At 50.3% G+C, this 115,343-nt stretch carries 100 protein-coding genes (2 of these 100 running past the window's edge); 51 read left to right on the forward strand and 49 right to left on the reverse strand.

Going from position 1 to position 115,343, the window contains the following annotated elements:
* The 11 genes from VHA_RS12170 to torT all read right to left on the reverse strand — a co-directional run.
* Positions 1-1,447: the 5' portion of an LTA synthase family protein gene (locus tag VHA_RS12170; protein WP_081456032.1), read on the reverse strand. 434 nt of this gene lie to the left of the window's left edge; only the first 1,447 of its 1,881 coding nucleotides appear in the window; it begins with the start codon at positions 1,445-1,447; the stop codon falls past the left edge of the window.
* A gap of 240 nt (positions 1,448-1,687) precedes the next feature.
* Positions 1,688-2,956 carry a 4-aminobutyrate--2-oxoglutarate transaminase gene (gabT, locus tag VHA_RS12175; protein WP_005504728.1) on the reverse strand — a complete coding sequence of 423 codons (1,269 nt, stop codon included), beginning with the start codon at positions 2,954-2,956 and terminating at the stop codon, positions 1,688-1,690.
* A 36-nt stretch (positions 2,957-2,992) separates the two neighbouring features.
* Positions 2,993-4,432 (reverse strand): NAD-dependent succinate-semialdehyde dehydrogenase, encoded by a 1,440-nt coding sequence (locus tag VHA_RS12180; protein WP_005504731.1) that lies wholly within the window; start codon positions 4,430-4,432, stop codon positions 2,993-2,995.
* Positions 4,432-5,412, reverse strand: coding sequence for a 5-oxoprolinase subunit C family protein (locus tag VHA_RS12185; protein ID WP_005504732.1), 981 nt, complete (start codon positions 5,410-5,412; stop codon positions 4,432-4,434). The genes VHA_RS12180 and VHA_RS12185 overlap by 1 nt, the downstream gene beginning before the upstream one ends.
* Entirely contained in the window at positions 5,402-6,277 is an 876-nt protein-coding gene (locus VHA_RS12190) for a 5-oxoprolinase subunit B family protein (RefSeq protein WP_005504733.1), read from the reverse strand. Before VHA_RS12190 ends, VHA_RS12185 begins: the two co-directional genes overlap by 11 nt.
* 9 nt (positions 6,278-6,286) lie before the next feature.
* Positions 6,287-7,696 carry an acetyl-CoA carboxylase biotin carboxylase subunit gene (locus VHA_RS12195; RefSeq protein WP_005504734.1) on the reverse strand — a complete coding sequence of 470 codons (1,410 nt, stop codon included), beginning with the start codon at positions 7,694-7,696 and terminating at the stop codon, positions 6,287-6,289.
* A 28-nt stretch (positions 7,697-7,724) separates the two neighbouring features.
* Positions 7,725-7,964, reverse strand: a complete 240-nt coding sequence (locus VHA_RS12200; protein ID WP_005504735.1) for an acetyl-CoA carboxylase — start codon at positions 7,962-7,964, stop codon at positions 7,725-7,727.
* A gap of 18 nt (positions 7,965-7,982) precedes the next feature.
* The gene (gene pxpA / locus VHA_RS12205) at positions 7,983-8,735 is read right to left on the reverse strand and encodes a 5-oxoprolinase subunit PxpA (protein WP_005504736.1); all 753 of its coding nucleotides are present in this window, start codon (positions 8,733-8,735) and stop codon (positions 7,983-7,985) included.
* A 39-nt stretch (positions 8,736-8,774) separates the two neighbouring features.
* Entirely contained in the window at positions 8,775-9,833 is a 1,059-nt protein-coding gene (locus VHA_RS12210) for an ABC transporter permease (RefSeq protein ID WP_005504737.1), read from the reverse strand.
* Positions 9,823-11,343: a sugar ABC transporter ATP-binding protein gene (locus VHA_RS12215; RefSeq protein ID WP_005504738.1), complete on the reverse strand. Its 1,521-nt coding sequence runs from the start codon at positions 11,341-11,343 to the stop codon at positions 9,823-9,825. The genes VHA_RS12210 and VHA_RS12215 overlap by 11 nt, the downstream gene beginning before the upstream one ends.
* Entirely contained in the window at positions 11,340-12,428 is a 1,089-nt protein-coding gene (gene torT / locus VHA_RS12220; RefSeq protein WP_005504739.1) for a TMAO reductase system periplasmic protein TorT, read from the reverse strand. Before torT ends, VHA_RS12215 begins: the two co-directional genes overlap by 4 nt.
* A 301-nt stretch (positions 12,429-12,729) precedes the next feature.
* On the opposite strand from torT, the gene VHA_RS12225 reads away from it, so the two are divergent.
* A complete protein-coding gene (locus VHA_RS12225; RefSeq protein ID WP_005504741.1) occupies positions 12,730-13,653 on the forward strand; it encodes a LysR family transcriptional regulator in 924 nt (307 codons plus the stop codon).
* Positions 13,654-13,696: 43 nt separating this feature from the next.
* Here the strand turns inward: VHA_RS12225 and VHA_RS12230 are convergent, their stop codons facing one another.
* On the reverse strand, positions 13,697-15,007 hold the full coding sequence (locus VHA_RS12230; RefSeq protein WP_005504742.1) for a DEAD/DEAH box helicase: 1,311 nt from the start codon (positions 15,005-15,007) through the stop codon (positions 13,697-13,699).
* Positions 15,008-15,511: 504 nt separating this feature from the next.
* Here VHA_RS12230 and VHA_RS12235 point away from each other — a divergent pair.
* From VHA_RS12235 to VHA_RS12325, 19 genes are all read left to right on the forward strand, one after another.
* Complete coding sequence (locus VHA_RS12235; protein WP_005504743.1) at positions 15,512-17,479, forward strand: phage tail sheath family protein; 1,968 nt, start codon at positions 15,512-15,514, stop codon at positions 17,477-17,479.
* 69 nt (positions 17,480-17,548) lie between these two features.
* Positions 17,549-18,076, forward strand: coding sequence for a phage tail protein (locus tag VHA_RS12240; RefSeq protein WP_005504744.1), 528 nt, complete (start codon positions 17,549-17,551; stop codon positions 18,074-18,076).
* Positions 18,077-18,086: 10 nt separating this feature from the next.
* The gene (locus VHA_RS12245; protein ID WP_005504745.1) at positions 18,087-18,893 is read left to right on the forward strand and encodes a T4 family baseplate hub assembly chaperone; all 807 of its coding nucleotides are present in this window, start codon (positions 18,087-18,089) and stop codon (positions 18,891-18,893) included.
* A gap of 12 nt (positions 18,894-18,905) precedes the next feature.
* A complete protein-coding gene (locus tag VHA_RS12250; RefSeq protein WP_005504746.1) occupies positions 18,906-19,715 on the forward strand; it encodes a hypothetical protein in 810 nt (269 codons plus the stop codon).
* Positions 19,715-21,022 (forward strand): Pvc16 family protein, encoded by a 1,308-nt coding sequence (locus VHA_RS12255; protein WP_005504747.1) that lies wholly within the window; start codon positions 19,715-19,717, stop codon positions 21,020-21,022. Before VHA_RS12250 ends, VHA_RS12255 begins: the two co-directional genes overlap by 1 nt.
* The gene (locus tag VHA_RS12260; protein ID WP_005504748.1) at positions 21,022-23,025 is read left to right on the forward strand and encodes an ATP-binding protein; all 2,004 of its coding nucleotides are present in this window, start codon (positions 21,022-21,024) and stop codon (positions 23,023-23,025) included. Before VHA_RS12255 ends, VHA_RS12260 begins: the two co-directional genes overlap by 1 nt.
* A complete protein-coding gene (locus VHA_RS12265) occupies positions 23,018-24,553 on the forward strand; it encodes an eCIS core domain-containing protein (RefSeq protein WP_005504749.1) in 1,536 nt (511 codons plus the stop codon). Before VHA_RS12260 ends, VHA_RS12265 begins: the two co-directional genes overlap by 8 nt.
* A gap of 8 nt (positions 24,554-24,561) precedes the next feature.
* Complete coding sequence (locus VHA_RS12270; protein ID WP_005504752.1) at positions 24,562-24,771, forward strand: hypothetical protein; 210 nt, start codon at positions 24,562-24,564, stop codon at positions 24,769-24,771.
* Positions 24,772-25,395 (forward strand): hypothetical protein, encoded by a 624-nt coding sequence (locus VHA_RS12275; RefSeq protein WP_005504754.1) that lies wholly within the window; start codon positions 24,772-24,774, stop codon positions 25,393-25,395. It abuts the gene before it with no gap.
* Positions 25,396-25,414: 19 nt separating this feature from the next.
* Positions 25,415-25,759, forward strand: a complete 345-nt coding sequence (locus tag VHA_RS12280; RefSeq protein WP_040528856.1) for a hypothetical protein — start codon at positions 25,415-25,417, stop codon at positions 25,757-25,759.
* Positions 25,759-26,886: a hypothetical protein gene (locus VHA_RS12285; RefSeq protein WP_005504757.1), complete on the forward strand. Its 1,128-nt coding sequence runs from the start codon at positions 25,759-25,761 to the stop codon at positions 26,884-26,886. The genes VHA_RS12280 and VHA_RS12285 overlap by 1 nt, the downstream gene beginning before the upstream one ends.
* The gene (locus VHA_RS12290) at positions 26,883-27,398 is read left to right on the forward strand and encodes a phage baseplate assembly protein V (RefSeq protein ID WP_040528858.1); all 516 of its coding nucleotides are present in this window, start codon (positions 26,883-26,885) and stop codon (positions 27,396-27,398) included. Before VHA_RS12285 ends, VHA_RS12290 begins: the two co-directional genes overlap by 4 nt.
* Positions 27,399-27,411: 13 nt before the next feature.
* Positions 27,412-27,735, forward strand: coding sequence for a hypothetical protein (locus VHA_RS12295; protein ID WP_005504761.1), 324 nt, complete (start codon positions 27,412-27,414; stop codon positions 27,733-27,735).
* A gap of 12 nt (positions 27,736-27,747) precedes the next feature.
* Complete coding sequence (locus VHA_RS12300) at positions 27,748-28,131, forward strand: GPW/gp25 family protein (protein WP_005504763.1); 384 nt, start codon at positions 27,748-27,750, stop codon at positions 28,129-28,131.
* Positions 28,128-30,647 (forward strand): baseplate J/gp47 family protein, encoded by a 2,520-nt coding sequence (locus tag VHA_RS12305; protein WP_005504765.1) that lies wholly within the window; start codon positions 28,128-28,130, stop codon positions 30,645-30,647. Before VHA_RS12300 ends, VHA_RS12305 begins: the two co-directional genes overlap by 4 nt.
* A 1-nt stretch (position 30,648) precedes the next feature.
* On the forward strand, positions 30,649-33,342 hold the full coding sequence (locus VHA_RS12310) for a baseplate J/gp47 family protein (protein ID WP_005504767.1): 2,694 nt from the start codon (positions 30,649-30,651) through the stop codon (positions 33,340-33,342).
* Positions 33,339-35,423, forward strand: coding sequence for a hypothetical protein (locus VHA_RS12315; protein ID WP_005504769.1), 2,085 nt, complete (start codon positions 33,339-33,341; stop codon positions 35,421-35,423). Before VHA_RS12310 ends, VHA_RS12315 begins: the two co-directional genes overlap by 4 nt.
* A gap of 10 nt (positions 35,424-35,433) precedes the next feature.
* Entirely contained in the window at positions 35,434-38,766 is a 3,333-nt protein-coding gene (locus tag VHA_RS12320; protein ID WP_005504770.1) for a DUF6519 domain-containing protein, read from the forward strand.
* A gap of 15 nt (positions 38,767-38,781) precedes the next feature.
* Complete coding sequence (locus VHA_RS12325; protein ID WP_005504771.1) at positions 38,782-39,180, forward strand: hypothetical protein; 399 nt, start codon at positions 38,782-38,784, stop codon at positions 39,178-39,180.
* A 36-nt stretch (positions 39,181-39,216) separates the two neighbouring features.
* Here VHA_RS12325 and VHA_RS12330 read toward each other — a convergent pair whose 3' ends face one another.
* Together VHA_RS12330 and ompV are read right to left on the reverse strand one after the other, a co-directional pair.
* Positions 39,217-40,116, reverse strand: coding sequence for a homocysteine S-methyltransferase family protein (locus VHA_RS12330; RefSeq protein WP_005504773.1), 900 nt, complete (start codon positions 40,114-40,116; stop codon positions 39,217-39,219).
* A gap of 245 nt (positions 40,117-40,361) precedes the next feature.
* Positions 40,362-41,138, reverse strand: a complete 777-nt coding sequence (ompV, locus tag VHA_RS12335) for an outer membrane protein OmpV (RefSeq protein WP_005504777.1) — start codon at positions 41,136-41,138, stop codon at positions 40,362-40,364.
* A 410-nt stretch (positions 41,139-41,548) separates the two neighbouring features.
* Between ompV and rocF the strand changes: the two genes are divergently transcribed.
* Positions 41,549-42,478 carry an arginase gene (gene rocF / locus VHA_RS12340; RefSeq protein WP_005504778.1) on the forward strand — a complete coding sequence of 310 codons (930 nt, stop codon included), beginning with the start codon at positions 41,549-41,551 and terminating at the stop codon, positions 42,476-42,478.
* Between the two features lie 257 nt (positions 42,479-42,735).
* A complete protein-coding gene (gene galE / locus VHA_RS12345; RefSeq protein ID WP_005504780.1) occupies positions 42,736-43,746 on the forward strand; it encodes a UDP-glucose 4-epimerase GalE in 1,011 nt (336 codons plus the stop codon).
* Positions 43,747-43,842: 96 nt separating this feature from the next.
* Here the strand turns inward: galE and VHA_RS12350 are convergent, their stop codons facing one another.
* The gene (locus VHA_RS12350) at positions 43,843-44,805 is read right to left on the reverse strand and encodes a nucleoside hydrolase (protein ID WP_005504781.1); all 963 of its coding nucleotides are present in this window, start codon (positions 44,803-44,805) and stop codon (positions 43,843-43,845) included.
* Between the two features lie 474 nt (positions 44,806-45,279).
* Positions 45,280-46,962, reverse strand: a complete 1,683-nt coding sequence (locus tag VHA_RS12355; protein ID WP_040528860.1) for a methyl-accepting chemotaxis protein — start codon at positions 46,960-46,962, stop codon at positions 45,280-45,282.
* Between the two features lie 326 nt (positions 46,963-47,288).
* On the opposite strand from VHA_RS12355, the gene VHA_RS12365 reads away from it, so the two are divergent.
* From VHA_RS12365 to VHA_RS12385, 5 genes are all read left to right on the forward strand, one after another.
* Positions 47,289-48,329: a DUF3541 domain-containing protein gene (locus VHA_RS12365; protein ID WP_040528943.1), complete on the forward strand. Its 1,041-nt coding sequence runs from the start codon at positions 47,289-47,291 to the stop codon at positions 48,327-48,329.
* 217 nt (positions 48,330-48,546) lie between these two features.
* Positions 48,547-48,879 (forward strand): hypothetical protein, encoded by a 333-nt coding sequence (locus VHA_RS12370; protein WP_005504786.1) that lies wholly within the window; start codon positions 48,547-48,549, stop codon positions 48,877-48,879.
* A gap of 392 nt (positions 48,880-49,271) precedes the next feature.
* Positions 49,272-50,267, forward strand: coding sequence for an ABC transporter substrate-binding protein (locus VHA_RS12375; protein WP_005504789.1), 996 nt, complete (start codon positions 49,272-49,274; stop codon positions 50,265-50,267).
* Between the two features lie 10 nt (positions 50,268-50,277).
* A complete protein-coding gene (locus VHA_RS12380; protein WP_005504791.1) occupies positions 50,278-51,582 on the forward strand; it encodes a GGDEF domain-containing protein in 1,305 nt (434 codons plus the stop codon).
* Positions 51,583-51,678: 96 nt separating this feature from the next.
* Positions 51,679-51,957, forward strand: a complete 279-nt coding sequence (locus VHA_RS12385) for a DUF3081 family protein (RefSeq protein ID WP_005504792.1) — start codon at positions 51,679-51,681, stop codon at positions 51,955-51,957.
* A gap of 25 nt (positions 51,958-51,982) precedes the next feature.
* Here VHA_RS12385 and VHA_RS12390 read toward each other — a convergent pair whose 3' ends face one another.
* Entirely contained in the window at positions 51,983-53,053 is a 1,071-nt protein-coding gene (locus VHA_RS12390; protein WP_005504793.1) for an acyltransferase, read from the reverse strand.
* Positions 53,054-53,529: 476 nt separating this feature from the next.
* Here VHA_RS12390 and fusA point away from each other — a divergent pair, with 476 nt between their 5' ends.
* Positions 53,530-55,617: an elongation factor G gene (gene fusA, locus VHA_RS12395; RefSeq protein ID WP_005504794.1), complete on the forward strand. Its 2,088-nt coding sequence runs from the start codon at positions 53,530-53,532 to the stop codon at positions 55,615-55,617.
* A gap of 76 nt (positions 55,618-55,693) precedes the next feature.
* On the opposite strand, the gene VHA_RS12400 is transcribed toward fusA, so the two are convergent.
* Positions 55,694-56,161 carry a DUF302 domain-containing protein gene (locus VHA_RS12400; protein ID WP_040528865.1) on the reverse strand — a complete coding sequence of 156 codons (468 nt, stop codon included), beginning with the start codon at positions 56,159-56,161 and terminating at the stop codon, positions 55,694-55,696.
* A 313-nt stretch (positions 56,162-56,474) separates the two neighbouring features.
* Entirely contained in the window at positions 56,475-56,753 is a 279-nt protein-coding gene (locus tag VHA_RS12405; RefSeq protein ID WP_226926511.1) for a VF530 family protein, read from the reverse strand.
* A gap of 421 nt (positions 56,754-57,174) precedes the next feature.
* Here VHA_RS12405 and VHA_RS12410 point away from each other — a divergent pair, with 421 nt between their 5' ends.
* The 12 genes from VHA_RS12410 to VHA_RS12460 all read left to right on the forward strand — a co-directional run bounded on the left by VHA_RS12410 (position 57,175) and on the right by VHA_RS12460 (position 67,041).
* A complete protein-coding gene (locus tag VHA_RS12410) occupies positions 57,175-57,543 on the forward strand; it encodes a hypothetical protein (protein ID WP_040528867.1) in 369 nt (122 codons plus the stop codon).
* Positions 57,544-57,656: 113 nt separating this feature from the next.
* A complete protein-coding gene (locus tag VHA_RS12415; protein WP_005504810.1) occupies positions 57,657-58,427 on the forward strand; it encodes a DUF3450 domain-containing protein in 771 nt (256 codons plus the stop codon).
* Positions 58,424-59,770 (forward strand): MotA/TolQ/ExbB proton channel family protein, encoded by a 1,347-nt coding sequence (locus tag VHA_RS12420; protein ID WP_005504811.1) that lies wholly within the window; start codon positions 58,424-58,426, stop codon positions 59,768-59,770. Before VHA_RS12415 ends, VHA_RS12420 begins: the two co-directional genes overlap by 4 nt.
* On the forward strand, positions 59,767-60,318 hold the full coding sequence (locus VHA_RS12425; protein WP_005504814.1) for a MotA/TolQ/ExbB proton channel family protein: 552 nt from the start codon (positions 59,767-59,769) through the stop codon (positions 60,316-60,318). The genes VHA_RS12420 and VHA_RS12425 overlap by 4 nt, the downstream gene beginning before the upstream one ends.
* Positions 60,315-60,719 carry an ExbD/TolR family protein gene (locus VHA_RS12430; RefSeq protein ID WP_005504815.1) on the forward strand — a complete coding sequence of 135 codons (405 nt, stop codon included), beginning with the start codon at positions 60,315-60,317 and terminating at the stop codon, positions 60,717-60,719. Before VHA_RS12425 ends, VHA_RS12430 begins: the two co-directional genes overlap by 4 nt.
* Positions 60,719-61,372: an energy transducer TonB gene (locus tag VHA_RS12435; RefSeq protein WP_005504817.1), complete on the forward strand. Its 654-nt coding sequence runs from the start codon at positions 60,719-60,721 to the stop codon at positions 61,370-61,372. The genes VHA_RS12430 and VHA_RS12435 overlap by 1 nt, the downstream gene beginning before the upstream one ends.
* Complete coding sequence (locus VHA_RS12440) at positions 61,369-62,583, forward strand: tetratricopeptide repeat protein (RefSeq protein WP_005504819.1); 1,215 nt, start codon at positions 61,369-61,371, stop codon at positions 62,581-62,583. Before VHA_RS12435 ends, VHA_RS12440 begins: the two co-directional genes overlap by 4 nt.
* 185 nt (positions 62,584-62,768) lie before the next feature.
* Positions 62,769-63,317, forward strand: coding sequence for a hypothetical protein (locus VHA_RS12445; RefSeq protein WP_005504821.1), 549 nt, complete (start codon positions 62,769-62,771; stop codon positions 63,315-63,317).
* A gap of 286 nt (positions 63,318-63,603) precedes the next feature.
* Positions 63,604-64,773 (forward strand): MFS transporter, encoded by a 1,170-nt coding sequence (locus VHA_RS12450; RefSeq protein WP_005504829.1) that lies wholly within the window; start codon positions 63,604-63,606, stop codon positions 64,771-64,773.
* 87 nt (positions 64,774-64,860) lie between these two features.
* Complete coding sequence (locus tag VHA_RS18970; RefSeq protein WP_162021948.1) at positions 64,861-65,004, forward strand: hypothetical protein; 144 nt, start codon at positions 64,861-64,863, stop codon at positions 65,002-65,004.
* A gap of 287 nt (positions 65,005-65,291) precedes the next feature.
* Positions 65,292-65,963, forward strand: a complete 672-nt coding sequence (grxB, locus tag VHA_RS12455; RefSeq protein WP_005504831.1) for a glutaredoxin 2 — start codon at positions 65,292-65,294, stop codon at positions 65,961-65,963.
* 85 nt (positions 65,964-66,048) lie between these two features.
* Positions 66,049-67,041 (forward strand): cytochrome-c peroxidase, encoded by a 993-nt coding sequence (locus VHA_RS12460; RefSeq protein WP_005504832.1) that lies wholly within the window; start codon positions 66,049-66,051, stop codon positions 67,039-67,041.
* 96 nt (positions 67,042-67,137) lie between these two features.
* Here VHA_RS12460 and VHA_RS12465 read toward each other — a convergent pair whose 3' ends face one another.
* From VHA_RS12465 to cspE, 4 genes are all read right to left on the reverse strand, one after another.
* The gene (locus VHA_RS12465; RefSeq protein WP_040528870.1) at positions 67,138-67,479 is read right to left on the reverse strand and encodes a hypothetical protein; all 342 of its coding nucleotides are present in this window, start codon (positions 67,477-67,479) and stop codon (positions 67,138-67,140) included.
* Positions 67,480-67,736: 257 nt separating this feature from the next.
* Complete coding sequence (locus tag VHA_RS12470; RefSeq protein ID WP_005504834.1) at positions 67,737-71,657, reverse strand: hybrid sensor histidine kinase/response regulator; 3,921 nt, start codon at positions 71,655-71,657, stop codon at positions 67,737-67,739.
* A 7-nt stretch (positions 71,658-71,664) separates the two neighbouring features.
* Positions 71,665-72,666 carry a hemerythrin domain-containing protein gene (locus tag VHA_RS12475; RefSeq protein WP_040528872.1) on the reverse strand — a complete coding sequence of 334 codons (1,002 nt, stop codon included), beginning with the start codon at positions 72,664-72,666 and terminating at the stop codon, positions 71,665-71,667.
* Positions 72,667-72,932: 266 nt separating this feature from the next.
* Positions 72,933-73,139, reverse strand: coding sequence for a transcription antiterminator/RNA stability regulator CspE (gene cspE, locus VHA_RS12480; RefSeq protein ID WP_005504837.1), 207 nt, complete (start codon positions 73,137-73,139; stop codon positions 72,933-72,935).
* A gap of 599 nt (positions 73,140-73,738) precedes the next feature.
* Between cspE and mak the strand changes: the two genes are divergently transcribed.
* The 3 genes from mak to VHA_RS12495 all read left to right on the forward strand — a co-directional run bounded on the left by mak (position 73,739) and on the right by VHA_RS12495 (position 76,282).
* On the forward strand, positions 73,739-74,638 hold the full coding sequence (mak, locus tag VHA_RS12485) for a fructokinase (protein WP_005504838.1): 900 nt from the start codon (positions 73,739-73,741) through the stop codon (positions 74,636-74,638).
* A gap of 181 nt (positions 74,639-74,819) precedes the next feature.
* The gene (locus tag VHA_RS12490) at positions 74,820-75,764 is read left to right on the forward strand and encodes an SPFH domain-containing protein (protein ID WP_005504839.1); all 945 of its coding nucleotides are present in this window, start codon (positions 74,820-74,822) and stop codon (positions 75,762-75,764) included.
* 2 nt (positions 75,765-75,766) lie between these two features.
* Positions 75,767-76,282: an NfeD family protein gene (locus VHA_RS12495; protein ID WP_005504840.1), complete on the forward strand. Its 516-nt coding sequence runs from the start codon at positions 75,767-75,769 to the stop codon at positions 76,280-76,282.
* A gap of 130 nt (positions 76,283-76,412) precedes the next feature.
* On the opposite strand, the gene VHA_RS12500 is transcribed toward VHA_RS12495, so the two are convergent.
* Complete coding sequence (locus VHA_RS12500; RefSeq protein WP_005504841.1) at positions 76,413-79,046, reverse strand: hybrid sensor histidine kinase/response regulator; 2,634 nt, start codon at positions 79,044-79,046, stop codon at positions 76,413-76,415.
* 15 nt (positions 79,047-79,061) lie between these two features.
* Positions 79,062-79,865: a phosphate/phosphite/phosphonate ABC transporter substrate-binding protein gene (locus VHA_RS12505; RefSeq protein ID WP_226926494.1), complete on the reverse strand. Its 804-nt coding sequence runs from the start codon at positions 79,863-79,865 to the stop codon at positions 79,062-79,064.
* 323 nt (positions 79,866-80,188) lie between these two features.
* Here VHA_RS12505 and metC point away from each other — a divergent pair, with 323 nt between their 5' ends.
* Positions 80,189-81,376 (forward strand): cystathionine beta-lyase, encoded by a 1,188-nt coding sequence (metC, locus tag VHA_RS12510; protein WP_005504845.1) that lies wholly within the window; start codon positions 80,189-80,191, stop codon positions 81,374-81,376.
* A 77-nt stretch (positions 81,377-81,453) separates the two neighbouring features.
* Here metC and VHA_RS12515 read toward each other — a convergent pair whose 3' ends face one another.
* Together VHA_RS12515 and VHA_RS12520 are read right to left on the reverse strand one after the other, a co-directional pair.
* Positions 81,454-82,071 (reverse strand): thioredoxin domain-containing protein, encoded by a 618-nt coding sequence (locus VHA_RS12515; protein WP_005504847.1) that lies wholly within the window; start codon positions 82,069-82,071, stop codon positions 81,454-81,456.
* A gap of 151 nt (positions 82,072-82,222) precedes the next feature.
* Positions 82,223-87,394: a VCBS domain-containing protein gene (locus VHA_RS12520; RefSeq protein WP_005504849.1), complete on the reverse strand. Its 5,172-nt coding sequence runs from the start codon at positions 87,392-87,394 to the stop codon at positions 82,223-82,225.
* 459 nt (positions 87,395-87,853) lie between these two features.
* On the opposite strand from VHA_RS12520, the gene VHA_RS12525 reads away from it, so the two are divergent.
* Positions 87,854-90,535 (forward strand): response regulator, encoded by a 2,682-nt coding sequence (locus VHA_RS12525; RefSeq protein WP_005504851.1) that lies wholly within the window; start codon positions 87,854-87,856, stop codon positions 90,533-90,535.
* Positions 90,525-92,276, forward strand: a complete 1,752-nt coding sequence (locus tag VHA_RS12530) for a two-component system response regulator (protein WP_005504852.1) — start codon at positions 90,525-90,527, stop codon at positions 92,274-92,276. Before VHA_RS12525 ends, VHA_RS12530 begins: the two co-directional genes overlap by 11 nt.
* A 58-nt stretch (positions 92,277-92,334) precedes the next feature.
* Here the strand turns inward: VHA_RS12530 and VHA_RS12535 are convergent, their stop codons facing one another.
* Complete coding sequence (locus tag VHA_RS12535; RefSeq protein ID WP_005504853.1) at positions 92,335-93,045, reverse strand: DUF1223 domain-containing protein; 711 nt, start codon at positions 93,043-93,045, stop codon at positions 92,335-92,337.
* Positions 93,046-93,181: 136 nt separating this feature from the next.
* Here VHA_RS12535 and VHA_RS12540 point away from each other — a divergent pair, with 136 nt between their 5' ends.
* Together VHA_RS12540 and cutA are read left to right on the forward strand one after the other, a co-directional pair.
* Positions 93,182-93,364 (forward strand): hypothetical protein, encoded by a 183-nt coding sequence (locus VHA_RS12540; RefSeq protein WP_005504855.1) that lies wholly within the window; start codon positions 93,182-93,184, stop codon positions 93,362-93,364.
* A gap of 24 nt (positions 93,365-93,388) precedes the next feature.
* Positions 93,389-93,727 (forward strand): divalent-cation tolerance protein CutA, encoded by a 339-nt coding sequence (cutA, locus tag VHA_RS12545; RefSeq protein WP_005504857.1) that lies wholly within the window; start codon positions 93,389-93,391, stop codon positions 93,725-93,727.
* Between the two features lie 257 nt (positions 93,728-93,984).
* Here cutA and fdhD read toward each other — a convergent pair whose 3' ends face one another.
* The 18 genes from fdhD to VHA_RS12635 form a co-directional block, all read right to left on the reverse strand.
* Positions 93,985-94,803, reverse strand: coding sequence for a formate dehydrogenase accessory sulfurtransferase FdhD (gene fdhD, locus VHA_RS12550; protein ID WP_005504859.1), 819 nt, complete (start codon positions 94,801-94,803; stop codon positions 93,985-93,987).
* A gap of 254 nt (positions 94,804-95,057) precedes the next feature.
* A complete protein-coding gene (locus VHA_RS12555) occupies positions 95,058-95,306 on the reverse strand; it encodes a Rho-binding antiterminator (protein WP_005504861.1) in 249 nt (82 codons plus the stop codon).
* 175 nt (positions 95,307-95,481) lie between these two features.
* Entirely contained in the window at positions 95,482-96,153 is a 672-nt protein-coding gene (locus VHA_RS12560; RefSeq protein WP_005504863.1) for an OmpA family protein, read from the reverse strand.
* Entirely contained in the window at positions 96,150-97,511 is a 1,362-nt protein-coding gene (locus VHA_RS12565) for a TadE/TadG family type IV pilus assembly protein (RefSeq protein ID WP_005504865.1), read from the reverse strand. The genes VHA_RS12560 and VHA_RS12565 overlap by 4 nt, the downstream gene beginning before the upstream one ends.
* Before the next feature lie 5 nt (positions 97,512-97,516).
* On the reverse strand, positions 97,517-98,071 hold the full coding sequence (gene tadF / locus VHA_RS12570) for a tight adherence pilus pseudopilin TadF (RefSeq protein ID WP_005504871.1): 555 nt from the start codon (positions 98,069-98,071) through the stop codon (positions 97,517-97,519).
* Positions 98,052-98,537, reverse strand: a complete 486-nt coding sequence (locus tag VHA_RS12575) for a TadE/TadG family type IV pilus assembly protein (RefSeq protein ID WP_005504872.1) — start codon at positions 98,535-98,537, stop codon at positions 98,052-98,054. Before VHA_RS12575 ends, tadF begins: the two co-directional genes overlap by 20 nt.
* Positions 98,537-100,075 (reverse strand): tetratricopeptide repeat protein, encoded by a 1,539-nt coding sequence (locus tag VHA_RS12580; RefSeq protein WP_005504873.1) that lies wholly within the window; start codon positions 100,073-100,075, stop codon positions 98,537-98,539. The genes VHA_RS12575 and VHA_RS12580 overlap by 1 nt, the downstream gene beginning before the upstream one ends.
* Positions 100,075-100,941, reverse strand: coding sequence for a type II secretion system F family protein (locus VHA_RS12585; protein ID WP_005504874.1), 867 nt, complete (start codon positions 100,939-100,941; stop codon positions 100,075-100,077). Before VHA_RS12585 ends, VHA_RS12580 begins: the two co-directional genes overlap by 1 nt.
* Positions 100,941-101,867 (reverse strand): type II secretion system F family protein, encoded by a 927-nt coding sequence (locus tag VHA_RS12590; protein WP_005504875.1) that lies wholly within the window; start codon positions 101,865-101,867, stop codon positions 100,941-100,943. Before VHA_RS12590 ends, VHA_RS12585 begins: the two co-directional genes overlap by 1 nt.
* The gene (locus tag VHA_RS12595; RefSeq protein ID WP_005504878.1) at positions 101,864-103,141 is read right to left on the reverse strand and encodes a TadA family conjugal transfer-associated ATPase; all 1,278 of its coding nucleotides are present in this window, start codon (positions 103,139-103,141) and stop codon (positions 101,864-101,866) included. The genes VHA_RS12590 and VHA_RS12595 overlap by 4 nt, the downstream gene beginning before the upstream one ends.
* A 5-nt stretch (positions 103,142-103,146) precedes the next feature.
* Positions 103,147-104,412, reverse strand: coding sequence for a CpaE/TadZ family protein (locus VHA_RS12600; protein WP_005504880.1), 1,266 nt, complete (start codon positions 104,410-104,412; stop codon positions 103,147-103,149).
* A 12-nt stretch (positions 104,413-104,424) separates the two neighbouring features.
* A complete protein-coding gene (locus VHA_RS12605; protein WP_123912578.1) occupies positions 104,425-104,919 on the reverse strand; it encodes a hypothetical protein in 495 nt (164 codons plus the stop codon).
* Between the two features lie 35 nt (positions 104,920-104,954).
* Positions 104,955-106,307: a type II and III secretion system protein family protein gene (locus VHA_RS12610; RefSeq protein WP_040528949.1), complete on the reverse strand. Its 1,353-nt coding sequence runs from the start codon at positions 106,305-106,307 to the stop codon at positions 104,955-104,957.
* 11 nt (positions 106,308-106,318) lie between these two features.
* Entirely contained in the window at positions 106,319-107,110 is a 792-nt protein-coding gene (cpaB, locus tag VHA_RS12615) for a Flp pilus assembly protein CpaB (RefSeq protein WP_005504885.1), read from the reverse strand.
* A gap of 4 nt (positions 107,111-107,114) precedes the next feature.
* Positions 107,115-107,549: an A24 family peptidase gene (locus tag VHA_RS12620; protein WP_050778558.1), complete on the reverse strand. Its 435-nt coding sequence runs from the start codon at positions 107,547-107,549 to the stop codon at positions 107,115-107,117.
* A gap of 65 nt (positions 107,550-107,614) precedes the next feature.
* On the reverse strand, positions 107,615-107,812 hold the full coding sequence (locus VHA_RS12625) for a Flp family type IVb pilin (protein WP_005504887.1): 198 nt from the start codon (positions 107,810-107,812) through the stop codon (positions 107,615-107,617).
* 591 nt (positions 107,813-108,403) lie between these two features.
* Entirely contained in the window at positions 108,404-108,850 is a 447-nt protein-coding gene (locus tag VHA_RS12630; protein ID WP_005504889.1) for a YeeE/YedE family protein, read from the reverse strand.
* A gap of 10 nt (positions 108,851-108,860) precedes the next feature.
* Positions 108,861-109,286 carry a YeeE/YedE family protein gene (locus tag VHA_RS12635; RefSeq protein WP_005504891.1) on the reverse strand — a complete coding sequence of 142 codons (426 nt, stop codon included), beginning with the start codon at positions 109,284-109,286 and terminating at the stop codon, positions 108,861-108,863.
* Positions 109,287-109,491: 205 nt separating this feature from the next.
* On the opposite strand from VHA_RS12635, the gene VHA_RS12640 reads away from it, so the two are divergent.
* Positions 109,492-111,138, forward strand: a complete 1,647-nt coding sequence (locus VHA_RS12640) for an FAD-dependent oxidoreductase (RefSeq protein WP_005504893.1) — start codon at positions 109,492-109,494, stop codon at positions 111,136-111,138.
* 223 nt (positions 111,139-111,361) lie between these two features.
* Positions 111,362-112,036 carry a Crp/Fnr family transcriptional regulator gene (locus VHA_RS12645; protein WP_005504894.1) on the forward strand — a complete coding sequence of 225 codons (675 nt, stop codon included), beginning with the start codon at positions 111,362-111,364 and terminating at the stop codon, positions 112,034-112,036.
* 57 nt (positions 112,037-112,093) lie between these two features.
* On the opposite strand, the gene tsgA is transcribed toward VHA_RS12645, so the two are convergent.
* Entirely contained in the window at positions 112,094-113,248 is a 1,155-nt protein-coding gene (gene tsgA, locus VHA_RS12650; protein WP_040528955.1) for an MFS transporter TsgA, read from the reverse strand.
* A 104-nt stretch (positions 113,249-113,352) separates the two neighbouring features.
* The gene (gene deoD / locus VHA_RS12655; RefSeq protein WP_005504896.1) at positions 113,353-114,057 is read right to left on the reverse strand and encodes a purine-nucleoside phosphorylase; all 705 of its coding nucleotides are present in this window, start codon (positions 114,055-114,057) and stop codon (positions 113,353-113,355) included.
* A 327-nt stretch (positions 114,058-114,384) separates the two neighbouring features.
* Between deoD and VHA_RS12660 the strand changes: the two genes are divergently transcribed.
* Positions 114,385-114,822 carry a hypothetical protein gene (locus VHA_RS12660; RefSeq protein ID WP_040528881.1) on the forward strand — a complete coding sequence of 146 codons (438 nt, stop codon included), beginning with the start codon at positions 114,385-114,387 and terminating at the stop codon, positions 114,820-114,822.
* Positions 114,823-114,995: 173 nt separating this feature from the next.
* Here the strand turns inward: VHA_RS12660 and VHA_RS12665 are convergent, their stop codons facing one another.
* Positions 114,996-115,343 carry the 3' portion of an outer membrane beta-barrel protein gene (locus tag VHA_RS12665; RefSeq protein WP_005504898.1) on the reverse strand. 201 nt of this gene lie beyond the right edge of the window, so the window shows 348 of its 549 coding nt (coding positions 202-549); the start codon falls outside the window, past its right edge; its stop codon occupies positions 114,996-114,998.

The following is a 115,343-nucleotide window of genomic DNA, read 5'->3' on the forward strand; positions in this document are numbered from 1 at the left end:
CATCATGATCTGCCACAATCAGGAATACCGTGTTATCCCAATAGCTTGATTTTTTAGCTTTTTCGATAAACTTACCGACTGCATAGTCTGCATATTTCACCGCATTCTCGACAGTGTTTTTGGGACTGTTAAATGGCGTGATTTTGCCGTCCGGGTATTCAAAAGGACTGTGGTTTGATGAAGAAAAAACCAGACTGAAAAAAGGCTGTTCCTGCTTGTCTAACGAGGTAAAAAGCGCATCCGCCTTGTTATATAAATCTTCATCAGATGCTCCCCAGGACCCCACAAACTCCGGTGATTCAAATGTCTGGAAATCTTGAATGTCGGTAAAGCCATTGCCTAGGAAGAAACTCTTCATGTTGTCAAAATGACTCTCGCCCCCATACACAAACTGCGTGTGATAGCCTTTGGATTTCAGCAGATCTGCGATCGTAAAGAAGTTGTTCTGGCTTTTACCCAACTTCACGACAGAACGCGCTGGGGTTGGAGAAAAGCCTGTTGTTACTGCTTCAATTCCCCGTACAGAGCGGGTTCCTGTCGCATACATACGGCTGAATGCCCAACCTTCGCCAATCAGCTTATCAAGATTTGGAGAGGTATCGATGCCACCTAAACGGCTGACATACCGTGCGCCATGGCTTTCAAGCAACAGGATAACGATGTTTTTGGGTTTACCTTGATAGGACGCAGTATGTTTGGCGAGGGTAGGGGAATCTGTTGACACAAAATCGGTCTTATCGACTAGCATCGTCTCCCGGACTTCATGAATGATTTTTTCTTTGTCCATGGTGGGGTAAAACTCGAACGCACTCGATTCTGAGCCCATCTGCTTGGCCGCGAAAATAACAGAGTACGATGAATTGAGCACCAGGTCGTTAACCAAAGGATCGCTGGAAAAAGCGACCATCGCGGGGTTTAGAGGGCGATGTCCCAGACTGGAGCGTGCTCCCATCACTCCCAGGGCAACAACCAGTAGGGCAATCACGGGACGCCAGTACCATTTAGGGTAAGAGAGCCCACTGACCCACTTTCTTGACCATCGCCAGCCAAGCATGAGGGTACTGACAGAAACCAACAGCCCAATGAAAAGCTCCAGTTTGTAACCACTCCAGAGCATACTGAACACTTCTTTCGGGTAAACCAGATATTCGATAAAGAGGCGGTTAGGGCGCAGGTCATATTCAAGAATAAAGGGGACGGTGGCGGTTTCCATATACACCACCAGCCAAAGACCGGCGGTGATCCAGAGGCGCAATATGACATGCCAGAGGCGTCCAAGTATGTGTTCACCGGAAATGAAAGAAGACAATAAGGCGGGCAAAATGAGCAAATAGCAGACGCTGGCGATGTCAATACGCAGTCCGCTTAAAAGCAAATGACTCCACCCTTGGGCGGCATCCACGCGCTCTATTTGCCAGAGCGCTAACGCCATTCTCGAAACAAACATCAGCAGCAACAATGTTGCCGCCGCCGCCGCGATAGGGAAAAGTGGGCCCAACCATTTTCTTACGTTATTCAAAAACACATCTCCATGATTTTTTTAGACCAATACACGTGAGAAGAGAGGTTTGCAAAGTAAACTTAAGAAAAGCTTAAGATGCGTTAACGTGATGAGTTTAAAGTGATATTGGGTTGGGGTTGTTGCAGGTATCTGTGAGATAGCCCCTAGAAAAGAGGCTATCTTTCGTTAGCGTAATAAGAGCAATACTTTTTCTATTATCTCAACGGCTTCATCAACAATAGGGTCTTCCACCGTGAGTGGGGGTAACAGTCTGATCGCATTGCCGAATTGCCCGCAAGGCAACAAGATGAGCCCTTTGTTTCGACAGGCGCTGACAAAGGGCTGCACATGACTGGGTTCGGGCTTTCCATCAGAGACAAAGTCAAACGCCACCATGGCGCCTTTATGGCGGATATGGTCGATAGGCAAGTCAGGATGACGCGTTTTTATGTCGAACAAAGCTTGATGCAGACGGTGTCCTATAACTTCAGCGCGTTCGTTCAGACACTTTGATTCCAGCTCATCCAACACTGCCAGTGCGGCTGCACACCCTACCGGACTGCCGCCATAGGTGCCGCCAAGACCGCCGGGGGCGGGGCTATCCATGATTTCCCGTTTGCCGATAATACCGGAAAGTGGGTATCCACCTGCCAGTGCTTTTGCCACCGTGATCAAATCCGGCTTCACATCAAAATGCTCGCTCGCGAAGGTTTTCCCGGTGCGACCGAAACCTGTCTGCACTTCATCGAAAATCAGCACGATACCGTGTTCATCGCAAAGGGTACGAAGGTGTGTCATCAGCTCATTTGGCGCTGCATAAAATCCACCTTCACCCTGAACCGGTTCCAACACAATGGCGGCGACGGACGAAGGAGAAATATCGGTCTTGAACAGTTTCTCCAACTGTTGCAGCGAGTAGTCGGTATCGATGCCCGGATAAGGTACTGGAAACGGAATGTGGTAGATCTCATTAGGGAAAGGACCAAACCCGTCTTTGTACGGTGTAATCTTCCCGGTCATCCCCATGGTCAAAAGCGTCCGGCCATGGAATCCACCCTGAAAGGCAATCACACCGCTGCGTTTGGTGTAATGACGGGCAATCTTTACTGCGTTCTCCAGTGCCTCTGCACCTGTGGTCATCAAAAGGGTTTTGGCATCATCAATCGGGGCGAGGGCGTTTAGCCGTTCGGCAAGTTCGATGTAATTCTCATAACCTGCAACCTGAAAAGCGGTATGGCTGAATTTCCCGATTTGTGCCGTGACTGCCTGTGTGACGGCGTGGTTGCAATGGCCGGTATTGACCACCGCAATCCCTGCGGCGAAATCGATATACCGATTGTTTTCCACGTCCCAAAACTCGGCGTTTTTGGCATGTTTTACAAACAGGGGGGTAGCCGACGCCACGCCCCTGGGCACCGCCGCGTTACGACGGTCCATCAGTGACTGGTTGTTCATGATTGGTTCCTGATAAGTGACTAGGGTCAACAGGCCCTAGAGTCCGCCAAAGCAGACGTATTTGGTGTCGAGGTATTCTTCGATGCCCTGACGCGATCCTTCCCGGCCTAAGCCCGAGGTTTTCACACCGCCAAAGGGCGCGACTTCATTGGAGATCACCCCTTCATTGACGCCGACCATGCCATATTCCAGTGCTTCACTGACGCGAAGGCAGCGATGTATGTCCCGCGAATAGAAGTAAGCAGCGAGGCCATATTCAGTGTCGTTGGCCATGGCGATGGCTTCCGCTTCATCTTCAAAGCGGAAAAGGGGAGCGACGGGGCCAAAGGTCTCTTCAGACGCAATCCGCATGGCCGGGGTGACGTCGGCCAATACCGTGGGCTGATAGAAGAGGCCACCCAGAGAATGGCTGGTTCCGCCGGTCAGCCGCCGTGCTCCCAAAATCAATGCATCACGTATGTGGGATTCGACTTTATCCAGTGCTGCCCGGTTGATAAGCGGGCCAATCTGGTTTCTGGGTTCGAGTCCGTTTCCCACTTTAAGGTTGCTCACTGCATTGGCGAACTTTTCTGCAAACGTGTTATAGACGCCGGATTGCACCAGAATACGGTTGGCGCATACGCAGGTTTGCCCGGCATTGCGAAACTTAGATGCCATCGCCCCCTCTACCGCCGCATCGATATCGGCATCATCGAAGACAATAAATGGTGCGTTGCCACCAAGCTCCATTGACACGCGTTTGACCGTATCAGCACATTGCCTGATGAGGATTTTGCCAACCGCGGTTGAGCCGGTAAAAGACAGCTTGCGGACATCCGGGCTATCACATAACACTTTGCCAACGCCGGCACCGTGAGACGCGGTTATCACATTGATGACACCATCAGGAATGCCAGCTTCTTGCGCCAGCGAAACCAGTGCCAAGGCTGAAAGCGGTGTGGCTTCAGCGGGTTTGACGACAATGGTGCACCCTGCCGCAAGTGCCGGGGCGACTTTGCGGGTGATCATCGCAACCGGGAAGTTCCATGGCGTGATCGCGGCACATACACCAACCGGTTGCTTGAGGGTTTGCAAGCGCCGGTCTTTGGCTGTGGTGGGGATCACATCGCCATACGTGCGTTTCCCTTCCTCGGCAAACCATTGGATGAAGGAGGCACCGTAAGCCACTTCTCCCATAGATTCAGCCAATGGCTTACCCGATTCCTGGGTGATGATTGCCGCCAGATCGGACTGGTGTTCCATGATGAGGTGAAACCAGGCCATCAGTTTTTCAGCACGTTGTTTGGCGGTGTATTCCCGCCAGGATGTGAATGCTGTATTTGCAGTATCAATGGCTATCAGGGTTTCGCGCTCACCCATCTCCGGAACATGCGCAAGGATAGTACTGTTAGCCGGGTCGAAAACGGGGTAGGTTTTTCCGTCCCCACTGCCGATCCATTGGCCGCCGATGAAGGCTTTATCACGAATCAAGGTCATCACGCCGCCCCGCTTTTCTCAATATGTTGTTTGGCACGTTGCAATAGCGCGTCATATTCCTTGCGCGCTTTCAGGGCATCTTCCAGTGAGACTTCTATAAACTGGACCGACGCGTTGGGCTGCATCTGGCCGATAAGATCCATATCGACAGAGATCACCGTGCCAATCATAAAATACCCCCCGCCAGACACTGCATCGCGGTGCAACACAATGGGCTCTTTGCCGGCCGGCACCTGAATGGAGCCATAGGGGTAGCAGCCATCGACAATATTGGATGGATCGGAGCCTGCGCCGAAAGGCTGTTCCCGCTCAACAAATTCAAGCGGCGTGCCGTTTTTGAAGCGATAACCAATCCGGTCCGCTTCCGGTGCAACCTGCCAGGTATCGTTGAAAAACTGCTTGCCGGATGCGTCAGTGATCCGGTGCCAGTAAAGTCCGGGAACGACACGTAATTGGTTATCCCGTGGCCTGCGAAGTGCGTCAGGCAAATGGCGTTCAGCAAACGGCGTAGCATCGCTACCAACCGGAAGCTCATCCTCTGCCTGTAAAAGCCTGCCTTCAAACCCACCCAATGCGCCGAGCGTGTAGGTAGAACGGCTGCCCAGCACAGCTGGCACATCAATGCCCCCGGCAACGGCGATATAAATACGTGCCCCGCCAGTCAGGTGTGAAAAGGAAAGTGTCTGGCCGGCTTTTACCGCAAAGCTGGTCCAGTTAGCCTGCTCTTCCCCATCAACGATAGGCGTCATGTCAGCCCCGGTGACGGCCACGGTAGCATCTTGATTGAACGTCAGTTTGGGCCCCATGAACACCGCTTCCAGCACGGCGGCGTTTTCGTCGTTGCCGACCAGCCAGTTGGCACAGCGACAGGCGAACCTGTCCATGGCGCCAGAAACCGGGATACCCAGATGAAAATACCCTTTGCGCCCCAAGTCCTGTACCGAGGTGGCGAGCCCCGGATGAATAACATTAATGCTCATACAGCGCCTCCTGCATTGCTGCGTTATAGCCCGCCATGTCCTTTTCAAATTCAGACAGCGAGAAGCGAACCGGTTTCGTGCGTGGCTGATAGGTCCCGTCTTCGACCTGTTTGATGATTTCGTGGTATTCACTTTCCGGGATGGGTTTGAACTTCACGATATCGCCCGGTTTGAAGTACACCAGAAAGTCTTTCAGATGTGCCGCGCTTTGGGCCGGGTCGTAAATGGGCATCGGCGTGACCCCAAACATCTGGTAGCCACCAGCGCCACGCACTGAATAGATACAGGAAAAACACCCGCCATAGCCGACGGTCTGCTTCGGGGTATCGGTTCTTGGCCTGACATATTTGGGCACCTGGATTTGCTTTTCGCGCTCCACCATTTGGAACATAAACGGCAGGCCGGAAACGAACCCCACCATGGTCACAAACCACGGCGACCCAGAATGTGCCTCAATAAAGGCGTCAACAGAGTCATAGCCGTTGATTCTGGCGGCATAAGAGAGATCGGTTCCGTCAGGATCCTGATGACGGTCGCGAAACCGCATCAGGGTTTCATGTGTCCACGGGTCTTGATAAAACACCGGCACTTCGACGATGCGGGTGTCAATTTCAGCCTTGCCGGAAGCCTGTGCTTTTTCGATGTCCTGAATAGCAGCCAGCATGGTTTCAGGCGTACAGATATCCGGGTTGTATTTGACCTGGAATGAGGCGTTTGCCGGGCAGATCTCTTCGACGCCGGGCAGGTTGGCGTTGCGGATGGCCTGAGTGATTGACAGGCTTTTGAAAAAGGCAGCGAGCGACATCTCTTCACTGACTTCGACGAAAATATGTTCGTCGCCACCGTATGAATAACGTGTTTGCATGGTCCGTCCTTAGCTTGCTTCGGGGAGCGAGCAGTCCTTCTTGTTGTCAGGTGGGGTTTCAGGCTTTGGGGCGTTGAGTGTCTCCAGCCACTGTTCAAGCCAGGCCGTATGGAAATCGCCGCGAATGACATCCGGCGCTTCACAGAGTTTTTGAAACAATGGTTGGGTGGTTTTGACGCCTTCAACGGAGAGCTCATCCAGCGCCCTTGCCATGCGCTGAATCGCACGCTCCCTGTCTTCATCCCATACGATCAATTTGCCTAGCAGGGAGTCGTAATAGGGGGGAATGGCAAAGCCGGAATAGATGAGCCCGTCAAAGCGCACGCCACTTCCCATCGGCGGTGTGAACGAAGAGATCACACCGGGAAAAGGAAGGAAGCCGTTGAATGGGTCTTCCGCATTCAGGCGGATTTCAATGGCATGGCCGCGGCGCTGAATGTCTTCCTGTTTGAAAGAAAGGGGCTGACCTGCGGCTATTTGGATCATTTCCCGGATCAGGTCGACACCTGTGATGGCTTCCGTGATGGGGTGCTCGACCTGAATGCGGGTATTCATTTCGATGAAATAGAAGGATTCAGATTCCTCGTCGTAGAGAAACTCAATGGTGCCCGCACCTTTGTAATTCACGCTTTTCGCCAGCGACACCGCAGACTGGCACATGGCTTCACGTACCCGATCCGGCAAGACAGCACAGGGGGCTTCTTCCCAGACTTTCTGGCGGCGGCGTTGCAGTGAACATTCACGTTCAAACAGGTGGACCGCGTTTTCGCCATCGGCAAGGATCTGCACTTCGACATGGCGGGACTGGCGAATGAATTTCTCCAGATAAAGCGTGCCATCACCAAACGCAGACTGCGCTTCGGCCGATGCCTGATGGTATTGGGTTAAGAACTCACCTTCTTGCTCAATCACCCGGATACCGCGGCCTCCACCACCCGCCGAGGCTTTGATCATCACTGGGAAACCGATTTGTCTGGCCTGCTTGAGCGCCGCGTCAGGATTAGCGGCAGGCGCATTGCCGGGAACCACAGGCACACCTGCCGCCACCGCGGTTTCACGGGCTCGGGCTTTATCCGCCATCTTGGTCATGGTTTGTCCTGAAGGGCCAACAAAGATGATGTCTGCTGCGCGCACGTCATCGGAGAAGCGGGCGTTTTCAGAGAGAAACCCGTAGCCGGGATGAATGGCATCGGCACCGGACGCTTTTGCGGCCTGAATAACTTTGTCGCCACAAAGGTAGGATTGGCTGGCCATGGGCGCACCAATACAAATGGCATCATCGGCAAGCATCACAGCAAGGGAGTCTTTATCCGCTTCACTGTAAACCTGCACGGTATGAATCCCCATCTCCTTGGCCGCACGAATAATACGTACGGCTATCTCACCCCGGTTGGCGATGAGCAGTTTTTCGATTGTCATACAGATTCCTTGTGTGCTTCCGGAGCGCTTATTTCAGGCGGACGATAGGTTGTCCCGCGCTGACAGGGCTTTCGTTTTCAATCAGAAAGTCGTCAATCACACCGGACGTTTCTGCTTTGATTTCATGGAAAGATTTCATCACTTCCACCAGTCCAATCACGTCGCCTGGCGCAATCTCATCCCCCGGCGCTTTATAGCTGGGCTGGTCAGGTGAGGCCGAGCGGTAAAAAATGCCGGGTAGCGGGCAGATAATCTCTTTGTCAGACATATGTCACTCCTTCGAACGTTAGTCTTTGTCAGCGGTACAGTGGGCTTGGTGTGAAAGATGAGGTTGGAGTGCCTCATTAACCGCCCTGGCAATATCCACAGCATTCGGCGTGTCTGAATGCACACAGATGGTCTGGGCGACAACTGGGATTTCCCCGCCATGGGTTGCGGTGACCTTGCCGTGTTCTACCGCTTTCAAAACACGTTTGGCGGCATTGACGGGATCGGTTGCCTCATGGGTTTGGGTGATCACCAGGTGTCCATCTTGATCGTAGTCGAGATCGGTAAAAAACTCGGGAATGAAGCCTGCACCATGTGCTTTGTAGATGGTTTCATGGCAGGTGCCAGAGAGGCCAAAAACCGGTACCTGATAGTGGTGCGCAATGCGGGCGATGGTTTCAGCTATGTCTGGATCGGATGCGGCCATGCCATACAAGGCGCCATGGGGTTTGAGGTGGTTCAGCGGCATCTCCAGCATATCGAGAAAGCCTTTCAGCGCCCCGATTTGGTACACAATCATGTTGTGCAACTCACCTTGGCCAAGGTGCATTTTTCGGCGGCCAAACCCTTGCAAGTCTGGCAATGAAAAATGTGCGCCGACTTTCACACCGTATTGCTTGGCCAGTTCCACGGTGCGTTTCATATGATTGGGATCAGAAGCATGAAACCCACAGGCAACATTGGCTTCGGTGATATATGGCATTAAGGCTTCATCATCACTTAATGTGTAAATGCCAAAACCTTCACCCAAGTCGCTGTTTATACTGATCATAGTGTCACTTTCCTTTTTGATAATATGTGCAGGGGCCAATCAGTGGGCGCCCAGTTTTGCGCGTAGGCGAATGCGAATTTGATCCACGATGACAGCGAATATCAGCAGCGCACCGATCACCACGGTTTGTAAGTAAGACTCCACACGGGTCAGGTTCATGCCGTTTTGCACCAGACTGATAAACACCGCGCCCAGCACGACATGCTCAACACGACCTATCCCGCCGCGCAGGCTCACCCCGGCGATAACACAGGCGGCGATGGATTCAAGTGGCATGGCTGCACCAATGTTGGCTTCGCCGGTATCAAGACGTGCTGTGATTAACATGCCAGCCATGGCGGCGAATGATGCGCAGAGCAGGTAGGCCAAAATCAGCGTTTTGTGGGTGTTGATCCCGGAAAGACGGGCTGCATTGATGTTTCCGCCGACTGCATAGAAATAGCGACCAAGGCGGGTACGGTTGACGATGACCAGGGCAAACAGCGTCATGAGTAAGGCCACAATAATGGGCGTGGGTAACCCCAGGATGTTGCCAAAGCCGAAGGTGTTGCCGAATTCCACCGGCATGCCATACACCGGGGAGCCTCCTGTCATATACAGGGCGATGCCAAACCCAATCGAAGAAATGCCTAACGTCATCACAAAAGGGGAGACCTGAAAGAGGGCGACACCAACACCGTTGATCAACCCGACCACCAAGCCCACAGCCACCCCGGCAGCCATGCCAGCGAGGATGGCGAGGTGCACCGAGTCCGGTAAGGCGGCATATACGGCAGCCATGGTTGTTGCGCCAACAACGGACGAGAGGGCGATGATGGTGCCGACGGAGAGATCAAACCCCGCCGTCAACAACACAAACATCTGGCCGATTGAGACCATCACCAGATACGAAGACTGGCGAAGCAGGTTCAACAGGTTCCGTGTGGTCAGGAAATTGTCTGACGCTGACGCAAAGATGGTCACTGCAACAATCACCAGAATGGGCAGCACACCTACTTTCACAAACAGCCGGGTTAGGCGGTGAGTGAATTGTCCGCCGGATGCTGACAAATCTGTGTTTTGGGCACTGGAACTGGCCTTCACTGGCTCACTGTTCATTTTCATACTCCATAGATTCAAAAAAGTGATTGAGTGCTTCGGTTTCAGAAATGTCTGTGCCCTGAAGGTGTGCGGCGATTTGTCCTTCGCGCATCACGTAAAGGCGGTGGGAGAGGTGCACTACCTCAGGCAAATCGGACGAAATGATCACAACCGCTGCTCCTTGCTCGCAGAGGCTGGCGATAAAACGGTAGATTTCGGCGCGCGTACCGACATCTACCCCGACAGTGGGTTCGTCAAACACATACAGCGAGACCTCGCGGGTCAGGCATTTTGCCAGCAGCACTTTTTGTTGGTTGCCTCCGCTGAACTGGCCAACATCGCGCTCGGTTTGCATCGGGTAAAGCTTAAGGCGGGTGGCGAGGCTATGGGTTTGTTCACGCTCATGGGCAAGGTCTAACGCGCCGTGACGACGGGAAAGAGGCAAGGAGCCAAGGGACGGCAGACTGATGTTCTCGCGGCAACTGCGGTTAAGCACCAGCCCTTCGTCTTTCCTGTCCCGGGAGTTATAGAAGAACCCCCGGTTGAGCATCTCCCGGATGCTGAGGCCAGTGACGTTTTCACCGTTAAATATGACACTGCCGCTACTCACTCTTTCTGCACCGAAACAGGCACGCAGCGCTTCAGATTTGCCGCAGCCGACGAGTCCGGCAAAACCGACAATCTCACCCGCCCGGACATGGAAAGAGAGATTTTCTACCGTCCGGTTATGGGTGGAGAGGGAATGGACATCCAATACGGTTTGGGTGGGGAGAAACGGCACATGTGGATAGACATTGTCAATCTCCCTGCCTGTCATCATGGTGATGAGATCTTGTTCTTCAACCTCATCGACCTTGCGTGTCCCGATATATTTTCCGTCACGCAATACCGTAATGCGGTCGGCAATCTGCCTGATTTCTCCCATGCGGTGAGAGATATAGATGATGCCGACCTCTTTGGCTTTGAGCTGTTCAATCAGCGAAAACAGTTGCTCGGTTTCCTGATGGGTGAGGGAGGCGGTAGGCTCATCCAGAATCAACACAGACAGCTTGCCCCTTAGGGCTTTGGCAATCTCCACCATTTGCTTTTCAGCGCGCGACAGCTCACTGACGGGCAGGTTAGCATCAAGGGCAAAGCCCATTTTTTCAAGAAGTGCCTGCGCGTCGGAGTGCAAGGCGGTGTTGTCCAGAAAGCGTCCGGTTAACGGCTCTTCACCCAAGAACAGGTTTTGTGCGACCGTCAGGGTGTCGACCAGAGAAAACTCCTGGAATACCGCGCTGATCCCTTTCTGTCTTGCGTCATACACACTGTTGAAACGCACCGTGTCATCAAGGAAGCGTATCTCTCCGGCTGTGGGCTGGTTAGCACCACAGATAATGGAAATCAAGGTGGACTTCCCCGCGCCGTTTTCGCCAAACAGCACGTGTACTTCGCCAGGCTCAAGGGTGAAATCTACGCCGTCGAGCGCTTTGACGCCGGGATACTGTTTGTGTATCCCGTTCAGGCTGAGAAGAGGTGCGTCCATCATTGCGGTTTCACGGTAAACGTGGGTTTAAAGCCCGCTGGAGCGAGGGAACTGTTGCGCTCAAACGTGTTGATATTGCTATCATCGATAACATACAGTTGTGGGCCCACGTGCTTGGTATACGGTTTTCCTTCAAGGATACGGATGGCCTGATCGATAGCGACACGGCCCTGGATAACCGCCGAATCAGTGGGGGCTGCGAGGATAAGACCACGTTTGATGCCCTGATACACGCCGGGCGTGAAGTAGTAGGAAAGGACGCCGATTTGGTCCGTGAGACCGCGGGCGCGCAGCAGGCTGGTTGCTGCTTCAGCAGTCACAGCGGTGCCAACGATGTAATCCAGATCCGGATGTGCTTCGAGGGTGTCTTCAACCAGCTTCAGCTGCACTTCCTTGCCGGTATCGCCGTATTTGGTTTCCACCACATCAATGTTGGAACCTTCGACAGCAGACTGAAACCCTTTGTTACCGGCTTCAACCCAGCCTGCGCCAGGAGGCCCCGGGAACCAGCCGACGTTGACTTTTTCTTTGTCGTTCTGGTGACGTTCTGCCAGATACTGGCCAATTTTTGCGCCCATTTCCCCAAAAGAAACCAGGGATTTGGCTGAGATATCCGGGGATGACATACCGTTGACGATATCGATAACCGGTATGCCGGATTGGGCGATGTTTTTCACCAGATTGTTGAGACCATCGAAAGAAATCGCGCCGATGATAACGGCATCTGCTCCTGATGCGACACAGTCCTCAATCTGTGAAAGCTGGGTATTGAGATTGGTGTAGCCACCCGCTTCAACCAGCTGCATACCAACACCGGCACGCTTGGCTTCATCGACGACGCCATAATTCACTGCGGTCCAGTACGCATCTTTCAGATGTGGAAAGGAAACGCAGATATCCCAGGCTTTGCTGGCTTTTTCGACTGGCTGGTATTGCATGACGTTGCGGGCGCTGTTCATATCGAAAGGGGTCGTCCAGACATCCACCGTATACGGATACCAGTTTTCACTGTGGACCGCACCGCTTTGGGCGAATGCCATTGCACCGACCAAGGTTAACCATGGGACAGCAGAAGGTTTGCCGTTCATGTTTCTTCTCCCTGTTACTTCAACCAATGTTTGCAATTGCCAAGGCGCGGGAAGTACCGGATTTGGCGATTGCTTGATGTGTTAATAACAGGTTAAATTTACATCACTGGTATGTAAATTATAGAGTTTTGTCTAGTGTTATAAGAAAAATAGATACCCAAAAGCGATGTGATGTCAGCTAGTGAAATTTATTTAATACATTGTTATTTAAAGACTAAATGAAGTTATGCTGTCATTTTTTAGACCTATTGACAGGTCTGGATATCAGAAGAATGGATACAAGGCTTAAGGAAAACAGAACATGCTCCCAACCATGAAACAGATCCGGTATTTTATTGCGACAGCAGACTCCGGGCAGGTCTCGCAGGCTGCCAATGCCATGCACGTTTCCCAGTCGGCGATCACTACCGCTGTCAAGCAGTTGGAAGAGATGTTGAATGTGAGCCTGTTTGTCCGCCAGCCCCATGGCATGTTGCTGACCTATGAAGGGAACCAGTTTTATCAGCATGCCACACACATCGTGAAGGAGCTGGAAGAAGCGATGCTGCTGTCACACCGCCGCGCTAACCAGGTATCAGGTACGATCACGCTGGCGATGTCCTACACACTGGCGGGATATTTTGTGCCACCCTACCTGACCCGCTTCCAGCGCAGCTATCCCAATGTGAATGTGAAGCTGGTGGAGGCGACCCGGAGCAATATTGAGGAAGGTGTGGTATCGGGAGAGTTTGACGTGGCTTTTATGCTGACATCTAACCTGCTCAACCAGGAAGATATCAGTTTCCAGACCTTGTTGAGCTCGCAGCGTCGGTTGTGGCTAAGTTCCAGTCACCCTCTTCTCGAAAGAAAAATGGTGACCTTGCACGATGTCGCCCAATATCCTTACATCATGTTAACCGTTGATGAGGCAAGCAATACGGCCCAGCGGTACTGGAACCAAACACCTTATCAGCCAAACACTGTCTTCAGGACGACGTCTGTCGAATCGGTGCGTAGCCTGGTGGCAAATGATTATGGCATCACCATTCTGTCAGATATGGTGTATCGCCCTTGGTCACTGGAAGGAAGACGGGTAGAAGTGCGCCCCCTTGCAGATCATGTGCCTGCCATGGATGTTGGCGTGGTATGGTCCAGAAAGCGTGAACGCAGCAGTGCGGTTAAAGCATTTTGTGAGTTTATGGAACTGTCAGTGATGCCGGACAGCGGGTCTTCCCAGCGGTTTTGAACCAGGCAGGTGTATCACCTGCCGGATCCTGATGGATGCAAGGCTAGCCAGCGCCGCGCTCGCGGTACTTTCCCGCACCGGGTTTTCGTCTTGGTGTTGGCTTGTTAGTGGTTGGCTTGTTCTCTTTGCCCTGTCCGGCACTTTTGGGTTGTGGCTTCTTGGCCTTTTTGGGCTTTTTCGGTTTGATGGGGCGTGTATCCAATGCTTTTTCAGGCAATGGATTGGTCGGTTTGAAACCCGCTAGTTCCTGACGGGGCAGCAGTTGCTGGATCAGGCGCTCAATACCAAACAGATCGTCAGCTTCATCGGCACACACCAAAGAAATAGCTTTCCCGGGTTCACCGGCACGACCGGTACGGCCAATGCGGTGCACATAGTCTTCTGCTACATGGGGGATCTCAAAATTCACCACCTGTGGAAGCTGAGGAATATCTATACCACGGGCGGCAATGTCGGTCGCGACCAGAACACGCACATCTCCGGTTTTAAAATCAGCCAGCGCTTTGGTACGCGCACTCTGGCTTTTGTTGCCGTGAATAGGTGCTGCCGTGATGCCTTCCTCGTTGAGAAAGCGCGCAAGCTTGTTGGCCCCATGCTTGGTTCGGGTAAAGACCAAAACCTGCTTCCAGTCACCGTCTTTGATCAGTTTGGAAAGCATCGCCGGTTTCTTTTTCTTGTCTGCCGGGTAAATGCATTGCTCAACGGTACGCGCTGTTGAGTTGGCCGGGGTGACGGAGATTTCTACCGGGTTGTTAACCAGACCTTTGGCCAGATTTCGGATTTCATCCGAAAACGTGGCGGAGAACAGCAGGCTCTGGCGGTTTTTCGGCAGCAAATCCAGAATCTTTTTAATGTCGCGGAAAAAGCCCATGTCCAGCATGCGATCGGCTTCATCCAACACCAGAACCTCGAGCTGCGAGAACTTCACTGCGTTTTGCTGATACAAATCCAGCAGGCGGCCTGGCGTTGCCACCAGAATGTCAGTCCCTTTTCTAAGCGCCATCATCTGTGGATTAATTTTTACGCCACCAAAAACCACGCTTGAGCGCAGGGGAAGGTGGCGGCTGTACACCACCGCATTTTCATGAATTTGCGCCGCCAGCTCACGGGTGGGTGTCAGGATGAGTGCGCGCACGTGATTGGGGCGGGTGCGTCCGCCGTTACTCAGACGTTCTAAAATCGGCAGTACAAAGCCTGCCGTTTTACCGGTACCTGTCTGCGCGGCCGCCATGACATCCTTGCCTTCCAACACGGCAGGAATCGCCTGCATCTGGATAGGGGAAGGTGTGTCGTAGCCTTTTTCCTGAATAGCACGAAGGATTGGCGCAGAAAGGCCTAACTCGGTAAAACCCATAAATTAATTTCTCGATAAGTGATTGCCCTACAAGGGCGATAATCGGCAAATATGCCGAAAATGGGATAGGGAGCGCTATTCTGCGCTTTTCCTTGGGAGAGGGCAATGAATATCTAAAACCAGAGAGGCTGCCTTTCTGTCTATGATTGTGTTTTTTGTGTATTGAAATCTGTTCAGATGATGTGAAATTACCTATTTTTTGCCAAAAAAATCGGTCTGCCAGTAAGAACGATTACATCGGAATTAACACCATGAAAAGCCGGGTTTAAAACAAGCGTGCTTTTTTGCGCCTTCCCAGTGAAAGGCAGACGATATCTTGTTTTTGCAACATGCTGGACGTCAATAGTTAGCCATCCTCCTTGTGTATTGCAGCACTGATACTGTGTCTGTTTTGGCATATTACCTGCCCGGCAATGTCGTTGGCTTGAAAGGGGATTGTCAGACCACGGTGCCGCTTCCCAACGCCAGTTATTACAATTCTTGTTATGGTTGAGGAGGTCACTCATGCCCGTTGCACTGACATATCCCGGCGTTTACATCCAGGAAATTCCCAGCGGCAGCCGTTCAATCAGCGGCGCCGCGACGTCAATCGCTGCGTTTGTCGGTCGCTTTTCCAGAGGGCCTTTGAACACACCGGTTCGCCTGTTTCATGTCGGTGATTTTGACACCCATATGGGAGGTGTGCACACCGACAGTGAAGTCAGCTACGCCGTGTCGCAGTTTTTTATTAACGGTGGTGGAGAATCGATTGCTGTGCGCATCGGGGGTGGCACGAATGGCAGTGCATCCGTGCAAAGCTGGAACGGTGGCACCACGTTGGTGTTCAATGCCGGGCGCCAGTTTCAGGGGCAATCGGTGACCGATCCCGGCGGCTGGAATAACCATATACGCATTGATATTGACTACCTGACATCCGATCCCACTGCGCTGTTTAACCTCTCAGTCACTGAGATCAGGCATGTGGATGGCCTTGAAGTGCCGGTGCGCAATGAAACCTACCGCAATGTGTCCATGGTCTCGACCCATGCCCGCTTTGTACAACATGTGGTGAATGACGATTCTGTGCTGGTGCAACTCCCGGATTTTGTTGGCACCGACATGCCGGCACCGAGTGGGTTCTATTCCGATGTGCAAGACACAGCCCAATACCCGGGTGTCGCCGCTAACAATACCCTGCAAATTGATTTAGGGAATGGGGGGGAGAATGTGGATATTGATGCCACCACGCCGCCCACCACCATGGCAGGGGCGGCACTGATGCTTCAGAGTGCCATTCGTGACACCCGGCCTGCGGATCCGTTGTGGGCGCAGTGTCAGGTAGTGGTTCGCAATAACAGGCTTGCGATTTTGAGCGGAAGAAACAGCGCACAATACCGGGCAGGACAAGTGATCTCCATTGCGGAATCTGCCGGGGACTTTGGCACTGTGATGGGGTTGGTTGGTGCGGGTGCCCGTGCCAATGTCCAGCAATATGCGATGAACACTGCCGCGCCCGCCGGATTCCAAAGCGCTGCAACCGCCGGGGTGGCCGAAGATCTTTCTTTGCTGTCAAGCGCGCAGCAAGCGGCGCAGTTTCGTGGTAACCGGAATGCCCGCACCGGCATTTATGCGCTCGAAGATGTCGATATCTTCAATATCCTCATGATCCCCGAAGCCTCCGATTTGAACAATGGCAATGTGGCAGACATGTCCAGCGTGATCAGTCCTGTGATTGCGTATTGCGAGGAGCAGCGAGCATTCCTGCTGATTGACCCGCCAGCCAATGTGAACAGCGTGGAAGAGGCGACAGAATGGTTAGACGACGTGGCTGGTGCCGGGCTGCGTCACCGCAATACAGCGGCATATTATCCGCGTGTGCAGGTGCCTGACCCGAATAATGACAACCGCCTTCGGACGATTGCGCCCAGTGGCTCCGTAGCAGGTGTTTATGCGCGCCGTGACGCTGAAGCCGGGATCTGGACGGCTGCGGCAGGTATCACAGCCTCCCTTCGCAACGTGATCAGTTTTAATCACAACCTCACCAATAACGAAATAGGGCAGCTTAATCCTGTCGGGCTGAATTGCCTGCGAAATGCTGGCATCAGCGGCAATATCATCTGGGGCGCGCGTACCTTGCGCGGCGCCAATGAGCTGGCATCTGAATGGACGTATGTGCCTGTGCGCCGCACGGCACTTTTTATTGAAGAATCCCTGTTCCGCGGTCTTCAGTGGACCTTGTTTATGCCAAACGATGAACCGCTTTGGTCTGAAATCCGCATCGCGGTAACCCGTTTTATGCAGGGGCTTTTCCGTCAGGGTGCCTTTCAGGGGAGCTCACCGGATGAAGCCTTCTTCGTGAAATGCGACGCCGAAACGACGACTCAGGCTGATATTGATGCCGGTGTCGTCAACATACTGGTGGGGATGGCACCCCTTAAACCTGCGGAGTTTGTTGTTGTCAGCTTCCAGCTGATGAACAACAGCGGAAGTTAATCTTTCCGCCAGTGGCGGAGGTTGCTGGCGAATTCAATGAATGCGAAGCATAAGTCGCGAGGGGGCGGTATGTCTCAGCTTAACGTGAATGGTCAACGGGTTGTGCCTTATCCCGGATACAAATTCATCATCAAGGAAGCGGGGGGTGACGTACTGGCCGCCGTGCAGAAAGTCTCTGGTCTAAGCCGCACCGTGGAAGTTAACGAATACCGCGCAGGGGGCGACCCCTCCCACACCCGTAAATCGCCGGGTCAGGTGAAATTTGAAGCCATTACTCTTGAGCGTGGCGTGACAGAAAACCTGCAATTTGAGCAATGGGCCAATAAGGTCTGGCGCATCGGCACCGAGCCGGGCGGGGAAGTCTCACTGGCGGACCTGCACAAAGATTTGATTCTCGAAGTGCTGAACGAAGCCGGCCAGAAAGTGCTGAGTTACAGCATTTACCGGTGTTGGGTATCGGAATACAAGGCATTGCCGGGACTGGATGCATCAAGCTCCGCATTCATGATCCAATCCATCAAGCTTGAGAATGAAGGGTGGGAGCGCATGGCAGTGACTGCGCCGAAAGAACCCAGCTTCGTCCACCCTGAGCAGTGAGTAGACGCTGATGGGCATGGTATTACAGACACTGGATGACAACCGGCAGGTAGATGCGTGGGAAGCCGCGTCTGGCAGGCGCACGCAGGAACGTGCGACCGTGCTGGCGAGTGCATTCATTCCGGAAGCACTGAAACCGGCGTTGCCGGACTGGACGGTCGCCGGGCGTGATCATTTGTTATTGCTGGCTTACCAGCAGCAGTTTGGTGATGCCATTGAGGTTGAGGCAAAGTGCAGCGCTTGCGGTGAGAAAACCCAGCTTGCGTTCACCGTTTCTCAAATCCTCAGCACAGCATCGCCACAATTATCTGCGGCCTGGGATACTGCGCAATCAACACTGGATACGGATGCTTACCTTCCTGCCTATCATGAGGTTACTTTCGATGGGGTAGCATGTCGCTTCCGCCTGCCGCGCATTGCAGATCTGATGTTGCTCGAACAGAGCGATGCCATGTTGTTCCAGTTTGCCCAACGGGTGATTGACCCAGAAGGCTTCCAGCAACTTCGCGTTGCGCTGGCAGAGAAAGAGAATACCGGGCATGCCTGGGAAGCCTTGTTTGAACAGATTGAAGCGCAAATGCTGGCCCATGAACCCTTGTCGATTGTGTCACTTAATGCGATCTGCCCGGAATGCGGGGCAGAGACACCGCACCAGTTTGATATAGCCAGCCAGTTTTGGGCGCAGCTTTCCGCCAGTGTCGAAAAGCAGCTTTGGGATGTGCATCTGCTGGCTTCTGTGTATGGGTGGTCGAGCCGGGATATTCTCGCGATGAGTCCGGCCCGGCGTCGTCGCCATATCGCAATGATTATTGAGTGACGGGGAGGAAATATGAGTAGAGGTCTCACCCAGTTTCTCCGCCGCAATGTCACCGGCGAACAGTCACTCAAACCAGTGGTACGCTCTTATTACTCTCACATGGCAGAGACGGCATACAGCCCGGCGGATCACAATAATAGTGACACTGTCACGGACTGGTTGAGGCCTGAGCCATCGATAACAGTGTCGAAGAGACAGCAAAGTCACGCGGAACATGTAAATAAAGCAACGCGTGACAACCAGGCGCATATGCCGGGTTCACAACCTGATTTTAACAGGGAAGTGGCCTTCCCTAAGTCTTCAGACACTATTTCTGAGACGCCAAAAAATCATGAGAAACAAGACGAGCAGGACAGTGTCGAACCTGAGCGCATCACATCAAAGGCTCGCCCAGAAAGCCTTCAGCCAGACGAGGGCAATTCAGACTTTCCGGAGCGCCGGCACCACACTGATTTTCCTCGGATTGAAACCAGAGTGCCTTCAACAACACTCGCGAATAAGCAAAAAAAGACTCTGGCAGAGCTGCGGGATTTAGAGCCCGAATCTCAGGGAAATGAACCCAGTAAGCAAGCCAAAACACAGCCTGATAAGCGGAGGGACTTCACCAGGCAGGTTGCGGCATCCATTTTGGGCAATGACGCGACAACTTCCCGGGAATCACTGTTGATTGCTGAGCCAGTGACAGACCCTGTTGAGGTATCAGTTACCATCAACCATGTCTCAATCGTGCCTGCAGCAAAAACCCCAGAGAAAAAAGCACTCAGCTGGAAGCCCCCAGTGAGCCTTACCGATTACCTTCGTGAGCGCCGGGAGGGTAACTGATGAGCAGTGCACTGGCGATTGCAGGCATCACCCAACTGTTGCGTGATCTGCTCAATGACGGATTGGTTGATAACGACGTTGCCAGTGTGGTTAACACCAATGTTCCTGTGCATGCACTGCCGCCGGATCAAATGCTGGCACAGGAAGATGAGAATGCGCCGGCATTGAATGTGTTCCTGTATCACACTGAAGTGAACGCCGCATGGGCAAACCAATGTCTGCCAACGCGTGACAACCGTGGCGACAAAATCAATAACACGCCGCTGCCGCTGGATTTGTTCTATATCATCAGCGCCTATGGCACGGCTGATTTGCATAACGACGTGCTGCTTGGTTATGCGATGCAAATCCTTCATGAACACCCGGGTTTTACCCGTGCTGAAATCCAGACTGCGTTAAACCCGGCTCCCGCCATTGCCTCGGGACTGCCGCCGCTTCTGCAGGCATTGGCCGATACCGGGCTTGCCGGGCAGGCAGAAGCAATCCGTATTGCGCACCATCCTATGCCTGTGTCGGAAAAATCCGCGTTATGGAGCGCATTACAAAGCCAGTACCGGCCGTCAGCGACCTATCGCGTATCAACCGTGCTGATGCAGGTTGAAGATGCCACGCAACAGGCACTGCCGGTATTGACCATCGGTCCGGAGAATGAAGGGGTGGATCTCCAGCCGGATTTGATCCCCTCTTTGCCACAACTGGTGCGCGTTATTCCACCCGCTTTGCAGCCCAGTGCGAGGTTAGGTGACACCCTGGACACCGAAGGTTTTTCGCTTGATGGGGCGAATCCCCGTTTTACACTCTCACATATCTCACAGGAGGTGGAACACACAATCAATGCCGATGCAGGCGGAACAGCTCGCATACAGTCACTGACACTGCCCAATGCGGGTGCCAATTGGACAGCAGGTATCTATTCACTTTTCTTTTCTGCTGACGTTGGCGGTCAAACACTACAATCCAATCGACTTTCCGCCCAAATCGCCCCTGTGATGACCTTGCCGCCCACCAGCGTGGTGCGGCAAGGTCAAACGGTGGTTGTCACCGTCAGGGTGACACCACACGCATCCCCCGGACAACAGGCCACCATGTGGCTCGGCAGTGAAGGGGCGACTGCCGAACCTGTCACTGTTGCAACAGACACACTGGTGTTTGTCTTCGGGCTGCTTGCAGCGGGAAACTACCCGGCAAGGCTGCGTGTTGATGGCGTGGACAGCTTGTTTATCCTGCGCGACAGGCCACCGATTGCACCGCACTTTACACCACGCTCACCCGTTTACGATCCTACCCAGGTAGTAATGGTGCCATGATGGCCGGGCCTATTGCGTTTTCCATGACAGGGCAGCAACAGGCCGCGCAGCAATCACTGGCGCGCTGGCAAGCCTTAAATAATGCACATTTGGCCGCATTGGTTGAATGGGCCACCTGCCTGCTTTCTGACCATGAGAATGCGTCGTCTCAACCTGTTGCCACGATTAATGCCCGGTTTGGCGCGGAAACCCCAAACGGGCATCCCAGTGCGGTGAATGTGCTCGGCGAGCGGTTTGGGCTGAATGACAGCGATCAGGGGGTGTTGGCACTGGTTATCGCTGCGGCGATTGAACCGGCAGTCCGGGAGCGCTGCGTATCGCTTACAGGCAATCGTTCCCAACCCTTTCCCACTGCGATGCTGTGCGTCTCTCGTATCCCGGAATGTGACTGGAGCAGTTTTTCACCACACTCACCGCTCAGGTACTGGTTGCTGGTGGAATGGCAGTCTCTGGGCTCGGGGGATGGTGTGCTGAATGCAGATGAACGGATAGTGAATTTTGCCCGGGGAATCGGGTATATCGATGAGCGTCTCTCGGTGTTGCTGGAGCCTGCTGAGGCAGGCGCTTTCGCCGCTTTGACGTCATCCCAACGCCAGCCACTGGATGCCGCGCTTAATTTTCTTGCCCAGAACCAACATGCAGACAGCGAACCTGCGACGACAGTGTTTGAGTTATTTGGTGATGATGCCTTTGCCAGAAAAGCCATGGCACAGGCGGTTGCAACTGAGTTGAACTGCGATCTCCAATGCATCCATGCCGCGAACTTACCTCTCCGGGCAAATGACCTGGATGCCCTTGCCCGGCTTTGGCTGAGAGAAGCCGGTCTGTTGCCCTTGCTGCTTCTGGTAGAGCAGGCAGACGATGCCCATATTCAAAAACAGGTTGCGCAGTTTGTGGCGAGGTTACATGGGGTCGTACTGGTAGACACCGGGCGCCCGGCCGCAGCGCTGACAACGAAGAGCTTCCCGCTTGAGGTGAAGCGGCCCACGGTTGAAGAGCAGGCGTCTCTCTGGGCTGACCTGTTGCCCGCAACCGACAATCATCTTCCGGCCAGACTCGCCGAACAGTTTTCAATGAGTGAACCGGACATTTTCCGCGCCGTCTCGGTTGCTGCGGCACAGAGTCAGGCTGGTGAAGATGAACAGTTTGAAAAGGCGTTGTGGCGGATTTGCCAGCGTGGTGCATCCGGCGAGCTCTCGAAACTCGCGCAACGCATCGCGTGTAAGGCAACGTGGGACACACTGGTGCTACCCGAAACCCAGACTCGCATGTTGCAGCAACTTACCTCGCAGGTTGAGCGCCGCAGCCGGGTGTATCAGTCCTGGGGATTCCGTGACCGTATGAGCCGGGGAATGGGGATCAGCGCCCTGTTCAGCGGTGAAAGCGGCACCGGGAAAACCATGGCGGCAGAGGTGATTGCCAACGCCCTTAACCTCGACCTTTACCGTATTGACCTTGCCAGCGTGATCAGTAAATACATTGGCGAAACCGAAAAGAAAATGCGGGCCTTGTTTCAGGCTGCAGAGCGTTGCGGGGCGATGCTTTTCTTTGATGAGGCTGATGCCCTGTTTGGCAAGCGCGGCGAAGTAAAAAACAGCAATGATCGCTTTGCCAACATCGGCATTGACGATTTGCTGCAGCGGATTGAAATGTTTAACGGGGTGGCGATCCTTGCGACCAACCTGAAATCCCAGATAGACAAAGCCTTTATGCGTCGCCTGCGTTTTGTGGTGGAGTTCCCGTTCCCGTCGCCAGCCGAAAGGGCGCGGATATGGCAAACCGTGTTCCCGCCACAGACCCCGCTGGCTGAAGACGTCAATCCCGCCCGCCTTGCCCGTCTGAACCTGACCGGTGGCAGTATCCACAATGTGGCGCTCAATGGCGCTTTCCTTGCCGCACAGCACAATGAAACAGTTTCCATGCGCTGGCTGATGGAAGCGGCCGCAGCGGAGCTTCAAAAGCTGGAGCGACCGATAAAACCGGGGGATTTGCATTATGGCTGAGTATGCTTCACGTCAGGCGAAAACACCGGAGAATGATCCTGCTAGTTCCACGGCGCGCAACCACTTTGTGGTCCAGAAAAAGTGTGGGTGTGGCAATTCTTCGCCCCAGGGGGGGACGTGTCCAGCCTGCGCCGCAAAGGCGGCGACAACGAGTCCAATGCTGAAAAGGCCTGCAACCAGCGCCGGTTCCATGCAGCCAGACGGGGCGATTCCCCAGACCCTGCGGGAACGTGCCGAGCAAACCTTTGGGGCGTCGTTACCCGACGTCAATTTCTATACAGGTGGCACAGCCCAACATTATGCCCGCCAGCTGCAGGCCAAAGCCTTTACCACCGGAACCGATGTGTATTTTGGCAACGGTTTTTACCGGCCTGATACCCCACAAGGACTTCGCCTGATTGGACACGAACTGACGCACGTGATGCAACAGCGGCGCGGGCTGGCATTTTCGAAACTTCAGGGGGCAGGGGATATCTACGAACGTGAAGCGGACAGTGGTGGTGATGCGTTTGCTTCCGGAAAACGTTTTACTGTGTCGTCGCCCCAAGGCTCGATTGGCCGGTTTCCGCAAAAAATGGGGGCGGATGAATCTGCTGAGGCGGTGGGCACAGAGAATCCAAATCATGGGCTCGACTTCCTTGGCGAGGTGTGGGATCAGGATGAACTGGCCAGTACCCTGAGTAGCTTTCGAGACATGGAAGATAGCGAGCGCAAGTTGGTCCTGATCCCTGAATCAGCGGTAGAGAGCATCGGCCGAGCCCCTGCGGAAAATGCCCCGTTGGCGCAGACTAAGTTGCTCGACAGTGCCAGCAATCCACCCCTAAGGCGTTCTGTCATCCAGCGGGCGATTGTCGCCGGATGTAACGTACCCACAATGACAGCCAGTCAGATCGGGGTTGCTGCGCATATGCAGATAGGCGGCGCCTGCGGGCTTTTGCACGCGGTGAGCCCTGCTTCCAATTGTCTGGGTGGCGGGCATCCTGGATTTCAAATCCCTGGCTCAACGCGTCCAGACATGGTTATCCAATACCCCATGGGGCCACTTATTGATGAAGTGGGCGAAATCAAACCGGCTTCCTGGCTCAATCCCAATAACAACCGACAGGCAGCGGCTGAGCAACAACTGAATACCGATATTGCCAATTATCAGCGGATTATTGGCCCGGCGACGTCAATGTGGTCATTTGCTTTTCCACGAGTCACGTTCGTAGCAAACCCCAGCCAATGGATCCGTGTCTGGCCGGCAACAGGGGCGTCAGCATCGAATGGCGTCCACTATTACAGCTGTTACAACAAGCCTCGCAGAAGACCACGCCCTGTCCCCATTACCGTTCCCCAGCCTGTTCCTGTTGTCAATCCAAAACCTGTTACCCCGAGAGTTCGCACGCCTGTCGTGACACCTGAAGTGGTTGTGGGCGGTGCTGCCGCGGTGGGGCTTGGCTATTTGATTTACCGTGGGGTGCGGATGATCCCGTCACTGGCACCACCATTATGGTGGACGATACCCGGCAACCTTGCGGTGCCGTAGGAGGACATATGAAAGTCACGATTCAGTTTGATCATATCCACATCGCTGAAAATGCCTCTTACCGCGAGATTTATCGGGCCCTGTCTGATGCCATGCGGGAAAACTGGCCAGCTGTCGCGTCCATACCGGCAGAGCGCCAGCAACTGGCACAACAACGTGCGGCATCTGTGGCCGCACGCGATTTAATCCGAACATTGGCAGTCAGGAGGACACGCTAGATGTTGTCTTCCCAGCCGAACTATTTGAAAGCGGGCATTGTATTGCTGGATCCGCAAACCGCTGATCCTGTCAGTGCGATCCCGCTGTTGATTAACCCGGAGTCACTCAGCACCCAGTTTGAGGTGAAAGCCCCGTCGACCTCTGACACCCGTAATGAGCAATTACGTTTGAATGGCCCGCCGAAAGAGACGATCACCTTTGATGCCATTCTGGATGCGACCGATGCGATGTCGAGGGGCGATGAAGATGCCGTGAAATACGGCATCGGTCATTACATTGCGGCGCTGCGAAGCCTGATTTCACCAACCAAGCGCCAGCTTCTGGATAACGATGCGCTTGCCCGACAAGGCAAGCTCACCATCATTCCGATGACGCAACCCTTACCGGTATTCAGTTGGGGGTTACAACGCAGGATGCCGGTAAAAGTGGGGAGCCTTTCCGTGACAGAAGAGTTTTTCAGCGCACGCCTGAACCCCATCCGGGCCAAAGCCAGTCTTTCGTTGCAGGTATTGTCGGTTGACGATCTTGGTTTTGACCATCCGGCATCTTCACTGTTTTTGCATTATTTGGATGGCATTGAAAAGCAGGCAGCGAAAGTGATCAAACCCGCGCTTGGCGGATGACAGGGAGGAATAAGCGACGATGACAGATCTTACCCAATACCTTCTCAGCCATACTGACGAAACAGCGGACTTCACTACAACCAGCCGGTATGCGGAGGCGCCGTTGAAAGTCATGACTGACAACAAGGGGACCGAAAGGGTATTTGTGGCTCGCCGCTTTATTCCACAACCTGCCGATGAAAATACGGTTCCCCTGTTGCTGGTCAGGGAAGGAGATAGGCTGGATTTACTGGGCGCAGCGTATTATGCCGATCCGGCGCAATGGTGGCGGATTGCTGATGCCAACCTGGCGTCTTTCCCCGGTGATTTGGTGGCAACGCCGGGGCGCAGGATTGCCCTTTCGTCAGGTGAAGGGGAGGCATAATGTCAGAGGTGGTTATGCGTCTCTACATCGGCCCGGTCGCACCGGTTCCTGTTTCCAAGGCGGTGATCAATGCTTTTGTTTCCTGCGAAGTACAATCAAAAACGCAAGGGGCTTCCGGCTTCCAACTGGTGTTTGAAATCGACAACAATTCGCCGCTGCATACCCTGTTTATGCTCGCGAGCAATAACCCGATCCCACTCGTCCGCACTGTGGTGACGGTAGACATGCACCGCAAACAGAGTGTGTTGATAGATGGCGTGATCACCCAGCACAGTGTCAGCCCTGCAAGCGCACCGGGGGTGTCACGCATGACGATCACCGGCAAAGACTTGACCCATGTGTTGAGCTACCTCGACTTCAGTTTTATGCGATTTCCGGCCATGCCAGATTTTGCGCGTATTAATCTGGTATTAGCAAAATATGCGTTCTTGGGATTGATCCCAACGGTGATTCCTTCGGTGTTAATTGATGTCCCTGTCCCGACGGATCGTATTCCCACACAGCAAGGGACAGATCTTGAATACATTCAATCGCTGGCTGAGCGTGTTGGCTATGTGTTTTACATCGAGACCACAGATGCCGTTGGCGTGTCTGTCGCCTATTGGGGACCGGATGTCCGTGTTGGAAAGGTGCAGAAGCCGCTGAATGATGACTTGGATGCCAACCGCAATGTGGTGTCGCTGACAGGGACATACGATGCACATGACGCCTACATTCCGCTGATCACCATACAAAACCCGCAAACCAAATTGCCGTTGACCCTGCCGGTGCCGGACATTAATCCGTTGAATCCGCCGTTAGGATTACTTCGCCCCATTACAACCAAGACCAGAAACATCTACGAAACGGCCAAGTATTCCCCTGTACAGGCCGCCATGATTGGCATGGCGAAAGCGGCACAATCTGCTATCCGGGCAGTGAAAATGACAGGATCACTGGATGTGTTGGCCTATGGATCCTTGTTGATGGCAAGACGATTAGTGTATGTGCGGGGTTCAAGCCCAGCCTTTAACGGCATTCACTATGTGGAGTCGGTCACCACCACCTTTAAGGAAGGCGAATTGAAGCAGGATTTTCAACTGAGCAGGGACGGCTTGCTGTCAACCGTTAACAAGGTATCCGCATGACACAGCCACTTTATGGAAAGTTCCGGGGCACCGTAATGAACAATGTTGATCCGATGCAACAGGGGCGGATCCTCGCTACTGTCCCGAGTGTATCCGGCATGGTACCCGGCAGTTGGTGCATGCCTTGTTTGCCGGTGCTGGGGCTGAATTCCGGCATGTTCTCTGTGCCGCCGATCGGTGCGGGGGTATGGATTGAGTTTGAACAGGGTGATGTGGATTACCCCATCTGGACAGGATGCTTCGCGGGTGCGCCTTCCGATGTGCCAACATTGGCAAGAACTGCTGTGCCGCCCATTTCCGCGATCACCCTGCAAACCATGGCAAAGAATGGGATTGTGATTTGCGATATCGGCGGCCCCATGGGCATGGGAGGGGTTACGCTCCAAACGGCAACAGGGGCAACGCTGTCAGTGACCGATGCTGGTATTTTCATCAATAACGGCAAAGGGGCGCAGATATCCATGGTGGGGCCAACTGTTGATATTAACAATGGCGCACTGACCATTACCTGAGAGGACAGAAACGATGCCGGGAGCGATTCTTCATGTTGGGGCCACGGTGACCTGCGCCCATGGTGGGCAGGCGACACCGACGGTGCCCAATCCCCGGGTGATGGTATCGGGTCAGCCGACAGTGCTGCAAACTGCACCTTATGCGGTGGCAGGTTGTGCGATGCCGCCCCCCAACGCAGGGAATGGTCCCTGTGTCACCGGACAATGGTTGTCAGGTTCAGTGCGGGTGCTGTCGCTGGGCCAGCCGTTTGCGCTGCAAACCGGGCAGTCAGTCTGTACGCCAACCGGTACGCCACTGATCCCGTCTGTGGTTCAACCCCGCGTGCTGGCAACCTGAGAGTGGATCAACATGGCATATCCAGATTTTCACCATCGCCCGGATTTTCCGTACCGAATAGACACTCAGGGTCGCACTGCAACGACAACGCGGCTGGATGGGATTCGCGATCGCATTGAGCAGGTGCTGTTTACCGAGCCGGGCGAGCGGGTGATGATGCCGACGTTTGGCTGTGGATTGAACAGGCTTTTATTTGCGGCCGTCAGCGATGCGGTTGTGGAAAATACCCGGAGTCTGGTGGCGACGTCCCTGCAAACCTGGATGCAGGATGATATCGACCTTTCCGAGGTGGATGTGCGTTTTGACAACGGGGCGCTGTTTATTGATGTGGCCTATACCGTGCTGCCTACCGGGGAGCGCCAACAGGCGACATTTGAACGTGAGGTGTCGACATGATCTACTTCTGCTGCGATCAACGGCGACGGGAAGCGGTGCGTCAATCCGGATTCAACGGCATCGACTTTGTCGAAGTGATTGATCGTGAAGCCGCCATTGAGGCTGATCGCCAGCGTTTTCTCCATCTCTATTTGGTCAATGATCCCGGTGCCGTGGTTTATTCCGCTGGCAATATCCGTATCGAAGGGCCGAACGTGATTGATGTGGTGAATGTCACCATGGGACTTGGCGGCCAGAGCAATGTGCTGGTGGTCGAGGTTGACGCGCCCGGTGACTTTTCACCTTATACCCTGAATATGGTTACCAGCCCGCTGAATCCGCTGCCTCCGCCTGACATCGACCCAGCACTGGCATCGGTGACGTTTTCTTTCAAAGTGGAATGCCCTTCGCCGTTTGACTGTCAGCGTCCCTGCGACTGCCCGGACCCAGAGCCCATTGAGACAGATATTGATTATACCGCGCGGGACTTCTATTCCTTCCGGCGAATGATGCTCGATAGGCTTTCTGTGACTGTGCCCGCGGCATCAACCGGACACCCTGCTGACCTTGTGTCTGCACTGGTGGAGGTATTGGCTTATACCGCTGATCAGCTTGCTTACCAACAGGATGCGGCAACCACCGAAGCGTATTTAAACCGGGCACGCTCACGGATTTCGCTTAAACGGATGACAAGGCTGGTGGACTACACCCTCGATGAAGGTTGCAATGCCCGCTGTTTTTGCCATTTTGCGGTGTCATCAGATGTGTTGCCTGTTGCCCCTGCAATGGCAGTGATCCCGGCTGGCAGCGCAGTGTGTACCCAGTTGAGTGACCAGCCGAGAACCTTTGCCCGTGATGATGCCCTGCTGGCGCAAAGCCAGGCCGTGTACGAAACCTGTCAGGATATTCCTGCTCTCTTTAACCTTCACAACGAAATGGCCTTTTACACCTGGAGTGATGCGCGTTGCTCTCTGCCAAAAGGGGCAGTGAGTGCCACGCTGGACGGCCACTTTCCTGACTTGCAAGCCGGGATGTATCTCGCCCTTGAAGAAGTGACAGGGGCTCGAAGTGGCAGTCAGGCAGACAGGCAGTTGTCACAGCGTCAAGTGGTGTTGCTAACCGGGGTGGAGGCATTTAACACCGACAGCGAGCCACTTATTGATCCCGTGACCGAATTGCCAATCACTGAAATTAGCTGGCATAGTGAGGATGCGCTGCGTTTTTCCCTCTGTATTTCGTCTGAAACCGCCATTGAAGAAGGGCGGCGATACATCGAACCTGTTTCTGTTGCCCGCGGCAACATGGTGCTGGTGGATCATGGACAGACCATGTCCGGCGAACGTCTTCCTGACGTGCCTTTTCCAACGCTCAGTTGGGCACCGGGGCAGGGTATGCAGTCAGAACACACCAAAGGCAGCAGCTGCGCACAGGCAATTTGCGAGCAGGAGCAGGCCGAAACCATTCCACCCAGATATCAGCCGACACTCGCCAGCCGGCCACTGACGTTTGCGCCTGAATACGTTCCTTACGCGCCAGCCTCTGAATGGTTACGAACACCGCCTCCGAGCGAGACCTTCGCCAGTCTTTCACTGCTTGCGGACGATGGTGTGGAATCACTGCCTTATCAGGTTGTGAAGGATCTACTGGCTGCAGACAGGTCGGCGCTGGTGTTTACGCCGGAAATTGAACGTGATGGCTTGGTTTTCCTGCGTTTTGGCGACAATGTGTATGGCAGGCGCCCGTTGCCGGGCACACAGTTTACGGCAACTTACCGGGTGGGTGTCGGGACGGCAGGGCATATCGGTGCAGATAAACTCTATCATCTGGCGCTGCCTATCCCTGAAGTCACTGACGTTCGAAATATCACCCCCGGAGTGGGAGGGCGGAACCCGGAAACCCATGCTGAAATTCGAAAACGTGCGCCTTTCCTGTTTAAAACACAGGAGCGGGCGGTCACACGGGAAGATTACCAGACGCTCGGCAGGCGGGTAGCAGGCATTCAGGATGTAACCTGTGCCTATATCCACACTGGCAGCTGGATGACGACCTTTGCCCTGCCAGACCCTGAAGGCAGGGTCGAGGTGTCTGATTCGTTACAAACCACCCTGCGTGATCATTACGAAAAATTCCGCCTTGCTGCCCACGATGTGGACGTGTCATCACCGGTTTATGTTCCCCTTGAAGTGACGCTGCATGTTTGTGTTGCACCCAATGCGTCGAAATCCCATGTCCGCCAGCGTCTGTTAACGCTGTTTTCCCCCAACCGATTAGCTGACGGTTCTCTGGGTTTGTTGCATCCGGATCGCTTCCGGGCCGGCGAAACCTTGCATCTTTCTCCCTGGCTGGCAGCTGCCCAGAATGTGGAAGGGGTCATCGCGGCAAAAGCGACGCGCTTCCGTCGGTTTGGCGATGCCCGTACCAGTGGTCTTGCGGACAGGAAACTGACATTTGGCCGTACCGAAATTGCCCGTGTTGATAACGACATCAGCCATCCGGGTAACGGTGTGTTCCTTCTCGATATGGATGGAGGGCGCTGATATGGCAAACCATGAACGCCATTGTGGCGCATGCAGTGGCACTGAAGTACTGACCCCCAAAGCACCAGACAATGCGGCAGGTTTATCACGGATTACATATCGCAGTGGGGAATACCACGATTTCTACACCAGTATGACGGCGCGGCTGTCTTCCGCAAAATTTGGTGCATTGGGCATATTGACGTCACGCGAGCCGGATGATTTCTCCCTCGCGCTGATTGATGCGTGGGCAGCCAGTTGTGACCTGCTGACGTTCTACAACGAAATGTGGCTCAATGAAGCCTATATCAACACCGCGATGGAATCCGGATCGTTGCATGAACTGGCGATGTTGATTGATTATGCGCCCCATCCCGGCGCTGCCGCAACGGCAGATTTGGCTTTTACAATCGCCGCCGGTGAAGGGATCCCGGATGAAATAACAGTGCCTGCTGGCACCAAAGTCCAAAGTACACCGGGGCAAGATGAAAAGCCGGTGATCTTTGAAACGCTGAATGATTTGACTGCCCGGGCGGCATGGAATGCGATACGGCCAAAACTCACCGCGCCGCACCCGTTAACAGTAACCACTACCCGGATACCGTTACCGGGCACCAATTTGAATCTCAAACCGGGTGACGCGGTGTTTTTTGTCACAGACGATGACCAGCAGGTGTTTGCCACGATTAATGCTGTCACACCTGTATTGGCCGATATTGCCAACGATCCTGACGCCAAAAGCCTGACATGGCTGGATATTTCTCCGACGGCATCTGGCCCTTTGGTGACGTCTCCGTCCGGGACACTCGGCATCATTACCGCTATTTTTCCTGTGCAGATGGGAAGTTATAAAGGTAAAACTATCGGCTCGACAGAACTGCTGGGCGTATTGATGGCGGCAAACGTCCGGGAGAAAGCGTTTTTCTCTCCCTTTATAGAACTGGCAACGTCGACACGAAAAGTTCAGGTATTCCGCACCAAAGCCGCGATTTTCGGACATGCTGCGCCTCCACTGGACACACTGCATTATTCATTAACCGGTACATCGCCAGTATTCAAAAAAAACAGCAGTGGCGTGATTGTTGAAGATGTGGTGACGGGGCCGTATGCCAACCTGACCGACAATGACTGGGCCGATGGCAAGCTGGATGCGATGGATGACAATGCCAGTCACATCTACCTCGAACGGCCTGTGGCTGAGATTAGCAAGGGCAGCACGGTGGTGCTGAAAGAAGGCAGTAAATGGTCGCGTTATCATGTGACCGATGCCAGTGAAACGTCGGCCTCTTTCTTTTCTGTTACCGGAAAAAGCACCCGCCTGACACTGAATACCGATAATCACTTTAATGATTTATCCATTCGCGGCACCACCTGTTTTGGGGCCAGTGAATGGATGGATATTGCAGACCCACCGATCACAGATGCGCTTGATGAAAACGCCATCACAGTTGCGTTAAATGGCTGGTTTCCCGGTCTGGCTCAAGGCCGCAAAGTGATCTTAACGGGCCGCGCGGAAGGCCTGGGGCAAGAGCCGGTGGTGGCAACACGCATTGTTCAGTCTGTCAGTCATAACATGACAGAAAAAGGTGGCACGACCCTCACTTTCACTGAAGCGTTAGGCGCCCCTTATCTGCCACAAACCTTACACATCCATGCCAACGTGGCTGACGCCACACAAGGTGAATCAGTCGTCGAGGTGTTGGGTGATGGCAGCGCGACGCCGCATCTTGCATTTACTTCCAAACAAGCGCCGCAGACCTTTGTCCCCGCAGCGACGGCAACAGGCGTGAAGCCCACCATGGAAATCCGCGTCAATAAAATCCTATGGAAGCAGGTGCCACATTTTCTCGATGCTTCACCGACTGATCGGGTTTACACCCTGCGTATTGATGAAAACGGCTACAGCCATGTTGCTTTTGGTGATGGCGTATTGGGTGCGATGCCGGGCAAAGGGCAACAAAATATCCGTGCCAGTTACCGCAAAACGCACGGACTGGAAGGGCGGGTGAAAGCCGGGCAACTGAATTTGTTGATGTCCCAGCCGCTGGGTCTTCAGGGGGTCAACAACCTGTTGGGTGCTGAAGGCGGGGCAAACCCGGAAAGCAAGGATGAAATCCGCGTCAGTGCGCCGCTTTCCTGTCGCACGTTAGGACGCGTAGTATCCCTGACTGATTATGCTGACTTTTCCCGCGCTTACGGGGGGATCGCCAAAGCCACGTCTCAATGGCTCCATCTTGGTAGTGGCCCACAGGTTGTTGTGACCGTCGCGGCGGAAGGCGGTGCTCAGGTTCAGGAAGGTGGCGACTTACATGAAGCATTAACCGACGCGTTGGTTGCTGCGGGTGATCCGTTTGCCCGGTTTGTGCTGCGAAGCTTCAGGCAAACCTATTTCCGCCTTGGCGTGAAAATCAAGGTCGACGCGGATTACCTTGCGGACGACGTTATCTCCCGCGCAGAAGCCCGGCTTTGCGAAGCGCTGTCATTTGATGCGCGCGATTTTGGCCAACCTGTGTTTGCCAGCGAAATCATTGCGCTGCTGCATGAGGTGGAAGGTGTTGATGCAGTCGTCATCGACAGGCTCTACACCGGCAACACGCCCACACGCCATGATGGTATTGCCGCGCCGCTGGCGGAGGCAGTATCAGGCGATGTGGTGGGGGCAACCGTGCTGAGCCTTCATCCTGACGGACTCGATTTCCTGGAGGCCAGCTTATGAGCAGCCTGTCACCTGACTATTTGTATAACCTGTTGCCGGAAATTTACCGTCGGCGCGATGAAGAACAGGGCTTTCCGCTCAAAGCCTTGATGGGCATTCTTGCCGAGCAGGCGGGCATCGTGAAGCATGACATCGACCGGCTTTATGACAACCAGTTTATTGAAACCTGCGATGAATGGGCTGCGCCCTATCTGGGGGAACTGGTGGGGTATCGCTATGGACCAGAGATCCCCGGTGTGAGTCAGCGGGCATCGGTTGCCAACCAGATCCGTATTACCCGCCGCCGTGGGGTAGCACTGGCGCTGGAACAACTGGCAACGGACACCACAAGATACCCTGCGCGTGTGGTGGAGTTTTTCCGCCTGTTAGCCCGGCCTGAGCATCTTGCTGCTCTTCGCCCGGATAATCATTACACCCTGGATATCAGAAACAGTGACAAATGCGACGCGATAGGTACGGCATTCGATTCAGCCAGTTATACCACGGCGGTTGGTCGGATCGGCCGGGGGGAAGGACGGCACCATTTCCACAATGTCGGCGTTTTTATGTGGCGTTTGGGCCAATACCGACAACCGATTGTGCCGGCGCATAGGGTGAATGCAAGGCGTTACCTGTTCAATCCCCTCGGTTGTAATACCCAGCTTTTCAACCCGCCGCAACCTGAGCCGGATATCAACCATCTAGCGCGCGAAGAAAACCTGCCAGTTGCACTGAGGCGGAGACGTCTCGCCGGTAACCGGTTAGATGCTTTTTACCCCCGGGCGTTTACTGTGGTCATTGACGGGATCCCGCAGGACATTGGCCAGCTTCAAATCTGTAACCTAAGCGATGATGGTGCGGACTGGGCACATTCGCCGGTCGATCGTATTTCTGTCGATCCTGAACTTGGCCGGTTATCGTTGCCCGCCGCGATGCCAGAGCCTGATGCAGTGGAGGTCACATATCACTATGGTGCGGCGGCCAGTCTCGGTGGCGGTACTTATCCTCGCAGTGAGGGCTTTATTGTGTTCAACAGCCCGCCGCAGGTAATTGGAGAGGGTGACAGTGTTCAACCTGCGCTGGATTTGATTCAAAACGGCGGTGTAGCCGAAATCGGTGTTTCCCATGTGTTCAGTGAAGCCCTGAATGTTGCTGTAAATACAGACCAGACCCTGTCGCTTCGGGCTGCTGATGGTCATCGGGCATTTCTTGAACTGGGTGGCGATGACATGACGCTGCAAGGCGGCGAGGAAGCGGAAATCATTCTGGATGGGCTGGTGATCAGCGGCGGACGGCTTGTGATCCCTGATACTGGCGGCAATGCGCTGCGTCGTCTGGTGCTTCGCAATATCACGCTGGTTCCCGGGCATTCGCTGAATATTGACGGTGAACCTGCTTCCCCGGAGTTGCCGTCGCTGGTGGTAGAGATCCCCAACGTGACTGTCGAGATTGAACGTTCAATTCTTGGCGCAATCCGCACGGTTGAAGGTGTGTCGGTCTCGGTAAAAGACAGCATTATTGATGCGATCGCCAACACCGGAACCGCTTTTGCGTCGTTGGACGGAACCCGCCATGGCGGTGTACTCACGCTGTGTGAAACCACTGTGATTGGCAAAGTCGGGGCGCGTTCATTTCCACTGATCTCCAACTGTATTCTGGATGCTGCGTTGACAGACGCGGACGTGTGGACAGCGCCCGTCTGGGCGCTACAACGACAGACAGGTTGTGCCCGGTTTTCCTATATTCCGCCCCAATCCCGTGTGCCGAGGCAGTATCGTTGCCAACCCCAGTTTGCAGCGGCCAACGCGGTGGAAGCGGCGGAAGCGAGAAATCCGGCACTGTCTGATTCAGCAAGAACCCATCTTATCCGGGGCGTGCAGGCCCGGATCGTTCCTGCTTTTACATCAACCCGCTACAACGATCCTGCCTATGGTCAGCTGCTGCTTTCCGCTCCGAAAGACATTCGTCGCGGGGCTGACAGTGGCAGTGAAATGGGTGCGTATCACCATCTTTATCACCCGCAGCGGCATGATGCCTTGCTGTTTCGTCTCAATGAATTTCTACCTATCGGCCTTGATGCGGGCTTGATCTATGTGACCTGAGGAGGAGCTCATGGCAATAGATATTTCAGGAAAAACCTTTGATCCACGCCATAACTACTCCGAACTGGTCTCGATGCAGGGAAGGGTGGTGTCGGACACGCCCCTTAACGAAGGTGCGGCAGTCGTTGATCGCCGCTTTCGTGCGGAAACCATCGATTTAGCCGGGTTTAATGGCTATCCCGCCCATCTTCCCGACAGTTTCCGTATTGACATCTCTGGTGGAGAGTTGTTGATTCATCCCGGCCGGTATTACGTCGATGGCTTGATGGCAGAGAACTTTGGTTACGGCGAACACGCGTTTTATCTGCCGCTGGAAGAGATGCGCAGCGACGAACCTGTTCCCTTTGGTATGCAGCCTTATCTTCCCATCATGGAGCCGCCTGAACTGGAAGATGGCCGTTATCTGGCGTTTCTGGATGTGTGGAAACGTCCGGTCACGTTTCTTGAAGACCCGGATTTGGTTGATCCGGCGATTGGTGTGGATACCAGTGCCCGAATGCAAACCGTCTGGCAGGTGAAGCTTTTTACGGTTGATGAAGGCGTAACCTGCAATACCGATGATGAAGACATAGAAGGCTGGGAAGCGTTTACTGCCCCTTCATCAGCGCGCCTTTCAACCCGGGCCAATCCCGCATCCGCAGTAGAAGACCCCTGTTTGTTGCCACCGGAAGGTGGGTATCGTGGATTGGAAAACCGCACGTATATGGTGGCGGTACATGACGTCAATGAAGACGGTGTCCCCTTGCTGAAATGGTCGCGTGTCAATGGCGCGTTTGCGGGGAGAATTCTCGCCCAGCCCGCCAACAATATGCTTTCTCTCGATAATGTCGCCAAAGATGATTACATGCGGTTCAACGATGGTGACTGGGTTGAGATCACCGATGATGTGCGGGTGCTGGAAGGTAATCCCGGCACCATGGTGAAAATCCAGAAAGTGTACGATGCGAAAAACCAGATAGAATTTACGGCTCCCTTGAATGTGGGGGAAATCATCCTAGAGCCTGCATCTACCACAGCCAATCAATCTCTCCACCCCATATTGCGCCGCTGGGACCAGTCCGGTGTGGTGCTTGATACCGACGGCAGTGAGATCGTCAATCTGGATGCGCCTGGAAGTGACGGTTTGATCCCGGCGCCAGAGGGGATATTTATCGCGCTGGAAGACGGTGTAGAAGCTGCTATTTCACTCAAAGACGGCACAGGTGAATACCACGTCAGCGATAACTGGAGCTTTGTTACCCGCTACGCCAACAGTTCAGTTGAAACATTGACTGACGCGCCGCCGCACGCTTTTCACCATCATTACAGCCGACTGGCGATAGTGGATGTGTCAGGGGGCGAGTTTGTGGAACCTGTATTTCAGGATTGTCGTGATCCCATCGGAACTGCCGGTTGCTGTACCGTGGTTGTCCGTCCCGGTGAAGATATCCAAACGGCGCTGGACAGCCTCTCTCCCCAGTTTGGTGGCTGTGTGTGCCTGAAAGTGGGTATGCATACGATTCGCCGGCCACTGCGTATCCGCTATCCGAATGTGACCCTGCATGGTGAAAGCCATGGTGTGCAAATCAGAAACCTTTCTGGCGAATCAGCCATCGTGGTGAGATCTGACGATGGCAGTCCTCTCACTGGTATTCACCTGTCAACACTTGCCATTCTGAACCGGGGTTCGATTGAAAAACCTGCCGGGATCATCGCCCTAAGAGCCGTTGAGGACAGCCGGGTTCAAGATTGCCGGGTGCAGGCCCTCGATGGCAGCGTGCAATCGATTGATAACCCGGCGGTGGGGCTGTTTGACTGCCAGCGGGTTCGGATCAGCCATTGTAAGCTGGAAGGTTCACCCATTGGGGTCTGGATTGGCGATGGTGGCGAAGACCTGACCATTAACAACAATGTGATGAATTTTAATGCGGAACAGCTGCCGGGACTGGTTGGGGTGGCAGTGACCAGAATAACTGGCCGGGCGAGGGTTCTCGACAATGATATTGATGGATTTGCCCGCGGTGTGGTGATCAATAACCAGCCTTCCGGCGCGGCGTTTTCAACGGCGTCATACAGTGAAGTGAAAGGCAACCGCATTACATTAAGGCCCACGCCCAGCGATCTTGAGGCAATTGCCGTGGAATGCTATTGCGCGTTTGGCACTGTTTCCGAAAATCAGATCCTGTTGCTGGCAGAAGAGAGCACAGGCGTGATGGTGCGTGGAACAGGCACCTTGATTGAACGCAACCGGATAGAAACAGAGGCGCAGATTGAAACTCAGGTTGCCATTCTGGTTGGTGGCGATGAAGAGCTGTTTACCGGTGGCATCACCACCGCCCAAAACTGGATCAACGGTTGCAGCGGGGGAGTGATCGCCGAAAAAGTGGCTGGGCTTCGGATTGACAACAATGACATTTCCGGCGACAGGGGAACAGAGCTGGCTGTGTCGGCAGCAGAATGTACTCTGGTCAGCATAGAAAATAACAACATGGTGGGAGTGACGCTGGCGGTGTTTGCCAGTGAGTGTGAAGATGTTCAAATCAACAGCAACCAAATCCGTGACAATGTAGGAGCCATTGCCTGTGTGCAATGTCTGCGTGTTGATATTACCAACAACCAAATCTATAACAGCACCCACGGTGGTATTGTTACCCTGTTTTGCCTTGCACGGGTCGGCATTGTTGGCAACCGCCTGAACCATGTTGGCGTTTTGGGATCAGGAGTTTTTGCCTCTTCCATCATGAGTGTGTTTCATTTGGGCGAATGCCACATCGAATCCAATGAAGTCCTGAATACCGGCGTAGGTATGGATGAAGGAATAAACCCGTTGCGTACTGTCGGTATTGGTGCGTTATTTGTGTTGGAAGCCCGCGTGGAAAGCAATCTGGTTTCGTATTCTGATTTACTGACCCGCGAGCGGGTGTTAGAGGATCGCGCTTTGCTGATGCAGGGATTGATGGAGTTCTCTTTCCCTTTTAGTGACAGACGGTTTGTGCTGCTCGGTTATGCCTGTCAGGTTGCCGACAACAAATTCCTCGGTCGGGGTGCAGATACTCTGGTTGAAATCCTCTCCCGGCGGATTAACGACAATATCCGGCTGCGCTTTGAACGGGTTCTTTTCAATAATAACTTTATTGAACATGTCGGCAGCAATGACGACATCATTGCCAACGGCGCGACGGTGATCCTGAACGGCAGTCAGGCATCAGTGATGGGCAACCACGTGAAATCCGGCACCTTCTTTCTGCCATCTTTTGATTTTAACGGCATGGAAGGACCATTTATTGGCAATGTGGTACGCGGTTCAGTCATTAACCATCCCGAATTCCCAGTACCTGAATCTGGCTTTAATTCACAGGCATAACCAAGGAGCGAAACCATGGCAAAGGCAAGCACTATCCTGAAAAAACACCTTTCGCTCATCAGCGAAATGGAAAAGGCAGCTCAACCTGACGCAGTGAAAAATCCGCAGTTGAAAACAAAAACAGAAGCGGCAAAGAAAAAAGCCAGCGTGGAAAGCCGGATCGCCGAGTTGGAACAGCAACGTGCAGCGTTCAATAAAAAAATGGACGAAGCGATAGCGAGGGAGAAGAAACAACGGGCGGAAATCGAACGGCTGGAGAAATTGATTGAAGCACCAACGCCGCCAAAAACGGACGATAAGCCCAACCCCCGCTCGCCAGGACGCGCCAAAGCGAATATGGATGTAGGGAAAGCGCCGGTAGAAAAAAGAAAAGGATCACCCGCTGCGGCGAAACGCAGACCGGCGAAGAAGTAACACCAAATCCTGTATCTTCCGGTTGCTTGAGTGCTGTTATCTGTCGTTTTTGGGGCGCTTACGGAGCGCATCCAGATACGCGATGTGTTCAGGGAATATGGCGCAGCAACCGCCGACAATGTTTGAGCCTGCATCCAGCCATGCCCGCACAAACGCCGCGTACTCGTCAGCGGGTAAATCCCGCATGGTTGTGAGTGCATCATTGGCTTCGTGATCCTGATGAATCACCGTAAACCCGTTGGCGTAAGCGCCAAGGGAAATGGCTTTGCCTTCATCATCAATAATGCCCTTTGATACGCCAATGGCATCCAGCATGACTTCCGGCTGTGAGCAGTTAAACAGTACACCATCCACCCCAGCCGTACAGACGGCATGAATGGCATCAATGACAGACTCCCCGGAGCGAAGTCGGGGCTGGTCAACTTCGGTATCCATCAGGGAAAACGCATAGTAAGCAGGTTGGTTGGTCGTTCTCAGCACGCCATGGATAGTCTGGAATTCTTCGATAGAGCTGATGGTTTCTGCCAGCCAGAAATCACAATACCCCACCTGTGCTTCAACAAGGGTCTGGAGGATGGGCTTTGCCTGTCTGGCATTGAATAGATCTGGACGGTAAGAGCCCAAAGCAGGAGGAATACAGCCTGCGACCTTCACTTCCTGCTCGCTGTCGTCGGCGGCCCGGCGTGCAATTTGTGCGGCTCGTTCTGCCAGCGTGAACCCCTGTTCTTTGTATCGTTGTTCACCCAGGTGGAAGGGTACACAGGCATAGCTGTTTACCGTAATGACATCACATCCCGCATCAATAAAGTTCTGGTGCGCCTGATAGACAAATTCCGGTGCTTCAATCAGTGCCTGCGCACTCCATAAGGGCTGGGAAAAGGGGGCGCCAATACGTTGAAGCTCCCTGCCCATACCACCATCTAATAAAACAAACATCCGTGATCGCTCATTTTGTGATAGCCGGGCCTGTCACCTCAAGTGGTGTAGGAACAAGCCGGAACGTTTTTGAAAAGTGGCACAAAATACCCGTGTTGTCTACCAGGCCCACAGACCCTAAGCTTTCTTGGCAGAAAAGCTCTGCTTGGCTTGTACTCGTTAAACGGTTGTTGAGAGGGTAAAAGGAAAAGCATAACGTCTGATCTTGATGTCAGGCTGTTACGATCAGAATGAGACGGTTGTGATCAGAAGTGGTAAGAAACCGCGGCACCCACCAGCCATTGGTTGGCACTGTCCACAATCGGGGAATCTGCCGACTCATCACCTATCCGTGTGTACTGGGCTGATTGGGTTAGGTTCCACCTTTGATTGATAGGGTAGATAAGCTTGTAACCAAGATCATATGAGATGCTGCTGCTGCCGCTATATTTTGGTCGATTAACCCGGGCCTCGTAGGGTTGAACGCCAAAATAGTAATCGATAAAGTCTTTACTCTGGAATGTCACGCTCGCGTAGGGAACCAGATCAGCAACGCCAACAGATAACATATGAAAATATTCCACGCCAGCCAGATAGCCTTGGTAGGTGCCGGAGATATCATGTTGGAAATAGGTCGATACCACGCCGTCATTCAAATGAAAATCTGCGTTAAGGCCCAGATCCACACTCAAGTGCCTGTCATCCATCCCTTTTAGAAAGTCTGAAGTGTTATGGTCATAGCTGATACCTGCACTTGTTAGGTATGCGCCGAGATTGATGGTTTCATTGGTTGTCTTGTAGAAACGGTAGTTTATGCCGCTGAAATCAACATTAATATCTTCACCGTGATAACCAAAATTAATAAATGGCACAACTGAATGTTTTTGCTCTTTGTATAAATCATTGGTTATCGCCGCGCCCGCTTCTGCAATCCAAGAGTTTTGTTTGGTGTAAATATTGCCGTTCAGAATATAGGTTTCTCCTGCCGCCTGAACAGCCGGGGCAGTGGCAAATGTAGAAAGTAATACTGCAGTCTTTTTCATGGATTCTGTCCTTGGTTGGCGGTGAGTAATGGTATTTTGCATGCATATCAAAATTCGGGCCGCAATCAATATGGTGCAAAGACGGGACTGCCGGAAAGCCTAGGCTCTTTCAAACCCTCCACTTGGAATAGTGTGTCGCTATTTTCCGGTGGTTAACAGTACCGAGGATAAGAATCCGGACGAATAGAGGCATTTTTTCCCCTGCAAACCCTTTCTAATTTCTGACTTTTTCGCTTTCTTTCTATCCACATGTTTATATTCAGGACAGGATTGTGTTAAATAAATGTTTCTGTGTTGGTGGTGGGGATTGAGAATGCCAGAGAACCTTCAGCGCCGGGAATTAAAAATGCTACGAAGGAGTGATGAAAAAAACTCCTCATACCAATACGATCGCTTCGAGGATCTCTCTTATGAAAGAAAATGGACAATCTACATCAATCAAGATCATCGGGGTGCCCGTTGATTTGGGGGCATCACGCAGAGGAACGGATGGGGGCGTTTCTGCTGTTCGTATCGCAAGACTGGGAGAGAAACTGAAAAAATTAGGTTACCGAATCGCAGATGAGGTGGATGTGGCGGTGCCTTCCAGAGCGTCCAGCTCGACAGAAACCGAAGGAAACATGCGTTTTCGAGGCGAAATCCTTCAGATTTGTCGCGAGTTGGCGGTGGTGACAAGGGATGCGCTTCAACAAGGTCATATCCCTATGGTCGTGGGCGGGGATCACTCCCTTGCGATTGGCTCTGTTTCAGGTATTGCCGATTATTATCAGCAACAAAACCAACAACTGGGACTGGTTTGGTTTGATGCCCATGCAGATATGAACATTCCCGGAATTTCTCCTTCAGGCAATATCCATGGCATGCCACTTTCTCACTTGCTGGGATACGGCGACCAAGATTTCATCAGTATTCTGAGTGCAACCCCAAAAATTCGACCTGAAAACGTAGCGCTGGTGGGGGTCAGGGACATCGATGAAAAAGAGAAAGCGCTGATTAAACAATCGGGCGTGAAAGTCTATAGCATGCGTGACATTGATGAGCTGGGTATGAGCAGGGTGGCGGATGAAGTGATCGACATTGTGACCAAAAACACTGTGGGCTTTCATGTCAGCTTTGATGTGGATGGATGTGACCCTGATGTCATGCCGGGCTCTGGGACATTGGTACCCGGTGGTGTGACGTATCGTGAAGCGCACCTGTTACTGGAAAAATGTGCCGAAACCAAACTGATGACATCGATGGATTTGGTCGAACTCAATCCCTTTTTGGACAAAGGCAATATCTCCGCTGAACGGGCGGTGTCCCTTGTGCTGAGTGCCTTTGGGCAGAGTGTTATTTGATTATTCATTTCGCTTGATTTATTAAGGCAATACCAGCAATGCGGTCGGTATCTTGATAAAATGGATTAACACGGAAATATCCACGTTTTCAACATATCAACCTACTCTCGTCATAGCTTTTTAGTGTGGTAGCGATTGGGAAAGTATGCCTCCTCAAAGGGATGTGCGGGGATCACATAAATAAGTCGATATTCAAGGCCAATTTCAGGCAAAATCCTTGTACTAACACATTGAGAAAATGGTATGAGGGACATCTAATGAAAGTGCTGGTCACCGGCGGAATGGGCTATATCGGCAGTCACACCTGTGTGCAGATGATTGAAGCAGGTATGACGCCGGTTATTGTTGACAACCTCTGTAATGCCAGCGAAGAAGTGCTGAACCGCATTTATTCGCTGACGGGCGTGAAGCCTGTTTTTTATCAAGGCGACGTGAGGGACGAAATGTTCCTGGATCGTGTGTTCGAACAAGAACCGATCGACGCTGTGATCCATTTTGCGGGTTTGAAAGCGGTAGGGGAATCAGTCGAAAAGCCAATCGAATACTACGATAACAATGTGAATGGCACTCTCGTGCTTGTACGTGCTATGCAGCGCGCGAAGGTGTCTACTTTGGTATTTAGTTCTTCCGCAACGGTTTATGGCGATCCGGAGACAGTGCCCATCACCGAGCAAAGCCCGGTCGGGGGAACAACCAATCCTTATGGCACCAGCAAATATATGGTTGAGCGTTGCCTGGCTGATCTGGTCACCGCATCGCCTGAATGGAGTATTACACTGCTTCGTTATTTCAATCCGGTTGGGGCGCATCCATCAGGCACCATGGGGGAAGACCCTAAAGGTATCCCAAACAACCTGATGCCATTTATTGCGCAAGTCGCTGTGGGACGACGCGAACAGCTTTCTGTGTTTGGTAACGATTACCCTACACCGGATGGCACGGGCGTGCGTGATTATATTCATGTGATGGATTTGGCTGATGGCCACATTGCCGCGCTGAAAGCTGTTGGTGATAAACAGGGATTGCATGTTTTCAATCTCGGCACTGGCAAAGGCTCAAGTGTGCTGGAAATGGTGAACGCATTTGGTGAAGCATGCGGAAAAGAGATTCCGTATCAAATCTGTCCACGCAGACCGGGTGATATTGCTGAATGTTGGGCGAGCACAGAAAAAGCAGAAAAAGAGCTTGGCTGGAAAGCAACACGTACCGTGGCCGAAATGGCCGCAGATACGTGGCGCTGGCAGCGGGAGAATCCAAGCGGATACTGACTGTTAATGACCGCGGCATGGATGTGCCGCGGTACTTTCTTTAAAGGTATTTTCAACATGGCTGCATTATCGCAAGCGGGAATGCGGCCAGACAGGTCAGTCGGTGTAGCGAGAGATGGCGTCGAGGTACATATCCAACAGCGCTTTATCATTCACTTTCACCGCCACATTCTGGGGTGGATAGTCCGCCCAGTCATCGGTTTTGTGTTTCGTATCCTGGTACTTTTGCAAGGTCAGCCCTTCAGCTGGTCCTTCACACACAACGCGGATCGGACCTTTGCGCAGTTCAAATAAACTGGGATTGATCACATAAGCAATGGCTGAAGGATCGTGTACATAACAGCCACTTATATTTAAGCGCTGCTTATAAAAATCAAGATAAAAGCGGCTGATATTCCAGATAAATTCACCGGCATCACCACAGGTATCGCGCAATGTATCGATGTAATCGAGAGAGAAAAGGCACTCTTCGGTCACATCCAGACCGATCACTGTTACGGGCCAATGAGCAGTCAATACAATATCAGCTGCGTGTGGGTCATCATGAATATTGGCTTCGGCATACGGGGTCACGTTGCCGGTATGCTCATGGGTACCAAACGCCCCACCCATGATCACCACTTCTTTCACCAGCCCGGTAATTTCCGGTGCATGTTCCAGTGCCAGGGCCAGGTTGGTGAGGGGGCCAACAGCAACTAGAGTGATGTCACCCGGTGATGCTTTTACTGTGTCGATGATGTATTGATAAGCGGGACGGGGATCGGTGGTAATGGTCGGTGCATCAATGACAACATCACCAAAGCCATTTTCACCATGTACAGCAGCGCTGGCGCCTACGGGTGGCCGTTTCAGTGGTTTGTCGGCCCCTTTGGCGACATCGCACTGAAAGCCAAAACGTTGTTTTAGATACAGGGCATTGCGGGTGCTGGTGTCGATGTCGGCGTTTCCGTAAACCGTCGTCAGGCCAACTAAATCAATCTCAGGGCTGGCCTCGGCAAACAGGATAGCCATTGCATCATCAATCCCTGGGTCGGTATCGAGAATTATCTTTTTTGTCATCGTTCAATTTTTCAGTCTTGAGCAGCGTTGGGGCTCAATTATAAGTACTGACTCATTTAGGAGTGAGCGCTTCGTTATTTGCCTGACTGTAATCCACTACGTGTCACACTGTTTGTCTCATATCCATTCAAACTGTGTGATGCAGGCTCAGGCACCTATTTCAGGGGGGCAGGTCGCAGAACGCTGGAAAAAGGCGAGGGCGAGTTAGAAGTGTGCCGCACAAAAAAACGAGATCTTGCCGATCACACTTTTTTTGTGTCATAAATAATGCGCATCTCAATAGCACTATGCGTTGGGTGTTTTTTAACTATCAGCTATCCACTGCCTTTTGTTTGCTGATAACTCCTTTGCCATGGCGGTACTGCCCAGTTGCGTAAAGGAGGTTTCGTCGAAAGTTGGCGAACACCCGCCTGAACACTTTCTCCCTACGAATACAGGTTCAGTGCGGGTGGTTTCTTTTTCCTGTCTTATCGCTCATACCGTGTATTTTTGGATTTGCGATTTCATGTCGTCGGACAATGCCTGCAATGATGTTGCCGCGAGCCGACTCTGCTCTGCACCTGTCGCCGTTTGATCTGAGATACTGCTAATGACAGTGATGTTCTTATTGATCTCTTCCGTGACGGAACTTTGTTGTTCAGCTGCTGTTGCAATTTGGGTATTCATGGCGCTGATTTCATCCACGCTCTGTAATATTCGGGTCAGCGCTTCGCCTGCTTCCTGGGCCATTTTCACTGTTTCCTGCGCTTGTTCATTTCCTTTCTCCATCCGTGACATTGCATCCCGGCTGCCATCCTGAAGCTGCTGGATTGTACGTTGTATTTCGATGGTAGAGGATTGGGTACGTTGTGCCAGTGAGCGTACTTCGTCAGCCACGACAGCAAAACCGCGGCCTTGGTCGCCAGCACGCGCCGCTTCAATCGCCGCGTTTAGTGCTAGCAGGTTGGTTTGCTCTGAGATGTCCTGAATAGTGTCTACCACACTGCCGATGGCTTCGGTGTGTTTTTGCAGTGCCAGCATCGAGTTCACGGTGATATCGAGATCCTGTGACAAGTGCTCAATCATTTCGATGCTCTTGAGCACAACCTGTTGTCCTTCTGATGCAGCAGCATCCGCTTGTTGTGATGCAGTGGCCGCAGAAGCGGTGTTATTGGCCACTTCATGCACGGTGGCAGTGAACTGGTGAATGGCTGCGGCAATCATTTGGGTTTGCGCCTGTTGGTCCAGCACGTTTTTCTGCGTCTGGTTGGTGACAACGGCACTTTCTGACGCAGAGCTGGCAATTTGCCCTGTGGAATCCAGGGTGGCCTTCACCACCGTCTGGAAGTTGTGTACCAATCGGTTCACATATTCGGCAATACGGGCGAATTCATCCTTACCATCGAGCTCAACCCGTCGGGTCAGGTCTCCCCGGGTGATTGATACAGAGGTTGATTCCAGCTCTGAGATCGCTTTGTTCATGCGGAGGATGATTTTAGAGAACAGCACGCCAAGCGCGATAAGAGACAAGACGATAGTGCTGCTGACAACCCAGAGGAAGTGGTTGACAGTGGACAGCGCTGCTTGGTGACTTTCCCGCCCATCTTGGATTTGCAACTTGAGGAATGCTTCTGCTTCGGTGGATATATCACTAAAAAGTGGGTTAATCGTATTGAGCAAGATAAGGTTGGCGGCCTCAAACTGACGGGCTTTCAGCGCATTGACTGCGGGAGTAAAGCCTTTGTTTGTAATGTTGTCCAATACCTCGACCATTCGGCCCACTTCCCGGCGTTCCACATCGCTCAGTTCAGAAGATAGAATTTCTTTATCAACAATGTAGTGCAGACGATCCAATGACTCATTGACTTGTGCATAGTGAAAGTCAATGGGGTGATTGTGGAGAGTTGCAAACTTCGTGGCAGGATCGTGCTGCATGGCAAGCAGTAAATGGCTACGCGCATCGCCTAATTTATCCAGGATATTGCCGGCACGAATGGCGTGCTGCATGCCCTGAGAATACAGATCATTCAGCGAGTCTGCGGCTGAATTCATACCGGATATGCCCTTATAGCCGATAAAACAAAGTGTCAGTGCAACCAGTACGACGATCGTTTTTAATTGGTAGGTGACAGAGTAAAAGCGGGCTAAAAACCCAGTCTCATTCCTTTTTATTGTCATGGTGGCGTCCCTTGAACAGTCTGATATGCAACCAGTATAGAAACTGACTGGGAACGGAGTCTTAAAGTAAATTGACCTAGATCAATGTGTTGGAATTGTTATGCCAAGGCTTATGAGATCTGCCGTATTGGTCACATCAACAGCCCCGTCATGTCAGGAAACTTTGCAGTGTCTTGGTTGTTTAATGACGCAAGGGCATTAGTGTATCTAGGGGGATATAAGTATCACAGACGTATTAACCTGTGTTTTCCGGCAAAGAAGGATGCACATGGCAAGATAAAAGAGAAGATCAATTGAACAAACAAAGAGTTAATGTTGTGGTTGGTATGCTAAGTGTCGCCTTGTTACTGGGGGCATGTGCAATACCTGTGACGGAAAAGCAAGATGCTGCGGTGATCAAACATACCTATGACAACAATCTTGCCGAACTTTCTGCTTACCAGCTGGGACACTATGGCCTTCGTATGTATCGCCAAACGCAGGATGAAAAATACAAAGCCGCTGTTTGGACTGACTTGGCCCGTGTAGCCAGTCGGTTGAATGAATATGCAGAAAAGATTGAAACGCCAGAGGATGTGCTTGAGATGGGAAAAGCGCGGCTCAGGTTTTATGGTTCCGGCGATTCAGAACGAGATGCGCTTCGTCATGCAGCTGCCCTCGGACGGGAAGAATATCTGGTGCTGGGTGCCGGGCTTATCAGCAGCATGGCGCGCGCTAACGAGTATGGCGTGGAGCACGTCAAAGATGAAAAGCTCCGTGAAATCCTCAGTTGGTATGATTTTGAATCTTATGTTACGGATCCCCAAATGATCCGTGCGTGGGCGGCGCAGCTGGCCAATCAGGTTTACTGGCTCAAACAACTGGGCGAGAAAGATCATACCGCGGCATTCGAAAAGGCGTTCAAAGCCACGTATCCGGACAGCAAAGATGCATTGCTGTCTACTCAGCAGTACAACAATAAACTGTATGGAATGACGCATATCATTCTGGCAGCCTCGGAATACTACAGAAAGCCCGTCAAAGAGACAGACTTCCAGTGGATTTATGACTATTTCCGCGACAACTTCGAGACTATTGCGGCACGTTCCAAAGAAGATGTGATAGCGGAAATTGGCATTACTTTTCTGTTAGCCGGATTGGATGATGATCCTGTGGTAGCGAGAAGCCAGGCAATCATCCAGCAAGTGATTGACCGTGAAAAAGGCATGGTGCCGTCGGTCTCTGGCAGTACCGATCTGGCAAAAGGTGAACACCGTAATGTGCTCGCTATCATGTTGCTGGACTGGAAAGGGGCCAATGCAGTGCCGATGGTAGGGCAGGAAAGCGGTGTGGTTTCCAACTTGCCTTGGGGGCTGGAAGCCGAGTAATAAACTGTAGATGAAAAATAGCCAAAGGGTCAGGATGCCGATGAGTCTTCGGGGATGTGTGGGAGAGAGACTCAACAGATAAATCAATATCTTACGTAGTTGTCGTGAATCTTTATAGGTGATGTTGCATGAATGGTACATGTCGTGATGGGGAGCAAATTATCCTTTAGTTATGCCATAGGCTTTGGGCTTCAATCCTGTTGGAAAGGAGGACGTCATGAAAAGTGCCAAAGAGTTTGCGGCCTGGTTAATGGATCGCTTTGACACACATTCGAACATTTGGCTCACGAGGCGTGACATTACTGAGATAACCGGCAGACAAGCACTGCGAAGCGAATTTATTCACGATGTTCACTGCGAACTGATAAATTTCAGCCGCGGACTGATTGCTGACATTAAAAATGATCGCTATTACATGGTTTCTCTCTGTGGTACGTACTGGAAAGAGGTTGGCGATATCTACGCTGATACTGACAAGTGTGTCGACCCCTTTCCTATCGATGGTCATGCATCCGTGATCCGGACGCTGAATATACCCAAAACAACCTGAAGATGCAGGATTCAGGTTGTTTGATGAGTAATACCGACAGTGTTCTACTGCCATTGTGAGTCTCTTATTTTGGCCTGCTTTGCAGGCTTGATTGTGCAGTAAGAGGGAGAACATGAGAGCCGTGATACTCGTCAATTCTGCGAGGGCTGCAGGTTGCCCGGTTTTTATGTCATGAGAGAAGATACCTCCCCTCTTATCCCAGTCACTTTCTTTTCCAAAACGATGTCACAGGCCTTTATGGCGTTCCTGTGGAAATGGATGACCTGAGCGAGTCCCTGCATTGTATTGCGTAACCCCCTCTGTGAAGGCCACTCTGTAAATGTGACGCAGTATTGAGCCTGCCAGTTTTTGAAAGCAATCTATACTTGTCTAAAAAGAGGGACAAATTGTTGATGAAATTAACAGTTGCTTTTATTGCTATTGCACTGCTAGTTGTGGGTATTGTTTCATTGGAGACAGGAAAAATGGCTGCCCCGTCTCCAGCGTTGCGTATCGCGACATCTAACACACCATTATCTGCTCCTCTCATTATCGCCCAGGAAAAAGGTTACTTTGTCGGTCAAGGGTTGAACATTAAACTTATCCTGGCCCATGGTGGGGTGAACTGCATGAATATGCTGCTACGGGGAGATGCTGATTTGGCGACAACGTCAGATTCAGTCGCGATGTTTTCCCGGTTTGAAAGAGAGGACTTCGGGGTGCTTGCAAGTTTTGCTGAATCGGATAATGACATCAAAATCATGTCGTTGGTACAGCGACAATCCCTCCCCCTTTCCGCCGTTGAAAACAGCCGGGTTGGTGTTGTAGAAAGCAGCGCGAGTGAGTTTTTTGTGGATGCGTACTTGAAAATGGAGGGACTCGATACTCAATATGTTGAGAAGGTGTCGTATCAGCCCCAACAATTGGGTGATGCCTTGTTCAACCAGAAGGTTGACTATATCTCAGTTTGGGAGCCTTACGGTTATACCTTATCCCGTGATTATCCTGGACGTGTGTTTCACTTCGATACTCAAGGAATCAACAACCTGCATTTTTTGCTGGTTCACCGTAACGATGATCAGGGGAACATAACAATCCCCAGCAAAACGATAGATAACCTTGTTGATGCCCTAGATTTGGCTAATCAATTTATACACCGTGAACCTGAACGGGCCCGAGAGATTGTGGCTGACTTCCTCAACTTGCCTAACGAGCAACTCACGGCGCTCTGGCCTGATTATACATTCAGGCTCTCTCTCAGTGATGCAATGTACCTGAGCCTGAGTATGCAGGCTAACTGGGCCATTGCGTCCGGCAAAGTGTCAAAGGATGTGATGCCCGATTACCGGGGGTTGTTTGTTCATTCGCCGCTGCTTCCTTCGGCGTCGTTGCTTCAGTCTTCACCGTAAGGGCTTCAGAATGACATTAAACCGACTTCTCTCTGTTCTGGTTATCTCCAGCCTTGTGCTTTCTGCCACGATTTTGGTGCTGCAGGTTTATCAAAGCCGCGCCCAGAATGAAGCCAGGAGCCAATTGAATAGCATTATGAACGTGCAAACCTCTATTGATGTTTTACGCAGCCGGCTATGGCTGTTGCAGCAACAAGGTGATGAAACCTCGCTGACCGAAGGCCGACAGGCCAGCCGGCAACTTCGTAATACACTGGAAGAAAACACGCTTTCGGACGTATCACAAGGTGCTGTGCCTAATTTACGCCACATGCAAAAAGCCGTTGACCGCTTACTGGTGTTGGCGGAGAACAATCTTTCGCAAACTGAACCTCCATCATCAGATCCAAGCGATCGTCTGATCGCTTCCCGCCTGAATATGATCCTGCTCTCGATGTCTGAGGAGGTTTTGGTTTTGCACCAGCGGGTTCAGGCGCATGTAAACAAAATACAGGCGCAGTTAACCATATGGGCTGGCGTGGTTATGGTGCTGCTTTCTTTAAGTCTGGTTTTTTTGATGTTGCTTTTCAGGCATCGCCTGAAAGGGGGACTGAATACGCTGATTGCCGGCATTCGAAAAGTTCAGCAAGGGGCATTGGATGGTGAGGTGAAAGCCAAATATGACGATGAACTGCAAATCATTGCCGGAGAGCTTTCCGACATGAAGCTGAAACTGAGCGAAACCATGGTATCGCGCGATGCATTGCAGCGGGAAGTTGATGAACAGACCCGGCAATTGAAAGCGCAGCATGACGAATTGAGGCGCGTTGCCAATACTGATGGTCTGACAGGCTTATTGAATCGTCGGGCGTTTGAATCTCAGGTGACCCTGGCGATGACACGGGCTGAAGTATCTGGGAATCACGCTGCATTGCTGTTTATCGATCTCAATGACTTTAAAGCGGTGAATGACACCTTTGGCCACGAAGCCGGAGATTTGCTGTTGAATGCGGTGGCTGACAGACTGAGACAGGTGGTACGGGCGACGGATCTTGTTGCCAGGTTGGGCGGTGATGAGTTTATAGTCTGGCTGAATCTGTTGGGTGACAACGGCAATGTGGATACAGCCGTGTCACGGATCCGGGCCATTATCGATAGCCCAATCCTGTTTCATGGGGAGCCTATTTCTATCAAGCTCAGTGTCGGTGTAGCACTGTTTCCTGAACACGGCAGGAAACTGGATGAACTGATGAAAAAAGCCGATGAAGCCATGTACAAAGCGAAAGAAGAAAAGTACAGCAACGATCTGACGTTTAATATATTTCAGGAAGTTTGAGGATGGCGTTTAAGTCCAACACTAGCGACTTGCTGGCTAATGCAGGGATCTCACTCTGCACTTACCGCCAAGCCTGGCAGTGAAGAGGGAAGGACCATGAAAAACGAACTTAATCCAGCTAAATTGCTAGCGGCTTATGCGGTCGTGATGGAAAAAGGCGAAGAGATCGAATTTGGTAAGATCTATGAGGGCGTAGAAGCGTCAACGGATTATGATGGTTATAACGTTTACCTGAAGGGTAATGGCGTTGAGCTGCGCGTTGGTTTCCACAACACCTATGACCTGAAATACGACCAGTTACACCTTAAAGACAGTTTTTTGAAAAAGGTTGATGCGTTGGTGGCCAACAAAAAAGAGTTTGGCGACCATCATTAAAAAGCCCGGGCGACCGGGCTGTGGTTTACCCTGCGGTGCTGGCAGTGGAATGGCCTGTTTGCTTTTTGCGTGTCATTTGTACTATGGGGCGGGTGAATGGAATCTTTTCCAACAGTAATACAAGCCCGAAAGAAAGCAGGACAGTCAGCGGTGTCATTAAGAATTCTTTGATGGGTCCCTCGATGAGCAGGGCACCAAACAGGTTGAAAAGGAGGATCAGCGGCACGAAGTGGGCAACATAGATGCCGAGGACACGCTTACTCAGGGCAAAGGTAACAGGCGAATCACCCCAGTGCGGATGGTTAAGCAGCAGGGCAAAAAAGCCAAGCGCCATGACAGGAGTACCAAGCAGGAAATCATGGCTTGCCATCCACACGCCAAATTGTGCCAGGTTAACCCCTTCAGCCAAGCAAAAAGCCATGCCACCCAGCAGCATTCCCCACGCAGCCCGGTTAGAAAACTTTATGTTGCGGCGACGCAGCTCAAAGCCTGTCGTCACCATCAGCAAACTGAAAAACGGGCCATTGCGGGTAAAGATAGGCGCTTCGCCTTCCATTATTGGCTGATAGCTCCCCGCACCTAATCCCCATACGTAAAGACCCAACGCGAGAGGCATCATCAGCCCTTGCTGGTTATATTTAATCAACAAGGCAAGAATGCCCAATGCACTTAACAAGCCGGGAATGTACCAAAGGTGAACCAATCCACCCTCAAACAGCGAGTTGAGTGGGGCTTCAAGCAGGTAATCCCAGTATCCGCTCCGTTCTGTCAGGTAGCCTTCAGTCATGGCGATATCAAACCGGAAGGGCATGGCAAGGTAGATAAGGCTCCATACAAACCAGATTGTCATCAGGGGCTTAGCATAATGGAAAAACGTTTTTGTTGGGTTTTCGAGCAGCTTGGGTTGCACAAAATACCCTGTCAACACGAAGAAAAAGGGGACGGCAAAACGGCAGACCTGATTGATAACATCTGAAAGAATATTTATCCCTTCACTGTATGCGTCTCCACGGAGTGGGGCGACATGAATAATGATGACGGCCACGATGGCGAATAAACGACCCATCTCGAGGGACGGGATACGGGCGGCGGACATAGCGTCTCCTGAAAATACGCGACAAACAAAAGGTACATGAAGAAAAACAACGCTGACTATAAGGAATAATTGTCCATAATTTGATGCAGAATGCTCGGAATTGGGAGGTGGCAACGGAAAATGTGGTTAGGCGGTAAGTGTTTGGTTAGAAAAGTATCGTTGGGGTATGGCGATAAAAGCCAAACTTTGTCATGCGATCGGGTCTATCCTATCCGGTGTCACTGAACCAGCATAAAGACCAGGATTTCCGCACTGTCTTAGGTTGGTCGAATTAAACTGTTTTGAGGAACACTGAACGTGGGATGTGGATGGTAGCTGTGAAGAAAAAGTCGCATCAAAATGTGTAGAAATGTGTCTAAAAAGCTATTAGAGAAAACTTATCTAATAACACGGTGTTCTACATGTTTCTTTAAGCGACAACGCCTGCTATACTCCCCGCCCTGATATAAGCCAGTAATTGTTTATAGAGACGAACAATGACAGATCTAACTAAATACAGAAACATCGGTATTTTTGCTCACGTTGACGCGGGTAAGACTACCTCTACCGAGCGTATCCTGAAGCTGACCGGTAAAATCCACAAAATCGGCGACACTCACGACGGTTCAACAACGACTGACTTCATGGAGCAGGAAGCTGAGCGTGGTATTACCATCCAGTCAGCAGCAACGACCTGTTTCTGGAAGGATCACCGCCTGAACATCATCGACACCCCTGGACACGTGGACTTCACGATCGAAGTTTATCGTTCTCTTAAAGTACTGGACGGCGGTATCGGTGTATTCTGTGGTTCTGGTGGCGTTGAACCTCAGTCTGAGACCAACTGGCGCTACGCAGATGAATCTCGCGTATCTCGTCTGATCTTCGTAAACAAACTGGACCGTATGGGTGCAGACTTCTATCGCGTTTGTGAGCAAGTGAAGAACGTGCTGGGCGCGACACCATTGATAATGACTCTGCCAATCGGTATTGAAGAAGACTTTGTTGGTGTTGTTGATATCCTGAACCGTCAAGCGTACGTTTGGGATGACTCAGGTCTGCCAGAAAACTACGAAATCAAAGATGTTCCAGCAGACATGGTAGAAAAAGTTGAAGAATACCGTGAAATGCTGATCGAAACTGCGGTTGAGCAGGATGACGACCTGATGATGGCATACATGGAAGGTGAAGAGCCTTCTGTTGAAGACATCAAGCGTTGTATCCGTAAGGGTACCCGCGACCTGGCATTCTTCCCAACCTACTGTGGTTCTGCGTACAAAAACAAAGGTATGCAGCTGGTTCTAGATGGCGTTGTTGACTATCTGCCTGCGCCAACTGAAGTTGATCCTCAGCCTCTGACTAATCCAGAGACTGGTGAACCAACAGGTGAAGTGGCAACGGTTTCTCCAGACGAACCTCTGCGCGCGCTGGCGTTCAAGATCATGGACGACCGTTTCGGTGCACTGACCTTCATCCGTATCTACTCAGGTAAGATGAAGAAAGGTGACACTGTTCTGAACAGTGCAACCGGTAAAACTGAGCGTATCGGCCGTATGGTTGAGATGCACGCAAACGACCGTACCGAGATCGACTCTGCACAAGCAGGTGACATCATCGCGGTTGTGGGCATGAAGAACGTTCAGACTGGTCACACCCTGTGTGATCCTAAGAATGAATGTACGCTGGAACCAATGATCTTCCCAGATCCAGTAATCTCTATCGCTGTTACGCCTAAGGACAAAGGCGCATCTGAGAAACTGGGTGTTGCACTGGGTAAAATGGTTGCAGAAGATCCATCTTTCCAAGTGGAAACTGACGAAGATTCTGGCGAAACCATCCTGAAAGGTATGGGTGAGCTGCACCTGGATATCAAAGTTGACATTCTGAAGCGTACTCACGGTGTTGAGCTGACTGTTGGTGCTCCGCAGGTTGCTTACCGTGAAACGATTACTCAGGCAGTTGAAGACAGTTACACGCACAAGAAACAGTCTGGTGGTTCTGGTCAGTTTGGTAAGATCGATTACCGCATCAAGCCAGGTGAACCAGGTTCAGGCTTCAAGTTCTCTTCTACTGTTGTTGGTGGTAACGTTCCTAAGGAATTCTGGCCAGCAATCGAGAAAGGCTTCGCTGGCATGATGGAAAGCGGCGTTCTGGCTGGCTTCCCAACGCTGGATGTTGAAATTGAGCTGTTTGATGGTGCGTTCCACGCTGTTGACTCATCAGCAATCGCATTTGAAATCGCAGCGAAAGGTGCGTTCCGTCAATCTATGCCTAAAGCGGGTCCACAACTTCTTGAGCCAATCATGAAAGTGGACGTGTTCACGCCAGAAGATCACGTAGGTGACGTAATTGGTGACCTGAACCGTCGTCGTGGTATGATCAAAGACCAGCAAGCAGGCGTAACAGGTGTTCGCATCAAGGGTGACGTACCACTGTCTGAGATGTTCGGTTACATCGGTACCCTGCGTACGATGACTTCTGGTCGTGGTCAGTTCTCTATGGAGTTCTCACACTACGCACCTTGCCCAGCAAACGTTGCTGAGAAAGTTATCGCAGAAGTCAAAGAACGTAACGCTAAGAAGTAATTCTTAACGACGTTAAAGAGAATACCCCGCATGCGAGAGCCTGCGGGGTTTTTTGTTGAATGATTGGGATGAGTCATTACTGTTGGGGTGTTGGCTGTGTGGCCAGTGTTGCCAAAGACGCCAGGGTCTTTTCCACTTTCTTGATTTCGAAATCGCACTTGTCCAGTCTATGGCGTTCTGCCACGTCGGCGGGATTGTTGTACGCCAGCCAGACATTCCTTTCGCTATCTTCCCAGATAAGGGCTTTATGTGGCAGTTCAATCTTCGCTGTTTGGCTGCATGAGATTAACGGCGTTCCTTGCTTGGGATAATCGAAAATCACCATTTCGGCGAAGTGAAAGTCTTTGCCTTTTTCCTGCATCTTCTCACCATGATCAGTGCGGCTAATGACATTCAAACCCTGTACTCTTACTGCTGCTATAAGGCGGTTTGCGGTGGTTCGGACATCATATTGGCTTTGTACTTGAACTATTTCTTCCTGTGCTGTTGAAGGCTGGCTAATGATGGCAGTAATGAGCGCGAAAAGTCGGATGTTCAATCTCATAGTTGAATCCTTGTTACGACTATCTGAACGATAAACTGTCAACGCCTGGTCAAACGGATGCTGCTAAATTCACGCCTGATTGGCCTGCAAGAAGACGCCATTAACCACAATGTATTGAGTGAAATGAGGCCGCATGCCGACACATAAAAGATTAGCAAATTGTCTTAGACGACACTGAAATTCACTAAATCATTCGTGCGACAACCGATGAAAATGTTAGGTGCTGAATCCCTTAGAAGCATATTGGAGGAAAGGATGGGAGTAAGCCCCAAACCACCTTTGCAGTGAGGCAGTTTGGGTCATAAAGAGGTTTTCAGTCCCGAATTTTTTTTAAGGCACTCGCCCACGGGTCCGTTTTTTCTGTGTTTGGCTTTTCGCAAAACGTATCGAGATAGAGCTGCTCAACTTTTTCTCTCGCCCAAGGCGTTTTTCGTAGGAATTTTAGGCTGGATTTCACCGAAGGGTCACTGCGAAAACAGTTAATCGCAATTTGGTTACCCAGTGATTGCCAGCCATAATGTGCCACAAGCGCATGGATGATCTGTTCTAGTTTGACGCCATGTAACGGGTTGTTTGGTTGATGGATCATGATTAACGAGTGATTGGATGAAGACAGCAGCGACTTTGCCACAATACAGGAGGCGGTTCAATGAAAAACAGGCGCGAAAAGTGCCTGTTCATATTTCATCTTTGTTGCAGTTAGCGACACATTGACAGGGTGATGTGAAAACGGATGTCTTCACAGATGCCAGCAAGGTCAACCAATCGGTTACATTGATATTCTACTGATTTATCAAGATTTATTGTGCAGATTCTGAACATGGACATGGCAATAATTTCAACGTCATAAAGAAAGAGAATATGATACAAGGATCCAAAAATCGGTAATGGCTCTTTTTCAAAGCTGGAAGCTCACATGCCCGGGCGTATTTACATTCATAAATACAGTTGTGTTCAATGCATGAGTTATGAGATAGTAATGAGAATCAATATCATTATTGGTGTTAGAGTCAATGCGTGAGCTACTGCTTATCGAGACAGTGACTTCTCCTTGCGGATGGATAAAAAGCACCCTTTCAGACTACGGTTGCAACGTCACGCGGGTGTTGCATGTTAAACAGGCAGAAAGGGCGTTGAGACAAGCACATTTCGATCTTATCCTCCTTGCTGGTGAAGGTGTCTTACCATGTTTGACGGATGTAAAACGGTTGCGGGTGGCGACCGACTTGCCAGTGATCGTCGTACTGCCACAAACCTGTGCAATTGATGAAACCAGTCTTCTGGTCGCAGGCGTCAACAAACTGATTAATATTTCTATACCGCGACACGCGTTGTGGGAAGAAACCAAAACTGTTTATGACACGGTCAGATCGTTCAGTTAATACACAGAGTGTTGGCATAATGCGTAGCGTTAATGACAATCAGCTACCTGTGCCAATAACCACGAAAGTGTGTTCCATTTTACAATGCAAATGCTTCAGAGAGACGCAATTTCATGAATGCTGTTAAGCGCTATGGCATGGCTACCTTATTAAGTCTGCCTTTGTTTGTTCACGCGACAGATATGGATAAAGCCGCAACGATAGAAACGCAAACGGTCACCGCCGCTGCGGTATCGCAACAGCGTATTGATGCCAGTGACGAGCAATCGCAAATCACCAAAGCTGACATTGAGCGGTTAGAGCGTGAAATTGAAAACCTTACGCTTTACCGTAGTCACCTCCAATCTCTGGTGCAGAGTCAGCAGCAAGAACAGGCAAGTCTGAAACAGCAACTCGCGGAAATTGCCCAAACGCGGCAGGGGATTGTGCCCTTGATGTATCGTATGATTGATGAACTCACTACCTGGGTGGAAACCGATCTTCCTATTAAGCGGGGACAGCGTCAGGCGCGCGTTGACAGCTTGAAAACCTTGATGACTCGGGCTGATGTGGCAGATGCAGAGAAATTCCGACGGATACTTGAAGCGTATCAAATCGAGCTGGATTATGGCGCCAAGCTGGGTACGTATCAGGAAACACTGGCTCTCGAGGGTGTTGAGCGGGATGTGGATATTCTCCACCTGGGCCGACTGTCATTGGTCGCCAAGAGCCTGAACGGCGAGCAATTCTGGTTCTATGACCAGCCGACAAACCAGTGGTCAGCCATTGAAGACCATTCGCATGAGGCATTACAGCAGGCGTATGACGTCGCCAATAAAAAACAGCCGCCGACACTGATGGCACTTCCCTTGTCTATTTCAATGAACGGGGAGGTCGCACAATGAACATGAGGTCATTTTTTACTCTGGCGATTTCTCTATGTTTATTTGCGGGATTGCCAGCACATGCAGATTTGGTGTCTAAGACCAAGGCCGCGCAATCTGATTCAACGCAGCACAACATTGTACGTGAAGCAACGTTCACCCAAACCGAACAGGCGTTGAAAGCCCGTTTATCTGAGCTCAAGGCGCAGCAACAGGCATTGGAAGCTGAAGCAGAGCAACTGAACCAGATGTTCAGTGACAACGAGAAAATACTGGCCGGGCTGGAAGAGACACTCCGGCTGGAAGCTGGCAGTCTGGGTGAAGTGTTTGGCGTAGTGCGTCAGGCCGGACGTGAAATCAATGCAGAGCGCTTTAATGCGCCAGCAGCCATAAACCAAGCGGATATGGATACCGCGCTTGAGGCGATCTCGGATGCGAAATCCCTTCCTTCACTGTCGACATTGACGGCATTCTGGCAGGGCATGTTGAACGAGCTGAAAAACAGTGGCGATATCCGTACCGAGTCGGTCAGTGTGCGTGACGATGACGGTGTGGTGTCAAACCAAACTGTTGTCCGTCTGGGCAATATTGGCCTGGTCAATAGGCAAGGCTATTTGGAATGGGACAGCGTGCGCCAGCAAGCAAATCAATTGCCTGTGGTGGAAAAAGGCGGTTTGAACACAGCGAAGTTATCAGCATTGCCAAAAGGCGAGCTGGCGTTGCTGGATCCCACGCGCGGCACCGTGCTGAAACAGCTGGCCAATACGCCGGCACTGATGGACAGGTTTGAGCAAGGCGGGATTGTCGGAAAGATCATTGCCGTATTGTTGGCGGTTGGATTGTTGATCGCACTGGTGCGTGGCATCTCGATGTTCCGGGCCCGCATGGCTATCAACAAACAGATTAAAACCCCAACACAGCCCGGCAATAACCCGCTTGGCCGTATTCTCAATGTTTATGCCAATGAGCCGGACCGTTCACTGGATACACTGGAACTTCGCCTGATGGAAGCCATCATGGATGAACAGCAGCACTTTGAAAAAGGTCTCTCCATGCTCAAGCTGCTTGCGGCTCTGGCACCGATGCTCGGCCTGCTGGGAACTGTCACCGGAATGATCGAAACTTTCCAGGTGATCACCCAATACGGTAATGGCGATCCAACCATTATGGCGGGTGGCATCTCCATGGCGCTTGTCACTACAGTGATGGGGCTGGTGGCAGCAATCCCACTGTTGCTTGCGCACAATGTGCTGAGTACACAGGCTGATACCCTGCGTGGAATGCTTGAAAAAGTGGGCGTCAGCCTCGTCGCTGAACAGTCTGAATCCACTCAAAACGTGACGCCGATAGTGAAACTGGCATGACAGAACTGATCATTCTAGAATCCGGCAGTTTCGGCCACTGGTGGGATTCGCTGCAGAATTTTATGACTCAGGGTGGCCCGGTTTTGTGGGGGCTGGCACTGGTGGCCGTACTGAGCTGGTTGTTGGTCTTCGAACGCCTGCTGTTTTTGACTACCGCCTTTCCAGCGCTGCAAAAACAGTATGTTGAAAAGTGGTACTCACGGGAAGACAAAACGTCCTGGGTAGCCCGTGCGATGCGTGAAAGCTGGCTTTTCGACGCCCATACCCAACTTTACCGCAACCTCAATTTCCTTAAAGCTCTGGTGGCCATTTGCCCGATGCTTGGCTTGCTTGGCACTGTTACCGGGATGATCTCGGTGTTTGATGTCATGGCATTACAAGGCTCGGGAGAGCCCCGCTCTATGGCAGCGGGCATTTCCCTGGCAACGCTGCCGACCATGGCCGGTATGGTCATTGCCCTGGCAGGGTTATTTGCCCATGCAAGGCTGCAGAAAACCTGCGAGCGCCGAGAGGCATCGCTGGCTCAGGCATTAAGGAGTCAGTCGTGAGATTTCAACGTCACCAAAAACAACGCGAAGATGCGCAAATCGACCTGACTCCCATGCTCGATATTGTGTTTATCATGCTTATTTTCTTCATCGTTACCAGCACGTTCGTGCGGGAGTCCGGTGTGGATGTGAACCGCCCAACAGCAAACAATGCGACGGCACAAAAGAGCGTGGGTATTTATGTGGCAGTTACAGCAAATAACGATATCTATATCGATAAAACCCGTGTCGATGAAGAGCGGGTAGAAGCCACACTGACCCGTTTGGTGAGTGAGCAGCCAGAAGCCTCACTGGTCATTCAGGCCGATGAGCATGCGTACAATGGTACTGTGGTCAAAGTCATTGATGCAGCAAAAGGAGCTGGCATCGTGAAAATTGCTCTGGCGGCGGAGAAACCCTGATGCTGCGCATGCTGCTGGCACTGCCTTTTGGTGTGGCCATTGCGTTAGGCTTATTTGCCCTGATGGCAACCATGGTGACGCCACCTCCAAACTCTGAGGCGGGTGAAGATACCCTGTTTGCGTTTGATGTGTTTATGAGCGAGCCGGAGAGTGAGATAGAGCGTCGCGATCGCGTTGCCCCGCCCAAACCGGATGTGCCGCCCCCGCCGCCAAGTATGCAGATGAGCGCGGTGACTACCACTGCGGTTTCTGCCCCTTCAATCCAGGCAACCATGCCGGATGTATCCATGGATATTCAGGTCGAGGGAATGAACATTAATATGCCAGCCATTGCGGCTCCCATAGTGGGGAGCCCTTCCCCTGGGTTTGGCCAGGGCAATCAATCGGCAATGCCGCTGGTCCGTGTTCAGCCGAGCTACCCCGCCCGGGCACTGAAACGTGGCATCGAAGGCTACGTGATTGTCAGCTTTACCATTAATGAAGAAGGTCGCCCAACAGACATGAGAGTCGTGGAAGCTTCGCCAAAACGGGTGTTTGACCGTGAAGCCTTAAGGGCATTGAAAAAATGGAAATACTCACCACTGCTCGTTGACGGTAAACCGGTGCCGCAACCGGGGCAGACTGTCAAACTGGAGTTCACCCTCGCACAATGAAGCCTTCTATCCAACAATGTCTGCGCCGTCGTTCGTTGCTTCTTTTGCTGGCTGGCGTACTGTTTGTTCCTTTTGTGGAAGCCGGCGAGCTTTCTCCCTCAACCGCACGGCAAGTACAAAAAGCGTTGACGCTGCAATCACAGGAGCAGTGGCAAGAAGCGGCTGAAGTGCTGGAAAATGCAGGTGCACCCACTGATTTCGACAAGGCGTTTGTAAACCGTATTCTGGGGGTGGTGTATTGGCAAAAGGACGAGCCCATCAAGGCCATCAATGCACTTTATGCTGCGGTAAATAGCAAGGTACTGGAAGAGAAAGAACAGCTTTCCTCCGAGCGTATGTTGGCGGATTTGCTGATGATCCAGTCGCGCTACCGTGATGCCTTGACTATTTATTATCCTCTAGTCCAGCAAGAACAGGTAGCAGCTAGGGATAAAGCTGAAATCTGGCTTCGTATTGCGCAGGCACACTATCAAAACAGGCAGTACAGTGATGCGCTGAAGGGCATTGACCAACACCTGAAACGGGCGGCTGCAACCGTGTCGTCACTGTCGCTCAAACTGGGTGCACAAGTGCAGCTTAAGCACTGGAAAGGCTCGGCGCAGACACTGAAGCAGTTGATTGCTCTTGAACCTCGCAACAAGACTTGGTGGGTTCAACTGGTCGGCAGCTACCAAAGGCTGAAAGACAACCGGCAAATGTTGAATACACTGATACTCGCTTCCCGTGATGGCATTTCGCTGACGGCGTCTGAAAAAGTCATGATGGCACAGCTTTACCAGCAGCAGGGGGTGCCAGAGAAAGCGGCTGCGCTGATGCAGGAAGTCAACCGGGCAGACGATAAGCCGGACGTGACCCGTGTGGTGATGGAAGCCTCTTACTGGCAGCAGGCGAAAGAATGGGAGAAAGCGATTGGTGCCTGGGAACAGGCGGCACACCTTTCGCCCAAGTACTACTGGGCTGCCTCCCAGCTTTCGCTTCAGCACGGATATTACCAAAAAGCGCTGACACTGCTGGAAAACGTTCAACAGCCAGAAAAAGCGGCTGACATTGAGCTGGCACGAACGTTTGCTTACGACAAGCTGGATCAAATTGATCAGGCATTGATGCATGCCAAACGTGCCCATGAACTGACGCCGTCCAGCCAAAGTGAGTCTTGGATTCAGTACCTTAGCCAAAAACGCCAGACCCTAAAAATCTTGCCTGTTTTATGATGCTCACATTCTGTAGAAATAAATCCCGAAATACTAGTTGACTAGTACATCAATATCCCTTTATTATCCGGTCCTCTCCTGAGAATCGCCCGCGGTTGCGTTATCAGGTGGTTAAAATCCGGCAGGTGCCGGACAAGTAAAAACACTGTCGAGCCCTGCGCTCATATGCAAGAGAAGTACCCTGAATGACGTTAGATCTCATCACAGACATTCTTGGATGGACATCCGTTGCTTTTTATATCGGCATCACAATTTTCAACAGCATGAAATTTACCCGCTTTGCGGCGTTTGGCTCAGCAGCCAATGACACGGTTTGGGCGTTTTTGATGGGCTGGTGGCCAAAAGTTATTCTGAATCTTTCTGTGGCCTCACTGAATACCTATCGTTATGCAAAAGACTTTACCAATGCATCCAAGACAGTGGTCCTTGCGTTGGGGAGCGTGATGGCGGCAGGTATTCTTTACATTGCTTATATCGCCGTAACGGCCTTTATTGCTGATCCGACATTGCCTGTTGCACTGCAATTCGCTGATCTTGGCATTATTCTGTTGGCACTGTATATGACGACATTGACCAATTACCGCAAGTTGATGTTGCTGTCAGGTTTCATCGGTATGGCGGCGTATTACGGTAATCCTCAGATGATGGTGATCAAAGCATTGGTTATCGGCATCATGACTTACAAGCTGTTGTTTGATAAATCACAGGACTTGGAAACCGCTGAAGCGGCGTGATGCCAGATAGTCTGAATAAGGGCACCGTTTGAGGCTGCCCCTCATACACAAATCCCTGAGCAACGCTCAGGGATTTTTTTTGAACGCATTCTGCGCACTGTGATCAGATGGTTACGAATTGGCCATGTCTCTCAATCTCGAAGACTTGTGACCAAGAGATAGCCGTTTGGGGTGCCCTTTTTGATTATGGTATCCCCTTACTGATGGTGTTCTTCGCGACGGGTTGCGGAGCTCAGCATGGTGGGAGATACTCGACCTCTTACCTACTGTCCAGAGTATTCATGGAATGAATAAAAACGTTTGGTTGTTGGCACTTTGTCAGGCTTTGCTGATGAGCGGAAACATTGTGTTGATTTCTGTCAATGGCCTTATCGGTCAGCAACTCTCACCGAGTGATACTTGGGTAACACTGCCCGTTTCTACCCAGTTTGTAGGCTTAATGATGGCCACGATCCCTGCATCGTTGATCATGGCGAAAATTGGTCGTAAAAACGGTTTCCGGTTGGGTAATATTATCGGTATTCTCGGCGCACTGCTCTGTGTTTATGCGTTGAACCAGGGGGCGTTTTGGCTGTTTTGTTTCAGTACCCTGCTTCTCGGAGTTGGCATTGGTTTTGGAACGTTGTACCGGTTTGCGGCGATTGAAGTGAGTGAGCCGGAGGTGCGAGATAAGGCGATTTCGCTGTCAATGGCTGGGGGCGTGTTGGCGGCTACTCTCGGTCCGAATCTGGCCATTGCCAGCCAACACTGGTTACCCGGCACCCATTTCAGCGGCGCATTTGTCGGCATTGCTGCGCTCTATATTATTTCCTTGCTTGTGTTGCATTTTATTGCGCTTCCTCCAGCTGTTGCGTCCCGCGATCAGTCTGTGCAAAGCCCGGTTGGACAAATCCTCAAAGCGCCAGGATATCTGGTGGCGGTGATTGCAGCAGTGGTGGCGTATGCAGTGATGAATTTGCTGATGACAGTGACGCCAATTGCCATGCACAAACACGGTTTTCATTTTGAGCAGGCGGCACTGGTCATTGAATGGCACGTGCTGGGGATGTTTATTCCTTCATTTTTCACCGGCACTATTATTGGCAAAATTGGCGCACGTATGACGATCCTTCTTGGCAGCCTGTTTTTTGTTGGTTGTATTCTGGTAAACCTCAACGGTGTTTCTGAGTGGCACTTTAGGGCAGCATTGGTGATGTTGGGCGTGGGCTGGAATTTTATGTTTATAGGGGCGACCAGCCAGCTCACCCAAACCTATTTGCCACAAGACAAAGCAAGGGCTCAGGCGATGAACGAGTTTGCCGTTTTTGGCAGCGTAACGGTTACTGCATTGGCCGCGGGCTTTCTGGAGGCCAGCCTTGGTTGGCAAACATTGAACCTAATCGTGTTGCCATTTGTGTGTGCAGTTCCCCTTATTTATCTATTGGTTACACGGACACCAAAGAAAATAGTGGCATAACAGCACCAGAAATGACCCTGTGCGCTCTGTCACACTGCTATCTTTACTGAACCACCCTTTTGAAACGGAGGAGTGAGTGGTATGGAATTGGAAAATGAACGAGGGGAAACCATGCATCTGGCCGATGACCTGACGTTAAAAGAAATGGTCGAGATGGGATTACTGGTCGTCTTATCTGATGCCAGTGACGACGGTGAGGATTGCTGGATACCGACAGAACCCTTGGAATAGATGTGAATGAGAAAAAGCCCAGCCGGGCTTTTTCTGTTTTCATACTCCACCCCAGAACTGAAAGCGTCAGCCTAAACGAGGCATTCCATGCATGTTATTTCTGTTTTTCCGCATGGTTATTTTTAGGCAATGGATAACGCCGGAACCCATGATTTTGGGCAACGAATTATTCATGATGTGATCCCACATAAAAGGCGGTCATTTTCCTTTTGCCTAAAAACTTCTAGAATCTCGAGTCATGTATGTGCCACATCGCGCTGGTGCATACGTTTCAAAAAGGATGTCTTATGAAACTGTTTGTATTTGATCATTGCCCATTCTGTGTGAAAGCTATGATGGTTGCAGGTTTGAAGAAAATTGACCTTGATTTGGTTTACCTGCAAAACCACGACGTGGATGCCCGTGTCGAAAAAGTGGGAGCTAACCTGGTTCCTATCCTGCAAAAACCAGATGGGAGCTACATGGCCGAAAGCCTCGATATTGTCGCTTATCTGGATAACCTTGACGGTGCGCCAGTGGTTGCTGAAGGGCACCTGGGTGAGCGTATTGCGGCGTGGCTGGACGTGGCGGGGCAGTATAGTTCGAGATTGACTTACCCGCGCTGGATGATGATCGATTTACCCGAATTCCAGTGCGAAGAAGCGACAGCCTGGTTCACCAAAAACAAGTCTGCCATGATCAAGATGTCGTTTGAGGACGCCTTTGCCAATAGTGACGAGTACATTGCCAAGTTAAACGTCGAGTTGCTGAAACTGGATTGGCTGGTACCACTATCGCAACGGGACAACAGGCTGACTTATGATGATATCAATATTTTCCCTTACCTTCGTAACTACACGGTGGTGAAAGGCTTGCGTTATCCAGGAAATGTCCGCCAGTATCTGGATGAAATCTCCAAGCTGACAGGCGTCGGGTTATATGATTCGGTGGCCGTTGGAACACCTTCACGAGCTGTCTAATCTTTGAGAATGAGGGGCGGAAACTCTGCCCCGATTCAACACAAAATGCTAAGTGTTTCCTTATCAAAAGCGAGGAAACATGGTGATGACCCAAAGTCGAACAACACGCATTCAGGCCTTAATCATGTTAAGTGTTGCGTTAGCGTCTTGTTTATCAAGTGCATCGGAAGCGCAAAGGGAACTTGCACTTAAGGTCTTTGGCACCATGCCAGATAGGATGCCGGGCAGTGAAGATGATACACCGGAACAAATCGCGCTAGGGAAAGCGCTCTATTTTGAAACCGCGCTTTCTGTCAATGACAGCCAGTCTTGCAATTCCTGCCATGACCTCAACGTTACTGGTACAGGTACAGAGCCCAGATCGGTCTCCGTGGGGGCGTTGGGTGAGACAGGGACGCGAAACAGCCTGACGACCTGGAATGCGGGATTCCAGTTCGTCCAGTTTTGGGATGGCAGGGCAAAAACACTGAGCGAGCAGGCGCGAAGCCCCATACTTAATCCTGCTGAAATGGCACTGACGTCTGAACAGGAAGCGGTAGAGAATCTCAGCGAGAAAAAATATCAACCTTTGTTTGCAAAGGCATTTCCCAATAAAGATCTGCCATTAACGTTTGAAAATATCACCCTGGCCCTGGCTGCCTTTCAGAGAACGCTTATCACACAAGACCGGTTTGATGAGTGGCTGTTGGGAAACGACAACGCGTTGGATGAGCGGGAAATCCGGGGAATGGAACGTTTCGTCAGAGTGGGCTGTAATGCCTGCCATAATGGTCCGTTGATGGGTGGTCAGTTGTTTATGAAAATGGGGTTGGTCAATCCTTACCCCAACCGTGAAGATAAAGGCAGGGCATTTGTGACCGGCAATAGTGCTGACAACTTTATTTTTAAAGTGCCGACACTGCGTCATGTCGCCCAAACGGCACCTTATTTTCATGATGGCGCTGTGTTTTCGCTGGAGCAGGCGGTGAAAGACACGGCATGGCATCAACTGGGGACCAAGCTAAGTGAGCAGGATGTTACCGACATCAGTGCATTTCTTCGAGCGTTGGATAATACCCGCGAACTCAACAGCCCCTAGGTGCGAGCACCCTGAATCCTGTATATCCAGACCGTTTAGGTATAATAATAACGACGCCATAGCGCCGTTTATGCAGGTAAAAACCGTCGGAGAAGCTTACATCCTAGTGGCTCGTTCAACATGGTATAAATAAATCTCATGCAAAATCCGTTCAGAGATGATCTCGGAAATGATCCCGTCAAAACGGCTTTGAAGGTTTTGTACGGAAGGAATGAGCTGCATGACTCCCGTTTCGTTTTCTTCAGTCACTTCTATATTCAGACTTAAATCACAGTCCAGAGTGGCAATGAAGGATTTCAGACGCTCCAGAATACAGTTCACCATGTACTCGTTGGAACTGAGCTGGGTCAACTCTTCGCGAATTAGTTCTGTTATGTCGCTGGTTCGAGGCTCACGTGATGAGCCTCCCACAGCAGGGAATGGAATCACAGTCGGCATAGCGTTATCTCTTTAAAATAATCAGTATTGGTATCTGTCTATCAGACAGTTTTTTCTTGTTTGTTTAGTAAGTTAGGCAAAGTCAGCGTATTTGACCAGAGTGTGCTTGAGATAGTGCAGCTAGGTTTGCAATCTTAGTAAAAAACATGCAAATAGAGACTATTTTATACTTGCACAATCGCAAATGTTCGACTAGTCGGACGCCAGGCCAGTTTTTAGTGAGTTTTTGCTTGTGTTCTGATAGGCGTAAGCCCTATCTAGGGCTTTGAACCCTGCATTCTTTCACAGAGCTGAAGAGAGTTCTGTTGGATTTTCTCATACAAGACATCAGGACGGCCATCGACTTCGAAGTCATGCTGTTCGAGTGTTTTGCAGTCTACCGAGAAGTCTACTGCCCCCACCATTAACGCAGCTCCTTTCATCTTGTGGGCGATTTTTTTCACGTCGGGAAAACGGTTTTCCTGCCAGGCGATCGCCAGTTCGCTCATGTCGCTTTCCTGTGTTGACAGATACCTGTCAACCAGCATACCAATCAATACTGGATCATCTCCGGTATTTTCTTTCAGTGTTGAGAAGTCAAAGGGCTCAAGGGTTTCGCTGAATGCGTCAGGTTCTCGGCCGGGTGTGCTGGCCGGTTTGGCAGGCATTGTGCGCTGTGTGGCGGCAAGGTTATCCGTGGCATTCTGGAATAAAGGTTCTGCGTCCGGGGTGGGGAGGAGCTTGTTCATCACGGCGATCAATTCTGCCTGTTTAAACGGTTTGGCGATGTATTCGGTCATGCCTACATCGAGGCATTTTTCTTTGTCACCACTCATGACATTTGCGGTCATTGCCACGATGGGAACGGCGGGCAGGCTGTTCTCAGATTCTAGCTGGCGGATTTTATGGGTGGCTTCGAATCCGTCCATGACGGGCATCTGGCAATCCATGAAGATCATGTCGTAGCGATTCGACATAAAGCGCTCAAAAGCAAGGGCGCCGTTGTTTGCAACCGTTGTCTTACAGCCGAGTTTGGTGAGTATGGTTGTGATCAGTTCTTGATTGACGGGATGGTCTTCAGCAACCAGTACCGATACGCCTTTTCTGTTCAAGCTGATCGTAGCATTGCGTGCTGTGTGCGCTTTTTGGGTGAGCTGGTGGAATATGTCTTCCTGATTTAAGCCACTGGCATCAAGGCTGGCGACCTGTTGTAGTGTTTGGCTCAAGGCTTCAATGTTATAGGGGGCCGTTAAGGCCGCTGAAATAGGCACTGCATCCTGCGTTAAAACACCCCGGATATCTGCCAGGTAAACCGTGTTCCGTGAGTGGCTGGGCGGTTGGAGTGCATCCTTGATTTTTTCCAGTGAAATTGTGTGGTCGACCAGAGTGAAAACAAATCCGCCTTCTGATGATAGCGTGTAGGCAGCCGCGTTTTCATCCCGTGCGACAGTGACAGACAAGCCAAGGAAACGAAAGTACTTTTGCAGGTTTTTAACTTGGCTGACACTGCGGGAAATCAGCAGGGTTTTGATGTTCTGGAGTGCGTCGATAGATGTGGTCAGTTGTGCCCTTGTGTTCGCTGGGACATCCACCGTAAACCGGGCGGAGAAGGTGGAACCTTGTCCAATACTGCTCTCGGCTTTTATGTCACCATTAAGCAATTCAGTAAACTTTCGGCAAATTGGCAGGCCAAGTCCGGTACCCTGGTAGCGCCGCTTACTGGAGTTATCAATCTGGGAAAAGTTTTCAAACGCTTTATCGAGTTGTGCTTTTTCAATCCCGATCCCCGTGTCGGTGACTTTTAGTGCTATTTCACAACGGTTTTCTATACGGCTAACCTGGGTGATAGAAACATCAACGTAACCGCTATCGGTAAATTTGGCTGCGTTGCCAGCAAGATTAACCAGAATTTGGCGCAATTTGGAAAAGTCAGACGTGATTTGGTGTGGGAGTAATGGATCGGTATAGGTTGTGAAAGTGACATTACTTTTTACGCGGGGAGCGACGATATTGGTGACATTTTCAACTAATTCATGGATGCAAAAGGTTTCGTGGCGTACAGTCATTTTGCCCGCTTCGATTTTCGATAAATCCAGCACATCATTAATGATGTCCAGCAGGGCGTTGGCAGAAGTGGTAATGGTGTCGTTGTAGCGGCGCTGTTCAAAAGCCAATTCGGTGTGGGACAGAACTTCTGACATACCGATAATGCCGTTTATCGGGGTGCGTATCTCGTGACTCATCATGGCAAGAAAATTAGATTTAGCGTCATTGGCCTGTTCCGCATCTTCCTTGGCGCGCCTTAAGGCTTCATTCACTTCCTGGTTTAGCTGGGCCTGACGGTCTGAGTACAGCATACTGCTCATGCTTTTAACAACCGGTGCAATCCAGCTGATCAGCTCTTCGGTATAGGGGCTGCTGCGGCCTGCAATCACAATAACACCGATATCTTCTCCTTTGGTGATAAGCGGAATAAAAGCGTAGTGCTCGAAGAAACTGTCGGCATGCTCTCCATGTTGTGGATGATCAGAAGAATAATGGGTTCGTCTCTGTTGGATGGAAGACTCCGCATAAGGCACAAGGTGTGCTGGAAGACCGTCAAATGTTTGATCCAGAAAGGTGGTCTGGTGTTTGAACATCACCTTTTGATTGCTATCTTTCAAGGCAAGCATTGATGCCAGCTTGCTGTCAGTAAAGGTTGCAAGCACCACCAGGGCTTTTTTGAATGACTTCTCAGAATTGCCCGTCGTCATATAAAGATCTTGTACGGTGTTAAACACCGAGTAAAGGGCATTGCTTTTGCTTAGCTTGGCTTCAGCCCGGGCACTTTCAGTGATATCCCGAATATTAATAACAACGTAGATACTGTCATCAATCTGTTGTTTTCTCGCCTTCAGACTCAGGCAAAGGGAATTGGTCTCTTCGTCGGGTGATTGTTTATAGATTTTACTCGCTTCATTTTTATCCATCGCCGCATCAAAAAGCTTACTCAAAATAGCGACGAGGGGTTCATTCTTTTCGGTGCTGAGTTCTATCAATTTGGGTTTATTGCCCAAGTTGGCGGGTGGGCAAACAAAAGACAGGGTTTTATCATTGATGGTTACTGCGACACCTTCCTCGTTGACAATGATGACACCATCCGCGTAGTTGCGGAGAATAGATTCGAGATAGCGCTTACTAAAACCGATGCGGAGCACGTAACCAGATTGCTTGACCAGAAACAGTAGGTAGGCTCCGGTGACGACCAAGAAAGCAACGATAAGATAGATACGGGTTGATTTCAGGATACTGAGCCCGTTGTTGGCATCGTATTCAACCACCAACCCCAGGGGAATTGAAGGATGCCAGCGCCAGGCACCAATGGAATCTGTCGGAAGGTGGCCTTTGTAGCCTTGGGTGTTTAAGGCTATTTTATCTGACAGGGTTCTTAAGAGATCAGCAGGATGGGCGGCATCAGGATGTGAAAGTTTGTAAAGTATTTCTTTGCCAAGGGGTGGGAGAGTGTGTTGCCTCGAAGGATAAACCACCGTGCCATTGCGACTGATAGCAAACGACACATTTGAGCCTTCAAGGGTATGGGAGGTAAAAAGTTTTTCAAAGTCAGCGCTTTTTCGGGAAGCCAGTAGAATAAATGGTTGATCGTAAGGCCCTGTACTTGGCAAGGTGACTCCCAGATGTATTTCTGGTTCCTGATTGTCAGGCGTCCCGCCCGGGTACTTAACAATGTGGCCCACACGCAGAAGTTCGTTGATATATTTGTTAAAAGCACTCACGGTAAACTCGTTAAATCCATCACTCAGACTGATCAGTAACTCTCCTTGTGGTGAGAAAAGTAGCACATTGTTGAGGGAAAAAGAGTCGCGGTACAGCTCAAGGTGTTTGGATATTTCGCCAGCGTTGGAAAACGACGATGATTGATAGATCCCGCTGGCAAAAAGCCCTTCTCTCAGATCACTATCATTTTTAATAATTTGCAGTTCTCTTTCTCTTGATGTATGCCAGTCGGTGATGGCGGCTGTGAGGTTGTTGATTTCTGAGCTTAGGAAATATTCGAGCTTTTGGTGGGTATCGTTATAAATGAATTGGTAGAACCAGAGCAGGGAAGACACCAGTGCAGCAATCACTAATCCACCACTGAGAAACAGTTGATATAGGTTGTGATGCGTTTCCTTTCCGTTATGGTTCAGCGGGGTTGGCATGGCATCCTCACTGTTGATGGGTTTCGAAGATACCGCGGTAGCCAGTGTCTTCTTGCACCACGTGTTTTACCCACCAAAAACGCAGTAACCGGAAAAAGTCTGTTTTATAGAAACTTGGATCAGCCTGACATTTCAGCACCACAAATTCCGCCTGCTTCACTAACCTGGCATGCATATCCCGGTGAATGCTAAGACGTGGGTAACTCTTGGTGGCGAGTAATTCCTCCTCCCGGGCAAGATGGTGCTCCACATAGCGCTGGAACCGTTGGGATATTTCCTCAAACGCCTGGCCTTCTTGATGGGTAACGATAAGGTCGTAGGTATCATTAATGATGGCAAGCAGCTCTTTGTTGCTGTCATCGAGCTCAGCATTTCCGACGGTAAAGCGATCCTGCCACTTGATGAATTTCTTCTTGTTGTCAGGCTCTGGCTGGCCGGGCGCTGGATGAAGAATGAAGTGCTCCTCAGCTTCATGGTGTGCGACTTGTGCCTTGTGGTCGTGTATAAGGGTATCAATTTCGCGTAAATCCTCATCAGTAAACGCAACCGTACCGTTGACTTGAAATGCCGTTGTTTTCGCCGGGTCTTGTTCGTACATCGAGAAATAGTGCTCAACGGTTTTTTTAGGTTTCGATTGTTGTGAAAGCTGATTAATGCGATCTTGAAGGGCTTGTCGGTTTACTGGTTTCACCAGAAAGGCGTCCACATCGAAAGCGATACACTGGGCGATAACGTGTTCTGCGGCGTTGGCGGTCAGAATAATAATGGGAATATCATGAGGCAGACCGTAGCGGCCGCTGCGGATCAAGCGTAGCATTTCCAAGCCATCAATGGGCTCCATCTGCAGGTCAGTAATGATCAGGGACGGTTTCTGGTGGTACAGTTTGGATATGGCATCAGCGCCGTCGATAGCAGTAATAGACTCTTCAAAGCCGAGAGACTTCACCATGATCGCGATAGTTTCCCGAATCATTTCGTGGTCATCAACCACTAAACATCTCTCTAGCATGTTTGGCTCCAAGCACACTCCCTCTTATTAAGGAATAGCTTAGATGGTGTTGTTTTCAATGAATAATACAGATGTTTCAATATCGATATTATTAAATCTGATACAGATCCCGTTAGCGGATAAACCAGAAGAAGATCATTGAAATAGAGAAGTTTCTATTGCCTTCATTAACGTAGACTCAGTATAAAGACAAAAACGCGACCAGGATAAAAAGAAAAAGGATGCCACTGGGGCATCCTTTTGTAATTCTCTGCGGTTAGAAAAAATTATACTTTTTCTACGTTTGCAGCTTGTGGGCCTTTTTGGCCTTGTTCGATTTCGAAAGCGACTTGTTGGCCTTCAGCCAGAGTTTTGAAACCTTCGCCAGTAATAGCACGGAAGTGAACAAAAACGTCTGGGCCATTTTCTTGTTGAATGAAGCCAAAACCTTTTTCTTCGTTAAACCACTTCACGGTACCGGTAGATTTAGACATGTTGTCTCCTGAATATATTTCCATTTGTAACGTTGCGCGCGAGCGCATTTAGACCTTTTATTAATGAATCACTTATGGTGGCAAATGTAGCGAATATCTTCAGGACAACTTACTTTTGCGAAGGTAGGGTGTAACGAAGTTTTCAATTGCAGCATAAAGAGCTCTATTAACCAGGCCAATCGATAGTACCACAGAAGGACCAATTGTATAGTGAATTTATGGTCAATCTGCTTCACCTTGTGCTTCACGTCACCCAAAAGGCGAAAATCAGCAGAGAACCCTGTTGAACATCAGCACATATTAAAAATAGTCGGATTTGCAGGAAAAGAAAGTGAGACGTCTCTCGATTTTCAAATCATAAAGTGTATTTGCTCTAGGAATCATAATGTTATGTGTCTCTATAAAGCGAAAGTGTCACAATTTTGTCAAATAACCTATCACTTTTACCATCCTTTCTGGGATGTCCAACTCGATGTTTAGGACTGGTCACTGTTCGGGCTAAAAGAAAAAAATAAAATCATCAACAAACGGGAACCACCCCGAAAACAGGCAGCTAATGCCATACTCGTGAAGTGAAAGTAATGTTCTGGAGGACTGAGGTGAAAATTGGGATTGACTTGGGTGGCACCAAAATTGAGGCCGTTGTCCTGAATGCCAGTGGTGAGCAGATTTATGTCGAACGTGTATCGACACCGCAGCATGACTATCAAGGAACATTGGATGCCATCAAAGGACTGGTTGAGCGGGCCGAAACAGTGGTGGGGGAGACATGCTCGGTTGGCCTTGGCATTCCTGGGACTCTTTCGCCTGTCACCGGTAAGGTGAAGAATGCAAACTCGGTTTGGCTCAATGGTCAGCCTTTGGATGCCGATCTCAGCACCTTATTAGGACGAGAAGTACGCATTGCCAATGATGCAAATTGTCTGGCGGTGTCCGAAGCCGTAGATGGTGCTGGGGCGGGTAAACATATGGTGTTTGGTGTGATCATTGGCACAGGCTGTGGTGGGGGCATTGCGATTGACGGCAATGTGCATGCAGGTGGAAACGGTGTTGCAGGTGAGTGGGGACATAATCCTCTGCCTTGGCAAAACGACCATGATCGCCGTCATGCGGAAGCTATTCCTTGTTACTGTGGTAGACCGGGATGCCTGGAAGTGTTTATTTCTGGCACCGGTTTTTGGAAAGATTTTGAACGCCTGCATGGCGAAACGTTGCGAGGTCCGGACATCATGGCACGTGTCGCCAAGGGTGATAAAGATGCGGAAGCCTGCATCCAGCGTTATGAGGACAGGCTAGCTCGTGCACTGGCATCCGTTGTTAACACACTCGATCCGGATGTCATTGTCCTAGGAGGTGGCATGTCTAACGTTGATCGCCTGTACCAGAATGTACCGATGCTTATGCAAAAATGGGTGATGGGCGGTGAATGTGGTACCCCAATCGTCAAAGCCAAATACGGGGATTCCAGTGGCGTGCGCGGTGCGGCAAGGCTCTGGTGATTTTTTCCCCCCAGCATTTCATGGTGCTGGGGGGATGTTTTTTGCTGGCTTTTGGGTCACTGCTCACTCAACTGGCGAAAAAATAAACTTCCCGCCAAGTCCCAATTTCCTAATTTGATGCAATAGTCATCGGCCTGTTTCGATATGATAAATGGGATTTCAATTGGTTAGGACAGCAAAAATGGACTTTCTAGAACTTCTACCCTCACTGATAAACACTTGGGTTGTGTTAGCGATTCTGGTGGTGATTGTACTGCGTTCTGCGGTGAAATTTGTGCCACAGAATACCGCTTATGTGATTGAACGGTTTGGAAAATACAACAAAACCATGGAAGCAGGCTTGAATATTCTTGTACCTTTTATTGACCGTGTTGCGTATGTGCGAACCTTGAAAGAGCAGGCGTTCGATGTGCCTTCCCAGTCGGCAATCACCCGGGACAATATTTCTCTCGGCGTCGATGGCGTGTTATATCTGAAGGTGCTGGATCCGGTGAAAGCGTGCTACGGCGTTGATGACTACATCTTTTCCGTGACCCAGTTGGCGCAAACCTCTATGCGTTCAGAAATTGGTCGTCTGGAACTGGATAAAACCTTTGAAGAGCGTGAAAGCTTGAATACTGCCATTGTCTCTGCGATCAATGAGGCGGCCCAACCTTGGGGTGTGCAGGTGATGCGCTACGAAATCAAAGATATCGATCCACCGCGTTCAGTACTGGAAGCGATGGAACGCCAAATGAAAGCTGAACGTGAAAAACGGGCCGTTATCTTGGAGTCGGAAGGGGCTCGCCAATCTGATATCAACGTGGCTGAAGGCCAGAAACAGGCTCGAGTTCTGGCGGCAGAAGCGGAAAAGTCGGAACAAATTCTGAAAGCGGAAGGTGAAGCCCAGGCCATTCTAGCCGTTGCACAGGCGCAGGCGGAAGCGCTGGAAATTGTTGGCCGCACGGCTGCGACGGAAGAAGGTCAGAAAGCGATTCAGCTTGACCTTGCTGACAAAGCCATTGAAGCCAAAAAAGCGATTGCCAAGGAATCTTCCGTGGTACTGCTGCCTGACAGTCAATCAAGCGCCGCATCCTTAGTGGCAGAATCAATGAGCATTATCAATACACTTAACGCCGGGAAATAACGATGGATGCAATATCGTACCTGCAAACCAATCTGGCAGAATCTACCATTATCATTGGTTTGGTTCTGTTGATTGTCGAAGTCTGGCTACTTGGCCTTTCTACCATTGTGTTATTGGCGCTCGGTGTCTCAGCGGTGGTGACCGGTAGCCTGGTCTGGCTCGGGATATTGCCTGATACCCTGACAGCGGTGATTGCCAGTTCAGGTATTGGTGCCGGTGTGTTGACGGTAATCCTTTGGCGACCGCTGAAAAAATCACAAAAGGGTGTGCGCCGTGAATATAACATTCACAGCGATCTTATTGGGCTTCACTTTGAGTTGGATCAGGAACTTGATGCTAACCATCCGGTCACTGTCAAATATTCAGGCGTGAACTGGAAGCTGGTACTTGGTGCGGCGCACCGGGAGGCCATTGTTCCGGTTGGCGCGTCGGTCAAGGTGATCGCTGTTGATGTGGGGCGGTTTACCGTTGAACCATTGCCTGATGAAGACATACAAGCCAAGGACAATGCCAAGTAACATTCATACAACTCAGATGATCAAGGGAAGCGCGTTGGGATATAACGTATGTGCTTTCCTTCCTTTTTCTTTCTCTGTTCCTTACTGTGTCTTGTCTACAGTATGCCAGTTACTCCTAAAAGGAAGCTGATTAACATTTGGTAAGGGGCGCCCGTTTTTTTGCGGCCTGATCCAACGCGGTAATGAGATCGGCCCGACGGACGGGCTTGGTGAGATAAATGTCCATTCCTGCATCAACAGCCCTGTCATAGTCTTCTCGCCCTGCGTGTGCGGATAAACCGATAATAAACACGGGAGGCACGTCATGCTCGCGCTCAAACTGGCGAAGCGTTGCAGTCAGCTCATAGCCATCGAGATCAGGCATAGAGATGTCTGTGACCAAAATATCAAACTGATTTTTTTTATAATGGGAAAGGACGTCCTGCCCCGTGGCGTAGTAAGTGACGTGATCATTCACGCCTGAAAGAAATATTTTGGTGACGTCACGGTTATATTCGATATCGTCAACTACTACGATAGACATCGCATCGAGTGTGTGATGGGTCTTATCACCAGCGCATTCATTGGGAGGCGGTAAGGGGGCTTCTTCTTGCATGCTAAGCTGTAACTCCTGAAGCAGTTGCCTCATTTTGATGGGCTTAATGATGATTATCTGGTGCCCAGTGCTTTCAGATAGAGAGTTAAAATGATGTGGGTTAGAAACCACGCCTATCCAAGGGCAATAAGGTTCTGGGTACAGAGCAGTATCCTGGTCTATTAATACGACGGCGGCATCAAAGAGGGTCTTGGTTTCCTCAAGCAGTTCCACGGTAGTGAGATAGGTATGTTTTGCCTGCCAGTAGGTAAAATAGCGATCAAAAATGGGACGGTGCAATGGATCGGCATTGATAATGGCAATATGCCGGGCTGTCAGTGCCCCCTCATCAGTGCCCTCTGTGGGGACGGTGGGCAATGTCAGGGTAAAGGAAAAGCGGCTGCCTTTGTTGTATTCCGACACCACCTCCAATTCGCTGTTGAACAAACTCAGCAGGCTTTTAGTAATGGACAGGCCAAGCCCAGTTCCCTTGTATCGGCGCGAGGTGGAGCTGTTGACCTGTTCAAAGGCTTTAGTAATATCTGACAGTTTATCTTCAGGAATACCGATTCCGGTGTCTTCTATGGTCAGGGTATATGTTGATGAAGTGTCGCCAGGTTTGGGCTCAGCGCGGACTGAAATCCGGATGTATCCATGCTCGGTGAATTTGACTGCGTTGCCAAGCAGGTTATTGAACACTTGACGTAGGCGCAACTCATCACTGATCACCAGCGTGTTGATATCTGGCGGGATATCAACAACAACCAGCAGTTCTTTGCGTGAAGCAGATATTGCAACCATGGATGCTGTTTCCTCAACCATGGTTCGCAGACAGAATGTTTCCTCGCTGAGTTTGAGCTTTTTTTCTTCGAGCTTGGAAAAGTCGAGAATGTCGTTGATAAGTTGCAGTAAGCTTTTTGCCGAAGAATAGATAATATCAACAAACCCTTTTTGCTCTTTTGGCAGGGAGGACTCCCTCAGCATTTCGGACACCCCGATAATACCATTCATCGGCGTGCGTATTTCATGGCTCATGTTAGCCAGAAACTGGGATTTCGCCCGTGTTGCCTGGTGTGCCGTATCGGCGGCATGTTTTAAGGCTTTCTCAAATTCAAGTTGTTCATGGACATCGCGGACAATTAACACATAGCGATCGTTGACGCCAGCGTTGTTGACGATGGGAAAGGCGGTGATTTCAGTCTGTACCGCACGTCCGTCAATGGATAGACATTCTGCCCTAACAGTGATGCTTTGCCCTAATTGCATGGCATCCCGAAGTTGGTAGGCGGCCTCTTCGGCGGTGTTCTCGCCAAAAAGCAGGGTTTGGAAGTCTTTGTCACAGGCCTCGTTGTCCCTAAACCCAAACAGATTGTCCAGCGCTTTGTTGGACAATGAAACGTATCCACTGAGGTCAGTGATGAGATAGGCCTCATGGGATTGCTCTACAATTTCAGCCAGCATTTTGTTCTGTACTGCAAGTTGTTTGTAGCGGTTTTTTTCCAGTGACAACTCTTGATAGGTTTGCGACAGTGCCAAGGACATTTCATTGAAGGCGTTGGCGACTTGGGCGACTTCATCGTTACCTCGGACAGGAACAGTTTTACCGGGGCCATTTTGCTGGATGCTGAGCGCACCCTCCTGCAAAGCAAGCAATTGCTTGGTCAATAGCGCACCAAAACCGAGGGAGAAAAGGGCAACCAGTACCATCTCAAGCGCCGCAATCGAAATAGCGTATTTTTTTGCATCATCAATCAATTGGCTGAAGGCACTGACATCCAAGCCAATCTCAATTTCTCCCACCGGGTATTCATCAATGTAAACGGTATAACGAATGTCATAGATACCATCCCGGGCTTCCGTGGGAGTCTGCGCATAATTTGGGGCCGGCGATTCGTCTGTCAGGCTTGAGGCTTCTGCCAGAACCAGACGCTGATCGTCTTTCACCCGGATGTAGGCGATATCACCGTCCCGGATAGCTTCTTGGGTAAAGGCTCGGAGGTTGGCCAGATCCGTAGCAATAATGGCGTCACGTACTGCAATAGCAAAGGTGTTGGATAGACGCTCACCGTTGGCGATGATTTGTTGTTCATTGGAGTCCCGTAACCACCCAATCCCGGAAGCAATCAGGATAGCGAGTAATACCAATTCGATCAGTGCGATACCCAGGATTGTCTTCAGGCGAAATGACATAAAAGACAGCCTCAATCAGTCCGCTTTAATCACGGAAATGCTCAGGGCCCGGACATCATCCCAGTCTTCGTCCGTCGCACTTTGGAAGCCTTTGATATTCAGCGCTTTCAAGACCTGCTGTTTTTCAGGAGTGTCAGACAGAGCCACAAGAGCCTCTTGAAGACGGCGGCGTTCATCTTCAGTAACATTCGGGTGCGTGGCAATGGCATGGGGCGTGAATCCTTCCGTGGTGTATAACACCCTCAGGTTGTCTTTGGCATTGGGTGGAGCAGCACCAAGAGTCCGGATAATGCCGCCTCCGGCTTCATAAAGGCCGTCAGCGACACCCAGGTAAGCGGAGTCATGAGACCCAACATATTTCGGGTTGAAGTGGACTCCGTTACTTTTCAGGGCGGCTTGTGTCAGCAAGGTCGCCGCAAATGCAGCAGGAGCGGGGAACGCGAGATCTTTACCTGCCAGATCTTCCAGTGTTTTAACGGGCGAGCCTTTTCGCACCACCAGAATACCTTTGATGCGCTTGTCTTTGGCGTGTGCCACAGCTTTGTATCCCGGTGTCTGGTTAAACACGGTGAAATGGTAAGGGTTCATGTAAGCAATGTCATACTTGCCTTCGCTGAGGCGTTTTTCAAACTCCGGAATATTGGGGGCAGTAGCAAAGCGGATCTTCAGGCCTGAGAGCGTGCTGATCGCTTTCATTACAGGGCTCCAATCCCGGATCAGTTTGGCAGAGGACTGTTGGGGTACGATACCAAACACCAGTGGCTGGCCGCTTTCGTCATGGGCACCTGCATGAGCGTGAGCGTGCATTGTCGATAGCATGAAAAAGCAACCGATGAGCATGCGCACCGATAGGTTAGGCCTATAGAACAGTCGTCCTACTATTGATCCCATTCGTGTTATTTCCTTATCCACCTGATGTGTAAATAAATATAGTACAGTGTCTCATTTTTGCGTCAGTGTGGATTGGCAGGAGTTAGGCGGTGCACATTTTGTGTTGCTATGACTGATTACGGAGACGTTCTTGTCTTTGGCAGTGGCTAACCCGCTGCAATTACGGTGAATCTAAGGTAACCTTTGTGCCTGATTGGTTTTGGGGCACCGCGTAGGGCGCCCTGTTTAATGCGGTTGAATAAGGAGCGTTCATGTCATCCGGGAAATTGAATACCACGTTGGTATCTGCAGGACGGAAAACGGCCTATTGTAAAGGCAGTGTCAACAGTGTCATCCAGCGCGCTTCATCGATTGTTTTTGAATCGGTAGAACAGAAAAAGCGGGCGACTAAACACCGTGGCGAGCGCGAATTGTTCTATGGTCGGCGGGGCACCCTGACACACTTCGCATTTCAAGATGCAATGGCAGAACTTGAAGGTGGGGCTGGCTGTGTGCTGTATCCGTGCGGCGCAGCAGCGATTGCTAACAGTCTTCTTTCATTCGTAAAAACCGGTGATCATGTATTGATGTCTGGTGGTGCCTATGAACCTACCCAGGCGTTTTGTAACACCATTTTGGCGGATATGGGTATTTCGACGACCTATTACGACCCCATGATTGGTGGCGGTCTCGGTACGTTGGTCACACCGAAAACCACGGTGGTTTTCCTTGAATCCCCGAGCTCTATCACCATGGAAGTTCCGGACATTCCTGCGATGGTAAAAGCCGTCCGTGCCGTGAATCCCAACGCTGTGATCATGATGGACAATACCTGGGCGGCAGGTGTTCTTTTTAACGCCCTTGAGCATGATATCGATATTTCCATTCAGGCTGGTACCAAGTATATCGTGGGCCATTCTGATGCCATGATTGGCACGGCGGTCGCCAATGCACGCTGCTGGGAGCGTTTGCGTGAGCGTTCTTACCTGATGGGGCAAATGGTGGATGCCGATACGGCATATATGGCTGCGCGGGGTCTGAGAACGCTGGGGGTTCGCCTGAAACAGCATCAGGAAAGCAGTATTGCTATTGCCAAGTGGTTGAGTGCGCGTCCCGACGTTGAGCGGGTTAACCACCCTGCGTTGCCAGAGTGCGTTGGGCACGAAAATTACCAGCGTGATTTCAATGGCTGCTGTGGTCTGTTCTCCTTTGTGCTGAAAGAGAAGCTCAGCCCGGAACAGATTGCCAGTTATCTCGACAATTTCACCCATTTCAGCATGGCGTTTTCGTGGGGCGGTTATGAGTCGTTGATCCTGACTAATCAACCGGAAGCGTTAAATGCGATTCGTCCTGCCGGTCCGGTGGATTTTAAAGGGACCTTAGTGCGTCTCCATATTGGCCTTGAAGATGTGGATGATCTGATTGCTGATCTTGAAGCAGGCTTTGAACGCTTGAAATAAAGCATGGGACAAGAAGGAAAAACGGCGCTGATGTGAAGTCAGCGCCGTTCTTTTATCTGTCATCCCCTGGGGATTGTTTACTGGCCTTTCGCTATCAGCATTTTTAATGTGTCGGCCAGATCCTCTGCGCTCTCATGTGCACGGGTATTGACCACATACTTGCCGTTAACGATAAACGTCGGCACGGATGTGATTTCGGACGCCACGGTGATTTGATCGGCTTTTTCCATCTCAGCGAACATCACTTGTTGCTGTGCTTCTGTGAGATCAAAAGGTGACGTCAGACCATATTTTGCAAACAGTTCATTGAGAATAGCTCTGTTTTTGTCGCTATCTTTTGACTGCTGTTCTTGTACAAATGTAAACAGATCGTCGGTCAGGCCCGCGGGTGGGGGGGTATCAACCTGAGTCATGGCGGCGTAATAAATCAATGCGGTCAGGGTTGCACTCTCATTAAAAGTGACATGCGTTTTGCCGATTTTCACGTTTGCTGCTGTTTCAATGGCCGGGATTACCGTTTCTATTGAGCGGCAGTGATCACAGGAAAGGCTGAACAGTTCGGTGACAACGGGCAGATCCTGAACGGTTATCGGTGTGTCCAGCGTGGTGTATTTTGAGGATTGTGGAGCCTCTTCACTGCAGCCTGACAAGGCAAGGGCGGTAATCAAGGGAAGAAAGAAACGTTTCAGCTTCATAACACTCAATCATTGTTTTTAGCGAGTTGTGCTCGCGATGGGTAGGTTTTTAGACGCAGGAGTATACCTTACCCCTGCGAAATTAAAGACAAAAAGTTGCCAGCTGGGAGGCAGCTGGCAAGATGCGCTTGGGCTTTTTATGATTTGTTGATTAATCAATAATCATCTTGCTTTGCAGAACCATAGTGTCGATTACCGATGCGCTGATTTGCTCAGAGGTCATGCCACTGGTGTCAATGCTGTAGGCATATGCCATTTCTTCCACGCTCATATTATCAAACACTACCTGTTGGTCGACATGGCCATCTCCCTGGGTCGAGATATTCAGCATGGCGTGGCCCTCGCTATCATCCACCATAGAGAGATAACCTTCCAGAGGGTCTGAGGTTTCGTTGTTGAGCAAATCTGAAAGGTTGATGGCATCCTGTTGGGTGTTGAAGTCTATGATATGGTCCACGGTGGGTTTATTCACCGTACCTTGGTCGCCTTGTAAGAATGCATAGGTATCTGAACCTGCACCGCCGGCGAGAAGGTCGTTACCCTGACCACCGACAAGGAGATCATCCCCCAAGCCGCCATCAATAATGTCGTCCCCGGCATTGCCATGGATAACATCATGGCCAGCATTGCCGAGTAAAATGTCGATGTCATTGCTGCCTGCGATACGGTCATTGCCGTCATTGCCTGAGAAGGTGATGTCATCGAGTGCAATCACATCACTCAACGAATGGCTGACACCGCCGGGCATTGCATTGGTGATTGCCGATTCAGAACCGCCGATCGTGACGTTAATCTGGGTTTGGGCACCGTTTGTCGCGGTCAGTGTGATGACCTCGGTGAGGGTATCGTTGTCGCCAAGGGCCGGTGTTGAGCGTGGATCTAGGGTGTATGTCCAGTTACCGTTGACCAGATTCAGCGAACCGTATTGCCCGTTTACGGTGGTATCAGCAAACACGGGAGGTGTGTCGTTGGCATCTACCTCCAACATGAACAGGGTGCCTCTTGCCTCGAATGCGTCGGTGTCAGCGTTTTCTACTGCGATGTCACGGTAACGGAGACTGCCTTGACGGCTGGTAGAGTAGGGTAAATAGTTCAGTTGTGTGCCTGCCGGGATCTGAGGGCCAGATAGTTGAATAATGAAGTTGCCCTGTTCGTTAGGATCCCGGTGATGCCAGCGATCGCCGTCAAGATCGATATCTGCCACGCCAAAGGTGTAGCGGTTACCTGCATCGTCTGTGTAATCAAAGGTGTAGTCGAAGTTGACGTTGTAGAATCTGCCGTTGATCTCGACTTTTTGCGTCGTGTCGTACACGTATTCGTTGGTTCCTTGCCAGTCAGTACCGTCACCGTGCATCACACTGTCTGTATCATATATGCGTACAGTCGTCGCCTCCTTATGGAAACTGAGTGTTGGCGGCTCGTTTCCGATATATTGCATGTCTCCGGAGGTGAAGGAATAACCGTCGTTGAGCCAGAAAATATTTCTGATATCGACATACTCTCGGGTGACCGTGTCCGGAGCGACAAGGGTTCCACTGTTGGTACCAACCACAAACGGGGCATCATTGGTACCTGAGATGGAGATGGTGATGTTTTGCACCGTGCCATCGGTGGCGCTCAGTGAGAGGGTGTCAGTGACATGGTCAGTGCCAGACAACGCTTCTGCTTTCGCATTGTCCAGTTTATAAGTCCAAACACCGTCTACCAGAGTGAGCGAGCCGTAATCACCTTGCACCGTCGTGTCGAGAAATGCCGGTGTATCATCGATATCGGGATCGGAAATGGCAAGAGTACCACTGACTTTAATGTCATCACCCATGTTGCCTTCGGTAACAGCACCGGTAAAGACACCGGTAACAACCGGCACGTCATCAATACCCTGGAGGGCAATCACAATCTCGTGTTGGCCCCCCTCAGAATCTGTAATGAGGAGGGTTTCCCGCACTTCTTCTTTGATTTGCTGTGCTTTGCTTTCATCAACGGTGTAGGTCCAGTGTCCATCGGTGAGCACCAGAGTGCCGAATTCGCCCTGTACGGTGGTATCTGGCAGGGTTGGATTATCGCCATTGTCGATGTCAGAGACCGAAATAATGCCGCTGGCAGAGATAGGCTGCGACTGTTGTTGTGTAGCCGTGACATAGAAGGCGACATCATTAAGGTCCCAGTCGCCACCGCCGACAGTGTCCTCCCAGCCAGAATAGGTTCCTTGATTGTCTTCATAGTCGTAACCGCCATTTTTCGACGATTCGGAAACCAAGGCAGTACCATATGTGCTGCCTTGGTAAGCTATCACGCCGCTGCTGCCAAAACTCAGGTTCATGCTGCCGACGTTAAAGCCTTTACTGTCCCCGTCCGGGATCATAAACAGTCCGACTTTTTCTCCCCCAGATGTATTGATATTGATGCTGGTGTTGTCCACGTCGTGGGCATTGTCAAAGAGGATAGCAGCGCGGATCACGTTGCCGCTTGTATCCATCACGTAGTAACCGACGCTGTTTTGGTAAGAGGCATTAGATGTGATGTTGCCCAGATTGAGGTAGAGGTTGTCGCCATTGCCCACATCCCAGGTGCCGTCAGGGTTACGGTCCACCATGACATTCTGTGTCGATGGGGTTGTGGCGTTAATGGTGGCGGTGGTGTCGCCGGAAAGTACCGCCGCATCCTCACTGCCGGTCAGATTAACAGTGATAACCTGTGATGTGCCGTCTGATGCTGTGACGGTAAAGCTATCCTGTGCTGTTTCGTCTTCATCCAGCGGCTTGGCCTTTAGCGGATCCAGCGTATAAGTCCACTTACCGTCTGCCATCTCGAAAGTGCCGTATTCACCCGCCTGTGTGGTGGCATTAAATGTGGGATTGTCACTGCTGTCTCTATCAGAAATCGACAGTGTGCCCGATGTGGTTATCGCATCCTCTCCGGTTACAGGCTGCGTACCTGCGTCTATGTCGCCCGATATTGTGCCGCTGATAACAGCGGCATTGTCGGTGCCGGTTACTGAGATCACTATGTCATGGCTGGCACCCAGGGAATCGGTGATGGTGATGGTGTCTGTCACTGTGGCACCTTCATCCAGCACAGCAGCCAGCTCTGGATCCAGGTTGTAGCTCCAGTTGCCTTCAACCATGCTGAAGGTACCGTATTGTCCCTGCTGGTGGATATCCGGCAGGGTGGGGGTATCGCTGGCGTCGGGATCACTGATAGAAACAAAGCCAGTGGCTGTGAGTGAATGGACTTCGTCTGTGACGCTACCTGTGGTGTCACCGCTTAACACCGCGGCATCTTCGCTGCCGGTAATGGTGATCACAATATCGTATACTGTGCCGTCTGAGGCGGTGATGCTGATAGTATCGGTAGTCGATTGGCCTTCATCCAGATACTGCGCCAGCTCGGGATCCAGAGTATAAGTCCAGTTACCGTTAACCAATGTCAGGGTGCCGTATTGCCCCGCTGTCGTGCCGTTCGGCAGTGTGGGGGAGTCGCCTGTGTCAACATCCACTAATTCAATACTGCCTGTTGCCGTTAATGTTGCGCTGCCTTCCTTAATAGTTCCTGTAGTAGTGCCTGTCATCACCGGTTCCTGATCCGTGCCGGTTATCGAAATGATAATGTCATGGGTTGAGCCGTCTGATGCAGTCACAGTCAAGATATCAATCGTGGTTTCGCCTTCGGGTAAAGCGGCGACAGAACCAGGAGTAAGGGTGTATGTCCAGGTGCCATCGACAAGCACCAGTGACCCGTATTCGCCGTTGACAGTGGTGTCCGGTAGTGTAGGCGAGTGAGCAGAATCCGGGTCAAAAATGTTGATAAAGCCGGAGGTGGTGGGCGTTTCATTGTCAGACACTGAGCCAATGGTGTCACCTTTCAATATGGGCTTATCGTCGGTGCCTGTCACTGAGATGACGAGGGTTTGTTGGGTACCATCGCTTGCATACAGGGTGATGATGTCGGTGCCAGTTTCGCCCGCATTAAGACGCGAGGCAGCCACGTTATTGAGGGTGTAGGTCCAATCTCCCCCCACCATTTCCAGCACTCCGTAATCACCGTCTATCGTGACATCATCGAACCTTGGGGTGTCATTGGCATCGGCATCTGTGATAGTCAGGGTGCCTGACACTGTCTGGACTTCACCGGTTGTATTGTCGGTTAATGCGGCCTTTGTCTTGCCGCTGATCACAGGCAGATCGTCTGTTCCCTGAATAGTGATACTGATGGTCAATGGTGTACCATCCTCGGCTTGCACGGTCAGGGTATCTGTCAGGTTCTCGCCTTCGCCCAGACGATTAATCGCGCCTTCGTCATCGTTAGAACGGTAGGTCCAGGAGCCTTTCTCATCAATGGTCAATTCGCCCCAGCGTCCTTCAAGGATTTGCGCCGTAAACGCATTGTCATTGCCATCCACATCGGTAGCGGTTAATTGGCCGTAGGCCGTCATCGTGCCATCGGCCTCCACCACTGTGCCCACAATGTCACCGGCGATCACAGCGGGGTCATTGATACCGTCAATAGACAGAATGATTGGATGGGTACTGCCATCACTGGCGACAATGGTGATGGTATCAGTGACACGTTCATTGTCATCCAGTGGTGCGACGGCCTCTTTCTCGACGGTATAAATCCAGTTGCCATTTTCAACCACCAGGGTGCCGTATGTTCCTTTGTAAGTGTCATCGACCAGCGTGGTTTGGTTATTCGAATCCGGATCAACTACCGTCAATGTGCCTGACACCGAAGCGGGTACTGTGCCTATACGGTCAGAGACAGAGGCGCGGGTATCGCCCTCGACAGTGGCTTCGTCATCCGTGCGGGTAACCGGCACTGTGATGGTTTCACTGCCCTCTTCCAATGTCCCCTGTTGGGGGACAAAGCGCGCAGAGACCAACGCATTCGCTTGTTCTTCGGTCAGGCCGGCTGCGGTGAGGCCTGTGGTATCAAACCCCTGAATATCTAACGTACCGGTTGCACCGTTGTACTCAATGACGACGCCAGTCGTGATAGCCGAACCACGGGCCCCTTCACCGGCCGCGGTTTCTGTCCCATCTCTTTGGGTGGGATCCTCCCCTTCTTCAATGGCGGCAATGATGTCCTGTACGTCTGAGGGAAACGCCAGGGGCTCAACGTTTCCTGCACGCACGAGGAGTGCTTCATCAAGAACATCAATTTGCTCATCCTCCTCAGTCACCAACCAGCCATTACGCCCTCTCGGTACGGAAACGACATCGCCGGTTTGCAGCGGTGTACCTTGCGCAGCAGGAACCACCTCTCCGTTGGCTTTTACGATAAATACCTGCCCAACGACCTGACTGAGGAGCACATTGATAGCCATATCTTCCTCCCAACAAATGATGACTCATTTATGTGATTTTTGTTCGTAAATTGAGCGATTTGTTAAAAATAGTACAGAACGATCTGGGTGATAAGAGAAGAAAAGCGGTTCAGTCGTTTTTCTTTGCATTTTGTTTCATATATGAGATTTAGTCTCTTTTAGACGTCACTTTGCTAATAAAACTGACATAAAGATTGGACTGGGAAAGGAGGAACATTGCTGTATGCAACTGAGAACCCTAAAAATAGAAGAGGGAGAGATTTGGCAGTCACGAAGAAAAGCCACTAGTTTTATAAAGTAATCGAAAGATTCGCCAATGAGATAAAAAAGGTTGCCGTGTAATAAGATCCAGCAATCTTCTCGTGTTGTAAGGTCGGCAGAGAATCGGCCAGTAGTGCATGAATTGGCGGTAGGTAGAGGCGGTTTCCGTCCCCAAAAGCTCTCTTAAAGGAAGGCCTAATGACAGGTTTGGTGAAGAACAAGCCACTCATCGTGCTCGTCGACGACGATCTCTCCCATATTGATTTTTACCAGCAGGTGTTGAGTGAAAGCGGATACTGGTTGCGTTCAGTGGCGACTCCCGCAAAGCTGATGACGATTCTTGAACAGCACCCGGTCAATATCCTGGTCATCGATATGGATTTCCCGTTTGAGGGAGGGGAAAAACTGGCTGATGAAATCGCCAGGATACGACAACTTCCAACCTGTCGTGATACCCGTATTGTGCTGACGTCTGACATGTTTTCTTCCCGGCAAAAGCAACAGGCATACGAAAGTGGCGGCAGTGACTATGTGGTTTACCCCATCGCACCGCAAGAACTGTTTTTGAAAATGTCTACACATCTTACGGCAGGCGCATGTAAAAATGTGACCAATGCGTTAAGCCGCAGCTTCAATATTCTTGCCGAAACGAACACAGCCCTGTATCCGATGATGGCGACGGCCACCACCTGTGCGCAAATGCTGAGCCAAACCTCGCTCAGCAATAAACAGGCGCTATACCTAGAAAGCTTGGTTCGATCGCTCAAGAGAACGGGCATTATCTGCGACAACCTGCGTGATTTTGAGGAGCTATGTTCAGTTTCCCTATCGTTGGAAACCACACCTTTTGATCTCGACCAACTGTTGGAAAGTCTCCGTGACTACTTGCTCGGTGAGGCGGAAAGCCGGGAAGTGGAGCTACTTTTTAATGTGCCATTGGATGTGCCCCGCTCGCTGATCGGCGATCCGGATCGACTCCGCCGAGTGTTACTGAATATCATTGATGAAGCGATGGTCATCGGTGAAGGCAGGCCTCTTATCCTGAGTATTACCTCCGGCAAGGTGGATCAACACAGTGCAAAGCTCACGTTTTCTATCAACCAGAAAGTGACAGATGAAGAAGATACTGTTGATGATCTTGCAGAGCTGGCAGAGAGATTGGTGATGGCAACGTCCGAAGTCGATGAGTCTGTCAACCTGTTGATTGCAACTTACCTGATTGAGCAGATGGGAGGAACGGTTCAGTTTGATTCTGGTGGTGAACCGGGCGTTTATTTCGACATAGAGCTACAACGTGCCAAGGCAACGTCAGACAAAAGTTTCTCTGTGCCGGTAGACTTGCGGGGGTTACGGGTTTTGATTGTTGACGATAACCCCTCTTCAATCGCCGTACACCGTGCGATTGTAGAATCCCTCGGTTTTCATGTTGATGCCGTCAGTGATGTTGACAGTGCCTTCACTGCCATCGTGGAAGGTTACCTTGATCTGGACCTGGAACCTTACGATCTGGTTTTGCTGGATTGGCACATGCCGGGAAAAAAAGGCTTCCACCTGTTGGAGAAACTGAAGAACGAGCTGGAGGAAGACCGACACCCGTTAGTTGTGGTGATCAGTGCCTATGACCACAAGAAAGTGGATAAAGAGCGGGGAGGCGGCCAGATTGCGGGCTACTTGCACAAACCGATTTCAGCGTCTGTGATGTTCGATACCATCATGGATGTGATGGGGCAGAACTTGCCAAAAACGCACCACCGTATCATTGGCGGCAAGCATCAAGGTTCCGGTGTCACAGTCAATGGCAGCGGCCGCAGGGTATTGGTGGTGGACGATATGCCGATTAACCAGCAAATTGTCCGTGAGGTGCTGATGGCAAATGATTTTCAAGTCGAGTTGGCATCTTCTGGTCGTGAGGCTTTAGTGAAAGTGTGTCCGGCACCTGAACTGTATGATGCCATATTGATGGATCTGGAAATGCCAGATATGAACGGACTGGAAGCGACCCGTATTATCCGGGAGACGGCTGACAGAGAGACGTTACCCATTTTTGCCGTTACTGCCCACACCATGGAGCGGGATCGCCACCGCTGTGCAGACGCAGGCATGAACGATCACATTCCCAAACCGCTTGACGCGGACAATTTGTTACAAAAGCTGGCTGGTTACCTTGGTCTTGCTGTCACCTCTGTTGTTAAGACCGAAGGGGAAAAAACGGGACAAAAAGAAGAATACGAATACGTGGATGTTGAAGATGGCATCAAACGGGTCATGGGAAATGAAAATCTCTACTTCAAACTGCTGAGTGATTTTGTCCATCAGTCCCGTGAGCAGGAAAACCACATCTACCGGAGCATTGAGGATGGTGAGTTAACCCAGGCATCGGAAGAGGCCCATACCATAGCAGGTAGTGCCGGCAACCTATCGATCATTGGCTTGCGCCGCTCTGCCAAGCAGTTGCAGAACGCACTGCAGGGGCCCGAGGACTACCAACTGCCGTTAAGCCATTTTAAGCGTGACATGGAGAACGCCATCAAGGAAATTGGTCAGATCCTCCTCAAGCGTAACCAGACTGCCATTGAGCCGGTGCAGGCGGGTTCGTCGCCAGTGTTGACCGCTGGCAGTAGCAAAAAAATAGACCGCACGATGATTACCCGTTTGACCCTTTTCCGCGACCAAATGCTATCGCAGGATTTGATGGCTATCGATACCTACTATCAGATGCTGGTTGATTACCATGACCTTGCCCGGGAACTCAAACCGGTGGGTGATAAGTTGATTGAGTTGGACTACGCCAAAGCAATCATTGCCTTCAACCATTTTGTCAAAGAGAGCAAATTAGACATCGGGCTGGCAGATGAACAAGGAGCTTCGCATGCACGCTAACCCTACCGCCATGGATAAGGACACCATTTTGCTTGTCGACGCTTCACCGAACAGTATCCGGATCCTGAATGCGATCTTGAGCGAGGAATACAGAGTGATTTTCTCCACCACGGGAGAGAAAGCGAAAGTGCTGGCAAAATCGGAGGTGCCCAAACTTATCCTGATGGATGTTCAACTGCCCGATATCGACGGTTATTCACTTTGCCAAACCTTTAAAACCGATCTCGACACCAAGGACATCCCAGTGATCCTGATCACCGAACATCAAGAAGATGAAGGCCGGGAGATGGGGATGAGGATAGGTTGCGCTGACTACATCTCTAAGCCAGTGTCACCGGCGGAGGTGAAATTGCGTATCTACAACCAGCTCAGGATACGGCGTAATGAAGCCTTGATCATGCAGCGCGCGCTCTATGATTCCTTGACGGGACTCGCTAACCGCAACCTTACCCTCGACAGGTTGCGATATGCCATTGCCCATGATCTGCGCCGTGGGCTGATGACGGGAGCGATGCTGGTAGATATTGATAATTTCAAAATGATCAATGACACCCTGAGCCATGATGTTGGCGATCAGGTGCTGGTTGAATTATCGCGTCGTATTGTGAAGACGTTACGGGAAGTCGACACCGTAGGACGGGTCAGTGGTGATGAATTTCTTATCGTCTTACCCGGGTTGCACCAAACGGAAAATGCCTGCCAGCTTGCCAGCAAGTTGCGTAAAGCCATTAACCAACCTATTGAAATCAACGGTGGTGGCGAATTGTATGTTACGGCCAGTATTGGGATCTCTCTCTCTCCGTTGGACTCTGATGATTTCAAACGCCTTTTCGGCAATGCTGACGTTGCGAAACACCAGGCCAAAGAAGGTGGGAAAGACAGCTTCCGGCTATTCACCAGTGAAATGAACGATAATGTTCACCGCAGATTGCGGCTCGAATATCATTTGGTCAGGGCGCTCTCCCGTTGTGAGTTCTCGTTGGTTTATCAGCCGTTATATGATCTGAAAAACAACAGTATTACCGGTGCAGAAGCGTTACTTCGCTGGAACAATGATGAGCTTGGTGCAGTAGCACCCGCAGAGTTTATTCCAATTGCAGAACAGTCAAATCTTATTTATGAAATCGGCAAGTTTGTATTGGATAAGGCGATGGAAGATTTTTCTTCGTTGAATGATCCGTCGGGAAACCCCTTGCATTTGGCGGTCAACATATCCCCCCAGCAGATTCGTCAACCGCATTTTATCGATGATTTGACCGGTATTCTGGAAAAACACGGGTTTGAAGCCAGTCGGTTAGAGCTTGAAGTCACAGAAAACTTGCTTCTAAGCAACCAGCCTAACGTGAAAAAGATGATCAAAAAGCTCCACAATCTGGGCACCGAGTTTTCGATGGATGATTTTGGGACCGGTTATTCGTCGTTGAGTTACCTTCTCCAGTTCCCGTTCGATGCCCTTAAAATAGACCGTACGTTTGTGGACGGTATTACGGACGTGGAAATGAAAGAAGCGCTGGCAACGGCGGTGATTTCTATGGCTCAGGGGTTGCAAATTAAAACGGTGGCAGAGGGTGTAGAAACAGAAGAGCAGCTCGAGATGCTCAAATCGAAAGGGTGCGATTTGGCACAGGGTTACTACTTGAGCCGACCGGTTGATATAGAAAACCTGAGAAAATTACTGGATAACCAAGAAAGTAAACCCGAATCAAAAAGCAAAAGGGATGATTCGGTACAAGCCAATTGATACAGGATTTACGGTCAGGGACGTCAAAATGCCCCTGCTAGATTTTGTTGGGTTAGCGTCAGGGGGCTAACCAGCCAGCGACAGTCTGAACTGGATCGCCACCTGTGGATGGGGTAAGCCATACGGCAATGGCAGACGGTGAAGCGGCTGTTTCGTCATTCAGGACAAATTGCCACTGCTTTTGACCTGACTGGCTACCAAAGTCCACCACCACAAAATCATGTTCAAGGGTTTTACCCCGATTTTCACCCCGTTGGACTTGGGTGGTAATGTCCATGGCAAGCAGGGCAAATTGTGCGTTAAGGGTTTCATCACCCTCAAATTCGACCTTTAGAACTCGGCCATCAAGCGAGGCTTTCAGAGCGGGAGCGAATGGCCCGTTTGCATAAGGCACAGGTTGTCTGGCAAAAAATCCGCGCCATTCCTGATCATTGATAAACCAACCGGGCGTGTATACACCACTACCTTTGCCGTCAGCGACTTTATCACGCTGGCGCTGACTGAATTCTGGCTTGGCGTATTGGTCAATCCAGCCAATGTAGTTCCAGTAATCGACATGGAAAGCCATAGGAATAACACGTTGCCAAAGCTCTGCCTTGTTTTTCAATTGGTTCAATGCGGCTTCCGCCGGCGGACAACTGTAGCAACCTTCTGAAGTATAAAGCTCAACGACAGTCGCCGGAGAACCACTGTTTTGCCAGGTTTGCGCAGCATGTGCCGCGGGGGAGAGCAAAGTAAAAAGCAGGGTAAGGGTGAACAACGTACGCATAGCAATTCCTGTCAGTGGGCGGTAAAAGCAAAGACCTGCGAACCTCATGTTCTCTTTCATTTTCTGAATATTCGTGTGTCTTTTCCCTTTCATGAAGGGTATTTTGCAAGATGAGAGATAAACCAAGGAGAAGACAATGAAACTGCTGGCAATTCTTTTTGTTACGCTGTTGCTGGTGAGTGGTTGTAAAATCACAAGCATTGAAGGCGAAGCCGACGATGTTGAAATCAAGATCAATTCCACAGACGACGGTAATGGGCAAAACAAACCTGATGGTAAATTTTGTCCTCCCGGTCAGGCCAAAAAAGGCCGATGCTAACGATTATCTGAACACAGGTATAACATGCACACCCAGACAGATGCTTATGTTGTGGTGATGACGACGTTTGCCGATGACAATATCGGCAAACGAATCATTGAATCTTTGCTTGAGAAGAACCTGGCCGCCTGCATTCAGGTGACGCCTGTCCAAAGCTACTATCACTGGCAGGGGAAAGTGGCATCTGATGCTGAAAAACAAGTGATGATTAAAACGCGCAAATCACTTTACAAAGAGGTAGAGCAGGAGATTTGTCGCCTGCATGACTATGACGTGCCGGAGGTTATCGCGTTACCGATAGAAACAGGTCTGGCGGAGTATCTGGGCTGGATAGCGGAGAGCTGCAAGCCTGATAGCAAATAGAGGTTGAGGGCTGACAGAGGTTGAGGGTTGATAGAGAGAAAGGGTTAATCTGCCACGGCTGTCTATCTCAATTTTTGGTGCCATGGTAAAAACCTCTACAAGGTTACAAAAAGTAAACTGGTTGAAAAGATGATCAAGGTTACCATAATCAACCTCAAACCACATTTTGGGCTGTGAAGGGCAACGTCAAGATCGATATCGTTTCGACGTCGTGGGCCCACGGAAAAGGGAGGATTAACAGGCGAACAGCGAATCACCTACTGAGATGCGCGGTTATAAAAGCGCGGGGCATCCTGCCTTGGAAGGTGAATCAGGTTCAGGTTGGCCTGGATGGCTGTATTAACAGCGAGCGAAGTGGGTGTTCCCAGGGTGATCAGTGTGCCAACACCCGTCAGGACCGCTTTTTGCACCAGTTCGATACTACACCGGCTGGTCACGAGCAGTGCCTGTGAGGGAGATAATGCCTTGCTACGGATGACAGTTCCCAGCGCTTTATCCAGCGCATTGTGGCGGCCAATATCTTCGCGACACAGTAAAATGTCGCCATCCTCATTCACCAGCATCGCCGCGTGAATTGCCCCACTGATATGACCAAGCGACTGCCATTGGCGCAGACTATCACGCAATTTGAGGATACTGCCGTTATCCAGTGTGTCGATATAGGGTAAGGGGTCAAAGGTTGGCATGGCATGCTCAAGCGACTCGGTGCCGCATATTCCGCACCCGGTACGCCCGGCAAGGTGGCGTTTTGTCAGCGACAGCCTTGCGTGGGCTCGGTTGGCCAGTTGCACAGCAGCAATCAGGGCATCGTCTTTTTGCTCAATCACAATGTCGTGAATTTCATTTCCATCCCGGATGATACGTTCACTGAAGGAAAAACCGTAGATAAAGTCTTCGATGTCCTGCGGTGTCACCATCATGACTGCATGGCTGACGCCGTTATAGCTGATGGCTAACGGCGTTTCTGTAGGCAGCGTGGCAAACGACGTGACCTGACTGGCATCATCAATGTAATGATGGAGCGAGTGGGGCGGTAATGGCTCGGTCTTGCCATCCTGTGTCTTGCGATGGGTCATTCCTGTCGCTGTTCTCCGGCGTTATCTGTATTACTCAAGCGAGTGGCATACCGCCTCCAGCCTGAGATAAAAAACACACATCCAGCTGCAAAACCAAGCGCAAAAAATCACTGACCGCAAGCGATGATGTCACAGGAAGCATAGCGTTAACGCATTTATCGTGCTGGAGCACGGATTAAAAAGGTGACTCAACGCCGTGTCGTAACCGAAATAAGCACGGATGCGATTGCATATATTAATCAGCTGAATGATTATCAACTGAATGCAACGGTACTGAAATGTGGGTTATTGACCAATGCACGCATCGATGCAACTTTGTCGAGTACAATCAAAACGTCCTCGCCCTCAATGTCGAGCACAATACATTCTTCTTTTGCCACATTGCGTGCCGTATCCCTGGCGATACCTTCAACCGTATTCGCCCCCTCTTTCATCTCCAGTTTTACGGGATAGTGAAAGAGGCAGGCTATCTCAATGTAATCGTATTCTGCGCATTTAATCATAAGAAAACCTCGTGTGTTTCTTCAGCTTGGTTGTGTATAGATGTCAGACCCGCTTTCCAGCGATCGCTTTTTCTATACCCGGTTTTCTTAATCGTAGCGCCAAAAAGAAAAATGCCCTGCATTAAACATGAGGGAGCCATATCCATGGTGTTATATGGCGGTATTACATGGTACCTCAATTTCCCCCACTTGCTGGCATGACAGGCACCGCCACAACGTCCACCCGGCGGTTTTCTGCACGGCCTTTTGCCGTCTCGTTGGTGGTCACTGGTTTGGTTTCTCCCGCGGAGACGGTTTTGATTTGAGCGTTATTCTTGCCAGCGTCCACCAGGTAACCTTTTACCGATTCTGCCCGTTTTAACCCCAAAGTAAGGTTATATGCATGAGACCCAACGCTATCGGTGTGCCCAGTGATAGTTAAGGGGGTTGAAGAGGTGGTGATCGAATCAACGATGCCCGCCAGGATTTTTTTGCCGGTCGGTGTCAAAGATGCTTTATCAAACCCAAAATGCACCTTGGCAACCAATCCGCCGCTGCCCTGTTCCACTTTGGGTGTTTCCCGCACCAAAAGTTCCGCACATTCTTTGTTGAGGCCAGCGTTAACCAAGGCCTCGATAAAAACCGGGGTGACAGGAAAAGACTGGGTAGGTCGCTCAATTTGCAGGTAAGTCGCTTTATGGAAAAATACCTCGGTTGACTGACCAACATCCACGCTAAATGCCACCTCGCTATTGCTGTTTGAACAAATATCTTCAAAAACAGTGGCGGAAACCGTTGCTGCCAAGGAAGGCGATGCCATAATGCCCAGCAGCATCAGCAGTGCTGAAAGAGAAAATGCTGTTTTCATGAATTCTCCGTTTGGTCGTAGTGGCGATAGTAAAGGTGGCCGACTTCTTCACTGATCAGCTGAAGGACAGTGTCAAAAATTTCCTGATAGGAGTCAGCCGATTGAACATTTTCCTCACCGGCACAGATTTTTAATCCGGGGTTTTTCTCTAGGTCATAACCAAAACCGATGACAAATATTTTTGCCTCTACATTACGGCCGTTAATTTCCTTTGACTCCAGGTCGTTGATAATGTTTTGGCATAGTCCGCTTTGATAAATCAGAGGCGCGATAAATCCGGGGTATCTATTGTCATAGGGATTATTTTCATTGATGGAATCTTCACCATCAGACAGCACAATGATGAGTTTTCGAATGTTTTCACCGTTATTAACAATTTTTGCGGCCTCAATAATTCCTTCATACGAGGCGGTTCCATAATCTGGGTAAAATGTCGAGATGGTGTTTCTGAACTGTGTGAAGTTGTCTGTTAAATCAAGTGTATAAAAGTAGGAGTCGTCAGAATACAAAGGAATGGTATTGTTGACATAACGACCAATAATTGGCGTTCTTTTGTTGTTAATTGGGTCCCGGGCTGTTCTTCTGTAATTAATTTCTGGGATGTTTTCCTGCCATTTATAACTTAAACGGCTGTAATTAGCCTTGTAGTCGACATTGCTATAGAAAGTACTGCCATTATGAGGATAAAAATTATAGCCAATAAAAGCCACTTTATTGGCTACTTTCTTTCCATTTAATTCCTGCTCTGTATGATCATTAAATGTCTCAAGCTTTCTTGTGATATCTGAAATAACGTTGACAACACCTTTATACTTTATTTCTCTGTTCCATGTCTGCTGCATGGACCCTGAAAAGTCTGCTACGAAGGCAACATCAATAGTGAAACCCTGATATTTCCTTGCAACAGCAGTACCTCCCAGTTCTACAATTTCTTCAAATCCCGGCGCAAAATCATCTTCCGGATACCAGGATTCAAACTCAGAGCTCAGGGTTACCTTGTATTGGGTAAAAACCAGTCCTTCTTCGTCATACACACCTGCAACACCGCATTGCGACCCGTAGATTTCATCGCAGCTTTTTCTTTCAATATTAATGTCTGCCAATGATATCGTGCCGTCAGGGACAAAGCCGTCGACATAGTTTTTAGCAAGGGTTTTATTTTCAGTTATATCACTGGATATATTTGCAGCCACAGCCAGAGAGGCCACCTCAACACCGTCACCAATCCGGGCATGTGTTTGCAAATACCGGGTTGATTCAACGGCTAAAACAAATACCCCGAATAATAGAGGGTAGGCGATCACGAAAATAACAACGGCAACACCCTGTTGTCTGGATTTAGATGAATAATGCACCATACACATTATCTCCCGAATGATGTAGCGATAGAGCGTGCACGCTCAAATTGACCACCGACGAGTTCACCAAACCAGTTATCGGTCCGGTAACAAAGCGTTACCCTGTAAAGGGTCAATCTATTGTCAAACTGTGTCACTGGCGCGAGATGAATCATATTTTCTAACCGATCATCAGGCGCGCACGGATAACTGCCTAGACGATAAATGTGCACATTCTGGATAGCAGGAACAGGTCGTTTATCTGCATCGAACCGTTGCTGTTCGACATACATGCCCAAACGGCTGATGTCGAAAGTGCCCATGGTGTTTCTCATTGACTTGGCGACAAGTTGGAACGCCTGGGACATTTCGGAATAGGTCATCGTTTCTTCGCCATCAAACAGTTGGTTTCTTTCTTTTAGCAGGCTGACAGTGGAATAGGAGAGCCTGTCCAGCTTCCCTTTCGCTGACTGTTTGACAACCACATCCATCGTGAAAACGATAATAAGACTCAAGCCTAACAGCACCATCGCCAGTTCAATGGCGAAAACGCCGTGTTGTTTATTGGCTGAACTGGTCACGCTCGAACTCCTGAAGGGCAAACACCTCACGCGATAACGTCACGGTGTCATTGTCAAAAAAATAGGCAAACGTCGGCGAATAATCGTAGCTTATGCGGTAGAGGGCGATGGGCATATCGTCTCTGACCACTCCACCTATGGCATTGATATCGCTGGCTTGGGAAAAGGAATCGAAATAACTGACAGAGACAGTAAATTTTTCAGGATCAACAATACGGGTCCACAAATGATCACTGTTGGCCAGTGCATCTTTAAACAGCTTATCGTAATCTGCATTTGCTGACGTTCTGGCTGCCCGGGAAGATTCAGCGATGGCATAATCAACAACCGAAGAAATAAACCCCATGGTGCAGATTTCTACCCAGGCAAACAGCGCATAAAACAACACAGTAACGCCGATTGAAAATTCAATGGATACGACGCCCTTCTGGTATTGTGTAACGTTCGGTCTGTTATTTTTCCGCATCATGCATCCCACCGAATGATTAGCTTGTTGTTCTCAATGGAAACATGGGGTTGACCGACACTTGCATCACGCATTGTTAAGACGATTCTTACAAACCCTTTGTGTTCTCCCAGCTCTATCGATTCGGCTGGACCTTCCTTTAAATAGCGTTTTCTTTTGGTGCTGAAATCATGGGCACCATGTATATCGAACACCCATTTCTTCCGCTTTTTTAAATACAGTGTTTCAAACTTACTGATGTTGAAGTCAGAAGTGGCAATGTATTCCACCCCTCCTGGTTTACGGGTGAAGGCAATGTTGGTAACAAGCTTTCTGGAAGGTCGGTGATTCTTAGTTTTTCTTGCCTTTTTTTTCTTCGCCAAGGTGAGCGCTGCTTTTTCTGCTGCTTTTTTTGTTTGTGCAATTTTTTGGGCGTCGCGGGTTTGTTGTAACCTGCGCTTTATCAACGTAAGCGGATCGGCATGTTTGCTGGCTTCTTTTTCCGGTGCCACATTTGTTGCAACCACTGTTTCAGGCTTGGTGGTTTCCCCGCGACGGTTTTGCATTTGTGGAACTGGTCCTGCCTTTTTTTGAGATTGGGCTGCGGCTATCGCAGGCTGTTTGGCTTTTCCCACTTTATCGGGTTTGGCTATGCCAGCTGGTATGGGAGCGGGTGTTTCAGCCTGAGTCAGTGCTTTCAGCACGGGTAAGCTTGTGGACGGGGCTTTGGCGGGTGGCGGTTGCAAGGCAGCCTCGTTGGTCTCTGTCTGCTCAGGTTGTTTCGTTGCCGCAAGGGGAATATGTGTTTGAGGCAAGACATCTGTTTGCGGACGATATCGTTGCAGGGCTTTCGCTGTTCTCAGCACTTCATACTTTTCCGCCAGATGAATATCGCCATCCTCGCCGGCCAGTAATTGGCTGAATGCCCGAGTTTTTCCTGATTTTGCCAGTGCGAGGATAAGGTTCGCCTGCACGGTCTGGTCCGCCCTTCCGCTTTTTACCAGCGGCATCAATAGGTTTGATGCTTTAGTGTAATCGCCCTGCAAGATGGCGATCATGGCGAGATTGTTTTTTACCGTCGGGTCATCATGACCATAAATACGGGCAGATTCAAAAGCCTGCTTTGCTTTGGATATTTCACCGCGATCAGCCAGGATAAGACCTTTCAGATTGTGGGCTTCCCCCAACTTTCCATCCAGTCTCAGGGCGGTATTGGCGTATTGCTCTGCAAGGTTACTTCTTCCCAGATCGAAATACACATTTGCCTGCAGGAGAGCCAGATCGGGGCTATTTTTGTTGGATTCTGGGATCTGCTGAAGCTGGAATAAAGCCGCCTCGGCATCTCCTGTCAGGTAGTGGACGTTGGCAAGCTTCGCCCGTGTCTGATGGGAAGACGCTTCTTTTAGTTCATCTTCATAGCGTTTAATCAGGGCACTGTAACTGCCTGAGTCCAGCAACAGCTGCTCTCCGTTAGTGCGGGCATAATCCGTGGTGCTTGTTGATTTACACGCTGTTAATTGCGCTGCAGCCACGAAAAATATCAATGTCGAGAGTTTCATTATCCTAACATCCTCATAATTCCTGGTGCTGTAATCAAAATAACGATGGGCATCATGATGAATAAGATCAGGGGCACGGACATTTTGGAAGACAGTTTGCCTGCCTTCTCTTCAAGGGAAAGAAGCTGGATCTCCCGTATATCCTTTGCAAGTATCGATAACGCCTCATAAATAGAAGTACCGTGTTGCATACTTTGCGTGAGGGTCATGACGAAGCTGTGCATTTCCGGTGCGGGGACATGCTCATTCAGTTCAAGAAGTGCTTTTTCCAATCCCTTGGTTTGCGCACGATCCCTCAGCCGTTTCAAGACATAGGCAATGTCTTTGTCAAATGCAGCCATCTCGGTGGTGAGGTAGAAAATCGAGGATTCAATGGTCATACCGGTTTGAACACACACTCCCATAATGTCCAGCAAGTAAGGAAGCTGTCTGGTGATTTTTCTGGCGAGGGCGCGGCGGCGCATTTCAAGGTAAAGGTCGGGCAGGACGATAACGGTAAATACCAGAGCAGCGAGCATGACGATTTTGTTTAAGAGTGAAACTGACTCACCACTCAATGTAAGGATGATCATGGCGCCGACTGCACCTACCGTGTATTTGATCAGGAAGTAGTAGGGAGCCATTGCGGTGTTGTAGATCCCTGCGCCGATAAATTTTTCGGCGATTTCATTGTTGGTCGCTGAGAAAAAGCCGATTGTAGCTTTTGAAAAACTGGCAAAAAGTGAAGGTTTTTCTGCACTGTGTACCATGGCTTTGTTGATTAATGTCCGCCGTTTCAGCGTACTGAACAGCAGCGTGAGCATCGCAGCACTGCCTGTCGCAATCAGCAAAGCAAAAATAAGTAATTCTGTCCCTGTCCCTGTCACTATTTCACACTCCGCATTAACCAAAACACGATGCCCATACCGATTGCTTCACTGGTGAGCATGTAATAGAGCAGATAACGCCCCCCAGGGTCGTTCATCACGAAGTCATAGTTTTCCGGGCTAAGTACCCGCAAGACACCAAACAGGAAAATGAAGGGGATGGCACAGACAATGTAAGAAGACATTCTCGCTTCTGCTGTCATTGCTCGTTTTTTCATCTCGATACTGCGGGCATTGAAAAGGACCCGATTAAGCCGGCCGATGACATGGCGCAGCTGCCCCCCACGGTTAACATTCACCCGCATGGCAATAACGAAAAACTGGAAAGCCGGTGTGGGAAAGCGCTGGCATGCTTTGCGAAAAACCGCATCTGTTGATTCCCCGATATTCAACCGTTCACCCATCCGCTTGAATTCCCGTCCTACGATATTGTCAAGGTGGCTGCCAACGTACTGGATAGCGTGCAGCAAACTCTCACCTGCGGTAACGGAACTGGCGACCATATTGAGCGCATCGGGGAAATTGCGCTCGAAGGCATTCTGGGTACGTATGTCCATATAGCGGATGCCGAGAAACGTGACAGAAGGCAAAGCGATAACAACACTGATAATCGGGCCAAACTTAAACAGGGAGATCAACATATAGGCCATCACAGAGCAGGCGAGACCCAGGAAGGCGATGATTTTCAGCACCGCAAAATCACCGATATCATTCAGTAAGTTATTAGCGAAACGCCGAGTTTTCTGCCATAGGGTCGTCTCGGTGAGGGCTTCCATATCAACAACCTGATGCTCCAGAAAACGTGTTTCCGGTAAAGGGTTGTTATCTCGCAACATGCTTTCACGGCGGGACTTTAACTGTGATTGTTTGTGGAACAGATAAAGGCCAAACACAATTAGAAGACAGAAGATGGCATTGGCAATCATGACAACCTCCCGCTGAAAATGCTGTTGAGTTCGGTGTCAAGGCCAAAGTAACGGGCTTTTTCATACAGTGCTGAACGTTGCATTAAGCCCGAGGTGACAAAATCTCCCAGCACTTTTCCACTGTCTGACAATCCTTTTTGCTCAAAGCGGAAAATTTCCTCCATAACCACACTTTGCCCTTCCATGCCTACCACTTCGCTGATGCTCATGACTTTACGGCTTCCGTCATGCAGACGGCTGATCTGGATAATAATGTCGATGGCGCTGACCACGGTCCGGCGTATGGCTTCAAGGGGGAGTGAGGAGGTTGCCATCATCACCATACTCTCGATACGGGATATCGCATCGCGGGGGTTGTTGGCGTGAAGGGTAGTCATTGAACCATCGTGACCAGTGTTCATGGCCTGAAGCATTTCAAACGTTTCCGGGCCCCGGCACTCACCGATGACGATCCGGTCAGGACGCATACGCAAGGAGTTAATCACCAGATGGCGCTGGTTAACTTCACCCGTCCCTTCAATGCCGGCAGGACGGGTTTCCAACCGAACAACGTGCGGTTGTTGCAACCTGAGCTCGGCGGCATCCTCAATCGTGACAATCCGTTCTTTTTCTGAAATGTACTGGGACAATGCATTCATCATGGTGGTTTTACCGGAACCGGTACCACCAGAAATCACGATATTGAGGCGGCAGCGAGATGCGATCATCATGAGTTTTGCCACTTCCGGGCTCATGGCGCCAAATTCAATGAGTTCCGGAAAACCAATACTTTGTTTTTTAAACTTACGGATAGAGATGGAGGCGCCATCGATTGCGATAGGGGGGAGCACGATGTTGACCCGGCTGCCGTCGGAAAGCCTTGCATCACAAAGCGGTGCTGATTCATCCACCCTTCGGCCGACAGCGGCGGCGATACGCTTGGCCACAGTGACCAGTTGTGCTTCATCGATAAAAGTGACTGAGGATTTTTCTACCAAGCCATGGCGTTCAATAAAAATATCTTTAGGGCCATTCACCATGATGTCGGAAATAGAATCATCTTCAATCAGGGTTTGTATTGGCCCAAGACCACGCAGTTCGTCATACATCATGCCGACGAACTGGTTGCGCAGCGTCGAAGGCACAGGCGTATTATCCTGATCCGCCAGAACATTAATGGCTTGTATCAGCTGATTCTTAAGTTCCGCTTTCGAGAGGGATGAAATCGTTTCTGCATCGATAGCATCGAAGATTTTCTCCCTGAATGCGCGATATGTATCCCGGCTACCTTGCATGCTGGCTACTTATCCTTTCGATGAAGAAAAGAGAACAAGGTTTTTTTCGTATTAACCGATGTGTCCTCACCAATAATGCGCGAGCACAACACATTGAGCTGTGCGCCTAATTTAGATTTCCCTTCGCCGATTCTGGTGCCATTAACCAGTGCTTCTTCCGCTGAAACCTCATACGGCAAAACCACATCGATCTTGGCTTCAAGGTATTTTTCAATCTCGGCTTCCGTCACGCTGCTAAACCGGGGAGCCCGATGGTTGTTCAGCACAATAAGAACACGCATACTGCGTTTGAACTCGGGCTCTTCCATCAGCTTTTTGATTTTTCTCAGCATTGCTGAGGTTTCCCGCAGGCAGGAGATACTGGGTTCCATCACAATGACAGCCACATCCAGGGTTTTCAGCAGCTGTTTGGGTTGAATATCGAAACCAACGGATGCAGAAAAGTCCTCAAGGACAAAATTGGTTTCAGGCGAAAGGTGACTGACCACCAGATCATTCACTTCCTGGAGTTCCGTTGAGCTTTCTTCAGACAGTCCGAGTGCCAGATAATCGAGGCGGCTGTTGATGCGGGTGACCAGTGTCCGGGCAGAGGTCTGATCGATTTCATTTCCGGTTTCAGTGCTGCCAAGCCGGCGTTTATCCCGGTTTTTTAAACCAAGGAAAATATCCAGGTTGCCTGTCAGGTAATTGTTATCAACCACCAGACAGGACGTCTGTTTTTTGTTAGTGAGTATCCAGCCAAGCTCGGCGCAAATCAGTGACGCGCCTATGCCGCCACGCATACCTACAATACCAATCCGTTTTGCCCGGCGACGGCTTTTCAGCGCGTTAGTCTCGATGTGCCGGGTCACTACACTGTCGACAAATTCAGCGAGCTCAATTTTATCTACCGGCCAATAGAGGTAATAAAAACCGATAGTCTTCAGCTCCCGCACTATCGAGATTGAATCCGCATCCCCGAGGACAATGACAGACAAATGGGTGGGTAACCGGGTGGAGAGTTGGCGGCATTCTTTCAGTGTATCGACACACCCAACAAGATCGATAACCACTAACTGTGCATTGTTTTCCTCGACCAGGGAGGGGAGATCCTTGAACTTATACCCGAAAGAGACAGGCAAAGGATGTCCATCGAAACGAAACGTTTCTTCAACGAGTGCCTTTACCTCCTCGTTTCTATAAAACTGTACGGTACGAATGCCACTCTGTGTGCCAAACGTGTTTGATTGATTCTGGTGGTCTTTTTTCAACAGGTCGCCAAAGTCCAACATCGAATGCCCCTCTTATTCTTCTGTGATCACTAACGCTGTTTTGACTTTCCCGGCCATTTTATTTTCCGGGTACACCATAGACGCCCAGCGCAATGAATTAACGCGACAGCCGTCTTTGCCGGTGTGATAACGGCCTATAACCACGGTTCCGCAATCAGGTGTCTGAACCTGATGGATGCGGGTGGAGATGGTGACGGATTCCTCACTACCAGAATCACCTTGCTTCAGTGCCAGACGGCCGGGAGGCGCACCTTTTGCCAGCAGCCATTGATAGCTTTCACTGGCGATCTTCCGGGCTTTTTTACCGTGCCATGTGACGGTTGCCCCATGGGTTAGCAAGGCGTGTGCGTTGGCATCCAAATACGCTGTCATTTCTGTTTTAGCAGGCTGGAATTGGCCGTTTTTAATTGTGACTGAATAGTGATAGGTCACTGGCGTGACAAGGACACTGGTCCCTTCTACGGCAGGGCCTCCTGAGCATGCCGTCAGCGAAAATGTTAAAGCCAATATGAGGCCCCATATCTGATTGCGCATTGAAGAAATCATTTCTTGAAGCCTCCGGTAGAGAGCACTTCCTGTTGCCATTTTTCCACTTCTGATGTGGCGTTGAGATTGACACCGAAGAAGCGGGAAAGCGCAGATGTGCGTTGTATGCTGGGAATGGTGATGTTTGCTGATGAGACAGGCTCAACCAGAGAAACAGTGGCAACAATCACCAGCTCGGTTTTCCTTCGCGTTGTGGACGTGTTGCGAAACAAGGCGCCAAGAATGGGCACATCGCCGATAAAAGGAATTTTCGACAACGCCTCTTCATCTTCAGAGCTCAATAAGCCTGCAAGCACAAAGCTGTCTCCGTCTCCTAGCTCTAACGTGGTACGGGCGCGTCTCACTTTAAATGAGGGAATGTCCAGCAAGGTGTCGCCATACTGGTTATCGACTGAGCTGACCTGAGGCATTACTGACAATTTGATTTTATCGTCCCGCAGCACTTCTGCGGCGAGGTCTAAACCAATACCAAACTCTTTGTATTCAATGCGGTAGCCATCATCGATACGATAGGTGATTGGAATTTCTCCACCGACAAGGAAGCTGGCTGTTTCGCCAGAAATGACCGAAACATTTGGCTCAGAAAGAACTTGTCCGACATTGTCATCATTTATTGCAGAGATATAGGCAGCGACGTTAGTGGTTCTGCCTCCAAACCCTGTTATTCCTTTAAAAAACTGCCCATTGCCGGCAAAGCCATCCTCAAGAATTGTGCCCCATTTAATGCCCAGCTCATTGATCAGTGAACTGTTTACTTCAGCAATAGTCAGCTTCACATTGACTTGTTTAGTGACCGTGACTTCCAGGTTGTTGACCAGCCCTTCGTACGTGCGCCGCGCCATGAAGTCGATGTCGAATTCTTCGTCAAATGATGTTTTCCATTGGGTGCGCCTTTCGACGAACTTCTTCGATAACAGCTCGCCGACAACCGCATAGATTTCATTTTTTTCTTTTTGTGTGGGGACGACGCCTGTCAGAACAACCTGTTCACCCATATTCAGCACCGAAACGTCCACATCGGGATAGCGGATCGCCAGAATCTGCTCAATCTTGGTCAAACTCTGGTTAACGACAATTTTTCTATGGGAAAGGGTTTGACTGTCCTCATCAAATACGATCAGTGTGGTTGTCCCTAACTTTCTGCCAAATACAACCAGCTTGTTGCTGTCGATCACTTGGTAGTCAGCAATGTCAGGATCGGAGATAAAAACTGTGCCGATCACAGCGTTGAACTCAAGGGAGCGGGCATCGCCTGTGCCCAGATTAATGACACCGGCAGCACTGGCCTGAAAAGAGATGCCAAATAACAGGCAGAGAGACAGGATACAGAGAGAAAGTTGACGTTTCATGTTCTTGCCCACTAGTTAAATGCCTTGTCTGACCCACGGATCTCTGTGACAGATTTGAAATTAGGCAGTACATCATGCGTGTCTGCTGTCATCCCTAATAGCCTTTGCTGAGATGCGTTGGAAGATTTAATGACTTCAATAATTCCGATACGGCGGGCAATCACCATTTTTGCCACCTGATCGCGGTTTAACTCGATGGTTAAAGGAAGAATTTCTTCTTTTTCATTCTCTTTCTCCTTGCCATCATCAATGGCCAATACCCTGACATTGCGGAGTAGCGGAGAGACAGAGAGGGAGCGGAAAGATTCGATATGATTGGATCTTGAGGTGTCGCCAATATTCTGCTCATCTGACGTCAGGATAATAACGTCCACCCGATCACCCACTGAAATACCGGAGCCAATAAAGTCTTTTCGTTCAATAGTGAGCGAGTAGGGCGTCATATGGTCATCAATAACCGTATCCAGATAGGCGGGATCGCTTGGCAGAATAAAATCACTCATCGACAAATAATCAGATGTCGTAAGATCTTTTTTGGCAACCATGCCTGAAACCGGGCTAATCACCACATCTGACACTATGCCGTATTCGAGGGCTTCTGTTTCACGCAATCGAAAATAACGAATATTGTCGCCCGTCACTATATCACCCCTTGTTACGGGAGTTTTCAGCTGAGCAACTTTAATAGAAATATTTGAGATGTTGCTTGCAGTGGTATTCTTACTTTGGAAGAAACCACTTAAGCCCAGCACACCACCAGCGATAGAGAGAAAAGCGATAAGAAAAAAGACTCTTTGGCTCATAATACTAACTTACTGCGCTTAGGTAGATTCCAGTTAACCCAGCAACAAGAATAGGAATCGCATAGGGAACACCTCTGCTTGGTCCTTTCTTTCTTGCCAGACTTTCTTTTATAAAAACGACCAATGCAGCAATCCCTCCCAATAGTCCTGTGGCGATTAGCGTCAATATCCAATAATTATCATCGACAACCAGTGATAATGCTGCCAGCAATTTAATGTCTCCCGCGCCTATGATTCCTAGATAGAAAGCAATAAAACCAACTGCTATGACAACCAGACATCTAACCAAGTGCAATTCGATTGAATGATGAATTAAATACATTGAAAAACAACAGGTAAAAAATAAGATATTCAATCTATTGCTTATTTTTCTTTTTCTAATGTCGGAATCTATGACTGCAATAGAAGTCGCAACTAAAAAAAAGAAAATACTGTTCATGGGTAAGTCCATAATGCCGGATTATATCCGGCGTTATGGATAATTAAGTACCCGGAGAAGCACTGTTAATTCGCACTGTTGATGTTGCCGGAGATTAGACTTATTGCGTTTGTTAAAGCGGTTTCTAAATCACCACCGCCGGCAAACAAAGCCAGTACAAGGGCAGAGATAGCAACACCGATAATAGCGTATTCGATGGCCGTAACACCGCGCTCATCTCGAATAAAACATTTCGTTTGGTCTAAAAGTATTGAAAACATCATAGTAGAGTAACTCCATTTAATTAATATGTTGGTTGTGACTTGCATGTTATTTGAGCGATTGAGATTAAAATGAAAAAGATAAAATTTTTCAAACAACATCAGTCGTTAAATAAGATATCTCTGATTTTTAATTTTAGCTACCTAGGTCATTTGTCACTTTTGTATTGAAAATGAAACTAGTCTCATTAATGATTCATACGAATCATATTAATTATCTTTAATGATATTCTATAAGTTGAATATGAAATGATATAAAATTTGATGATGATCCAGAAAATGAATATGAAATTAGTTTTATTGTTTAATATTTAATTCACTTGAAAATATTTTTAATTATTTTGATTTCTATCACACTATTTTTCTTGTTTTCGAAAAGATGATAGTTAAATTTCTCATTTTTGAACCGTGTGATTAAGATAATTATCAATAGTATCAGATTCAGTGCTGATGATCGGATATTGTGAGACAGGATGTTGGGCGGGCATTTTTCTGCTGGTTGGTTGTCATCCGGTGACGTACGTTATTTTTTAATGCAATAAAGCCAGATAGCCGGCTTTATTGCATTTTATCCTGACTTTTTACCCCAAACCGTTACGCTGCATTTGACGGGATTAGCTTGGTTTTATGGGTGGATAACCGTGTCACCAAATACATCCCAGCGACCATGCTGGCAAAGAATAAGGCAATCATGCCAGAGCCTGATCCCAAAGCAGTAACAGATGGCCCAGGACATATCCCTGCTAACCCCCAGCCTGTACCGAAGAGCAATGATCCTGATAGTAATTTTTTATCAATATGCTGTGTTTTATTCACGCAGAATGCATCCGACAATACAGGTTTAGAGAGCTTGCGGACCAATAAGAAATAACCGGGTAAGAAGGTTCCCAGTGCACTTCCCATAACAAATGCCAGGCTCGGATCCCAATGGCCAAATATATCCAGAAACCCGATGACTTTAGCGGGGTCAACCAACCCGGAAATCATCAATCCTAAGCCGAACAGAAACCCGGAAAACAAGGCAACGATTTTAAAAAGCATAGGGGTTCTCCTAGACATGAAAACGGATAAAGACAGTTGCAAAAGCCGCTGCCATAAAGGTCAGGGTCGCCACAATCGAGCGCTTGGAAAGGCGGCCAATACCACAGATGCCATGCCCACTGGTACAGCCGTTAGAGAGCTTGGTTCCGATGCCAACCAACAGCCCGGCAGTGATGATCATCAACGGAGAGGTTTCTGCCGCCAGTGATTTAAAGTCCGGAAATGAAAATCCCATGGCAGAGGCAGAAAGACCCGCCAGGACCATGCCAATAAGGAATAAAAGCCGCCATGAAAACTCAGATTTTCCGGATGTGAAAAGGCCACTGATAATGCCACTAATTCCTGCAACCCGGCCGTTCAGGATCATCAGAGCAAGTCCTGATACACCAACCAGTGCACCCCCAAAAAGTGCATCCCACGGAATTTGGAACGTCATTTTCTCTCCTTAACTAAAGTAAATCTGCAACCTGAAGAAGTGAAGGCATTAGAATTCATTACCATATATAAGTCAATGCTAAATTAGTTATTTGCATATGAGTTTTAACTAATGTAGTGTGCTGATACTGATAATGTTTGATATATAAAGCCGGTCAGCCCTACTGTGTTTGTTTGTCCGGAGATTTATAAAACAGGAGTTACGTATGGTTAAGATCCTCATTGTTGGTGGTGTGGCTGGCGGTGCATCAGCGGCAGCAAGAGCAAGACGTCTGAGTGAAGATGCTGAGATCATCATGTTTGAACGCGGCGAATTTGTGTCTTTCGCCAACTGCGGGCTGCCGTATCATATCGGTGGAGACATCAAAGATCGCGCCAAGCTTCTTCTCCAGACCCCGGAGAGTTTTCTCGCCCGCTTTAATGTTGATGTGCGGGTAATGAATGAAGTCATTTCAATCAACCGCGACACAAAGACCGTTACGGTGAAGAACCTGCTTGAAGGGACAGAATATGAAGAACGCTATGATTTCCTGCTGCTCAGTCCTGGTGCCAGCCCCGTTGTTCCGCCTATCACGGGTATCGACAACCCCCTGACGTTTTCCCTTCGTAACATTCCCGATATGGACCGCATCATCAATGCGATCCAATCCAACAAGCCAACCCATGCAACAGTCGTCGGTGGTGGGTTTATCGGCCTTGAAATGATGGAAGCGTTCCATCAACTGGGTATTCAAACCTCTCTGGTTGAAATGGCCGATCAGGTGATGACACCGGTGGATAAAGAGATGGCAGGCTTTGTCCATCAGGAAATTCGGGCCAAAGGCATTGACCTACGTCTGGGGACGGCGCTTGAGTCGGTGGAACATCATGGTAATGGGTTGACACTGTCATTTAGTAGTGGCGAGCAGCTTGAAACCGGGTTGTTGATCATGGCCATTGGTGTACGTCCTGAGATTTCGCTCGCCAAAGCGGCGGGACTGAAAATTGGCGAGCTGGGCGGCATTTGGGTCAATGAAGAAATGCAAACCAGCGATCCGTTTATTTATGCCGTCGGTGATGCTGTTGAAGAGAAAGATCTGGTGACAGGCAAACAGACACTGGTGCCGTTAGCGGGGCCCGCAAACCGACAGGGCCGCATGGCAGCCGACAACATGCTCGGCGCGCGGGAAACCTATCAGGGCACACAAGGCACGGCAATCTGTAAAGTGTTTGACTTGGCCGTGGCATCGACTGGAAAAAATGAAAAGACCCTCCAGCGTGAAGGCATCGGCTACGAAAAAGTCTATGTCCACACTGCCAGCCATGCCAGCTACTACCCAGGGGCGGAAGTGGTGTCCCTCAAACTGTTGTTTGCGCCGGACTCCGGAAAAATTCTGGGTGCGCAGGCAGTGGGTAAAGATGGCGTCGACAAGCGCATTGACATTCTTGCGGTCGCGCAGCGTGCAGGGATGACTGTCGAGCAGTTGCAGCATGTTGAACTGACGTATGCACCACCGTATGGCAGTGCCAAAGATGTGATTAACCAGGCGGCATTTGTGGCGACAAATGTGATGAAAGGTGATGTCCGCGCGATTCACTATCACGACATCGAATCGCTGACCGATGATCAGATCCTGCTGGATGTACGCAACCCGGGTGAGCTGGAATCGGTAGGGTGCTTCCCGAATGCGCTGAATATTCCGGTTGACCAGCTTCGCCAGCGAATCAATGAGCTGCCAAAAGAGAAAGAGATTGTCGTCGCCTGTCAGGTAGGCTTGCGGGGCAATGTGGCTTACCGACAGTTAGTGAATAACGGCTTTAAAGCTCGGAACCTGCTTGGTGGCTATCGCACCTGGAAATTTGCACAACAATAGAAGGCTAGCGTCAAAAAATCCCAAATTGATGACTCACACAGCTTTCTTTGACACAGGGTGCTAAGAAAGCTGTGGCGATAACGATAAATAACCGTGCATCAATATTGTGGCGTCATACTGATTTTGTGATATTAATCGCGTTTATTCTGTGTGAGATCAGCCTGTGTTGTTGCCTGCGACTGATAGAACCTGCAGGTTATTTTTGAGAGTGAGAGAGAGGGTTATGCAGTTACAGCCATTGGGAAAAGGCCGGTTTGAGTCTGAGTGGAGCAGCAACATGGCGCTTATCAACCGGACCGTCCGCAGCTGTATCTTAAGGCGGCGCCTGTATGATGAAAATGAAAAAGTGCTCAGTCAGGGAGAGCCGGTTAATTACCTGTATCTTGTTGAATCAGGAAGGGTTTCCATGAGTATGACTGCACGGAACGGAAAAACATTTTCGCTTGGCACACTGGATTGTGACCAACAGTTGTTTGGTGAAATGGAGTTTTTCTCTGGTTATCTCTGCCAAATGGATATTGTCGCCAGTGAACCGATTGAAGTGGCAGAGTTAGATGCCAATAAGTTGCAGCTTGCGTTGCTTGCCCAGCCGCGCCTGTCGCTGTTTTTTGCCAGTGCGATTGCTATCGACTATCAGGACACGGTAGAGATCCTGGCTCGGAGAATGCTGTTTCCTATTGCCTATAACGTGGCGTATGACATCTACCAGCGTCACTTGAATGCACTCCCTGTTGAAGGCTATCAAAAGGATTACTTGGAAGCAGAACGGTTTGCGACGTCTGATCGTGTTTACCGACGTGCAGTGAAAGAGCTGGAAAATCTGGGGTTGATCGTCAAGAAAAAGCATGACATTGAAATCGTCGATATCAAAAAGCTGGAAGCGTATTTGATGCAATAAGGGCCAGCACAAAGGCTGACCCTTTCATCGATACAGTGTTGTTGTCTGCCTTGACGGTTACGCTGCAGGTTTTGTCAGTTTCAGGGAAGACAGCAGCATGGCAACAATCACACCATAAATCACAGGAATGGCATACATCACTGCTTGCAGACCAATGATGCTTTCAAACATGGCGCTGATTGCAGGGCTGAACATGGCACCGGCGCTGCCGCTGATCAAAATGTACGAAACGTTTTTGCTGCTCGCATTGCGCACGAAAGAGACGCCATACGCAATAAAGGCATTGTAAAGCGCGGCACACACAAAGCCGTAACCGTAAGTGAGGTAAGAAAGCCATTCGACTTGCTGGGTAGTCACAATCATGGCGGTCAGTGCCAGCGCCATTGAGATAATTGCCAACAGGAAATGTTGAATCTTCACACGTGCCACGATGACGGTTGAAACCAGCGCACCAATCAATGCTGCGGACCAGTACTGGGTAATAATCTGGCCAGCTTGTTCGAAAGGAATATCGAACTTTTCTTTCACAAACATCGGCGCCCAGGTCAGGAAGGTGTAAAGCGCAAGCATGCCCAGGAACAGACCAATGCCGCCGCTGATGATGCCGAAATTCCACTCAGATTTTGCTTCTTCCTGTGTTTCTGCCGGGGTTTCACAGGCAGAAAAGTTCGTGGCAACCACCATCAGTGTGGTTGCCAGGGCCACCAGGCCAATGCTCAGGTAACTGATGCTCCAGCCCAGTGCATTTGTCAGCGCATAGGTTGTAATGAGCGGGAAGATAACACCAGCCACATTGAACGTCGCATCCTGTACAACCAGCATGGTGCTCTGGATTTTATCTTTCCACACAGACACCACAATGGTGCCTGCAATGCACAGGCCAACGCCGCCGCAGAAACCGATGATAGTCATGGCAGTCATGACCATGCTCAGTGACGGCACGAAGTGCATCAATGCAGCCATCGCGGCAATGGTTGAGTAGCACAGCAGTGTCATGCGTTTTACGCCCACTTTTTCAATGATGAAGAAAGCGGCAATGGTGCCTGCTAATGCGCCACCGTTAAGCAGCGAGAAAATTGACGCAACGTCGTTAACATTTGCGTTGTATGCCGTTGCGATGGGTTCGATCAGCATGCCAAACTGTGTGGCAAAACCCGCCATAATAAAGTTGGCTAAAAAGCTGATCGCGGTGAGTGTGATTCTGTTTTTCATGTGCACCCCGGTAGAGAGCTGGGCGGTGATACCACGCGAAGTCATCCCCGCCCTGAATCATTATTGTTTTATAGAGGGGCGGGGCTTGTGCCGCCCTGACGGGTTTATTTAATGGCGGTTTCCAGCGCAATTTCAATCATGTTGTTAAAAGAGAGTTGGCGCTCCTCTGCGGTGGTTTCTTCGCCTGTGATGCAGTGGTCAGAGACAGTCAGGATCGCCAGTGCTTCAATACCGAATTGGTGTGCCAGACCATACAAACCCGCCACTTCCATATCCACACCCAACACGCCGAAACGTTCCAGAGCAGGGATCAGATCTTCATCGGGATCGTAGTAAAGATCGCCGGTAAACACGTTGCCGACTTTTACATCGATCTCTTTTTCTTTTGCCACGCAGTAGGCGGTATGAAGCAGTTCGAACGACGCTGATGTTGCCATGTGGTAGCCGCTGCTGCGTTTCGCGTTGGTTGGGGAATCCGTGCCTGCCGCCTGCGCCAGGATCACATCACGCATTTTTACGTATTTTTGCGTCGCGCCGACGCTACCAATGCGAATGATGCGCTTAACACCAAAATCGTGAATCAATTCGTGGCCGTAAAGCACCATGGAAGGGATACCCATACCATGACCCATTACAGAGAGTCGGTGACCTTTGTAGTAACCGGTATAGCCGAGCATGTTACGGACATCAGTAACCAACACGGCATCGTCCAGGTAGGTTTCAGCAATGTATTTTGCGCGAAGTGGGTCGCCCGGCATGATTACGGTATCCGCAAAATCTTCGGCGCAGCCAGCAATATGAGCAGTCATTTTGTGTTTCCTGTTTGGTTTTGATGGCGCAAATATTACTCACGGCTACCTTAGACAATCAGGACAAAAGTCCGCTTTAAAAGTGCGGGATCTCAGATTTTATTTTCAGGTTGAAAAATGCGGGTGATCACCTTGGGTTGAGTCAGTGAGGTTTGGCACAAGTTTGGGAAGGACGACTAGGGCGACGGTGTACATGTAAGGTTTCATATCAGTAACGTGTTTAAAAGAAACGAGATTTTACAGGGATTTCGCTTTGATAAAGTAGGCAATGAGCGGGATTTCATACACTATCGTTTAAATGGCAACGACAAAGGACGGACGAAGACAATGATAAAAAAGCTCACCATGGCTGTCATCACGGTGCTTTTGATGGTTAGTGTTCCGGCTAAAGCCGATGTAGATGCTTTGGCTACGTGTATGATGAAAGCACTGAATGGAAAGGAGCGTAAACAACTGTCGCAATGGGTTTTCTTTTCGATTGCATCGCATCCAGACATGCGCGGCTATGCCAATGTCAGTACCGCGAATCGAGAGAAGGCCAATAAAGCGGTAGGAGACATTGTTAACCGTTTATTGATGGAAGACTGCTCGACAGCGTTGGTGTCTGCGTATAAAAGCAACCCAAAGGCAATTAACCAGGCATTTGAAATGGTATACAAAGTGGGCATGCAAGGGTTGATGACGAATCCTGCAGTTTCGGGGGCGCTCTCTGAATATGCGACGTATCTGGATCAGGAAAAACTGGGCCATCTGCTGGCAAAGTAGTTTTGCTGTTGCGATAAATAAGCACGCGAAGAATACTCAACGTCAGGGTAAAGGCATTGTGTTAGAAAAGGATAGATACAAAGCACCACAGCAACCAGGCAAGAAATCAGCATTGAAGAGAAGAGCCTGCCCATTAAAAGGACTGGCTCAGTTATTGTGTTATTGCGTGTGCGTCAGAAATTGTAGCGGGCAGTGAGGACAACGCCTTGATTGGTGATATCCAGGCCTGAAAAGTCGCCACCAAAATCAACAGATTGATATCTGTAGCCAATACCCACGTCCAAATCGTCGAACATGTAGCCCACTTCAACACCAGCCTGGTAGGCAATCTCTGAGTCTTTTGCGCTCATTCCAAACAGGCTCAGCTCCGACTCCATTGAACCAATGCCAAGGATAAGGGCACTGTAAAGATTGTTGCCTTCTTCAACCCATTTGGGTCTCAGGTTGAAGTAATAAGCGTCACTTTCCACCGCGAGCACCGAGCCGAAATCTGTTTTACCCAGACGCTGGTACTCGACTTC

It is taken from the genome of Grimontia hollisae CIP 101886 (assembly GCF_000176515.1).
Taxonomy (GTDB): Bacteria; Pseudomonadota; Gammaproteobacteria; order Enterobacterales; family Vibrionaceae; genus Enterovibrio; species Enterovibrio hollisae.

Excerpts from the sequence above, each read along its gene's own strand:
- VHA_RS12515 (WP_005504847.1), bottom strand. The coding sequence starts at position 82,071 with ATGAAGCTGAAACGTTTCTTTCTTCCCTTGATTACCGCCCTTGCCTTG.
- VHA_RS12320 (WP_005504770.1), top strand. The coding sequence starts at position 35,434 with ATGGCAATAGATATTTCAGGAAAAACCTTTGATCCACGCCATAACTAC.
- VHA_RS12275 (WP_005504754.1), top strand. The coding sequence starts at position 24,772 with ATGTTGTCTTCCCAGCCGAACTATTTGAAAGCGGGCATTGTATTGCTG.
- fusA (WP_005504794.1), top strand. The coding sequence starts at position 53,530 with ATGACAGATCTAACTAAATACAGAAACATCGGTATTTTTGCTCACGTT.
- VHA_RS12185 (WP_005504732.1), bottom strand. The coding sequence starts at position 5,412 with ATGAGCATTAATGTTATTCATCCGGGGCTCGCCACCTCGGTACAGGAC.
- VHA_RS12255 (WP_005504747.1), top strand. The coding sequence starts at position 19,715 with ATGAGCAGTGCACTGGCGATTGCAGGCATCACCCAACTGTTGCGTGAT.
- VHA_RS12305 (WP_005504765.1), top strand. The coding sequence starts at position 28,128 with ATGATCTACTTCTGCTGCGATCAACGGCGACGGGAAGCGGTGCGTCAA.
- VHA_RS12200 (WP_005504735.1), bottom strand. The coding sequence starts at position 7,964 with ATGTCTGACAAAGAGATTATCTGCCCGCTACCCGGCATTTTTTACCGC.
- cspE (WP_005504837.1), bottom strand. The coding sequence starts at position 73,139 with ATGTCTAAATCTACCGGTACCGTGAAGTGGTTTAACGAAGAAAAAGGT.
- VHA_RS12300 (WP_005504763.1), top strand. The coding sequence starts at position 27,748 with ATGGCATATCCAGATTTTCACCATCGCCCGGATTTTCCGTACCGAATA.
- VHA_RS12290 (WP_040528858.1), top strand. The coding sequence starts at position 26,883 with ATGACACAGCCACTTTATGGAAAGTTCCGGGGCACCGTAATGAACAAT.
- VHA_RS12195 (WP_005504734.1), bottom strand. The coding sequence starts at position 7,696 with ATGACAATCGAAAAACTGCTCATCGCCAACCGGGGTGAGATAGCCGTA.
- VHA_RS12270 (WP_005504752.1), top strand. The coding sequence starts at position 24,562 with ATGAAAGTCACGATTCAGTTTGATCATATCCACATCGCTGAAAATGCC.
- VHA_RS12385 (WP_005504792.1), top strand. The coding sequence starts at position 51,679 with ATGAAAAACGAACTTAATCCAGCTAAATTGCTAGCGGCTTATGCGGTC.
- VHA_RS12500 (WP_005504841.1), bottom strand. The coding sequence starts at position 79,046 with ATGTCATTTCGCCTGAAGACAATCCTGGGTATCGCACTGATCGAATTG.
- galE (WP_005504780.1), top strand. The coding sequence starts at position 42,736 with ATGAAAGTGCTGGTCACCGGCGGAATGGGCTATATCGGCAGTCACACC.
- VHA_RS12285 (WP_005504757.1), top strand. The coding sequence starts at position 25,759 with ATGTCAGAGGTGGTTATGCGTCTCTACATCGGCCCGGTCGCACCGGTT.
- ompV (WP_005504777.1), bottom strand. The coding sequence starts at position 41,138 with ATGAAAAAGACTGCAGTATTACTTTCTACATTTGCCACTGCCCCGGCT.
- VHA_RS12230 (WP_005504742.1), bottom strand. The coding sequence starts at position 15,007 with ATGGGTTTTACCGAGTTAGGCCTTTCTGCGCCAATCCTTCGTGCTATT.
- VHA_RS12600 (WP_005504880.1), bottom strand. The coding sequence starts at position 104,412 with ATGTTGGACTTTGGCGACCTGTTGAAAAAAGACCACCAGAATCAATCA.
- VHA_RS12555 (WP_005504861.1), bottom strand. The coding sequence starts at position 95,306 with ATGATTAAATGCGCAGAATACGATTACATTGAGATAGCCTGCCTCTTT.
- VHA_RS12610 (WP_040528949.1), bottom strand. The coding sequence starts at position 106,307 with ATGAAACGTCAACTTTCTCTCTGTATCCTGTCTCTCTGCCTGTTATTT.
- VHA_RS12540 (WP_005504855.1), top strand. The coding sequence starts at position 93,182 with ATGAAACTGCTGGCAATTCTTTTTGTTACGCTGTTGCTGGTGAGTGGT.
- VHA_RS12635 (WP_005504891.1), bottom strand. The coding sequence starts at position 109,286 with ATGACGTTCCAAATTCCGTGGGATGCACTTTTTGGGGGTGCACTGGTT.
- VHA_RS12295 (WP_005504761.1), top strand. The coding sequence starts at position 27,412 with ATGCCGGGAGCGATTCTTCATGTTGGGGCCACGGTGACCTGCGCCCAT.
- VHA_RS12560 (WP_005504863.1), bottom strand. The coding sequence starts at position 96,153 with ATGAAAACAGCATTTTCTCTTTCAGCACTGCTGATGCTGCTGGGCATT.
- VHA_RS12595 (WP_005504878.1), bottom strand. The coding sequence starts at position 103,141 with ATGCAAGGTAGCCGGGATACATATCGCGCATTCAGGGAGAAAATCTTC.
- metC (WP_005504845.1), top strand. The coding sequence starts at position 80,189 with ATGTCATCCGGGAAATTGAATACCACGTTGGTATCTGCAGGACGGAAA.
- VHA_RS12490 (WP_005504839.1), top strand. The coding sequence starts at position 74,820 with ATGGACTTTCTAGAACTTCTACCCTCACTGATAAACACTTGGGTTGTG.
- VHA_RS12215 (WP_005504738.1), bottom strand. The coding sequence starts at position 11,343 with ATGATGGACGCACCTCTTCTCAGCCTGAACGGGATACACAAACAGTAT.
- VHA_RS12240 (WP_005504744.1), top strand. The coding sequence starts at position 17,549 with ATGTCTCAGCTTAACGTGAATGGTCAACGGGTTGTGCCTTATCCCGGA.
- VHA_RS12420 (WP_005504811.1), top strand. The coding sequence starts at position 58,424 with ATGAACATGAGGTCATTTTTTACTCTGGCGATTTCTCTATGTTTATTT.
- VHA_RS12660 (WP_040528881.1), top strand. The coding sequence starts at position 114,385 with ATGATAAAAAAGCTCACCATGGCTGTCATCACGGTGCTTTTGATGGTT.
- VHA_RS12435 (WP_005504817.1), top strand. The coding sequence starts at position 60,719 with ATGCTGCGCATGCTGCTGGCACTGCCTTTTGGTGTGGCCATTGCGTTA.
- VHA_RS12390 (WP_005504793.1), bottom strand. The coding sequence starts at position 53,053 with ATGTCCGCCGCCCGTATCCCGTCCCTCGAGATGGGTCGTTTATTCGCC.
- VHA_RS12330 (WP_005504773.1), bottom strand. The coding sequence starts at position 40,116 with ATGTTTGTTTTATTAGATGGTGGTATGGGCAGGGAGCTTCAACGTATT.
- VHA_RS12310 (WP_005504767.1), top strand. The coding sequence starts at position 30,649 with ATGGCAAACCATGAACGCCATTGTGGCGCATGCAGTGGCACTGAAGTA.
- VHA_RS12445 (WP_005504821.1), top strand. The coding sequence starts at position 62,769 with ATGACGTTAGATCTCATCACAGACATTCTTGGATGGACATCCGTTGCT.
- VHA_RS12630 (WP_005504889.1), bottom strand. The coding sequence starts at position 108,850 with ATGCTTTTTAAAATCGTTGCCTTGTTTTCCGGGTTTCTGTTCGGCTTA.
- rocF (WP_005504778.1), top strand. The coding sequence starts at position 41,549 with ATGAAAGAAAATGGACAATCTACATCAATCAAGATCATCGGGGTGCCC.
- VHA_RS12645 (WP_005504894.1), top strand. The coding sequence starts at position 111,362 with ATGCAGTTACAGCCATTGGGAAAAGGCCGGTTTGAGTCTGAGTGGAGC.
- VHA_RS12440 (WP_005504819.1), top strand. The coding sequence starts at position 61,369 with ATGAAGCCTTCTATCCAACAATGTCTGCGCCGTCGTTCGTTGCTTCTT.
- tsgA (WP_040528955.1), bottom strand. The coding sequence starts at position 113,248 with ATGAAAAACAGAATCACACTCACCGCGATCAGCTTTTTAGCCAACTTT.
- VHA_RS12495 (WP_005504840.1), top strand. The coding sequence starts at position 75,767 with ATGGATGCAATATCGTACCTGCAAACCAATCTGGCAGAATCTACCATT.
- deoD (WP_005504896.1), bottom strand. The coding sequence starts at position 114,057 with ATGACTGCTCATATTGCTGGCTGCGCCGAAGATTTTGCGGATACCGTA.
- VHA_RS12380 (WP_005504791.1), top strand. The coding sequence starts at position 50,278 with ATGACATTAAACCGACTTCTCTCTGTTCTGGTTATCTCCAGCCTTGTG.
- VHA_RS12190 (WP_005504733.1), bottom strand. The coding sequence starts at position 6,277 with ATGCAAACACGTTATTCATACGGTGGCGACGAACATATTTTCGTCGAA.
- gabT (WP_005504728.1), bottom strand. The coding sequence starts at position 2,956 with ATGAACAACCAGTCACTGATGGACCGTCGTAACGCGGCGGTGCCCAGG.
- VHA_RS12265 (WP_005504749.1), top strand. The coding sequence starts at position 23,018 with ATGGCTGAGTATGCTTCACGTCAGGCGAAAACACCGGAGAATGATCCT.
- VHA_RS12370 (WP_005504786.1), top strand. The coding sequence starts at position 48,547 with ATGAAAAGTGCCAAAGAGTTTGCGGCCTGGTTAATGGATCGCTTTGAC.
- VHA_RS12280 (WP_040528856.1), top strand. The coding sequence starts at position 25,415 with ATGACAGATCTTACCCAATACCTTCTCAGCCATACTGACGAAACAGCG.
- VHA_RS12640 (WP_005504893.1), top strand. The coding sequence starts at position 109,492 with ATGGTTAAGATCCTCATTGTTGGTGGTGTGGCTGGCGGTGCATCAGCG.
- VHA_RS12225 (WP_005504741.1), top strand. The coding sequence starts at position 12,730 with ATGCTCCCAACCATGAAACAGATCCGGTATTTTATTGCGACAGCAGAC.
- VHA_RS12415 (WP_005504810.1), top strand. The coding sequence starts at position 57,657 with ATGAATGCTGTTAAGCGCTATGGCATGGCTACCTTATTAAGTCTGCCT.
- VHA_RS12400 (WP_040528865.1), bottom strand. The coding sequence starts at position 56,161 with ATGAGATTGAACATCCGACTTTTCGCGCTCATTACTGCCATCATTAGC.
- VHA_RS12365 (WP_040528943.1), top strand. The coding sequence starts at position 47,289 with ATGCTAAGTGTCGCCTTGTTACTGGGGGCATGTGCAATACCTGTGACG.
- VHA_RS12375 (WP_005504789.1), top strand. The coding sequence starts at position 49,272 with ATGAAATTAACAGTTGCTTTTATTGCTATTGCACTGCTAGTTGTGGGT.
- VHA_RS12470 (WP_005504834.1), bottom strand. The coding sequence starts at position 71,657 with ATGCCAACCCCGCTGAACCATAACGGAAAGGAAACGCATCACAACCTA.
- VHA_RS12210 (WP_005504737.1), bottom strand. The coding sequence starts at position 9,833 with ATGAACAGTGAGCCAGTGAAGGCCAGTTCCAGTGCCCAAAACACAGAT.
- VHA_RS12620 (WP_050778558.1), bottom strand. The coding sequence starts at position 107,549 with ATGAACAGTATTTTCTTTTTTTTAGTTGCGACTTCTATTGCAGTCATA.
- VHA_RS12625 (WP_005504887.1), bottom strand. The coding sequence starts at position 107,812 with ATGATGTTTTCAATACTTTTAGACCAAACGAAATGTTTTATTCGAGAT.
- VHA_RS12355 (WP_040528860.1), bottom strand. The coding sequence starts at position 46,962 with ATGACAATAAAAAGGAATGAGACTGGGTTTTTAGCCCGCTTTTACTCT.
- VHA_RS12180 (WP_005504731.1), bottom strand. The coding sequence starts at position 4,432 with ATGACCTTGATTCGTGATAAAGCCTTCATCGGCGGCCAATGGATCGGC.
- VHA_RS12425 (WP_005504814.1), top strand. The coding sequence starts at position 59,767 with ATGACAGAACTGATCATTCTAGAATCCGGCAGTTTCGGCCACTGGTGG.
- VHA_RS12350 (WP_005504781.1), bottom strand. The coding sequence starts at position 44,805 with ATGACAAAAAAGATAATTCTCGATACCGACCCAGGGATTGATGATGCA.
- VHA_RS12260 (WP_005504748.1), top strand. The coding sequence starts at position 21,022 with ATGGCCGGGCCTATTGCGTTTTCCATGACAGGGCAGCAACAGGCCGCG.
- pxpA (WP_005504736.1), bottom strand. The coding sequence starts at position 8,735 with ATGATCAGTATAAACAGCGACTTGGGTGAAGGTTTTGGCATTTACACA.
- VHA_RS12520 (WP_005504849.1), bottom strand. The coding sequence starts at position 87,394 with ATGGCTATCAATGTGCTCCTCAGTCAGGTCGTTGGGCAGGTATTTATC.
- VHA_RS12315 (WP_005504769.1), top strand. The coding sequence starts at position 33,339 with ATGAGCAGCCTGTCACCTGACTATTTGTATAACCTGTTGCCGGAAATT.
- cpaB (WP_005504885.1), bottom strand. The coding sequence starts at position 107,110 with ATGAGCCAAAGAGTCTTTTTTCTTATCGCTTTTCTCTCTATCGCTGGT.
- VHA_RS12235 (WP_005504743.1), top strand. The coding sequence starts at position 15,512 with ATGCCCGTTGCACTGACATATCCCGGCGTTTACATCCAGGAAATTCCC.
- torT (WP_005504739.1), bottom strand. The coding sequence starts at position 12,428 with ATGAACGGCAAACCTTCTGCTGTCCCATGGTTAACCTTGGTCGGTGCA.
- VHA_RS12460 (WP_005504832.1), top strand. The coding sequence starts at position 66,049 with ATGACCCAAAGTCGAACAACACGCATTCAGGCCTTAATCATGTTAAGT.
- grxB (WP_005504831.1), top strand. The coding sequence starts at position 65,292 with ATGAAACTGTTTGTATTTGATCATTGCCCATTCTGTGTGAAAGCTATG.
- VHA_RS12325 (WP_005504771.1), top strand. The coding sequence starts at position 38,782 with ATGGCAAAGGCAAGCACTATCCTGAAAAAACACCTTTCGCTCATCAGC.
- VHA_RS12580 (WP_005504873.1), bottom strand. The coding sequence starts at position 100,075 with ATGAAACTCTCGACATTGATATTTTTCGTGGCTGCAGCGCAATTAACA.
- VHA_RS12245 (WP_005504745.1), top strand. The coding sequence starts at position 18,087 with ATGGGCATGGTATTACAGACACTGGATGACAACCGGCAGGTAGATGCG.
- VHA_RS12575 (WP_005504872.1), bottom strand. The coding sequence starts at position 98,537 with ATGCGGAAAAATAACAGACCGAACGTTACACAATACCAGAAGGGCGTC.
- VHA_RS12590 (WP_005504875.1), bottom strand. The coding sequence starts at position 101,867 with ATGATTGCCAATGCCATCTTCTGTCTTCTAATTGTGTTTGGCCTTTAT.
- VHA_RS12505 (WP_226926494.1), bottom strand. The coding sequence starts at position 79,865 with ATGCTATCGACAATGCACGCTCACGCTCATGCAGGTGCCCATGACGAA.
- VHA_RS12565 (WP_005504865.1), bottom strand. The coding sequence starts at position 97,511 with ATGGTGCATTATTCATCTAAATCCAGACAACAGGGTGTTGCCGTTGTT.
- VHA_RS12530 (WP_005504852.1), top strand. The coding sequence starts at position 90,525 with ATGCACGCTAACCCTACCGCCATGGATAAGGACACCATTTTGCTTGTC.
- VHA_RS12475 (WP_040528872.1), bottom strand. The coding sequence starts at position 72,666 with ATGCTAGAGAGATGTTTAGTGGTTGATGACCACGAAATGATTCGGGAA.
- VHA_RS12465 (WP_040528870.1), bottom strand. The coding sequence starts at position 67,479 with ATGCCGACTGTGATTCCATTCCCTGCTGTGGGAGGCTCATCACGTGAG.
- VHA_RS12535 (WP_005504853.1), bottom strand. The coding sequence starts at position 93,045 with ATGCGTACGTTGTTCACCCTTACCCTGCTTTTTACTTTGCTCTCCCCC.
- VHA_RS12410 (WP_040528867.1), top strand. The coding sequence starts at position 57,175 with ATGCGTGAGCTACTGCTTATCGAGACAGTGACTTCTCCTTGCGGATGG.
- VHA_RS12450 (WP_005504829.1), top strand. The coding sequence starts at position 63,604 with ATGAATAAAAACGTTTGGTTGTTGGCACTTTGTCAGGCTTTGCTGATG.
- VHA_RS12525 (WP_005504851.1), top strand. The coding sequence starts at position 87,854 with ATGACAGGTTTGGTGAAGAACAAGCCACTCATCGTGCTCGTCGACGAC.
- VHA_RS12250 (WP_005504746.1), top strand. The coding sequence starts at position 18,906 with ATGAGTAGAGGTCTCACCCAGTTTCTCCGCCGCAATGTCACCGGCGAA.
- cutA (WP_005504857.1), top strand. The coding sequence starts at position 93,389 with ATGCACACCCAGACAGATGCTTATGTTGTGGTGATGACGACGTTTGCC.
- fdhD (WP_005504859.1), bottom strand. The coding sequence starts at position 94,803 with ATGACCCATCGCAAGACACAGGATGGCAAGACCGAGCCATTACCGCCC.